The following is a 115,343-nucleotide window of genomic DNA, read 5'->3' as shown; positions in this document are numbered from 1 at the left end:
GGACCCTCACCGCACGGGCGTCCCCCGGCGGATACCCACACTCCGGGCAGGCAGGGTAACGGTATGCGATCGGACCGCTACTCTTTGCCGGATTCGGTGGATGCCGACGCCGAAGAGTTCGTCGCCGCGCCGGGTTCGGGCGCGGTCGGTGTCTTCCAGGCCCCGCAGCCGGTCCGGCCGCGCGGCGCGAGCGTGGACACCACCCTGGACATCGACTCGCCCTTCCTCGACCTCTTCGGCAGCACGCCGGCGCCGGTCTCCGCGGCACCCGTCACCGAGCCGCCCGCGGACCCCGAGGCCGACTTCGACTTCGGGTTCGACTTCGACTCGCCGGCCGCGGCCGTGCCCCCGAAGACGCTGCCACCGCGGACGCCACCGCCGGCGGCGCCGGTCTCGCCACCGCCGGCCAGCGCTCCGCCCGCCGGCGCTCCGCCCGTCTCCGCGGCGCCCGCCGCTACGCCGGCCCCCGCCGCGCCGCCGGGCATCGAGGACGGGCCGTCCGGAGCGTGGGGGGTGCCCGAGCCGGTGTCCCCGTTCAGCCGGGCGCCGGTGGGGCCGCAGGCCGACTTCTACCCGGACACCGGCGGCGCCGACCCGCAGTGGCCCGACTTCGACGACTGGCCGGCGGCGAGCCCATCGGTGGCCGTCGCGCCGCCGCCGACCGCGCCGCACCAGACGGCGCCGCCCCCCACCGCGCCGCACCCGACCGTGCCGCTCCCGGCCACGCCACCGCCGGCCGCCGCCGAGCCCACCGCGCCGCCGCTGTGGCAGACGGTCGGCACGCGACCCGCGCCGGCGTCGGCCGTCCAGCCGTACGCTCCGCCGGCCCAGGCCGAACCCGACCAGGCCCTGCCCGTACCGTCGCCGGCGAAGCCGCCCGCGAAGCGCAAGGAAAAGCCCCCGGCCCGGCGGAAGAAGGCCGAGGTCAGTCCTTCGAAGAAGGACGTGAAAGCGGCGCAGCTGCGGCCGCACAAGCTGAAGTTCAACGACCGTGACCCGGTCATGGAGCTGGCGATCAGCGAAATCGCCGGGCACCTGACCTTCACCCAGAGCACGGTCACCGCCTGGTACTACCTGCCCGAGGTGCGCTGGGCCTTCCGGCCGGACGCCGAGCGCGAGGCGCTGCTGTCGGCCATCTCCGAGCAGTACGCCGGCCTGGCCGGTTTCCGCCTGCACCTGCGGCGCACCAACCGGCCGTTCCCGGCCGACGAGTGGGCCCGCACGGTCGACTCGTTCACGGCAAAACCACTTCCCGACGTACGCGGCGCGACCAGCTGGTCCGACCACCTCGTCGCGGCGCAGCGCCACCTGCTCTCGGTCAACCACGCCGAGGGGCAGACCTACCTCGGCGTGACCTTCGCCCGGCGCTCGCTCGGCGACACCTTCGCCGAGCGGATCCTGCGCGTCTTCGGCAAGGGCACCTCGGACGGCGAGCGGCGCAAGCTGGGCCGCACCGTCGAGCAGTTCGACGAGGTGCTGAACGCGTTCGGCATGCGCGGCCGCCGGGTCGCGCCGAACGAGCTGGAGTGGCTGCTCTACCGCTCGGTGGCGCTGTGCATGGCGCCGCCCGCGCTGCTCTCGCCGATCACCAACGGCCAGTGGGAGACCGGCGACCTGCTCGCGCTCACCGAACAGGTCGAGCGCTACCGGACCCCGTACGGCTCCACGGTCAAGCTGGTCAACCGGATGACCGGCGAGGAACGGCACGTCGCCGTGCTCTCCGTCGGCCGGATGGAACCGCTGGAAATCCCCGAGAAGCACGAGCCCTGGCTGCACTTCCACGAGCGCCTGCCATGGCCGATGGAGCTCTCGTCGCGCCTGGACATCCTCGGCTCGGGCAGCTCCTTCAAGAACCTCGAACACCGGCTCCGCATGATCCGCTCGCAGCAGCTCGACTACGCCGAGCACGGCATCGACGCCCCGCCCGAGCTGGAACGCCTCGCCAAACGCGCGCTGGTGATCGGCGACGAGATGACCACCGGCCTGCCGGTCGAGTCGGCCCGGGCGCACGGCTGGCACCGGATCGCGGTCGGCGGCGCCACCCGCGAGGAGTGCCTCGAACGGGCCCGGCGACTCATCCAGCTCTACTCCCGCGAGCTGCGGATCTCCCTGCAACACCCGAAGAACCAGGACCAGCTGGCCCGCGAGTTCATCCCCGGCGAGCCGATCGCCAACACCGGCTACGTCCGGCGGATGCCGGTCAAGCTGCTGGCCGCGGCGCTGCCCCAGGCGGCCTCGACCGTCGGCGACCGGCGGGGAGACCTGATCGGGCGTACGGCCGGGACGTGCCGGCGGCCGGTCTTCCTCGACCTGCACTTCCCCATGGAGGTCCGGGAGCGCTCCGGACTCGGCGTGTTCGTGGCCGAGCCCGGCGGTGGCAAGTCGACCCTGATGGGCGCCCTCGGGTACCTGAACGCCCGGCGCGGCGTGCAGGTCACCCTGCTCGACCCGTCCGGGCCGCTCGCCCGGCTGTGCCAGATGCCGGAGCTGCGGCCGTACTCCCGGGTCTTGAATTTGACCGGATCCGAGCAGGGCACCTTGGCGCCGTACGCGCTGATCCCGACGCCGGTCCGCTCGGAGTTCCCGACCGGCCCCGGCGGCGACCGGGAGTTCGAGATCTCCGTCTCCAACGCCCGCGCCGAGCGCCGCATGCTGGTCCAGGACATCTGCTCGATGCTGGTGCCGCCGCAGGTCGCCAAGGAGGCGTCCACCGCGACGCTGCTGCGGCACGCGGTGCGGCAGGTGCCCGCCGAGGAGTCGTCCACGCTCGACGACGTGGTCCGCACACTGCAGGGCCTCGACGACGAGGAGGGCAAGGAGCTGGCCAACCTGCTCCTGGACACCGCCGAGATGCCGCTGGCGCTGCTGTTCTTCGGCTCGCCGCCGCAGCACCTGCTGGGCGCCGACGCGGCCCTCACGGTCATCACGATGGCCGGCCTCCGCCTCCCCGACCTGAAAATCGAGCGGGAGTACTGGTCGGCCGAGGAGTCGCTGGCCCTGCCGATGCTGCACACGGCGCACCGGCTCGCGGTCCGGCGCTGCTACGGCGGCTCGATGTCGTCCCGCAAGATGGTCGGCCTCGACGAGGCACACTTCATGGAGGGCTGGCGCTCCGGCCGGTCGTTCCTGGTACGCCTGGCCCGCGACTCCCGAAAATGGAACCTGGCGGCGCTGGTGGCCTCCCAGAACCCGCGCGACATCCTCGGTCTCGACGTGCAAAACTTGGTGTCGACGGTCTTCGTCGGCCGCATCGCCGAAGACCAGGAGATCGCGTCGGAGGCGCTACGCCTGCTGCGGGTCCCGGTCCACGACGGCTACGAGGCGACGCTGGCCTCGCTCTCCCAGATCGACACGTCCTCACACCAGCGACTCGGCTTCCGCGAGTTCGTGATGCGCGACGTCGACGGACGAGTCCAGAAGGTACGCGTAGACGTGTCGTACGTCGAAGGCCTGCTGGACCACCTGGACACCACGCCGGCGGCCCAGACCCCACCGACGGCCATCCCGCTGCCGGCGTCGGACATGGAGGACTGAACGATGCTGCGGCGGGCGCTGGCCCTGACCATGACGATGTTCGTCATGGTGGTGGCATCGATCGTATGGGCGGTAGCATCCCCAGCAAATGCGGCAGTCGGCGGCGGCGTACTGAAGGCTCCGGGTGGAGCATGCAGCACCGAAGAATGGCAGCAAGACTTCAAGTCTTGCGTCAGCCGCCTGGCCACTGTGAGCGCCAACCGAGCACAATGCCTCAATCCACCTACCCCGAGCACGCCGGACAGCGGGCTGGCGGGCTGGTTCGCTGAGCGGCCAGCGTCGTCGACGAGCAACAGCTACCCGGGCATGTACAGCGACTATGGGTACGCGGGATACAGCTACACGACATATGACCTGGATAGTGGGTGTGCATCTTCCCTAATCGACCCCGACTATAAATTCGAAACCACAGTAGCGAACGGCGAGTTCATGGTTGCCACGGCAATCATTGGCGCATCGAACGCATTAAGAGAGCGCGCCTGGGACCCGCAGGCGCTTTGGGGCTGGGCAGACCCACTGGTCGACCAAGCGACGAGGGCGGTTTACGAAAAGGTATTCAGCGTCTTCGGCGTCATCACATTGGCGATTGTCGGTCTCTATCTGCTCTGGCGTTCACGGCAAGCAGACATGGGAGCCGCGACCACCACGGCTGGATGGGCAATCCTGGTCATGGTCGCCGTTACGGCCATAGCGGCCTGGCCGGTAAGATCTGCGAACCTTGCAGACCAAACCTTGGTCACCTCTTTGGGTGTTGTCCATGACGCCGTGGGTCCGCGGCCGGAAAAACCCCTGACCAGTTGCGCGCTCGGGGGTACCGCGTGTGACGACAACCGGCCGCCCGCCGTCCGCGCGAGCGACACCGCGACCGAAACCATGCTTTACCGGAACTGGCTCCGCGGTCTGCTCGGATCTGCCGACAGCGAGACGGCCAAGAAGTACGGCATGGCGCTCTACGACGCTCGTTCCCTTAGCTGGGACGAGGCCGAAAACATACGGACTCATCCCGAGACACGGGACGCCACCCTGAACCTCAAGAAGGACCAGTGGGAAAAGGTCGCGGAGCAGATTAAGCAAGAAGATCCAGAGGCATACCAGTATCTTCAGGGCGTCAACGGCATGGACCGCATCGGCGCTGGCTTTATTGCCATGCTCGCCGCATTCATGTTTGCGATGTTCGACATCACGGCGTCCATTCTCGTGCTCCTGGGATTCTTGATTTTCCGGTGGGCGGTTATTGCAGCACCAATCCTCGGCACTGTTGGTCTTCTCCGGCCGGCGAGTGCAGGGATCCGGCGGCTCGGCAACGCTGTTGTCGCTGCGATCTTTAACATCGCGATCTTCGGGACGGGCGCGGCGATCTATCTGTTTGCCGTTGACTTGATCATGAATACGGCAAGCCTTCCCGGCTGGCTGCAGGTCGTGCTGGTCTGGCTGTGCGGTGTTGTCGGCTGGCTGCTGCTGCGTCCGTACCGGCGAATTACCCAGCTGGGCGGCAAGGACAGCGTGCGAGCGATCGCCTCGGCCGGTTCGTGGCATCGGCGGTTCTTCCAGGACATGCGCGAAGCGGCCAGGCTCGACGTCGCCGACGGTGGCGGCACCCGCGAGCCGACGATGGGCAAGAACGGCCGGCTGGTGTACGTCGACCAGAGCAACCTGCGGCCCGAGGCACGCCTCGAGGATCCGGCGCACTCCGCGAACCGTCCCGAGCTCGAATCCAGCAGAAGCGGCGGTCGCGAGATCGTGCCGGCGCAGACCCGTCCGGATGGCAGCGAGACCCCGCATCGGGACGTTCCGGCACCCGCCGGCGACCAGCCGCGTCGCGAGCCCACCGCGCCTGCCCGGACGCGTCGCTCGCCCGGGTGGACGGAGCCGGATGTGGCCGAGCAGCCGGCGTCCTACGCGATCTATCGACCGGAGACCGGGAACACCACCCGCGAACCGGCCACCCCTCGGATCCGCTCCGAGGCTAAGTGATTCACATGCCCCGATTCCTCGAAGTGAGCCTCAACCGGATCTTCCGCTCGCGCGTCGGCATCGCCGTAGTCATCGTGGCCATCGTTGCGGCGGTGGTCGGGATCGGCCGGATCTTCTCGGACGGCCACAGCTCCACGCCGGCGCTCGGCGCCGTCTCGCCCGCCCCGGTTGTCAGCATCAACCCGAGCGACGACGACAGCGTGATCGACTCGGCGCCACCGCCCGGCCCGTCCACCAGCCCGGGCCGGGCCCAACCGGAGGAGGTCGCTTATGCGTTCGCCTCGGCCTGGTGCAATCACCAGAAGGTGACCCCGAAGACGTGGCGTAGCCGGCTGTTGCCCAACGCCACCAAGAACCTCGCCGACGAACTCGACGGCGTCGACCCGGCCGGTGTACCCGCCGATCACGTGGTCGGCCAGCCGTCGCTCGTGCCGGTCAGCGCGACCGTGGTGACCGCGGTCGTCACGATGGACTCCGGCAAACTCAACCTGCGCCTGGTCGCGCCCGACGGACATTGGCTCGTCGACGGCATCGACTGGGACGGGTCATGAGGGTTCCGCGCCCTCGCAGGATCGTTCTTCTGGTCGCGCTCGTGGCGACCCTCTCGGTACTGTGCTGCGCAGGCAGCGCCACCGCCGTGTTTCTCGGCTTCTACAACGAGAGCAACAACAACTCCAAGGTTGACAGCGCGTTCGGCTGTGGCAAGGGCGGCCCGATCAACCCCGACACCAAGATGCCCTCGATCCGGCAGTACGGTGCCGCGCAGATCCGGAACGCCGCCATCATCATCAACACCGGTTCACAGCTGAAGATGCCGCCGCGGGCCTGGGTCATCGCGGTGGCCACAGCGATGCAGGAGTCCCGTCTCACCAATTTGGGCAACCTCGGCTCGCGCAACGATCACGACTCGCTCGGACTCTTCCAGCAGCGACCCAGTTCCGGCTGGGGAACGCCGACGCAGGTCATGGATCCGGTCTACGCGAGCACCAAGTTCTACGACAAGCTCAAGACCATCGCGGGCTGGGAGAGGATGCCGCTGACCGAGGCGGCCCAGCGAGTGCAGATCAGCGCCTACCCGGACGCGTACGCCAAGCACGAGCCCGTCGCCACCCAGATCGTCAACGAACTCGCCCACGGCGCGGCCGGCGCGCTGGGCAGTTCGGTGACCATGGTCTGCGCTGCTGCCGGGCAGATCGCCGCCTCCGGCTGGACCGTCCCAGTCAAGGGCGCTGTGGTCGGCTCGGGATTCCGCACCGCCGAGCGCCCGACCCACCAGGGCGTCGATCTGATTGTCGCCCGGTACACCCCGATCATGGCGGCGGCCAGCGGGATCGTCTCGAAGGTGAAATGCGATGAGGACCACCAGGGCCGGCATACCTGCGACGTCGACGGCTATCCGGGCAAGGGCGGCTGCGGCTGGATGGTTGAGATCCAGTCTGCCGGCAACATTATGACCAGGTACTGCCATATGGTGCAGCGACCGTTCGTCAGGGAGGGTCAGCAGGTCACGGCAGGCGAGGTCATCGGACGAGTGGGCACGAGCGGCAATTCCTCCGGGCCGCACCTACATTTCGAGGTACACCTGAACGATGATCGGTCGAGTGCCGGCGCGATAAATCCTGTGCCGTTCATGAAGCAGCAGGGTGTCCCGCTGGGAGGTGAGGGATGACCGGAGGAGCCGTGCCAGATCCGTTCGCGGGCCATCCCGACTGGGCATTGGATCCACCCCGTTCGATCGTGCCCACCCCAGCCAACATGAGCGGGAAGCTCCGCGGCCGTCGGGTGCTGATCGGACTGCCGGGCCATGGCTGGCGGGCCGACCTGCGGGCGGACGAGAAAGTGGTGCAGGGCAGTCGCACCTACGTGCCGGTCATGGTCGAGTCGGAGTGGTACCGCGCCGAAGCCGACCAGACCGAAGTCTTCGCGCCGCTGGTTCCGATCGAGCGGGTATGGGTCGAGGAGTTCGGCATTGCTGGCCCTTTGCCGGGCGAACAGGCCTTAGCGTTGCGGCTCGTTTCGCTTGACGAGCCCCCGCGAAGGGAAGCGGTGGCCGCTCTCGACGCTGGCGCAATCAGCGGTCGCCGTGTAATTGAGCTATCGGCCGACGGAGGCGAGCGACGGGACCTTCGGGCCGTGACCGAGCTTCACACCAACGAACTCGGTGATGTTTGTGCTCGTGTTGCCGCCGAACTCGATTGGTATCGCTGGGCGTGGAGCGGGAAAACGCCAAAGACTCTCGAAGTCTCGGCTCACCTACTGTGGGCCGAATGACTATCACGACAATTTTGCGGCCTTGCAGACGCGCCAGCCGTCCTGATCAACAACATCGAACTGCCAGGAACTGCTGTCACGGCCACCTCGGTCGGACTGTGTTCTCGTGAGTACCGCCGTGACGGTGCCACTCTTGCCGTCTTCGTGAACGTCAAGGCTTGACCACGTAACCAAGATACCGACAGAGAACGTCTTCTCGCGCTGCGTAATGTCGTCACGAAATGCCTGGATCTGCGAGAAGTCTCCGCCAGACTTGCATTGGTAAAGCGCGGCTTCTCGGTCGTCCCGGTTGACGAGGTATGCGCCAAGAAAGTCAACGACCACGCCAACTGGGGCAGTGCGCTTGATCTCGGTGGCCTTGGTGTACACCGAGACGAAGACTCCGACGCCGCCTAGGCATAGCAGGGCCATGATGCCGCCGGCGATGGCCAGGATCAGGCGGCCTCGGCGGGCGCGTGGTTTGCGGGCGGGTGGGATTGACGCCGGGGGCATCGCCGGCGGCTGCGGTACTCCTCCGACAACGGGCTCCTGCGGCTGCACACATACGACAGTAATGCCTCCGTCACCCGAACCGTGCCACACCACCCACGGCCGTGAATGCCGCGGCGCGGAACCCGCTGGCCCCCGGGAGCGCGATCCCGGGCCCGGTCTGGGATAGGTTTTATCCGCACAGAGGAGGTGAGGGCGGTGGCGGATTCAGCTTCACGGGTCCACCAGGCTGCTGCCCTGCACCGGCAGGCCGTCGCCGTCGCCGAGGCCGCCTCGGTGGCGTTGGAAGCCGAGACGGTGCCGGTCGCCGATCCGCTCGAGCAGCATTCGCTGGCCGAGCAGTTGCGGGCCGCGGCCGCGGTGCTCGCGCCGGGCTGGCTGGGGTCCCCTCTGGAGGCTCAGTCGGCCAACACCCCGCTCGGCGGCGTCTTTCCGCCGCAGTTCGTCCGGCTGGGTGTGGCTCAGCCGCTCGACGACGCCAGTTTTCCGGCGATCGTGCCGCTGCTCGGCACCGGTCATCTCACGATCGACGCCAGCGCCACCGATTCACGCGTTTTCGGGCTTTTGCGCTGCTTGCTGTTGAGGCTGCTGGCCGCCGCCCCGGCCGGCTCGGTGCTGGTGCGGGGCGTCGACGGGGTGGGTGGCGGCGCCGTCTTCGGGCCCTTCGCCGACCTCTATGACGCCGGCCTGATGTCGCCGCCCGCCACCGATCGGCAGGGTCTGCGTGACGTGCTCGCCGAGGCCGACAAGTGGCTGCGCCCGGGCCGGGGTGGCCCGCCGCGCCGCAGCCGCCGCGACCGGATGATGCTGGTCGTCATCGCGAGTCTGCCCGAGCTGACCGAGGGCGAGGAGCTGCGGCGCATCGCGGCGCTGGCGCAGCAGGGCCCGGATTCCGGCCTGCACCTGATCGTGGCCGGTTGGCCGCCTCCCCCGTTGACCGCGGAGACCACCCAGGCACCGCTGCCGCGCACCACCAGCGTGTCGGTCCGCGACCCGTACGTGGTGATCGGCGACCCGCCCGGAGCGACGTACGGCTCGGCGCCGGAGGCGGTCTGGTTGAACGCCCCGGTCTACCTGGACGACGACCCGCCGCCGCATCTGGTCGACTCGGTCTGCCGCGAGCTTGCCACCCACTCGGCCGCCGCGTCCCAGGTCGGTCTCGCCGATCTGCTGCCCGAGCCGGGCGAGCCGCTGTGGTCCGGCGACGCGGCCGACGGGCTGGGCACGATCGTCGGGCACGACGGCGACACCCCGCTGGTGCTGCGTTTCAACGACCTGACCCCGCACTGGCTGGTCGGTGGCCGGTCGGGCGCCGGCAAGACCGCCTTCCTGATCAATGTGCTGTACGGCCTCGGCGCCCGGTACAGCCCCGCCGAGATGGCCCTCTACCTGCTGGATTTCAAGGAGGGTGTGTCGTTCGCCGAGTTCGTGCCGACCCGGCGCGACCGCACCTGGCTGCCGCATGCCCGGGCCGTGGGCGTCGAGTCCGACCGGGAGTACGGCCTGGCCGTCCTCCGCGAGTTGGACGCCGAGATGACCCGCCGCTCGGTGGCGTACAAGAGGGCGGGTGTGACCCGCTTCGCCGACCTGCGGCAGGTCGCCGCCGAGGAGGGTCAGTCGCGGGCGCTGCCGCGGGTCCTCTGTGTCATCGACGAGTTCCAGGTGCTGCTGGCCGGCAACGACCCGATCGCGACCGAGGCGGTGGGCCTGCTCGAGTCGCTGGCCCGCAAGGGCCGCTCGTACGGCATCCATTTGATCCTGGCGAGCCAGACCGTGCTCGGCGTCGAGGCGCTGTACGCGAAACGTGACTCGATTTTCGGCCAGTTCCCGGTGCGGATCGCGCTGCCCGGCGGCGGCGACGTGCTGGAGCCCACCAACGACTCGGCCGCCGGCCTGCCCCTGGGCACCGCCGTGGTGAACACCGCGGGTGGTCTCGGCGGCCCCCGCGGCGCGACCCGGGGCCACGAACGGGTGGTTCGCTTCCCCGACCCGCACGCCGACCGCGAGGCGCTGAGCGCCCTGCGGCACCGGTTGTGGGCCGCCCGCGACCCGGAGTCGGTCGCGCCGCGCATCTTCGCGGGGTACGCGCATCAGCATCTGGCCGACGACCCGACGTACCGGGCAGCGCTGGCCGGTCGGGCCGCCCGCCCGGCCGCCCTGGTGGGCCGGGCGATCGACGTGAACCTGTCGACGGCCGCGTTCCCGCTCGACTCGTCCCCGGGCCGGCATCTGGCGATCTTCGGCTCGTCGGCGTCCGGCTCGGAGGTGCTCGACGCCGCCGCCCGCAGCGTGGCCGCCTTCCATCAGCCGCGGACGGCCCGCTTCGTGATCTCGTCGCTGGTGGCCGAGGGCGACCGGCTCGCCGAGGCGATGGCCGCCGAGATCGGGCACCGGCAGGAGGTGTCGCTGGTCGACGCGGCGGGCCTGGCGAAGGAGATGGACCTGGAGAACCCGGGCTATCTGGTGGTGTTCGGGATGGACGCGGCCAGCCCGGGCAGCCTGCCGGGCCTGCGGCGGCTGCTGCGCGAGGGCCCGGGCCGCGGCGTGCACCTGCTGTCCTGGTGGCGGGGCATGCGCCGGTTCAGCGAGGAGACCGGCGGCAGCGCGGGCCGGGAGGATGTGGCGGGCCTGCTGTTCCTGAACTGCCCGCAGTCGGATGTGGCGCTGATGCTGGGCCGGCCGGTCGACTGGCACCCGCGGCCCAACCGAGCGCTGCTGCACGACCGCCACGCCGATCGCACCGTCACGGTCGTGCCGTTCCTGGAGCCGGAAAGCGACGAGCTATGACGGAACAGCAGCAGCCGGAAAGCGACGAGCTATGACGGAACAGCAGCAGCCGGAAAGCGACGAGCTATGACGGAACAGCAGGAGCAAGCGATCCCGGCGCAGGCCACGCCCCCGGCTCCCGGGCCGTGGGCCGACTATCTGACCGCGGCCCAGCGCCTCGATGCGGTCCGTCGCGCGGCCAGCACCGCGGCGGGCGAACAGCAGGCGGCCTCGACGGCAGCACGTCAAGAGCTTTCCGCCGTACGGGCACGGCTCGCTCCCCAGCAGGCGCGTTTGGTGCGCGACTTCGGCGTACCGGAAATGGATCTTGCCCCGCGCCTGGCGGAGGTGGAGTCGGCGTCGCTGGCCATGGCCGGCGGCCCGGCCGCCGTGCTCGCGGCGCTGCAGCAGGCGCGGCGGACCGCGGACGCCGCGGACGCCACCATCCTCGGACCGGCCCCCGGCGGCGGCGCACTGCGACCGGTGGCGCGCAACCTGCTGGTCTACGGTCCGTTCGCGGCCGCGGTGCTGATCGTGCAGATCGTGCTCTACCTCGTCGCCCCGCAGGGCTCGGTGCCGACGTATGCGCTGCTCTGCGGCCTGAGCATGCCGGTGCTCGCGTTCGGGCTGGGCTGGGTGACGATCGGCTTCGTCTACGGCGACAAGCAGACAAAGGTGGACCGCACCCCGATCCTGGGCGCGGTCATCTGTCTCACCCCGGTGCTGCTGACCTGCATGGGCGTCGGCCTAGTGGCATTTTTCAGATAAATCCGGTTTGCGAGGGCGGGACATGGCAAGCGTCGAAGAGGTCAAGGCCAACGTCGCCGCGTCGGTCGACGGCGCGGGCCGCGCCGCGAACAGCATCCGCCAGGTCAACGACCAACTCGAGGACGCGCTGGCGCTGCTCCGGATGACCGCGGTGGGCTCGTTCCACCCGTCGGTGGCGTCGGCGATCGCTCATCTTGAGCAGGCCCGCACCCGCCTGGACGAGGCAGCCCAGCTGACCCGCGCGGCGATGGACGCCGCCGACACCTTCCGGACAGTGATCTAGCCAGCCAGCACAGCGGTCAGGTCGACCTCGATCAGCTGACCCCGGTAGCCCAGCGCGGCCACCCCGAGCAGCGTGCTGGCCGTGCTGAAGGCCGGCGCCAGCGGCGAGGCGTTCAGCCGGTCCCAGACCCCGGCGAGGACGGCGCTGTCCGCGCTGACCACGTAGATGATCGACCGGACCACGTCGGCCGGGGTGGCGTCGACGGCCGCCAGCACCGCAAGGCAGTTGGCGACGACCTGGTCGGTCTGCGCGTCGTAGTCGCCGGGCGGGCCGACCACCGTGCCGTCCAGGTCGAGCGGGCATTGCCCGGCGAGATGGGCGAGACGGCCCGCGGGCGAGACGGTCACGTGGCTGTAGCCCGCGGTCTCGTGGACGGTCGGCGGATTCACCTTTTCGAGCACGCGGCCCAGTATCGCGTCGCCGGCGGCCGGCGGACACCGATTATCCGAACCAGCCGGGCACGTCGACCGGGAAGATCCCCGAGGGCACGACCGTACGCAGCGACGACTCGACCAGACGCACCCGGTCGGCACCGAGCTTCGCGACCCAGTCGGCCCGCAACCGGTCGAAGATCTCGGCGGACAACCGCAGGCTTTCCAGCCCGCGCGGGGTGAGCCGGACCAGTTTGCTGCGCGCGTCCCGCGGGTCGTCCACGCGCTCCACGTAGCCGAGCGCCTCGAGCCGGTCGATGGTCTTGCCGGCGGCCTGTTTGGAGACGCCGAGCCGCCGCCCGACCTCGCTGGCGCTGGCGCCGTGCACCCCGATGGCCTGCATGGCGAAGCCGTACACCGGGCGGACGTCGGGATGACCGCGGACGGCGAGCTCGGCGTGCAACTGGTCGATCAGCGAGCGGAAGCCGGCGAACAGCAACAGCGGCAGCTCCCAGCCGGGCGGATCTTGAGCAACAAAAGACATTGGCAAACTCGACAACCTGGTTTACGGTTTAGACAACGTAGTTGTCCATCCTACCGGAGGAAGATCGTGTTCACCCAGCACACCCTGGAGTCCGCCCCGGCCGCGTCCCGGCCCTTCATCGAGGCGACCGTGGAACACCTGGGCCACCTGCCCGACGCGGTGTCCAAGCTCGCCGAGTCCCCCGAGATGCTCGGCGGGTTCCTGCAGGCCAGCGGCCTGTTCGAGGCCAGCACGCTGGACCCGCTCGCCCAGGAGGTCCTGGTCATGACGATCGCGACCCGCAACGGCTGCCGAGTCTGCATCGCCATGCACACCGGCCGCCTGCGGCAGCTCGAGGCCGACCCGGCCCTGATCACCGCGCTACGAGGCCAGACGCCGGTGGACGACCCCCGACTGGAGGCGATGCGGCAGTTCACCCTGCGCGTGCTCGCCACCACCGGCGACGTCCCCGACGATCAGGTCGAGGAGTTCCTGGCCGCCGGCTACACCCGACGCAACGCGCTGGAGGTGGTGCTCGGCATCGGGACGTACACGATGTCGACGCTGGCCAATCGGCTGGTCAAGGCCTAACGGGCGTTGATCAGAGCCATCGCTTCGGCCCGCACCTTGCCATCGGTCTGGAAGGCGCCCCGCACCGCGCTGGTGATCGTGCGGGCGCCGACCTTGCGGATCCCGCGCATCTCCATGCACAGGTGCTCGCATTCGAGTACCACGATCACGCCGCGCGCCTCCAGCCTCGACAGCAGCAGGTCGGCGATCTGCGAGGTGAGCCGCTCCTGCACCTGGGGCCGGCGGGCGTAGACCTCGACCAGGCGGGCCAGCTTGGACAGGCCGGTGATCCGGCCGTGCGTGCCGGGGATGTACCCGAGGTGGGCGACGCCCTTGAACGGGAGCAGGTGATGCTCGCACATGCTCAGCACCTCGATGTCGCGGACCAGCACGAACTCCTCGTGGTCCGCCTCGAACGTGGTGGTGAGCACCTTCGCCGGGTCGACCCGGAGGCCCGCGAACAGCTCGGCGTACGCCCGAGCGACCCGGGCGGGAGTCCGCGCCAGGCCGTCCCGGTCCGGGTCCTCACCGATGGCGATGAGGATCTCCCGGACCGCCTTCTCGATCCGGGCCAGGTCGACGGCAACCTCCACCGGGGTACCGGTGAGCTTGCCGTCGACCAGGCGCGCGGCGAGATAGTCGAGATCGCCGTCGTCGCTGATCAGTTACTGCCTTCCGCGAGGCCGTTGGTGTTAGCGCCGAAGGCGAACTGCCCGTCCACCTCGGCCTGAGCCTTCAACTTCTCCCGCTCGGCGGGGGTGAGCACCGGAGGTGCCTCGGAGGGCAGCCGCTTGCCGAAGCCGTTGAACGGCGACATCGGCGGCCGCTTGACGACCCGGGTGCAGATCCGGTCCATGTCCTCGCGGGTGATGGTCTCCTTCTCCATCAGCTCGAGGACCATGGTGTCGAGCACGTCGCGGTACTCGACCAGGATCTCCCACGCCTCGTCGTGCGCGAGCTCGATCAGCGCCCGGACCTCGGTGTCGATGTCCGCGGCGACCGCGTCCGAGTAGTCCCGCTCGTGGCCCATGTTGCGGCCCAGGAACGGCTCGTCGCCGGCGGTGCCGTACTTGACGGCGCCCAGCTTCGAGCTCATGCCGTACTGGGTGACCATGGCGCGGGCCAGGCCGGAGGCCTTCTCGATGTCGTTACCGGCGCCGGTGGTGGGCTCGTGGAAGACGAGTTCCTCGGCGGCCCGGCCACCCAGCGCGTACGCCAGGGTGTCGATCATCTCGGCCCGGGTCTGGGTGTACTTGTCCTCGGTCGGCAGCACCAGGGTGTGCCCGAGCGAGCGGCCACGCGGCAGGATCGTCACCTTGTGCACCGGGGCGGAGTGCGGCAACGCGTACGCCACCAGCGCGTGCCCGCCCTCGTGGTACGCGGTGATCTTCTTCTCGTTGTCGCTCATCGCCCGGGTACGCCGCTCGGGGCCGGCGATCACCCGGTCGATCGACTCCTCGAGGAACTCGTTGGAGATCGCCCGCTTCTCGTTGCGCGCGGTGAGCAGGGCGGCCTCATTGATCACGTTGGCCAGGTCGGCGCCGGAGAAACCGGGCGTGCGACGGGCCACCGAGTCGAGGTCGACGTCGGGCGTGAACGGCTTGCCCTTGGCGTGCACCCGGAGGATCGCCTTGCGGCCCTCCATGTCCGGGTTGTCCACCGGGATCTGCCGGTCGAAGCGACCCGGGCGCAGCAGCGCCGGGTCGAGGATGTCCGGCCGGTTGGTGGCCGCGATCAGGATGACGCCGCCCTTGGTGTCGAAGCCGTCCATCTCGACGAGCAGCTGGTTGAGCGTCTGCTCGCGCTCGTCGTGACCGCCGCCCATGCCGGCGCCGCGGTGCCGGCCGACGGCGTCGATCTCGTCGACGAACACGATCGCCGGGGCGTTGGACTTGGCCTGCTCGAACAGGTCACGCACCCGGCTCGCGCCGACGCCCACGAACATCTCGACGAAGTCCGAGCCGGAGATCGAGTAGAACGGCACCCCGGCCTCGCCGGCGACCGCACGGGCCAGCAGCGTCTTACCGGTTCCGGGCGGGCCGAACAGCAGCACGCCCTTCGGGATCTTGGCGCCGAGGGCCTGGTACTTCGCGGGGTTCTGGAGGAAGTCCTTGATCTCGTGGAGCTCCTCGACCGCCTCTTCGGCGCCCGCCACGTCGGCGAACGTGGTCTTCGGCGTGTCCTTGGTGATCATCTTGGCCTTGGACTTGCCGAAGTTGAGCACCCGGGAGCCGCCGCCCTGCATCTGCGACATGAACAGCAGCAGCAGGACCACCAGAATGGCGATCGGCAGCAGGTTGATCAGCAGGCTGAACAGGATGTTGTCACCGGAGACCGTGGTGTTGATCGTCCCGGTGATGTATCCGGCCTTCTTGGCGTCCTGGACGTCCGTCCAGACGACCTGGGTCGTGTCGGACGGATACTGAGTTTCGATCTTGTCGGTCGTCTTGCCTTCGATCTTCTCGGACTGCGCGAGGTCGATCTGGAGCGTCTGCTCCTTGTCCTTGATAACGACCTTCTTGATGCCCGGCTGATTCAGGCGCTCCAGCGCGACCGAGGAATCGACACGCTGATAGCTCGGACTATTGGTGAAGAACGAACTCAGCGCGATAACGCCGATGATCACCAGAATGATCCAGACCACCGGGCGGCGGAAGAAACGCGTACGCTCCATGCTGTTGTCGGGCGGCGAGCGCCCGGACCCTCCTGATCGGCGTCCTGGTCACCTCAACGTCGCCGCCCCATCGGCGGCCCCTCCGGCGCTTGTGACACTGCGTCCATCGGTCACTCGACGGTACACCGTACGTGCCGATCGCGAACCCGTGAGCCCGCTGGCCGGACACACCCACGCACGCGACCGTTCAGCCTGCTTTCGTGGCAAATCCACCCATAAAGACGAATTCTGAGAACAGGCTGAGAAACGGTTCAGCTACGGGCGTAGACCTCGGGCTTCAGGACGCCCACGTAGGGCAGCTCACGGTAGCGCTCGGCGAAGTCCAGACCGTAACCGACCACGAACTCGTTCGGGATGTCGAACCCGACGTACTTCACCGGCACCGTCACCTTGACCGCGTCCGGCTTACGGAACAGCGCGACCACCTCGACGCTCGCCGCCGAGCGCGACCGGAGGTACTTCATCAGCCAGGAGAGGGTCAGGCCCGAGTCGACGATGTCCTCCACGACGACCACGTGCCGGCCGGTGATGTCGCGGTCCAGGTCCTTGAGGATGCGCACCACGCCCGACGAGGTGGTGCCCTGCCCGTAGGAGGAGACCGCCATGAACTCCATCTCGGTGGAGGGGCCGTGGTGACCCAGCGCCCGGGCGAAGTCGGCCATGAACATCACGGCGCCCTTGAGCACGCAGACCAGCAGGATCCCGCCCTCGACGTCGGCATGGTCGGCCGAGACCTGCTTCGCCAGCTCGGCGGTCTTTTCCCGGATCTGCTCCTCGGAAATGATCACGTGATCGATGTCGGCGTCGTACCAGGTGCCGTCAGCCATGCCGTAAGACTGCCGTATGAAGGTTGCCGCGCGCCGCACGGGGCGGCCGTCGAGCCCGGGCGAACCGCTGGAAAAGTGCCCGTTCCACCCGGTAAGACCGACGAATCAGGCACGCCGAGTGACAGTTCTCACAGCGGGTCAGGGCACCCGAACGAGTCGCCCGCGCTCCCGGGCCACCCGGATACCGCCGGGCAGGTGCACCGGCCCCTGGCCGTGCCAATCGGTGATCAACGCGTCGAGCGCCTGGACGTGGCGATGGGACAGCGCCGCCCCGGAGGCGCCCAGCTCCTTGGCCCAAGCATGAAGCACCCGGGTTCGGATCGCATCCACCATTTCCGACAAATCTGAAATGCGAAGACCATTGCTTTCGTACGCCGAGAGCAACGCCGAACGAGCCAGCCTGTCCAAGGCCGCACTGTCCGCAGCAATCTGCCCCGCCGAGCGGGCGAGGTTCGCCACCACGGCCGGCCCCAGCGCTTCGACCAGCGCCGGAAGGGCCGCGCCACGCACCCGAGACCGGGCGAAGGCCGGGTCCACGTTGTGCGGGTCGTCCCACGGCACCAGCCCCTGAGCGGCGCAGGCCTTGCGGGTGTCGGCCCGCGACACGTCCAGCAGCGGCCGCAGGAAGATCCCCTTCCGGTACGGCATCCCGGCCAGCCCTCGCGGCCCAGCCCCTCGCGCGAGCGCCAGCAACACCGTCTCCGCCTGGTCGTCCCGGGTGTGCCCGAGCAGCACCGCGGCGGCGCCGCACGTCGCGGCAACCGCGGAAAGCGCCTCGTACCGGGCGGACCGCGCCGCCGCCTCGGGGCCGCCGGGCCGACCGGCAACCGCCACCGTGGCGATCTCAACCGGGTCAAAGCCGACACTCCGCGCCCAGTCAGCGACCCCCGACGCCCGCGCGGCCGACCCGTCCTGCAGCCCGTGATCCACCGTCACGAGCCCCACCGCATGCCCGACAAATCGGGCAGCGGCCGCGAGGGCCAGCGAATCCGCACCCCCCGAGCAGGCCACCAGCACAAGCCCGTCGGCCGGCAGCGACCGGCGCACCGCCAGCCGTACCGCCGCGACCGCCGCCGGGATGCGCGCCACCTACCCGCCGATCGCCGGCTGCGGCCCGTGCACCCGGGTCACCCAGGCATCCGGGTCGCCCAGCTCGTCGAGCCGCGGGAGGGTCAGCGGCGAGTCGAAGACCTTGTTGAAGCCGGCCATCCCGACCCGCTCGACGACGCCGTGCACAAACTTGCGGCCCTCGGCGTACTGCCGCATCTTGACCTCGATGCCGAGCAGCCGGCGCACCGCCTTCTCCAGCGGGTTGCCGCTCTCCCGCCGCCGGTTGAACTTGGCCCGGATCGAGTCGACGCTCGGGATCACCTCGGGGCCGACGCCGTCCATCACGAACTCGGCGTGCCCCTCGAGCAGCGTCATCAGCGCGGTGAGCCGGTCGAGCACCGCCTTCTGGGCGGGGGTCTGCACGATGTCGAGCACCGAGGCGCGGCTCTCCGGGTCGCGCAGGGCGTCGGAAAGGGTGGCCACGCTGCGGCGCAGCCGCTCGACGATGTGCTCGCCGCTCTGCGACGCGTCGGTGAAGGCCTGCACCTCGCCCAGGAAGTACCCGCGCATCCACGGCACGGCGGTGAACTGGGTGCGGTGGGTCACCTCGTGCAGGCAGACCCAGAGCCGGAAGTCGCGCGGGTCGGCGCCGAGCTTGCGCTCCACCTCGACGATGTTCGGCGCGTTCAGCAGCAGCTGGCCGGGATTGCCGGAGAACACTTCGTACTGTCCCAGCACGCGGCCGGAGAGGTAGGCCAGGATGGTGCCGGCCTGCACGCCGGTGACCCGGGAGCCGATCGCGTCGGCGAACCCGCCCGGCGGCCGTTCCCCGGCGAGCCGGGCGACCAGCGGGATGATCACCTGCTTGAGGCCCTGGATGTTGACGGCGGCCCAGTCCTTGCGGTCGACCACGCGCACCGGCGCGACCTCGACCTGCGGATTCAGACCGGTGTACGCGGCGACGTGCCCGGCCGCCTCATCGGTGAGCGCCCGCAGCTCGGACACCACCGCCATCGCATCCTCGTAGGAGACCGCGGGCCCGGATTTGGAGAGGGCCCCGGCGGTCGCCGCGGCCAGATCCCAGTCAACGAACTGCGCCATGACCCCACCGTACCCGCGGATTTCCAGCCCGAACTCCGGTGAAACCCTGACTCAAGAATCACTCAGCAACCGCAGGCGACCAGGCGCGCCGGCACCCGGTCCAGGGCGTCCTTGGCCGCGTAGGCGTTGCTCGACCCGCTCGCCATGATCGCGAAGACCAGCAGTCGCCCGTCCCTGGTGACCAGCTCGCCGGCCATCGTGTTGACCCCGCTTAGCGTGCCCGTCTTGGCCCGCACGACGCCGTACGCGGCCCGGTTCACCGTGGGCGAGTCGAACCGGCCCTGCAGCGTCCCCGACCAGCCCGCCACCGGCAGGCCGCCGAAGATCCCGGTGATCGCCGGCTGCTTCCCGTTCGCCGCGAGCGCCAGCACCTGGGTGAGCAGCAACGGGCTGATCCCGTTGTGCCGGGAGAGCCCGCTGCCGTCGTACAGGTCGGCCTCGTCGCCGGCCAGCCCCAACGCCCGCAGCTTCGCGATCATCGCGTCGGTCTCGCCGTCGAAGGTGGCCGGCCGACCGGCCGCGATCGCCACCTGCCGGGCCAGCACCTCGGCGAGGATGTTGTCGCTCTGCTCGAGCATCCAGTCGGTGATCTGCACCAGCGGCGGCGACTTCACCTCGCCGAGCCGGGCGCCGGGCGCGACACCGGTGGCGGCCAGCGCCGACGGCGCCTTACCCCGCTTGACCGTCGCGGCCGAGACCCCGAGCAGCTTCGCGAACGCCTGACCGGCCGAGATGGCCGGATCGGCGAACCGCGGATCGCCACCGTGCTCGTTGTGGACCGGTTTGACCCGCCCGCCGTTGGTCATCAGCGACTGGACCTTGGCCACCTGCCCGTCCGGGGAGACGTCGCCGGGTGACCAGCCCAGCCCGGTCTGCGGGCCGCCGAACAGCGAGGTGTCCACCAGCACCCGGGTCGGCCTGGTGCCGCCGAGTGCCGTCTTGACCTGCGCCGCGAGCTGGTCGAGCCGGGCCGCACCCGGGTACAGCCCCCGCGCGCCCACCGACAGCGTCGGATCGCCGCCGCCCACCAGCACCACCTCGCCCGGCACGCTGCCGGCCACCGCCGTGGTGCTCAGCCGATAACCCGGCCCGCGGGAAGCGAGCACGGTCGCCGCGGTCAGCAGCTTCGTCGTCGAGGCCGGGGTGGCCGGCACGTCGGCGTTCCGGTCGTACAGCGCCTGCCCGGACGCCACGTCCACCACCGACACGCTCACCGTGCTGCCCAGCGCCTTCGCGCGGACCAGCGGATCGAGCGCCGCTTTCACCTTCGCCGCGTCCGGCGCCCGGCCCCCGCCGACGACGGGCGCCAGCACCGGCGACGGAGCCGGATCCGGCCCGAGCGTCGCCTTCGTCGGCGTGCCGAGCACCTCGCTCCCGAGCCAGCCCTTCACCCGGCCGGGTTGCACCAGCCCGAGCGTCGCAACCCCGACAACCACCACCACGACGACCGCGAGCAAGGCGTAAATCTTGCGCCCTTTTCCGGTACGGGATGAATTGACAGGTCCCGCTTCGACCGGGCGATCGCCGTCGTTGGTCCGGGCCGTTGCGCCCGCTGCGGGCTGACCTGCCGGGTTGCGCTCGCCGCCGCCCCCACTACCGGACCAGTCCCGCGCCACCCACCCCGGCTCGGCCGTCCCGGCCTCGACGCCCGGTCCACCGGCGGCCACCTGTGCAGCCGGTCCACCGGCGGCCACCTGTGCAGCCGGTCCACCGGCGGCCACCTGGGCACTTCCGCGAGGCAGGCGCTCGGTGTGCGACTCCGCCGCGGCCGCGGCCGCGTTCGCCGGCGCCGCCGCGTTCATCGGCGCCGCCGCTCTGCCGTAGGTGCCGGCCGCGGGCGGCGTGGCCCACGCGCCCCGCGCCTGCTCGGCCGACTCGGGCGGCGGCGCGGCGGGCCGCCCGTCGGTCGTGGGCCACGGGTTGCCAGGAGTCCGGGGTTCCATTTGCTGATCTTCCGCCCATTTCGCGCCGCTCGGATGCTGCCCATCCAATTCCACCCGACCAGGTGGCAACGCCGCATCGGCCGCCGGGAAACGCCCCGGCGGCGTGGCCCACGCCGACCCATCCGGCGCCTCGGAAGATCCGGAAGGAAGGCTCGCGCGACTCGCGGGTGCGCTAGCGTTTCCGGGGGGATGATGCGGCTCGGGCGCGCGGTCGTAAACGGGCCCGCTGTGTGAATCTTGCCTCCCCACGCGCCCCTCCTCGTCCGCCGCGCCAGACTTAGGGGAGACTAGCGACATCCGGCACATCGTCGCGCGCGGATCCTGTGGGCCCTGATCTTCAGCCTCGGTTCCCCGCCTGTCGTGACCGGTATTTTCGGTGGGCGAGTCAAGGGAGCAAAACTATGGATTTCGACGTTTTGGTTGAGATCCCCAAGGGCCAGCGCAACAAGTACGAGGTCGACCACAAGACGGGCCGCATCCGTCTCGACCGGACCCTGTTCACCGCGACGCAGTACCCCGCGGACTACGGCTTCATCGAGGGCACCCTCGGCCAGGACGGCGACCCGCTGGACGCCCTGGTGCTGGTGCAGGAGCCCACCTTCCCGGGCTGCCTGATCCGGTCCCGCGCGATCGGCATGTTCCGGATGAGCGACGAGAAGGGCCGCGACGACAAGGTCCTCTGCGTCCCCTACGAGGACCCGCGTCAGGAGCACCTGCGCGACATCCACCACCTGGGCGAGTTCGACCGGATGGAGATCCAGCACTTCTTCACCGTCTACAAGGACCTCGAGCCGGGCAAGTCGGTCGAGGGCGCCACCTGGGTCGGCCGCGTCGAGGCCGAGGAGGAGATCCGGGCGTCGTTCAAGCGCGCCGAGGTTGTCGACGCCGAGGGGCACGAGCAGCACTGATCGGCCGGCTCCGGCCGGCGCCCCGCAAGTCCGTTCGTGGCCAGCCCACCCAGCACGAGCCACCACCCCGGCCTCCGACCGCGGCACGACCCCCGCCGCGGTTGGGGCAGCCGTGCCGCTCAGAGCAGGACAGCCGTGCCGCTCAGAGCAGGACAGCCGTGCCGCTCAGAGCAGGACAGCCGTGCCGCTCAGAGCAGGACAGCCGTGCCGCTCAGAGCGAGATGTTGCCGACGGCGTCGTAGAGGCCGACCACCGCGCAGGCCACCGGGATCACCGAGACGACCACGAGAGTGTCCACGAGGTCCGCGGCCCGGCCCAGGTAGGGCGACGGCGGCCGGGTGGAGTAGGTAGCCCCCGCCACCACGGTGACGATCGCCAGCAGCAGCGCCGCGACGACGAGCACCAGCAGCAGCGTCGCGGTGGCCGAGCGGAGCAGGCCGACCCCGAGCGCGAAGACGCCGACCAGGCCGCCGACCACCAGCGGCACCCGCTGCCGCAGGGTCACGAACAGCCGGGACCGCAACAGCAGCGAGGTGGCCGAGACCACCAGCAGGATGCGCGCGGACAGCGACCCGGACGTCGCCAGCACCGCGAACGCCCCCGCCGCCAGCACCGTGTGCCCGAGCAGCATGCCGGCCAGCAACTCCTCGGTCCGGGTGACCGCCGCGAACACCGCTTCCCGGTCGGGCCGCTCGCGGGCCGAGTCGAGCACCTGGCCGGCGGTGAACCCGGCCGCGCCGTCGGTGCCGGTGGGCAGCGTGACCGGCGGTGTCGGCATCTTGCCGAACCGGATGGCCAGCAGCGGCAGCGCCCCGATCCCGCAGACCAGCACCGAGATCAGCACCGCCGCCGCGCCCGCCGCCGTGGTGAACATGCTCACCACCGCGGACACCGCGCCGAGCAGGCCGACCACCACGCCGGCGGTGAACAGTCGCTGCGAGGCGGCCACGCCGATCCCGCCGAGCACCGCCACGATCAGTAGCGCCGCCGAGCCGGCCAGCAGCTCCGAGTCGCCCAGCCAGGGCAGGGGCGCGAGCACGCCGACCCGGTCGGTCGAGGCGACCAGGAGCGCGCCGCCGGCAAAGGCATAGGGCATCGCGTACGCGCCGAGCGCCGCGCCCGCCCGCCCGTCGTTGTAGGCCCGCGAGGCGGTGACGCCGGCGAACGCGAGCACGACCGCGACGACCAGCGCGACGTAGGCGGCGGCGGTCCAGGCCGGACCGGCCAGCATGACCGCGATCAGGCCGATGCCCAGCAGCACCCCGGCCGCGGCCAGCGTGGCCGTCCGGGTGGAGGAGCCGGTCCACACGCTGCCCCGCCGGCGGGCGCCCTCGGCGATCGCCTCGACCACGTCGTCGTACTCGAGCTCGGGCCAGTCGTTGTGCGCGGGGACGAGGTGCAGCACCTCCCCGTCGCGTACGCCCTGCGGGTATAGACCCTGGGTGGTCGTCAGCGCGACACCGTCGGTGCGCCGGAGCACCCACCCGCCATGCTTCTCGCCGTCGTCGGCGAGGCCCTCGCCGGCGTACCGGAGCACCTCGGGCAGCAACTCGGCGAGCGGCACGTGCTCGGGCAGGGCGACGTCGACGCGGCGGCTCGGCGCGCTGATCGTGATGCGGGCGAGGCCGACGCTCACGAGCCCACCGCCGACGACGAATCGGTACGAAGGGCCATGAGCAGGCCTATTTCACGATATCTACGGCTCATGGCTTTTCGTTTCCCATCGATCGTTGTCAAGCCTTGTGTCGGCTTTATTGTGGCAGGTAGGGCGGTCGGAGGGAGGCTGCGGAACGGTCCGCACTTTACCTACCATGGGCTCGTCGCGATGTCCGGCTTCCGGCACGCGCACGGGGGGTGACCACACACCCTTGTGGATGAAGGGGACAAAACACGCATGAGCACGGTGGTGATCAAGCGATCGGCGCGCCGTGCCGCGCCGGAGATCCCGACGGGCGAGATCGCCGTCGAGCCTCCTCCGGAGATCCCGCAGACGACGGGCGGACGCTGGCAGCAGGCCATGATGGCGCTGCCGATGCTCGGCGGCTCGGTGGCCATGGCGATGATGATGGGCCAGGGCCGGGGCGGCGCGTACGGCTACGTGATCGGCGGCCTGTTCGGCGTCTCCTCGATCGCGATGCTCACCACCAGCTTCGGCGCCAGCGGCTCGCCCAAGAAGGCGGAGATGATGGCCGCCCGCCGGGAGTACCTGCGACACCTGGCCGGCCTGCGCCGCCGGGTGCGCGAGACGGCGACCCGGCAGCGGGTCGGCATGCTCTACCGGCACCCCGACCCCAACCAGCTCTGGTCGACCGCGGGCAGCTACCGGGTGTGGGAGCGCCGCCCAGCCGACCCCGACTTCGGCGTGGTCCGGCTCGCGGTCGGCCCGCAGACCCTCGCAACCCCGCTGATCCCGCCGGAGACCCGGCCGCTGGACGAGCTCGAGCCGATGACCGCGGGCGCGCTGCGGCGCTTCCTGGACGCGTACTCGGTGGTGCCGGACCTGCCGGTGGCGGCCTCGCTGCGCGGCTTCGCCCGGGTCTTCCTGCGCGGCGCCGGGCCCACCGGCGAGCCGGACGCCCGCGCGCTGACCCGGGCGGTGATCTGCCAGCTCGCCACGTTCCACGCCCCGGACGACATGATCGTCGCGATCTGCGCCGGACCGGACCGCCGGGCGTACTGGGAGTGGGTCAAGTGGCTGCCGCACAACCTGCACCCGTCGCGAACCGACGCGCTCGGCCACGTGCGGCTGGTCGCGAGCACCGGCCCCGACCTGGAACGCCTGCTCGAGGACGTGATCGGCAGCCGGCCACGGTTCGGCTCCGGCACCGGCGGCCACTCGCCGCACGTGGTGATCGTGCTGGACGGCATCGACCTCAAGGGCGCCACCCAGCTCGACGACGGCATCGACGGGGTCACCGTGCTCGACCTCGACGAGCAGCCACCGCGCATGCTGGACCGGTCGCTGCTGGTGCTCGAGGTCGCACACGTGGGCGGCCGGCGCGTCCTGAACACGTACTCGATGGACCACGAGGCCGAGGTGGGCACGCCCGACCAGCTGAGCGTCGAGCAGGCCGAGGCGGTGGCGCGCCGGCTGTCCCCGCTGCGGCTGGCCGCGATGTCGAAGTCGTCGGACACCCCGCTGGCCACCGAGATGGGCCTGGCCGAGCTGCTCGGGCTGGGCGATCCGGAGACGTTCAGCGTCACGCAGAGCTGGACCCCCCGCCCCAACCGGGACAAGCTGCGCGTGCCGATCGGCCTGGGCGCCGACGGCAGCGCCGTCGAGCTCGACCTCAAGGAGTCGGCGCAGGACGGCATGGGCCCGCACGGCCTGCTGATCGGCGCCACCGGCTCCGGCAAGTCCGAGCTGCTGCGCACGCTGGTGATGGCGCTCGCCGCGACCCATTCGTCCGAGACGCTCAACTTCGTGCTGATCGACTTCAAGGGCGGCGCCACGTTCTCGTCGCTCGACCGGCTCCCGCACACCGCCGCCGTGATCACCAACCTGGCCGACGAGCTGGTGCTGGTCGACCGCATGGTGGACGCGATCGACGGCGAGATGATCCGCCGCCAGGAGCTGCTGCGGAAGGCGGGCAACTACGCCAGCCTGCGCGACTACGAGAAGGCGCGGTCCGGTGGCGCCGCGCTGCCCCCGCTGCCCTCGCTGCTGGTCATCTGCGACGAGTTCTCCGAGCTGCTCAGCGCAAAGCCCGACTTCATCGACCTGTTCGTCCAGATCGGCCGACTGGGCCGGTCGCTCGGCGTGCACCTGCTGCTGGCCAGCCAGCGGCTCGAGGAGGGCCGGCTCCGCGGCCTGGACACCCACCTGTCGTACCGGATCGGTCTGCGGACCTTCTCGGCGCTGGAGTCCCGGGCCGTGCTCGGCGTGCCCGACGCCTACGAGCTGCCCCGCTCGCCCGGCCACGGCTACCTGAAGTTCGGCACCGAGCCGTTGCTGCGCTTCAAGGCCGCGTACGTGTCCGGCCCGCTGCACAAGACCGGCGCTCGCGCGGCGGCCGGTGGTGCGGCCGCAGTCCCGCAGGTGCTCGAATACTCGACGCGCTACGTCCCCGCGCCCAAGCCGGCGAAGCCGGTCGAACCGAAGCCGGAGGACATCCCCGCCGGCGAGAGCGTGCTCGACGTGATGGTCGACCGGCTCAACGGCCAGGGGCCGCCGGCACACCAGGTGTGGCTGCCGCCGCTCAACCTGTCGCCGGCCCTCGACGAGCTGCTCGGCTCGGTGGTCGCCGACCCGGTGCGCGGCCTCGCGTTCGCCAACCCCGAGCTGCACGGCGCGCTGCAGGTGCCGATCGCGGTCATCGACAAGCCGCGCGAGCAACTGCGTGACGTGATGTGGCTGCAGCTGGCCGGGTCGGCCGGGCACGTCTCGATCGTCGGCTCGACGCTCTCCGGCAAGTCGACCGCGCTGCGCTCGATGATCTGCGGTCTCGCGCTCACCCACACCCCGGCCGAGGTGCAGGTCTACTGCCTCGACTTCGGCGGCGGCTCGCTCACCACGATCCGCGACCTGCCGCACGTCGGCGGCGTCTCCGGCCGGCTCGACGCGGTCGGTGTCCGGCGTACGGTCGGCGAGATCCAGACCCTGCTCACCGAGCGCGAGTCGCGGTTCGCGGCGATGGGCATCGACTCGATGGCGTCCTACCGCCGACGCCGGGCCAACAAGGCCGGCACGGGCGCCGACGCCGACCCGTTCGGCGACGTGTTCCTGGTGGTCGACGGCTGGTCCACGCTCCGCAAGGACTACGAGGAGCTCGAGCCGGTGATCACCGACATCGCCACCCGCGGCCTGTCCTACGGCATCCACGTGGTCGCCTCGAGCTCGCGCTGGATGGACTTCCGGCCGGCGATCCGCGACCTGTTCGGCTCCCGGCTGGAGCTGCGGCTGGGCGACCCGAGCGACTCGGTGATCAACCGGCGCGCCGCGATGAGCGTGCCGGAGAAGCCGGGCCGCGGCATCGTCGAGCACCCGACCGACAAGAGCAAGTTCCTCCACTTCCTGACCGTGCGGTCCGAGCTTGCCTCGATGGCCGACACGAACGCGCTGGTCAAGGCGGTCGCCACCAACTGGCAAGGCCCGCTCGCCCCGCGCGTGCGGATGCTGCCCTCGTCCGTCCCGTACTCCGAAATGGACCTCGAACGCAGCAGCGGCCTGCGCCTGCCGATCGGCATCTCCGAGGCCGACCTCCAGCAGGTCGAGATCGACTTCGCGTCGGACCCGCACTTCCTGCTGTTCGGCGACGCCGAGTGCGGCAAGAGCTCGTTCCTGCGGGCGCTGGCGACCTCGGTGATCCGGCGGTTCTCGCCGGAGGAGGCCCGGATCATCCTGGTCGACTACCGGCGCAGCCTGATGGACCTGCCCGAGTCGGAACACCGCATCGGGTACGGGATCCAGGCGCAGAAGACGCTCGAGCTGATGCAATCGGTGGCGGGCTACATGGAACGCCGCCTGCCCGGCCCGGACGTCACCGCCCAGCAGCTGCGCGACCGGTCCTGGTGGACCGGCCCGGAGCTGTTCGTCCTGGTCGACGACTACGACCTGGTGGTGGCCGGCCCGACCAACCCGCTGACCCCGCTGCTCGAGTACCTCCCGCAGGCCCGCGACGTCGGCCTGCACCTGGTGCTCACCCGGCGGGCCGGCGGCGCGAGCCGGGCGCTGTACGAGCCGGTGATCCAGCGGCTGCGCGAGCTGTCGGCGCCCGGCATGGTGATGTCCGGTCCGTCCGACGAGGGTGCTCTGATCGGCGCGGTCAAGCCCACGCTGCTGCCGCCGGGACGTGGCCGCCTCCTCACCCGTCGTGAGGGCATCCGGCTGGTGCAGCTGGCACATCAGCCGCCGTTTGCCTGAAACCCCCGATTTGACAGACTCCCGGTGCGATATACATCGACCAACCCCAGCAATATCGCGCCGTTTCGGAGTAATCTGCATCGACCGTTCAGGATCGGATGGCGATGCACCCCGCGACTGTTGCGAGCACGACCGCCCTCTCCCGGGTGCGATGCAGCGTGCCCGCCGGTGGTGTGCGTTGCTGAGCGCCTGGCGCCTCGCCTCGGCCGCGCTCGCCGGGGTCGTGGCGCTCGTCGTGCCGGCCGCGCCCGCGATGGCCGACCCCGTCACCGCCGATCCCCTGACCACCGGCCCGCTGACCACCGGCCCGCTGACCGCTGACCCTCTCGCCGCCGGCCCGCTGACCGCTGACCCTCTCGCGACCGGCCCGCTGACCGCCGTGGGCAAGCCACTCGCCGAGCCGGTCAACCCGCTGGTCGGCGACGAGGTCCGCGGCGACGAGTGGTATCTACGCAAGCTGAACATCCAGGGCGCGTGGACGTATTCGACCGGCGCCGGCGTCACGGTCGGCGTGATCGACTCGGGCGTCGACGCCACCCACCCCGACCTGCAGGGTCAGGTGCTGCCCGGCCTGGACCTGGTGGACCCGAAGGGTGACGGCGACACCGACCTGGTCGGCCACGGCACCACCGTCTCGGCGATCATCGCGGGCCGCGGCGACGACTCGTCCGGCATCATCGGCATGGCTCCCAAGGCCAAGATCCTTCCGGTACGCGTACTCGACGAGGAAAACCGCTACAACGACGCGATCATCGTGGCCAAGGGCGTCCGCTGGGCGGTCGACCACGGCGCCCGGGTGATCAACCTGTCGCTCGGCGGCAACGGCTTCAGCGCGACCCTGTCCGCGGCGCTCGACTACGCGTTCGCCAAGGACGTGGTGGTGATCGCCTGCACCGGCAACACGAGCGCCTCATCGGACACCGACGTGTGGTACCCGGCCCGCGAGCCCGGGGTGATCGCGGTGGCCGGCATGGAGAAGGACAGCAACCAGCTCTGGTCCGGCTCGATCACCGGCAAGGAGACCGTGGTGACCGCGCCGGCCACCCAGTTGGTCGGCGCCCAGTCCGGCGGCGGCTACTGGAAGGTGCAGGGCACCAGCTTCGCGGCACCCATGGTGACCGGCACGGCGGCGCTGATCCGCTCCCGCTGGCCGACCATGCCGGCCGGCGAGGTGATCAACCGAATCATCCGCACCGCCACCGACCGCGGCCCGACCGGCCGCGACGCCACCTACGGCTACGGCGAGATCAACCCGACCGGCGCCCTGACCGCCTCGGTCCCGGCCATCTTCGAGAACCCGCTGGACGACTCACCGTCCCCCGGCGTCGCCCGCTTCGGCTCAGCGCCCGCCCCCGGCCAGGCCCTGTCCGCCCCGGACGAAACCTCGCTCCCGGCCCAGCACGCCGCCGCCGGCCAGGCCGCCTCCCCGGCCACGATCGCCCCCAAGCCGACCGGCCACGCCTGGCTGCTGGCCGCGGGCCTGCTGCTCATCTCCGCGACAGCCGCACTGCTGACCGTCCGGCGCTTCACCTACACCACATAGCCGCGCCCGCCCGGCGGCCCGATCCAGCCCCGCCCGGCATGACGCCCGCTCTGCGCACGAAACGCCCCGCTCTGCGCACGAGACGCCCGCTTTGCGCACAAGACACGCCGCGACGCGCCGCTCTGCGCACGAGACCCCCCGCTCTGCGCACAAAACGCCCGCTTTGCGCACCAAGACGCCCCACAATGCACGCAAGACGCCTCGGCGCTGCACAAGGGCACCCGCACGGCGCCAGCCGCACAAGGGCGCCCGCCGATCACTGCCACACGGTGCGCCGCGGCGCCGCGCACCGCCACGCGACAAGCCGCGCACCGCGCGCCATCACACCTCGCTCAGGCAAGTGAGCAAACGCGCCCCGACCGGCGACGCGGCCCCGACCAGCGGCGCACGGCCCGACCAGCGGCGCGCGACCCGACCAGCGGCGCACGGCCCAACCAGCGGCGCACGGCCCGACCAGCGGCGCACGGCCCAACCAGCGGCGCGCGACCCGACCAGCGGCGCACGGCCCAACCAGCGGCACGCGACCCGACCAGCGGCACACGGCCCAACCAGCGGCGCACGGCCCGACCAGCGGCACACGATCCGACCAGCGCCGCGTCGGGTCGACGGTTACTACGCGCAGTCGTTGGTGGAGACGCCGCGGGTGCGGGTCAGGCCCTGCTGCGCGACCGGGGCCGCCTCGGCCGCGGTGAGGGCGAAGCCGGTGTTCTTGTCGTCGGCCGCCGCCGCGAAGATCACGCCGAGCACCTGGCCGCTCGGGGTGATCAGCGGGCCGCCGGAGTTCCCGCTGCGCACCAGCGACCGGATCGTGTAGATTTCGCGGGTCACGTCGCCGGAGTCGTAGATGTCCGGCCCGGTGATCCGGCTGACGTCGCTGACCCGCGCCGACTGGGCGTCGTACGGCCCGTCCTGCGGATAGCCCAGCACGATCGCGCTGGCGCCGGACGCCGCCGGCTTCCCGACGAACGGCATGATCGGGGCGCGCAGGCCGGGCACGTAGACCACGGCGAGGTCGCGCTCCGGGTCGTACACGACGACCTTGCCCTGCAGCCGAGAGCCGTTGACCTCGACCGCCACGTCCCGGGTGCCGGCCACCACGTGCGCGTTGGTCATCACCCGCTCGTCGGCGTACGCGAATCCCGACCCCTCGATCCGGCGCGAGCAACTCGGCGCGGTGCCCAGCACCTTGATCACCGAGCTTCTCGACTTTTGCACGATCTGGGAGCCCTTCAGCGCCGGATCGGGCGCCGCGACCTGCTTGGTCCTGGTCGGCGCGAGGCCGCCGAAGACGTCCGGGAAGCCGTTGGTGTCCAGCGTCTCGCGCAGCGCCGAGGAGAGCGCCTGGGCCTGCTCGGGCATCAGGCTGTCGATGCCGCCCAGGATCGCGCTGCTGCGAACCTCTCGGTTGAGCCCCTCGAACGGGGTCGAACCGAGCGGCACCGCGATCAGCCACGCCACCAGCAGCACCGCGACCAACGAGATCAGCGCGCCGCCGGCGTCGTCGACCCGCTGCAGCGGCCGGCTGGAGATCTGCCGGCGCAGGTGGGTGCCGAGCCACCCGGCCAGCGTCTGGCCGAGGACGGCGAGCGCGAAGATCGAGGCGAGCGAGACGACCAGACGGGCGGTCGGGTCGGTGAACTTGTCGGCGATCAGGGGACCCACCTGCAGGCCGATCAGCACGCCGCTGAAGAACCCGCCGAAGGACAGCGCCCCAATGACGAAGCCCTGGCGGTACCCGCTGATTGCGAAGACCAGCATGAGCAGGATCAGGATGCCATCGACCACGGACACTCACTCAGCGTAGAGGGGGCGGGCCAGGGCACGATCATGGCAGAACCTCGTCCGGCGCGCCGCCGCGTGCCGCCGGAACCGGGGCGGACGCCTCCGGCAACTCCACTATGCGTCCCGGCTGCCACGGCCGCGACCAGCCACCCATGTCGAGCAATACCGAGATCACCCCCGCCGTGAAGCCCCAGACCAGCAATCCCCGGACCTGGAACGCGGGCCCGATCCAACCGCTGGGATGCCGCACCCGGATACGGTTCTCGGGGTCGACAAGTTCACCGATCGGCAGGCGCGCCACGTGCGCCACCTCGGCCGGCTGCCGCGGGCTGACCGAGTGCGGCCGCCTCCACCAGGCCAGCACCGGGGTCACCACGAACGAACTGACCGGGATGTAGAGGTCGGGCAGCAGGGCCAGCACGTCGGTGCTGGCCGGGTCGAGGCCGACCTCCTCCCGCGCCTCGCGCAGCGCGGTGTCGACCGCGTCCGCGTCCTCCGGGTCGGTGCCGCCGCCGGGGAAGGCCGGCTGACCGGCGTGGTTACGCATCGTCGCGGCCCGCTGCAGGATCAGCAGGTCGGGCTCGCCCGGCGTCTGCTCGCCGAGCAGCACCAGCACGGCGCTGGGCCGGCCACCGCCGGCCGGCGGGCGCAGCGGCGTGAAGTCCTCGGTACGGCACGAATCCACCCGGCTCAGCAGCGGATCGAACCAGGACGGGAGACCGTCGGGGCGCGACAGCACCCGCCCCTGGCTCACGGCGTCACCGTCATGCCGGTCCACTGCTTGACCAAGGTGGACAGCTTGGCCGCGTCGAGCGGCAGCCGGTTCACATACGACTTGCCGGACGCGTCGACGAAGATGGTGATCGGCAGGTTCGTCCCGGCGATCGCGTTGGCCAGCTTTTTGTCCGGGTCGAACAGGGTCGGGAGGTGGACGCCCTTGTCGGCCGCGAACGACGCGCCCGCCTCGCGGCTGTCTCCGGTGTCGACACCGACCACGGTGACCCGGCCGGCCGTCTGGGTCGCCACCTTTTGGATCAGCGGCAGCTCGCGGCGGCAGGGATCGCACCAGGACGCCCAGAGGTTGATGATCATCGGGCCGGGCATCGACCGCAGCGCGACCTGCTCCTTGCCGGTGAAGCAGGGCAGTTCCAGGTCGGGCAGGGTGGGCGCGGGCGGCGCGGAAGGGCCGGTCAGCCCCTGGCAGTCGGCGAACGGGGACGGGGTGTCGGTGGACCTGGCCTCGGCGGTGCACCCGGCTGCCGCCGCCGCGACCAGCGCGAGCATGGCGGCGACGAGGGGACGCGACGGCCTCACGGCGCGTCCGGCGCGGTCACCGCGGCGGCCGGCACGAGATCGGGGTCGACGCCGGCCGCGATCGCCAGCTCGCGGGCGCGCGGGCCCTTGAGCAGCTTGGCCGCGGCGGCCGCGTCGGTCGGCCCGGTGCCGTAGGACGGGCACATGGTGGCCAGCGTGCAGGCGCCGCAGGCCGGTTTGCGGGCGTGGCAGACCCGCCGGCCGTGGAAGATCACCCGGTGCGACAGCATGGTCCAGTCGCGTTTCTCGATCAGCTCGGCGACCGCGAACTCGATCTTGACGGGGTCTTCCTCCTGCACCCATCCGAATCGGTTGGTGAGGCGGCGGAAGTGGGTGTCGACGGTGATGCCGGGGACGTCGAACGCGTTGCCGAGAATCACGTTCGCCGTCTTGCGGCCGATGCCGGGCAGCTTGACCAGCTCGTCCAGCTTGCCGGGCAGGACGCCGTCGTACTTCTCCACCAGAACCTGGCCCAGCTTCATCAGCGAGTCGGTCTTGGCCCGGAAGAAGCCGGTCGGGCGCAGCAACTCCTCGAGCTGGGCACGATCGGCCCCGGCGTAGTCGGCGGCGGTCACGTACCTCTTGAAGAGGGTGGGCGTCACCTGGTTGACCCGGACGTCGGTGGTCTGCGCGGAGAGGATGGTGGCGACCGCCAACTCCAGCGGGGTGGTGAAGTCGAGCTCGCAATGCGCATCGGGATGCGTCTCGGCGAGCACCTTGGCCATCTTGCGGGCACGTCGCTTACGCCCGATGGGCGTCTCCCCCGCGAACCGCTTGACCGACCGCACCACCAGAGTCACCGCTAAAGAGTACGTCGCGGGTACGACAGCAACTCCTCACGCCGGTGGCGAGATCGACCCATCAGCCCCGATCGTCGCCGCGGTGTCCCCCAGGTCGGCGGCACTGAGCTGGGCGACGAGCTTGCGGCCCTGTTCGTTCGCGGTGTCCCGGGTCGGCAGGCCGAGGCCGTTCAGGTACGTCGACCGGAACTCCCCGCCCAGATAAGACCCGTCCGCGCCGAGCGTGACCCGCAGGATCCCGCCGTATTTCAGCGGCCCGTCCCGGTTCAGCGTGTGTCCGGCTCCGGCGAAGTTCCCGAGGCTGTACGCGATCAGCTTGCCCCGGTAGAACTCCATCCCGCGCAGTACGTGCGGGCTGTGCCCGACGACCAGGTCGGCGCCCGCGTCGACGGCGGTGTGGCTGAACCTGATCGGGTCGCCGCGGTTCTCCCCGAAGTAGATCTCGTTACCGGGCTTGACGTGCTGCATCTTCGCGCCCTCGGCGCCCATGTGCACCTGCACGACGACCAGGTCCGCCTGCTGCTTCGCCTCCTGGATCACGGTACGGGTGTGGTCGTAGTCGTTCAGGTTGTTGGCCCCGGCGTATCCGGAGAAGCCGACGACCGCGACCTTGATCCCCTTGACCTCCACGACGGTGATCTCGTCCTGGTTGCCGGTGTACTTGATCCCGGCATCGTCGAGCGCGGCCCGGGTGTTCAGCGCGCCCTGCGACCCGAAGTCGCGGGTGTGGTTGTTCGCCAGGTTCATCAACTGGAACCCGCCCTCCTTGAGGTGCGCCGCGTACGACGGCGGCGACCGGAAGGCGTAGCAGTTCGACCTCGGCGGCGTTCCGCATTTCGACGCGCCGGTGTCCGCGGTGATCGGCTGCTCGAGGTTTCCCATCACCAGGTCGGACCGCAGGTCGGCCCGGACCGAGTCGAAGAAGCCGGCGCCGTCGTCGGGCGGCAACCCGCTCGGCGCGTTGGCCATCATGATGTCGCCGGTGGCCGAAACCGTGATCCGCCGCACTCCGGCCTCGCCCTTGGCGGCGGACGCGGCCGGCTTGGCGGGCGCGACGGCGGGCGCGGCAACGGCCTCGGCGGGCTCCAGCCAGAGCGGTCCGGCGCCCGGCTCGCGATGCGTGACGGCGATGCCCGCCCCACCGATCCCGGCCAAAACGGCCAGCACAATTGTCACAGTGAGGACAGGGCGCCCGAAAAGGCCCGGGCTTCGGGATGGGGGGTGGGAATTCATCGACGGCGACGATACCTTCGGGTAGCACCGCGGACGACCCGACGAAAGGCTTGTTGTCGCACCACCGTGAGCGACGGAAAACACTGCCTGTCACGGTCGGAATGGTTACCCTTCAGTATTCGGATCAAGGGGTGCCTGCCCGATTAGCGCCCGCGTGCGCCTAGACTGATCGAGCGCAGGCGTTGCGCGTGTTCGGAGGTGCGGCGATGGATGAGGTACTGGCGCGCAGCGGGATCTTCCAGGGCGTTGACCCGGAGGCCGCCGAGGCGCTCGCCAAGGAGATGGACACGGTCGAAGTCCGTAAGGGTGACGTCCTGTTCAACGAGGGCGAGGCCGGTGACAGCCTGTACATCGTGCTGTCCGGCAAGATCAAGCTGGGTCGCCGGGCCGCGGACGGCCGGCAGAACCTCGTTTCGATCATGGGGCCGTCCGACATGGTCGGCGAGCTCTCCCTGTTCGACCCGGGCCCGCGTACGGCGACCGCGACCGCGGTGACCGATGCCCGGCTCGCCCGGCTCAAGAAGACCTCGCTCCGCCCCTGGTTGAACAACCGGCCCGAGATCGCCGAGCAGCTGCTGCGGGTGCTCGCCCGCCGGCTCCGGCGGACCAACGACGCGCTGGCCGACCTGATCTTCACGGACGTGCCCGGTCGCGTGGCGAAGAACCTGCTGCAGATGGCCGGCCGGTTCGGCACCCGCGACGGCGGTGTGTTGCGCGTCACCCACGACCTCACCCAGGAAGAGCTGGCTCAGCTGGTCGGCGCCTCCCGCGAGACGGTGAACAAGGCGCTGGCCGACTTCGCCTCCCGCGCCTGGCTGCGCCTGGACGGCAAGAGCGTGATCATCCTCGACCCGGAGCGCCTGGCCCGGCGAGCCCGCGTCTAGGCAGGCAGCGGGAACGCCTCGCGTCTGATCTCCCGAAATTGGCGCAGGTCAGACGAATGCCCTAAATTCGTCTAAAAAGGCGACGAAGCCGCCGCATTCAAATCCGTGTCGCATCCGCTTGGCCGCTCGTTACGGAGGTGGTCGAGAGGCACCGGCGAACACGAGAGGGCGCGGCTTTGAACATGGTGGGGGGCGTACACCGCATCGGGGTCCGGACGTGACCGTGCTCGACACGGCGATCGACCCGCGCACCCCCGCCTACCTGGAGAGCCGGGGGATCGCCCTGGAACGGCTCGCCCGGCTCGAGGCGGCGTTGGACCAGGCGCGCGCCGGCGGCGGCGAGAAGGCCGTGACCCGGCATCACGCGCGTGGCAAGCTGCTGCCCCGGGAACGCGTCGAGATGCTCCTCGACCAGGACAGCCCGTTCCTCGAGCTGTCCCCGGCCGTGGGCTGGGGCACCGAGTTCCCGGTCGGCGCGGGGGTGGTCACCGGGCTGGGCGTGGTCGAGGGCGTCGAGTGCGTGATCGTCGCGACCGACCCCACCGTGGACCGCAACGCACACGACCCGCACCCGCTCGAGAAGATCCGCCGGGCCGCGCGGATCGCCTCGGCCAACCGCCTGCCGCTGGTCAACCTGGTCGAGTCGGCCACCGAGAGCACTCCCGCGCCGCACCGGGCCGGCGGCCTGGCCCGTGACCTGAGCCGCCTCGTGGCCGAGCGGGTGCCCACGTTCTGCGTCGTGTTCGGCCCGGTCAGCGGCAACGACGTGTACCTGCCGCAGCTCTCCGACTACACGATCTTGGTGCGCGGGCACGCGAAGATCCACTCGCTGCCGATCAACGGCACGGCCAAGAAGGCGATCCAGGCCGACCGGGCCGACCAGCTGGCCGAGGACGAGCGGGACGGACTGCGGCTGGCCCGGCAGTGCGTCCGGCGGCTGCACTGGCGCAAGCGCGGGCCGCTGCCGCGGACCTTCCCGCCGGCGTCGCCCAAGTACGCGGCCGAGGACCTGCTGTCGATCATCAAGGTCGACGACCCCCGGGAGATCCTCGCCCGGATCCTCGACGGCAGCGACTTCGACGAGTTCAAGCCCGCGTACGGCCCGGCGCTGGTGGCCGGGTGGGGCGAGCTGCACGGCTACCCGGTCGGCGTGCTGGCCGGCACCGGCGCCCCGCACACGGTCGCCGAGGCGCAGAAGGCCGTGCACCTGATTCAGCTCGCCAACGCCACCGACACCGCGCTGCTGCTGCTGGCGGCGCGGTTCGGCCCGGCCGAGATCGAGGCGCTGACCCTGTCCTCCGTGCCGCATCTGGCCCTGGACACCGGCCGCGCCGGCGACCCCCGCTTCGCGTTCAGCTGGCCGGCCGAGGAGCCGGCCGGTGGTGACGACGACGGTGTCATCGACCCCCGCGACACCCGTACCGTCCTCGGCCTCTGCCTCTCCGCCGCGCACAGCGCGGTCGTCGAGGGCGCCGGGCACGTCGGTGTGTTCCGACCCGGAAAGGTAGACCAGTGATCCGACGTCTTCTGGTGGCAGACCGAGGGGAGATCGCCCGCCGGGTGTTCGCCACCTGCCGCCTGGTCGGCATCGAGACGGTCGCCGTCTACTCGGATGCCGATTCCGACGCGCCGCACGTGGCCGAGGCCGACTATGCGGTACGCCTCGACGGCGGCACCCCGTCCACGACGACCGACAGTCCAAGCTTGGGTAAAGGCGCAGCGGCGGCTTACCTGCGTGGCGACTTGATCATCAGGGCCGCCCAGCGGACCGGGGCGAACGCCATCCACCCCGGCAACGGCCTGCTGGCCGAGGACCCGGACTTCGCGGCCGCGGTCACCGACGCCGGCATGATCTGGGTCGGCGCACCCGCGAAGGTCCTCGGCACGCTGCGCAGCAAGCGCGCGACCAAGGCGCTGGCCGCCGAGGCCCGGGTGCCGACGCTGCCGACCTTCACCGAGCCCGCCAAAGTGCCCGGCTACCCGGTGCTGATAAAACCGGACGCCGGTTCGGGCGGGGCCGGCATGCGGGTGGTGCGGGATGCGACCGCGCTCGCCGAGGCGATCGCCTCGACCCGGCGCGAGGTCGGCTGCGACGTCTACTTCGAGCCGTACGTCGAGGGCGTCCGGCACATCGAGATCCCGATCCTGGCCGACGAGCACGGCTCGGTGGTGCCGTTCGGCGAGCGCGAGTGCTCGGTGCAGCGCCGCTACCAGCAGATCATCGAGGAGACCCCGTCCCCGGCGGTCGACGCGGGGCTGCGCGAGGAGCTGTGCCGGGCGGCGATCGTCGCGGTCCGGTCGATCGGCTACGTGGGCGCCGGCGCCGTCGAGTTCCTGCTGGACACCGCCGGGGACTTCTGGTTCCTCGAGCTGACCCCGACGCTGCAGGCCGAGCACGCGGTGACCGAGTGCGTCTCCGGGTACGACCTGGTGCGGCTGCAGCTGCTGGTGGCCGAGGGCGGCATGCTGCCGATGCCGGGGCCGCCGCCGATCCGCGGACACGCCATCGAGGTCCGCATCTGCGCGGAGGATCCGGCGTACGCGTGGCTGCCGGCCTCCGGAACCCTGCACCGGTTCGCCGTGCCCGACGTGGCCGGGGTCTTCCGCCCGCTGGCCCAGCCGGGCCTGCGCCTGGACGCCGGGATGGAGGACGGCTCGATCGTCGGCGTGCACCCGGACCCGACGCTGGCCAAGCTGATCGCCTGGGCGCCGACCCGCCAGGAGGCGGCCCGGATGCTCGCCTCGGCGCTGACCCGCACCCAGCTGCACGGCGTCACCACCAACCGGGACCTGCTGGTCCGGGTGCTGCGGCACCACTCGTTCCGGGCCGGGGACCTGGACACCGGCTTCCTCGATCGCCGGCCCGAGGTGTTCGCCCCGCTGCTGTCGGCGGTCGACGCCGTACGCATCTCGTGTCTTGCCGCCGCCCTGGCCGGCGCGGCCGGACGGCGCGCGACCGCGACGGTGCTCGGCTCCCTGCCCTCCGGCTGGCGCAACGTGCCGTCCGGCTCGCAGACCGCGGTGTACGACGGCCCGGCCGGCCCGGTCGAGGTGGGCTACCGGATGAACCGGCACGGTGAGCTGGCCGGCTGGTGGGTGCGCACGGTCGACCCGGAGGAGCTCGATCTGGCCGGCCTCGGCCAGGCCCCGGTGCTCGACGACCACCCGGCGACCGTGGTGGTGGCGGCCGGTGACGAGCGGGTGGTGCTCGACGTCAACGGCATCCGGCTGACCTTCAACGTGCACCGGGTCGGCGAGGTTTCCTACGTGGACAGCCCGGAGGGCTCGGTGGCGCTGCGCGAGCTGTCCCGCTTCCCGCTGCCCGTCCCGGAGGCGGCCGAGGGCTCGCTGACCGCCCCGCTGCCCGGCGCGGTCCGGCGCGTGCTGGTGGTGCCCGGCCAGCGGGTACGCGCCGGCGAGCTGCTGCTCACCCTGGAGGCGATGAAGCTGGAACACCCGGTGCACGCGCCGAGCGCCGGTGTGGTGGCCTCGCTCCCGGTGCACCCGGGCGCCGAGGTGGACACCGGCGAACTGCTAGCGGTCCTGGATCCCGAGTAGGCAGCATTCGGGGGCCGAGGTGGACACCGGTGAGCTGCTAGCGGGCCTGGATCCCGAGCAGGCCGAACAGCCACTTCTTCTTGGCCGACTTGAACTGGGCGCGCACGGTGGGCGTGTCGTCCCCCGGCGTCCAGCGCGGCGGCGGCACGATCGGGCCGGTCACGTCGAGGTCGATCTTGGTGAGCAGGTCGCGTAGCTGCTCCGCGGTCGGCCGGGAGGCCGGGTCGTTGGCCATGCCGTAGCGCAGCAGCTGGATCAGCTCGCGCGGAACGCCGGGCAGGTCGGGAATCGGCTGGTTGAACAGGTCCATCAGGGTGATCAGGCTGGGGTTGCGGTCGCCGTCCCAGCGGGGCGGGCGGCCACGCATCACCGCGTAGAGGGTGGCGCAGAGCGCGTACACGTCGACGGCGCCGGACGGGTTGTCGTGCCGGAACATCTCCGGCGGAGCGTAGGCCGGGGTGAGCACCTCGAGAGTGACCGAGGAGTCGCGCATCTCGCCGAGCACGGCCAGGCCGAAATCGGCGAGCACGGCCGAGTTGAAGTGCGAGTAGAGGATGTTCGCCGGCTTCACGTCGCGGTGCAGCACTCCGTTCGCGTGCGAGTGCACCAGCGCATCGGCGATCTTGATGCCCATGTCCCGGGCCTCGGCGGCGGTCAGCGGCCTGATCCGCATCCGGTCCAGGTAGGACCCGTCGCACAGCTCCATGATCAGGTACGGGTGCTGGTCGACCGTGACGCCGACGTCGAACAGGTCGACCACGTGCGGGTGCGATGACATGCGCCCGGCCGCCCGCGCCTCGCGGAGGAAGCGGGCCTGGTCGCGGTTGCTGTCCAGGCGCCGATTTTCGACCTTGATGGCGACCTCGCGGCCGACGGAATCCTGCATGGCACGGTAGACGGTCGCGTAACCCCCACGGGCCATGACGGACAAACCGGACATGCCCGGCACGTACGGCACGGGCAGCGGTCCCGGCGGCGTCCCCGTCATGGAAGAGAACTTACGCCAGGACCGGACGAGGTCATCCCGGCACGTCGGACGCGTAAATGACAGTTTCGAGCGGCTCGGCCGTCAGTGTGTCCCGCAGCTCCTCGGCGGCGGCCCGTTCGCTCGCCTGCTCGGTCGCATGGGCGAGGGTGACCGCCTCCTCGGCGGCCCGCCGGGCCTCGTCGCAGCGGCCGGCCGCGGCCAGCACCCGCGCGTAGGCCATCGCCGCCAGCACGCCGCTGCGCACATCCTCGGAGGACGCCTCGCGAGCCCGCTCGATCCAGGTCAGGGCGGCCTCGACCCGGCCGTCGGCCAGCAGCGCCGAGGCGTACGAGGCGAGCGCGTTGCGCCGGGAGAAGAGCAGCGACGGGGCGCCGAGGTCGCTGGCGATCGGCGCGAGCAGCCCGATCGCGGTCGTCGCGTCGCCCGCCCGGACCCGCGCCTCGGCCAGCAGCACCCGCGGGCCGACCTGGGCCGGCGCCAGCGGGTTGTGCGGCTCGACCGCGGCCATCACCCGGCGGGCGTCGGCCTCCGCCAGGGCCAGGTCGCCGCGGTGCAGGCTGACGAAGCCGCGCAGGGTGCCGGCCATGCCGAGCAGCAGCGGGTGGCCGGTGCGGTCGGCGTACCCAAGGGCGTCGGTGAGCAGGTCGAAGGCGTGATCGAACTCACCCAGGCCGCGGGCGATCGCGCCGCGCACGACCATGGCCAGACCCCGGCCCCAGTCGTCGCCGACCGCGTTGAAGTCCCGGTACGCCCGGCGCGCCTCGCCGTCGGCCTCGCCCAGCTCACCCAGCTCGCTCGCGGCGTACGCCTCGACCGCCCGCAGCGTGCCCACCGCCCAGGCCTCGCCGACCCGGTCGCCGAAGGGCAGGAAGATCCGGGCCAGCCGGCGCGACTCCTGCAGGCGGCCGGCCAGCAGCCGGGCGAACGCGGTGGTGCCGCGCAGCCAGGACCGGCCCACCGGGTCGCCCAGCTCGGCGAAGAGCCGGGCGGCCCGGCCGAGCACCGCGTCGGTCCCGGCGAAGTCGCCGCGCGTGGTGGTCACCCAGGCGAGGTTCTGCAGCGCCCAGGCCTGGCCGTGCCGGTCGCCGGCGGCCAGGGTCACCTGGTATGCCGCCGCGAACCGGCTGCTCGCCTGGCTCAGCCGGCCGGCCAGGAAGTCGGCCATGCCCAGCCGTCGCATCGCGTTGGCGCGCTCGGGCAGCAGCTCGGCCTCGGTGGCCACGTCGAGCGCCTCCTGCCAGGCCGCGACGGCCCGGCCGGCGTCGCCCAGCGCCTCGTGCGCCCGGCCCACCACCAGCAGCGCCTCGGCCTTGCACACCGGCTCGTCGGCCGCGTTCTTGGCGATCTTCTCGCCGTACGAGAGCGCCTCCTCGGCCCGGCCCAGGCGCAGTAGCGCGCGGGCGTGCACCAGCTGGTCGGAGAGCGGCAGAGCATCCTTGACCAGCACGGCGGCGCGCTCGGCGTACTCGATGGAGGCGGCCGGCTCGATGTTGGCCAGCGCCCGCCGGGCCATCCGGCCGAGCGCCGCCACGGCGAGCGGGGCGACCTCGCGCACCGCCGCGTCGGGGCGCAACCGCACCTGGTCGGCCAGCTCGACCGCGCACTCGGCGTGGGTGGCCACGAACGCGTCCCGCTCGTTCTCGGTGAGGCTGAGCCGGGAGGCGCCGTCGTAGCCGAGCCGGTCGATCGTCTCGGGGGCGGCCCAATGCGCGAGGTACGCATGCCGGTCGGCCAGGTCGGCCTTGCCGATCCCGGAGTATGCCGCCTCGCGCATCAGCGGTGTGGTGAACGCGTAGCCGCCGCGCACCCGGTGCAGCATGCGGCGCTGCAACAGCTCGTCGATCGAGCGCTCCAGCTCGACCGCGGCCACCGCGCCGGGCCGCGCGTCGCTGGCCGCCCGCCGCTCACGCAACGCGTCGATCACGCCGGTCGGCACGGTGTCGCCGACCACGGCCGCGTCCCGCAGCACCGCGCGCGGCTCGGGCGGCAGCGCGTCGATCCGGGCCGCGAGCACCGCGGCCAGGTCCCGGGAGAGCAGTTGGCTGCCGAGCGAGCTGCTGAGCGAGCCGGTGGCCAGCTGCCACCGGCCGGCCGCGTGCGCGCCGATCGCCGGGGTCAGCGCGCCCCGCTCCATCAGCAGCGTGACCATCTCGGCCAGGTAGAACGGGTTGCCCTGAGCGGTGGCGAGCAGCCGGTCGGTGTCGGCCTGCGGCAGCTTGCCGCCGTTGAGGTAGGAGGTGAGCAGCCGGGACGCGTCCGCGCCGCGCAGCGGGGGCAGGGTGTGCACCTCGGCGTCGGCGAGCCGGGTCAGCGCGCCGGCCGTGCGCACCAGCTCGGGCCGGCCCAGCAGCAGCACCACGACCGGGCCCTCGAGCAGCGAGAGCGTGCGGCCCAGCGCGTCCACCGTCGATGCCGTCGCGTCGTGCAGGTCGTCGACGATGACCACCAGTGGCGCCTCGGCGGCCAGCGCGGAGAGCAGGTCACCCACCGCGGTGGAGACCGCGTCGGCGTCCTGCCGGGTGGTGGCCGGCTGCCAGTCGGCGCCGGTGGCCGGGCCGACCGGGTTGGTCGGCGCCTCGCCGTAGCCGAGCAGGCCGAGCAGCCGATCAATGTCGATCTTGGCAGCCTCGTCGTCGCGGCTCACCCGGTTGGCCAGCTTGCGCAGCCGCTCCTCGACCACCGAGCGGCCGACCGTGGAGACGACGTCCTTGGGGAGGCCGACCGACTTGCGGACCAGGTCGGCCAGCGGCGCGAAGCGGCGGCGCTCGCCGAACGCGCGGCAGCGCACCCGGAGCACCCGGGCGCCGGTGTGCGCCGCGTACCGCCCGCCGCCGCCCACGTCGTAGCCGGCCGCGAGGCGCTTGACCTCGCCGGCGAAGCGGGACTTGCCGATGCCGGCCTCGGCGGTCATCACCATGACCCGCGGCGTGTTCGAGTCGATCGCCTCGGCGAGCCGGCCGGCCACCCGGCCGAGCTCGGTCTCCCGGCCGACGAACGGCGCCTCGTCGCCGAGGCCCGATCTCGTGCCCGGCGCGTCGTGCAGGCCGAGCAGCTCGAACGCGGGCACCGGCTCGCGCTTGCCCTTGAGCCGCAGCGGCCGCAGCTGCCGCCAGGAGGCGACGTGCCGGGTGCCGGCGCTGGTGCGCGAGCCCGCGTAGACCGCGCCCACCGCGGCCGCGTCGGCCAGCCGGGCGGCGGTGTTGACCGTGTCGCCGATGACCGTGTATTCAATGGACGCCTGGATGCCGGCCACCACCTCGCCGGTGTTGAGCCCGACCCGCAGGCCGAGCGGGGCGCCGCCGCCCCGCTCGTCGTCCAGCACCCGGCGGACCGCGCGTTGCATGCTCAACGCGGCTCGGACCGCCCGCTCGGCATCGTCCTCATGGGCCACCGGGGCGCCGAAGACCGCCATGATCCCGTCGCCGGTCAGCTTGTCGACATGCCCGCCGAACGTCTTCACCGCGCCGGCCAGGGCGGCCAGAACCCGGTCGGTCACCGCGCCGACCCGCTCCGGGTCGAGGTCCTCCGACCACGAGGTGAAATCGGACAGGTCACCGAAGAGCACGGTCACGATGCGCCGCTCGGCGGCGGGCAGGGTAGCCGCGGCCGGGAGGGCGGCGCCGCAGTTGTGGCAGAAGCGGGCGCCGGGCACGGCGACGGTTCCACACACCGGACAGGTCACAGCCGATCCAACCCGTCGGCCCTTGTTCCTGATTCCCGATTTTTGTGACTCAGATAATCCAGTTGAGCTTTGGCACTGAAGATCGCCGCAAACCGCACGGCCGGGTCGATGTCTGGATAAACGAGATCCACTACCTTTTCCGGCGTGTCCGCGCCGCTGCGCACCGCCGCCTCCACCTGGGCCAGGCGCTCCCGCCGATGGTCGAGGTAGAACTGCGCCATCGCGGCCACGTCCGGCTGCGCCGGGCCGTGCCCGGGCAGCATCGGAACGTCGCGGTACGCGTTGATCAGCTCCAGGCTTGCCAGGTACGCGCCGAGATCGCCATCGGGCGCGGCGACGACCGTGCTGCCCCGGCCGAGAATCGTGTCGCCGGTGAACATGGCCCGGGCGTTCCCGGATTCGACGAGAAAACACACCGAATCAAGGGTGTGCCCGGGAGTGTCGAGGACCCGGATCCGCAGGCCGTCGCTCTCGATCTGCGGTTCGAGCGGTGCGCCGTGCTCGGCGTCGGCGGCCAGCACCGGGGTGCCGCCCAGCATCGCGGACAGCCGGGACGCGCCCTCGACGTGATCGTGGTGACCATGCGTGATCAGAATGGCACGGAACGGAGCGTGCTCGGCGATCGCCCGCAGGTGGCCCTCGTCGAGCGGGCCCGGGTCGATCATGAAGGCGAACGCCTCGCCCGGCGCGCGGAGCACCCACGAATTCGTGCCGTCCAGCGTCATCGGGCCCGGATTGGGCGCGCGGAGAAGCGTCACCCAGCCCGGCAGGCCGTCGAGCTCAGCTCCCCCCATGCGCGAAATCGTACGTCGCACATGGGGGTTGAGCCGAGGACCGGATGTGCGATCTCAGCAGCCGCTCAGGTCTCCGAGCACGATCCTTTCAGGCGATCGGCCGAGGTCACGCGACCTCGATGATCGCTTCCACCTCGACCGGGGCGTCCAGCGGCAGCTCGGCCACCCCGACCGCGCTGCGGGCGTGCCGGCCCTGCTCGCCGAAGACGTCGCCGAACAGGCCCGAGGCGCCGTTGACCACCGCGGGCTGGCCGGTGAAGCCGGGCGCCGACGCCACGAAGCCGACCACCTTGACGATCTTGACGACCCGGCCGAGGCCGACCAGCGCCTCGACGGCGGCCAGCACGTTCACCGCGCACGTGCGGGCCAGCTCGGCGCCCTGCTCGGCGGTGACCTCGGCGCCGACCTTCCCGGTCTGCGCCAGCTTGCCTCCGACCATCGGGAGCTGGCCGGAGACGTACACGTAGTTGCCGCTCTGCACGGCCGGAAGATAGGCCGCCAGCGGCGGCACCACCGGCGGCAGGCTGATGCCGAGCTCGGCCAGCCGCGCGTACGCGTCGACCCCGCCCTCCCCGGCGATCGGCGTCGTCACGATTTCGGCCGCTTCATGTATGCGACCAGCTGCTCGGGGTTCGGTCCGGGAACGACCTGGACGAGCTCCCAGCCGTCCTCGCCCCAGTTGTCGAGGATCTGCTTGGTCGCGTGGACCAGCAGGGGCACGGTCACGTACTCCCACTTCTGCATCGCCTGATGACTCCCTAATCGTCGGGTACCGGGTCAGCTTAGGACCCATGCCGGGGTCGCCTTGGCTAGGCTGAGAACACCGACGAGATCACGGAGGGCGACATGTTGCACGCACCGGGCGGTCATCCGGAGCCCTCTCCGGTGCCGTCGCCCGATCCGGAGCCGCCGCAGCCCATCCCGCCGGACGATCCGATACCGACTCCGGAGCCGCCGCACGCCTGGGACGACACCGACACGCCCACGGCGGCGATGCCGGTCGTGGGCCCGGAGCGGACCCAGGTGATCGCGCCGGAGCAGGTGCGGCACGAGGCGATCGAGTCGCCGGAAAACCCGCATTGGCAATACTCCGTGCCGCCGCCGGAGGTGCCGGGCGAGCCGATCTGGTCCGGCCCGCCCCAGCCCTCGCCCCCGGCGCCGAAGGGCAAGCGCGGCGCGCTGTGGGTCTCGCTGGCGCTGACCGCGACCCTGATGCTCTGCGCCGGCGGCGCCGTCTCGGCGTATTTTCTGCTTCGCGACGCCGACAACCCCGGCTCGCCCGACCCGGCCACGGCGGTCAACCGGTTCCTGACGGCCGTCTACACCCAGCAGGACGCGACCGCCGCCAACAACCTGGTCTGCCGCGACGCGCGCGACCAGACCAAGCTCACCGAGCGGGTCAACGAGATCAAGAAGTACGCGAACGGATACCAGGACCCGGTCTTCCACTGGGACGAGCCGACGGTGTCCGCCTCGGGCGATGACCGCGCGAAGGTCAAGGCCGAGGTCACGATGTCCACCGGCGACGAGAAGATGGCCCGGCAAGACCTCGAGTTCACCGTGATCCACAAGACCGGGTGGCTGGTCTGCGAGGTGTCCGGCTGACAGCTCGCCGTACCGTGGAGGGCATGGGCGAGCACGTCAACGACAGATGGCCGGCGCGGCTGCACGTCGTGACCGGCAAGGGCGGCACCGGCAAGACCACGGTGGCCGCCGCGCTGGCGCTCGGCCTGGCCGAGGGCGGCCGGCGCACGCTGCTGGTCGAGGTGGAGGGCCGGCAGGGCATCGCCCAGCTCTTCGAGGTGGAGCCGCTGCCCTACAAAGAGCTCCGGATCGCCGAGGTCGCGGGCGGCGGCGAGGTGCGCGCGCTCGCGGTCGACGCCGAGGAGGCGCTCCTGGAGTACCTCGACATGTTCTACCACCTGGGCGCGGCCGGCCGGGCGTTGCGCAAGGTGGGCGCCATCGACTTCGCCACCACGATCGCGCCCGGCCTGCGTGATGTACTTCTCACCGGCAAGGTGAAGGAGGCGACCACCCGCTCGCACGACGGCCACCGGGTTTACGACGCCGTGGTGCTCGACGCGCCGCCGACCGGGCGGATCGGCCGGTTCCTCAACGTCACGGCCGAGACCGCGAAGCTCACCAAGGTCGGCCCGATCAAGACGCAGAGCGAGGGCGTCGCGTCGCTGCTGCGCTCGCCGATCACCTCGGTGCACGTCGTCACCCTCCTCGAGGAGATGCCGGTGCAGGAGACCCTGGACGCGATCGCCGAGCTGAAGGCGCTGAACATCTCGCTGGGCCGGATCATCGTGAACGGCGCCCGCCCGGCGCTGCTCACCGCCGGCAAGGTGACCAAGGCCGAGCTCAAGCGCGGCCTGGCCGAGGCGGGCCTGGCCACCGACGCGGCCACGGTCAACGGCCTGGCCGCCGAGGCGAAGGCCTACCTGACCCGCCGCGATCTGGAGGAGTCCCTGCGCGGCGAGCTGGCCGAGTCGGGACGGCCGACGATCGAGCTCCCGCTGCTGCCCGGTGGCGCCGACCGGGCGGGACTGGACGAGCTCGCGAGCGAGCTCATGCGGGCCTGACCTGATTACCCTGGAGTACGTGGTGGCTGAACCTCTCGACGTCGACCGTCTCCTCGCCGATCCGGCCACCCGCATCATCGTGTGCTGCGGCGCCGGCGGCGTGGGCAAGACGACCACCGCGGCCGCGCTCGGCCTGCGCGCCGCCGAGGTGCACGGCCGGCGCACCGTGGTGCTGACCATCGACCCGGCCCGCCGGCTGGCCCAGTCGATGGGCCTCAGTGAGCTGGACAACACCCCGCGCCAGGTCAAGGGCATCGGCGGCGAGAACGGCGGCGAGCTGCACGCGATGATGCTCGACATGAAGCGGACCTTCGACGAGGTGGTGCAGCAGCACACCACCCCGCAGCGGGCCGCCGAGATCTTCGCGAACCCGTTCTACCAGGCCATGAGCTCGACCTTCGCCGGCACGCAGGAGTACATGGCGATGGAGAAGCTGGGCCAGCTGCGGTCGACCGACGAGTGGGACCTGATCGTGGTGGACACCCCACCGTCCCGCTCGGCACTCGACTTCCTGGACGCGCCGGCCCGGCTGTCCCGCTTCCTGGACGGCCGCATGCTGCGCCTGCTGCTCTCCCCGGCGCGCTCCGGAAAGAGCATGTTCAGCCTGGTCACGGCCTCGTTCGGGCTGTTCTCCCGGACCGTTCAAAAGATCTTGGGTGCCCAGCTGCTGACCGATCTGTCCGGGTTCGTGGCGGCGCTCGACTCGATGTTCGGCGGCTTCCGGCAGCGCGCCGACGAGACGTACCGGATCCTGCAGGACCCACAGACCGCGTTCCTGCTGGTCGCCGCGCCGGAGAAGGACGCCGTCCGGGAGGCCGCGTACTTCGCGGAGCGGCTGGTCGCCGAGCGGATGCCGCTCGCCGGCCTGGTGCTCAACCGGATGCACCGGTCGGACATCTCCGGCCTGAGCGCCGAGCGCAGCGAGGCGGCCGCCGACGGCCTTTCGGCCGAGCAGCGGATGACCGCGGACGCGCTGCGGATCCACGCCGGCCTGATGCGGCAGATCGAGCGAGAGGTACGCGTGGCCGCCACGCTCACCGACGCGTTCCCGAGCGTGCCGGCCACCTCGGTCACGGCGCAGCCCGCCGACGTTCACGACGTCGACGGGCTGCGGACAATCGGCGTTCTGCTCGTCGGCTGAGGCAGCTGGCTCCGCTTCGCTCCGCGGGCTGGTCAGCGGGTCTGGATGAGCACCTTGTCGGAGCTGGACTCGCGCAGCGCGGCCTCGAACATCTTCCGCCAGCTCGCCACGTGCGGGTGACGGCGCAGCAGGGCCCGCCTCTCCCGTTCTGTCATGCCTCCCCAGACACCGAACTCGATCCTGTTGTCCAGGGCGTCGGCGAGGCACTCGTAGCGGACCGGGCAGCTGCGGCAGATCCTCTTCGCCACGTTCTGCTCGGCGCCCTGCACGAACAGTGCGTCAGGGTCGCCACTCTGACACGCCGCCATGCTGGGCCAGTCGCTGATCATCCCCATCTGTACACGTCCCCCCTTGCGTTACCCCCCTTGACGTCTGCACCGCATATGTCCCCCAAGCCGTGCAGACGTCGTGCGACAGCTCGCCGGACCATCATGCTCTGTAGTCGGGCGATTACGCAACGTTGTCCCTCAAAAACCAATAGCCCGGGAGTATCGGGCAAAGGCCACGAAGGCCGTGGTCGTTTGCCGAAGAGGGCTGCGCCGCGCGGTGGAGAAGGCGCAGAATCAATCTGGGCGAAGTAGGGCGTTCACGACAGGCGGCGGCGTGCCCCTTTCGCGTACCCTGCTCGGGTGACCCCCTGGATGCGCAGACGCGATCACACGACCTTCGCCAACGCGACCTCGCTGTTGGTCTGCGGTTTACTCGCCGGCCTCGTGGTCGCGGCCGCGGCCTTCCCCGCGGCGGCCATGTCGGGACTGGCCGCCAAAGCGGGCGGCGAGTCGTTCGCGAAACTGCCCAGTGAGCTCAAAGACTTCAGCTCGCCGCAGATCACCCGGATCTACGCGTCCGACAACAAGACGCAGATCTCGCAGTTCTACGACGAGTTCCGCAGCGACGTGCCGCTCAAGGAGATCTCGCCGTACATGCGGGACGCCATCGTCGCGGCCGAGGACCGGCAGTTCTACCACCACAACGGCGTCGACCTGAAGGGTGTGGCCCGGGCGTTCGTCAACAACAACAGCGGAAAGGCCCAGCAGGGCGCCTCGACGCTGACCATGCAGTGGGTACGGATGGGCCTGGCCTACTCGGCGACCAACCCGCAGGAGGTCGTGGACGCGACCAAGGACACGCCGAAGCGCAAGATCACCGAAATGAAGTACGCGCTGCAGGTGGAGAAGGAGCTCTCCAAGGACCAGATCCTGGAGCGCTACCTGAACATCGCGCCGTTCGGCAACCAGGCGTACGGGGTCTTCGCGGCCAGCCAGGTCTACTTCAACAAGAAGCCGAAGGACCTCACGATCGGCCAGGCCGCCATGCTCGCCGGCATGGTCAAGGCGCCGACCAGCTTCAACCCGATCAATCCCAGCGGGTACAAGCAGATCCTCGAGCGGCGCAACAACTACGTCATCCCCGGCATGGTCCAGCTCGGCATGATCACCCAGGCCGACGCCGACAAGGCGGTCAAAGAAGCGATCCCGAAGCAGGTCAAGCCGGTCGGCAACGGCTGCGTCTCGGTGGCGAAGAACGCCTGGGGCTTCTTCTGCGACTACTTCTACCGCTGGTGGATGGGCCGGGAGGAGTTCGGAGCGACCCCGTACGACCGGGAGCGTCGCCTCAAGAGCGGCGGCTACCGGGTCACCACCACGCTCGACATCAAGGCGCAGACGTCGGCCCGGGCGAACATCACCGAGCGGATCAAGGACGCCAACAAGAACGCCCTGCTGCTCGCCGCGGTCGAGCCCGGCAGCGGCAAGGTCCGCGCGCTGGCCGCCAACCGCAAGTACAAGCTCGACGACCCGGCGCACCCGCAGAACTCGCTCTCCTCGGACCCGAGGAAGGCCGAAAAGGGCATCCGGGGAACCTATCCGAACACCACGAACCCGCTGCTGACCGGCGGCGGCGACATCACCGGCTATCAGGCCGGCTCGGTGTTCAAGATGTTCACCATGGTCGCCGCCCTGGAGAAGGGCTACCCGCTCGGCTACACGATCAACGCGCCGAAGCAGTTCCGGTCGAACTACATCATCGACTCGGGCAGCCCATCGGCGTGCGCGGGCACACAATTCTGGTGCCCCGGGAATGCGGGCGAGGGCGAGGCCGGCGTCTACAACATGTGGACGGGCTTCGGTAACTCGGTCAACACGTACTTCGTGCCGCTCGAACAGACCGTCGGCGCCGAGAACGTGGTGGCCGTGGCGAAGCGGTTCGGTGTCCAGTTCCGCGTGAAGGAGGACGCCGACCTGGCCAGCCCCGGCCGCGCCAACCAGTGGGGCGCGTTCACGCTGGGCGTGTCCGCGTCGACGCCGCTGGACATGGCGAACGCGTACGCGACGCTGGCCGGCGACGGCATGTACTGCGCGCCGACGCCAGTCGAGCAGATCACCACCCAGAACAACGAGAAGCTCGACGTCGGCAAGTCCCACTGCATCCGCGCCACCAGCAAGGACGTGGCCCGCGCCGCCCTGGACGCGGCCCGCTGCCCGGTCGGCGACTCGGCCCAGCTGGGCCAGTGTCACGGGACGACGGCCGGCCAGACCCACGACGCCGTGAATCACCCGGTGTTCGGCAAGACCGGCACCACCGACCACGACAAGACCGCCGCGCTGATCGCCGGCACGACGTCGCTGGTCGTGGCGGGTTATCTGGTCAACCCCGACTATCAGGACCACTCCGACCGGATGTCCCACCAGATCGTGAACCCCGCGGTCTGGAGCACGCTGGCCGACTACATGGACGGCAAACCCAAGGTCCAGTTCAAGACCCCCGACAACGAAAAGATCGCGTACGGGGACCAGCGCTCCATCCCCGACGTGGAGTGCGACTCGATCTCCGAGGCGAAGGACCGCTTGGAAGGCGCCGGCTTCGACGTCTCGGTCGGCCCCACGGTCGACTCCAGCTGCCCGGCCGGCACCGTCGCCGACACCAACCCGAGCGGCCGCACCATCAAGGGCGGCGTCGTGGTGATCGAGGTGAGCAACGGCAAGAACGACCAGCCCGCGCAAACCCCGACGGGCACACCGACGTTGCCCGTCCCCACCGTCGGCCCCACGAGGCCGAGACGCTGACCGGACCAGGACAGCCGCAGGGGCGGGCCCGCGTGGCCCGCCCCTGCGTCGTTCGGCCCGTCATCGCGTACGGGAAAACGGTGGACGGCTAGGCACCCAGCCGGCGCCGGACCTCGGCGGCCACGCGGCCGCCCTCCGCACGCCCCGCGACCGCGGCCTGCGCTGCCTTCATCGCCGCACCCATGTGCGCGCGGCTGGTGAAGCCACCGGCCGCCAGCGCTTCGGCCACCAGCGAGCCGATCTCCTCATCGGTGAGCTGCTTCGGCAGATAGCGGTCGATCACCTCGCCCTCGGAGCGCTCCTTGGCCGCCTGCTCGGGCCGGTTCGCGTCGGCGAACGCGGTGGCCGCCTCGCGACGCTTCTTCGCCTCCTTCGTCAGGACCGCCAGCACCTCGTCGTCACTGAGGTCACGCGCCTCGACGCCGGCCACCTCGGCGGTGCGAACCGCGGCCAGAGCCATCCGCAGCGTCGCGGTGGTCAGCTCGTCCCGGGCCTTCATGGCGGTGTGCAGGTCATCGTTCAGGCGGTCTTTCAGCGCTCCCATGGATGGACAAACTACTCTTGCGGTCATGCGTAAGCGTCCCGTTATTGCTCTGGCCGCCGGTGTGGCGGCGGTCGGAGCGGCCACCTTCGCCTACTCCTCACTGATCGAGCGGAACCTTTTCACGCTTCGCCGCTTCGACGTGCCGGTCCTCGAACCGGACGCCGAACCGCTACGCCTGCTGCACATCTCCGACCTGCACATGATGCCCGACCAGCGGCGCAAGCAGGCCTGGGTGGCCGCGCTGGCCGGCACCGACCCCGACCTGGTCGTGGTCACCGGCGACAACATGGCCGACCCGGAGGCGGTGCCCGGCGTGCTGCGCGCGCTCGACCCGTTCCTGTCGCTGCCCGGCGCGTTCGTCTTCGGCTCGAACGACTACCGCGGCCCGGTCTGGGGCAACCCGCTGCGCTACATCCTGCCCGGCGAGCGCGGCGAATACGTGCAGGGCGTCGACCTGCCCGTCGAGGACCTGCGCGTCGCGTTCACGGACGCGGGCTGGTCCGACCTCAACAACGCCCGCACGATCATCAAGGCCGGCGGCCGCTCGATCGAACTGGTCGGCGTCGACGACCCGCACATCGACCAGGACGACTACCCCTCGGTCGCGGGCACCATCTCGGGCGGCGCCGACCTGCACATCGGGGTCACCCACACGCCGGCCTCCCGGGTGCTCAACGCGATGGCCGCGGACGGCTTCGCCCTGCTGCTGGCCGGCCACACCCACGGCGGCCAGGTCTGCGTGCCCGGTTACGGCGCGCTGACCACCAACTGTGACCTCCCGCACGCGCTGGCCAAGGGCCTGCACCGCTGGCCCGACTCCGAAGCCTGGCTACACGTCTCGGCCGGTTTGGGCACCCACCCCACCGCCCCCATCCGCTTCGCCTGCCGCCCGGAGGCCTCGATCCTCACCCTGATCCCCCGCTGACCTGCGGTTTTACGGTTTGGGGGATACCGATTTCGCGTCCGCGGCGGCGTCGGATAGTATTTCGAGGCAGCTCGGGGTGTGGCGCAGCTTGGTAGCGCGCTTCGTTCGGGACGAAGAGGCCGTCGGTTCAAATCCGGCCACCCCGACCAACGAAACACCAGTTCAGGGCCGGTCTTCCGAGCAGGGAGACCGGCCCTGACTGCTGTCCGCGCTCGTTCTGCAGACGATCTGCGCTTGAGGCTTCCCCGGGGCCGAGTGCGCGGCTGGCGATGCGCCATGGCATGAATCACCTCGCTGAGTGCCCTCTGTGTCGGAGGGAAGGGCACTCCATCGTGGCGGGGCCTGACAGCGGCTCACTATCGGATCTCCTGGCTCAACTCGCGGACCTGCAGCGTGAGGCGGCGGACCTCGGAGCCAGGCTGCAAAGGGCAGAGGAGGCGGCCTCCGACACCTCCGGACGAGACCCCTCCGAACAGGTACGAATCGTCCTGTCCCCCGCCGGCCGGTGACCAGGGAATCGCGTACCGGAGAGGACATGAGCGAGAACCGCGTACGGGTACCCGACCCCGCCCTTATGCGACGTGCGGGTAGACGCATGACGCTGGAGCCGCCAGGCCACGCCGAGCAGGTTCCGGGCTTGCTTGTTGTACGACACACTTCGGGAGAGGAACCCGCCTCAGCAGGCCAATGCGACTGCCTCTGCCACGACCTCGCCAGTGGCCTGCGGTTTCAAGTCGCACCGCAGGATGCCGGAGCGTGATCGTTGCCAGGACCTTACGACGCCGCTCACCACGTTGCCTCCGCACCGCTCGGTGAAGCTTGCTTCCACGATCTGCACGGAGGTGTATGCGACTGCTACGCCGGCCGCGGAGAGTGACCACTGGTCGGCCGTCTCTTCGTGCGGGGAGTTTTCACCCATCCGGGCTACGTCCGGGCCGACCTTCTGCACGAACGCATCGAACACATACCTGGCGTCGATGCCCTCACCTTCCACGGCGACCACCACCGTACGGACCGGTCGTAGCTTGGCGGTGAAAGGCGTGTTGCCGTGAACTCGTGTCGCGTCGGAGATGTCGGTGATCGCGGTTCTCCGGAGGAGCGGCCCGAACGAAACGGTTCTGCTGCCGCACGAGGGCTCCGTCGGGGTTGCCGCAGGCACGGAACCTGCGGGGGTCGACGAGGGAGACTGCGGCGCTTTGCCCGCGCTGTCGGGTGCGGTGCAAGCGGCCAACAGTCCGATACCCATCGCAAGGCAGGCCGAACGGACCGCTCTCCGAGAAGGAAGCATCAGCAGTAATCTCGCTCGGCTACATATCCCAGCGTGTCCTTGGCCACCGTGGTGTTGCGTCGCACGGCGCCCTCGCGCGATTGGCCGAAGCTGCGCACGGTGCCGTCCGAGTCCGCGGATGCCGCGATGGTCACACCGGCGGTTTCCGCCCTGGCGGGCGCTCCGGGGAGGAGCACTACGCCCAGTGCCACCATGGCCACGCCGAAACGGTTGGCGATTCGCACTCTGTTTCCCCGTTATTCTGTTGTGGACGTCAATGGAGAGGTAATCCTCCACGCAACGCCGAGAACCTAGCACGGGCGAACAACTAAGATCGACGGTCACCGTTGTTACCGTCGAAACGCTGCGATGGCCCCGTTCCTGGATTGCCGAGGGAACGGCAGGACCCGGGTGGTGCCGGCTTTCCGCCGTACCCCCGGGTCCTGGTTTTGGGTCGTGGAAGTCAGAGCGCCAATTGTGGACGGACCGGCACCGCGGCCACCGCCGGGCCGACGCTGCGGCCCGGGAGCTGCTGCGGCACCGCGTAGGGGCCGAGCATCGACTCGACCGCGGGCGCGATGGCCGGCCGGGCATCAAGCTGGATGAGGCGGGCCGCGCGGGCCAGGGAGCCGGTCTCGCCGTCGCGGAAGCCCTCCCGGTAGCCCTTCTCGTATCGCTCGCCGCGTCCCAGCGCGCGGCCGAGCGCGAAACAGGAGGAGCTGGCCAGGGCGAGGAGGAAGAACAATGCGAAGGGTGTCACGGAATGTTCCTTCCGAGTAATTAGCTTCAATTAGGCGAAAAGTACCCCAAAAGGATCTCGCATGCGGTAGCGCGGCGATCAAGTACGCGGATGGGTGACTGGCCATCCGGTAGGTTCCTCGACCATCCGTTCGGCCAGCCGAGCCGGCAGGGCGGCGGGGTCGGTCGGGCGGCACAGGTGGTACCCCTGGCCATAGGCGCAGCCCAGTCGGCGCAGGGCGCTGAGCTGCGCGGCGTTCTCGATGCCCTCGGCGACCGTGCGCAGGCCGAGTATCTGGGCCAGCTCGACGATCGTGCGCACCAGCGCGAGATCCTCCCCGGTCAGCTCGGCCCGGGCGATGAACGCGCGGTCGATCTTCAGCTCGTCGACCGGCAGCTCGCGCAGATAGGCCAGCGACGAGTACCCGGTTCCAAAATCGTCGATCGACAGCTGTACGCCGAGGCCGCGCAACACGTGCAGCGCCGCCTTGCCCAGGTCCGGTTCGCTCATCAGCACCGACTCGGTCAGCTCGAGGGTGACCGCGCTGGACGGCAGGCCGGCGATCGCCAGCGCCCGCATCACGTTGTCGGCGAAGCGCGGATGCACCAACTGGTGCCCGGAGACGTTGACGTTGAGCCCGAGGTCGGGGAAGTCGCGCCGCCAGCGGGCCACCTGCGCCGCGCTGGTCTCCAGCACCCACTGCCCGATGTCGACGATCAGCCCGAACTCCTCGGCGATCGGGATGAAGTCGACCGGCGAGACGAAGCCCCGGGTCGGGCTGTGCCAGCGGATCAGCGCCTCCACCCCGGTCGGCGCGCCGTCGGCGAGCCTGATCAGCGGCTGGTACTGCAGGCGGAACTCGCCCTCGCGCAGCGCCCGCTGCAGGTCGCCGCGGAAGTTCAGGTGGTCGAGCGCCTCGGTGTGCATGTACGGCTCGTAGACCAGCACCCGCCCCGGCCCGTCCTTCTTCGCCCGGTACATCGCCACGTCCGCGTTGTCGAGCAGCGTCTCGGAGCGCTCGACCGCCTCTCGGGAGGTGGCGATGCCGACGCTCGCGCCGATGAAGATGTCCCGGCCGGCGATCCGGAACGGCTCCTTGATCGAGGCGACGATCCGGCCGCCGACCACCATGGCGGCCTCGACCGGGGAGTCGTGCAGCAGCGCCGCGAACTCGTCGCCGCCGAGCCGGGCGGTGGTGTCGCTGGCCCGTACGCAACTGCGGACCCGCCGCGCCACCAGGGCGAGCAGCTGGTCACCGGCCTCGTGACCGAGGCTGTCGTTGACCGCCTTGAACCGGTCCAGGTCGATGAACAGCACGCTGGTCGGGTCGGCCTCGGTGCCGCGGGAGGCGAGCACCCGGTTGAGGATCTTCAGGAACAGCGCGCGGTTCGGCAGGCCGGTGACCGGGTCGTGGTGCGCCTCGCGGACCGCCTCGACGGTCCGGGCGTCGGTCAGCGCCAGGCTCACCTGCTGGGCGAACGCGTCCAGCTGGTCGCGCTGCTCGGTGTACTGATCGGGGTCGCCGGGCAGCTGGGCGACCAGGCTGCCGGCCATCTCGCCGGTCACCCGCACCGGCGCGGCGATCACCGTGGCGTGCCCGGCCGGGCGGATCAGGACCCCGCCGCCGGTCATCGCGTCCCGCGCCGCCGCCTCGTGCGTCGGCCCGCCCTCGATCCCACCGCAGGTGGAGGCCACGCTCAGCCGCCGGTCGGTGCCGCCCTCGGCGAGCAGCAGGGTCACCGTGGCGTCGCCGTGCAGCAGCTCGGCCGCGCCGCCGGTGACCGCGTCCAGGATCTCCGGCAGCGGCCGCCGCCCGGAGATCGCCCGCTGGATGGTGAGCAGCGACTCGACCAGCCGCTGCCGCAGCTGCGCGGTGGTGGCCTGCCGTTCCTTCTCGGCGCGCAGGTGCCGCTCGGCGGCCAGCACCCGGATGCTGCGCAGGGCGAGGCCGAGCACCTGGGCCATGCCCTGCAGCATCTGCCGTTCCTCGGTCAGGAACGTCTGGCCGCTCCGGCAGACGATCAGCGCGTCCGCGTTCTCTCCGCCGAGCGGGTTGGCGACCGCGTGCAGCTCGCCCAGGTACGGCACGTCGAGCAGGGACTCGCCCGCGGCCACGGCGAGCAGGCCGGCCTCCGGGAGGGGGCCGCTGAAGCCGTACGCGCCCAGCACGCGGCCCTCGCGTACCACCGCGCCGACCTGGGCCTCGACCATCTCGGTGGCGCGCTCGACCGCGCTGGCGATCGCGGTCTCCTCGTCCTCGGCGGCGTTCACCGCGGTGAAGTACTCGGTGAGCAGGTGCGTCGACCAGGTCCGCATGGGCTCAGGCCAGCGCCAGCGTGACCAGGGTGAGGTGGTGCAGGCCGCCCGCGCCGCGCACCTGGGCGATCTCGCCGGCGGTGTAGAAGCCGCCGAACGGGGCGTCGCTCAACGCCGTACGCATCGCGTCGATCTCCTCCTGCATGCCGCCCTCGATCAGACCGGCCCGCCGGCCGCCGCAGTCGAAGACGAGGGCGCCGAGCGGAGCCTGGCCGCCGAGTTGGGCGACCGCCTCGGCGCAGGATTGGGCGGCACCGTCGAGCAACGCCTGCCGATCGGCCTCCATGAGCCAGACCAGCGCGCCCTGCGGCACGTCGGCGGTTCCCCAGATCGAGCGGTCCTCGTCGTCGCCGGCGTGGATGACCCGGATGTCCTCGCCGTTGCGCCGGGACAGGCCCAGCGGTTGCAGGGCCCGGCCGCTCTCGAAGAACTCCTCGGCCGTCCCGTCGAAGTCGCAGCGGCGCAGCAGCACGTCCAGAGCGGGCTCGTCGTCCAGGCGGTAGATCCGCGCGCCCTGGCTCCTCGTCACGATCATCGGGGGCTCGGTACGCCGCCAGCCGTGCGCCATGCCGATGCCGATCGGACGGTCCGAACCGAGCGCGAGGCCGAGCACCGATCCGGTCAGCACCCGGTCGCCGCAGAGCTGGAAGGCTCGCTCGAACCGGTCGTCGGCGCCGAAGCCGCCGACCATCGGCCAGGCCGCGCCGGTCTTCGAGTACGCGCCGCGGACGATCTCGTTCGGCCGGCCGGCGATCGCGTCGCCGAACAGGATCAGCACCCGGTTCGGGTCGTGCAGTCCGCGCAGCGCCCCGGCCGCCTCCGCCCCGGCCGCGCCCGGGTCGTCCGGGTCGACGGCCGCCGCCCGGGTGCGCACGTTGAAGCCGTCGCCGCCGAGCGCGGCCACCGCCAGCCCGCCCACGGTCATCCCCGCGTTGCCCAGCTCGCCCATCGTCGTGCTGCCCACGATCGCGGCGTCCGGGCCGGCCTCCTCGCGTACGGCGGCCAGCAGTTCCGGCAGGTCGTACCCGACCGAGCAGAAGACGAAGACCGCCTTGGCCGCCCTGCCGCCGATCGCCTCCGCGGCGGCCTCGGCACCGGCCTTCGCCGCGTCGGCGGCGCTGCTCTGCCCGGCGCCGAACCAGCGGTGCGGGTTGGTCTGCATGATCCTCTGATCGGCACGTTTTGTCGGTTGCTGAGTGGTTGCTTCCGGGGTGCCGTCGGGTGCCTTCGGCGGGCCTGAAAAGCTAAGACCTTGTGACTGCCTCTGAAGACCTTGCGCGGCGCGTCCGCGACGTGAGCCGCCTGACCGGCGAGTTCGTTCTGCGATCGGGCCGGATCGCCAACGAGTATTTCGACAAGTACCAGTTCGAGGCCGACCCCGTGCTGCTCGACCAGCTGGCCGAGCGGATGGCCGTGCTGATCCCGGAGGGCACCGAGGTGCTGGCCGGCCTCGAAATGGGCGGGATCGCCGTGGTGACCGCGCTGGCCCGGCACGCCAAGCTGCCCACCGCGTTCGTCCGCAAGCAGGCCAAGCAGTACGGCACGGCCCGGCTCGCCGAGGGTGCCGAGGTGGCCGGCCGGCGGGTGCTGGTGGTCGAGGACGTGGTCACCTCGGGCGGCCAGGTGGTCATCTCGACCGGCGAGCTGCGCAAGCTCGGGGCGCACGTCGACCACGCGCTCTGCGTGATCGACCGGCAGGAGGGCGGAACGGCGGCGCTGGCCGCCGACGGCATCACCCTGCGGGCGCTGTTGACCCGCGAGGATTTGTCCTAGGCCGGGTTGCGGTCGAACCGGTCGGCGAGCGTTCGCCGGCTAGCTCTGATCACCGCCGGCCGGCCAGTTCGGTTCGGCGGCGATCAGCTCGGCGATCTGCACCGTGTTGAGCGCCGCTCCCTTGCGCATGTTGTCACCGGTGATGAAGAGGTCGAGCGCCCGCGGGTCGTCCATCGCCCGGCGGATCCGGCCCACCCAGGACGGGTCGGTGCCGACCGCGTCGATCGGCATCGGGAACTCGCCCGCCTCGGGATCGTCGACCAGGATGACGCCCGGCGCGTTGCGCAGGACCTGCCGGGCGCCCTCGGCGTCGACCTCGGACCCGAAGACGGCGTGCACGGCGATCGAGTGCCCGGTCACCACCGGCACCCGTACGCAGGTGGCGGAGACCTTGAGCGCCGCAATGCCGAGGATCTTGCGCGACTCGTTGCGCAGCTTGAGCTCCTCGGACGACCACCCGAGCGGGCCGATCTCGCCCGACCAGGGCACCACGTTGAGCGCCAGCGGCGCCGTGAACGGGCCGAGGTCGTCGCCGATCGCCTGGCGCACGTTGCCCGGTCGGGAGCCGAGCAGCCGATCGCCGGCCACCTTGCTGAGCTGGTCGTGCAGGGTGTCGACGCCGATCTGACCGGCTCCCGAGGCGGCCTGGTAGGAGGCCACGACCAGCTCGCGCAGGCCGTACTCGCGGTGCAGCGGCGCGACCGCCATGATCATCGCCATGACCGTGCAGTTGGCGTTGGCGACGATGCCGCGCGGACGCTCGCCCAGCACCTCCTGGTTGACCTCGGGGACGACCAGCGGCACGTCCGGGTCCATCCGGAACGCGGCCGAATTGTCCACGACGGTCACGCCCCGGGCGGCGGCCACCGGCGCCCAGTCGCGCGAGACGTCGTCGGGCAGGTCGAACAGCGCCAGGTCGACGCCGTCGAACGCCTCGGGGGTCAACTCGCGCACGGTCAGCTGCTCACCGCGGCAGGAGAGCTGTTTGCCGGCCGAGCGGGCGCTGGCCAGCAGCCTGATCTCCCCCCAGACGTTGCGCCGGGAGGAGAGCAGCTCGAGCATGACGGTCCCGACGGAGCCGGTGGCCCCGACGACGGCGAGCGTGGGCTGCGCCATGGACGGCCTACCGGCCGGTCCCGCCGTACACCACCGCCTGCTCGCCACCACCCAGCTCGAACTGGTCGTGCACGGCACGGACAGCGGTGTCGAGGTCGGTGTCGCGGCAGACCACCGAGACCCGGATCTCCGAGGTGGAGATCATCTCGATGTTCACCCCGGCCTCGCCGATGCAGGCGAAGAAGGAGGCGGCGACGCCCGGGTGCGAGCGCATGCCGGCGCCGATCAGCGAGACCTTGCCGACGTGATCGTCGAAGAGCAGGCTCTTGAACTTGATCTGCTCTTTGATCTTGTCGAGGGCCGTCATCGCGGTCGGGCCGTCGGCCTTGGGCAGGGTGAACGAGATGTCGGTGCGGCCGGTGCCCTCGGTGGAGACGTTCTGCACGATCATGTCGATGTTGATCTCGGCCGAGGCCACGGTCTCGAAGATGCGACCGGCCGCGCCCGGCTCGTCGGGCACCCCGACGATCGTGATCTTGGCCTCGCTGCGCTCGTGCGCGACCCCGGTGATCAGTGCTTGCTCCACGTCAGGGTCCTCCATAGATCCGGTGACGAGCGTGCCTTCTTTGTGCGAGTACGAAGAGCGTACGTGGATCGGCACCTTGAAGCGCCGCGCGTACTCCACGCATCGCAACATCAGCACCTTCGCCCCGCCGGCGGCGAGCTCGAGCATCTCCTCGTACGTGATCTTCTTGATGTGCTTGGCGTCCGGCACGATCCGCGGGTCGGCGGTGAAGACGCCGTCCACGTCGGTGTAGATCTCGCAGACGTCGGCGTGCAGCGCGGCCGCGAGGGCCACCGCCGTGGTGTCCGACCCGCCCCGGCCCAGGGTGGTGATGTCCTTGGTGTCCTGCGAGACGCCCTGGAAGCCGGCCACGATCGCGATCGCGCCCTCGTCCAGCGCCGAGCGCAGGCGGCCGGGCGTGACGTCGATGATCCGGGCCTTGCCGTGCACCGAGGTGGTGAGCACGCCGGCCTGCGAGCCGGTGTACGACCGGGCCTCGTACCCCAGGTTGTGGATCGCCATCGCGAGCAGCGCCATCGAGATGCGCTCGCCGGCGGTGAGCAGCATGTCCAGCTCGCGGCCCGGCGGCAGCGGGCTCACCTGGTTGGCCAGGTCGAGCAGTTCGTCGGTGGTGTCGCCCATCGCGGACACCACGACGACCACGTCGTCGCCGGCCTTACGGGCGGCCACGATGCGCTCCGCCACCCGCTTGATGCGCTCGGCGGTCGCGACGGACGAGCCACCGTATTTCTGCACCACCAGTGCCACGGGCAACCATTCCTTCGGCGATTCAAGATCAAACACAGCACACCGGCGGCGCCGGCACGACAATCGCCACCACCCTAGCCGCGACCTCGCCGGACGCCGAGAGGTGATCCCAGATTCCGGCCGCGCCCGGGTCCGGGAGGCGGCTCCGAGCGCGACACGCCCGTGGCGACGACGACCGGTTCGGCCCGCAGAGGCGAGAATGTCTCGGTGCGCGCACCCCTGCTGACCCGATCCGCCTCGGCCGCCGCCCTGCTGGCGCTGGCCGTCACGGCGGGCTGCGAGGGCGCGCCCGGTCCCCAGCCGACCACCTCGGCGTCGGCGGCCGGGGGCGACAACACCCCCGACTCGCGGGCCGACCTGATCGCCCGGGCCACGCTGGCGCAGGACAGGGCGTTCGCCGCGGTCTACACGCTCACCGAGGACGGCAACGGCCGGCGGCACAACGTGGTCGCCACCGTCGGCGCCGACGGCACCTGGCGGGTCGATGTGAGCCACGCCATGGTCGGCGACACGGCCGACGTCTCGATCGTCTCGACCGCGGCCGGCGTCTTCCAGTGCACCGTCTCCTCGCCGACCAACCCGACAACCCCTTCTTGCGTACGCGTGGCCGACCCCGGCAAACGCGTGGCGAAGGACTACTCGCCGCAGGTCGAACGGCTGTTCCGGCTGTGGCTGCCGGTCTTCACCGATCGCCAGTCGGCGCTCTCGGTGGCCGAGGTGAAGCCGCTCGACGGCGCCCAGAGCACCTGCTTCTCGATCGACTCGATCGCCGCCTCGATCAAGGCGCCGGTCGACATCGGCATCTACTGCTACGCCCAGGACGGCGTGCTGACCGCGGCCCGGGTCGACTTCGGCGAGCTCAAGCTAGTCAGCCAGGTCGCCGGCCCGGCCACCGTGCCACTGCCCGGCCCGATCGGGCCCGGCCCGGCGATGACCACCGACAGCCCGCCGGCCGTGCTGCCGTCGTCGGACGGCTCGACATCCGGTCCTCCGCCCGCCGGGGCGCCGTCACCCGCCTGACTTCGGCATCCCACGATCCGGGCGTAGAGTTAGGTCCGTCCGAGTTGATCACGTAGGGTGATTCCGACATGTGGCACGCACTCCTTCTTCGCTGCCGCGACGAGGCCCCATCCCAGGCCGGCACCTCGTCGCGGAGTTTCTGCGTTCTTTGAGATCGCGGCGCCGCCTCCTCGCCTCGCTTTCGTCTGGAGCAGCCACATGTCCACCGTCAACAACCCCTTCGCCACACAGCGTCCGAGCGCGATGCCCTTCGAGCGATACGCGCCGTACCACAAGCAGTTCGCCGTTGATCTGCCCGACCGTCAGTGGCCCACCCGACATGTCGATGCCGCCCCGCGCTGGTGCGCGGTCGACCTGCGGGACGGCAACCAGGCCCTGATCGACCCGATGTCCCCCGAGCGCAAGCGGCGCATGTTCATGCTGCTGGTCCAGATGGGGTACAAGGAGATCGAGGTCGGCTTCCCGGCCGCCTCGCAGACCGACTTCGACTTCATCCGCCAGCTGATCGAGCAGGAGCTGATCCCGGACGACGTCACCATCCAGGTGCTGACGCAGTGCCGGGAGCACCTGATCGAGCGCACCTTCGAGTCGCTGCGCGGCGCCAAGCGGGCGATCGTGCACTTCTACAACTCGACCTCGGTGCTGCAGCGCCGGGTCGTGTTCGGCCTGGACAAGGACGGCATCACCGACATCGCCACGAGCGGCGCCCGGTTCTGCCAGAAGTACGCGGAGATCTACACCCCGGACACCGAGATCTTCTACGAGTACTCCCCCGAGTCGTACACCGGCACCGAACTGGAGTACGCGCTGGAGGTCTGCTCGGCGGTGATCGACGTGATCGACCCGACCCCGGCCCGGCCGCTGATCATCAACCTGCCCGCCACGGTCGAGATGGCCACCCCCAACGTGTACGCGGACTCCATCGAGTGGATGCACCGCCACCTGCCCCGCCGCGACTCGGTGGTGCTGTCGCTGCACCCGCACAACGACCGCGGCACCGGCGTGGCCGCCGCCGAGCTGGGCCTGCTGGCCGGCGCCGACCGCGTCGAGGGCTGCCTGTTCGGCAACGGCGAGCGGACCGGCAACGTCGACCTGGTCACCCTGGGCCTGAACCTGTTCTCCCAGGGCATCGACCCGATGATCGACTTTGCCCGGATCGACGAGATCAAGCGGACCGTCGAGTACTGCAACCAGCTGCCGGTGCACGAACGGCACCCGTACGTGGGCGACCTGGTCTACACGTCGTTCTCCGGCTCCCACCAGGACGCGATCAACAAGGGCTTCGCCTGGCTGAAGTCCGACGCGGACGAGGCCGGCGTCGAGGTCGACAAGTTCACCTGGGGCGTGCCCTACCTGCCGATCGACCCGAAGGACGTGGGCCGCAGCTACGAGGCGGTCATCCGGGTCAACTCGCAGTCCGGTAAGGGCGGCGTGGCGTACATCATGAAGGAGGAGCACAACCTCGACCTGCCGCGACGGCTGCAGATCGAGTTCTCCGGCGTGGTGCAGCACCACACCGACGAGGAGGGCGGCGAGGTCTCCCCGCAGCAGATGTGGGACATCTTCGCCGGCGAGTACCTGATCGATCACCAGCTCTCCTCGGCCTTCAAGATCGAGGGCTACAGCACGGCCACGGTCGACGGCAAGGTCGAGATCGACGTCGAGGTCTTCCACCGCGGCGTACGGCGTCCGCTGGTCGGCCTGGGCAACGGCCCGATCGACGCGTTCGTGCAGGCCATCGCCCCGCTGGGCATTCAGGCGCGGGTGCTGGACTACAACGAGCACGCGCTGACCGCCGGCGGCGACGCGCAGGCCGCGGCGTACGTCGAGGTCGAGATCGGCGATCGGGTGGTGTGGGGCGTCGGCATCGACGCGAACATCGTGAGCGCCTCGATCAAGGCCGTGACCAGCGCCGTCAACCGCGGCCGCTGAACTGTCCCCGCGCGCCGTCCCCAGCGGGCGGCGCGCGGGATGATCCACTCACGGGGGATCGACCCGGACACAACGGGCGGCCCGCCCGTACGCTTGAGGCGTGCCCCTCCACACCCCCCGATGGACCGTCGTGCTGCTGACCGCCGCGTTGAGCCTGGGCGCCTGCGAGGGCGTCTCGGTCCAGGCCGGCTCCCCCACCTCCACGGACGCGACCGCCGGCCCGACCGCCAAGGGCTCGGCCGGCAGCGCCAAGGCCCAGCTCGACAAGCTGACCGTGGCCAAGTCCGGCTCGATGAAGGGCTACAGCCGGGAGAAGTTTCCGCACTGGCGCAGCGCCGGCAGCAACTGCGACGTGCGCGACTCGGTGCTCAAACGGGACGGCACGAAGGTCAAGCTGTCCGGTTGCAACGTGGTCGCCGGCACCTGGAAGAGCATCTACGACGGCAAGACGCTGACCTCGCCGACCCAGGTGGACATCGACCACCTGGTGCCGCTGGCCAACGCCTGGCGCTCGGGCGCCTCGGCCTGGACCACCGCCCAGCGCGAGGACTTCGCGAACGACCTGGACGACCCGCAGCTGGTCGCGGTGTCCGCGTCGTCGAACCGCTCGAAGGGCGACCAGGACCCGTCCACCTGGAAACCGTCCGACCCCAGCAGTTGGTGCGAATATGCGGAAGACTGGATCGCGGTGAAGACCCACTGGAAGCTGACGGTCACCGCCACCGAGAAGCCCGCACTCGCCGACATGCTGGAGAAGTGCTGATGACCACGGATTTGACCACCGACATCGTCGCCGGTCCCGGCGGCGTGATGACCGACGAGGTCGGTGTCGTCACCGGCGACCTCACGCTGCACACCGAGGTCGCCGACGACTCGGCGACCGTCCACGTGCAATACAAGGAAGCCGACGAGTGGTACACCGTCACCGGCGGCAAGGCGAAGCTGAAGGACCCGGCCGACGCCGCGGCCGTTCATCAGATCGCGGTCGGCATCCTCAACCGCCCGGAGGGCTGAAAAGGGTGCGATCGCCTCGGCGACCGCACCCCTGTGATCAGTCTGGCGCCGATCAGGCCGGCGTCGCCGCCGGCTTGCGGCCCGCCACGACCTCGTCGTCGACCACCGGGAAGTGGCAGGCGGTGAGGTGACTCGCCGGGTCGGTCAGCCGCGTGACCAGCGGCGGCTCCTCCGTCGCGCAGATGTCCTGCGCCTTCCAGCAGCGGGTGCGGAACCGGCAGCCGGACGGCGGGTTGATCGGGCTTGGCACGTCGCCGGTGAGCAGCACGCGATCGCGCTGCGCGCGATCGCGCCGGGCCGGGTCGGGCACCGGCACCGCCGACATCAGCGCGACCGTGTACGGGTGGCGCGGGTTCTTGTAGAGGTCGTCCCGCTCGGCGATCTCCACCACCTTGCCGAGGTACATGACCGCGACCCGGTTCGAGATGTGCCGGACCACCGACAGGTCGTGCGCGATGAAGACGTACGTCAGGTCGAACTCGCTCTGCAGGTCGTCCAGCAGGTTCACGACCTGCGCCTGGATCGACACGTCGAGCGCCGACACCGGCTCGTCCGCAATGATCATCTTAGGCCGCAGGGCGAGCGCGCGGGCGATGCCGATGCGCTGGCGCTGACCGCCGGAGAACTCGTGCGGGTACCGGTTGTAGTGCTCGGGGTTGAGCCCGACCAGCTCCAGCAGTTCCTGCACGGCCTTCTTGAGGCCCTGCGGCGTCGGGATGTTCTGGATCTGCAGGGGCGCCGAGATGATCGAACCGACCGTGTGCCGCGGGTTCAGCGACGAGTACGGGTCCTGGAAGATCATCTGCACGTCGCGACGAAGGGGCCGCAACTTGGCCAGCGACCGGTGCGTGATGTCCTGGCCCTCAAAGACGACCTTGCCGCCGGTCGGCTCGAGGATCCGGCTGAACAGCCGGCCCGTGGTCGACTTGCCGCAACCGGACTCGCCGACCAGGCCCAGCGTCTCGCCGGCGCGCACCTGAAGGTCGATGCCGTCCACCGCGCGGACGGCACCAACCGTACGCTTGAACAGACCCTTTGTGATCGGGAAGTGCTTCTCCAGCCCCGTCACCTCGAGCAGGTTCTCGCTCATCGTTCATCAACTCCGCTCAGAGGTTCGGTAGCACTTCCTGCTGGAAGATCTTGGTGCGATCTTCCGCGGGCAGGTGACAGGCCACCAGGTGGCCTGCTCCGGTACCGGCGCCCGCGTCACGCAGCACTGGCATCTCGGTGAAGGACCGGTTGCCGTTGCGCCCCGCGTACGGGCAGCGCGGGTTGAAGGCGCAGCCGTCGGGCAGGTTGATCAGGCTGGGCGGGGTGCCCTTGACCGGGGTGAGCCGGTCGCGCACGTCGCGGTCGAGGCGCGGCATCGAGCCGAGCAGACCCCACGTGTACGGGTGCTGCGGCGTCCGGAAGACATCCAGCGCCGAGCCCTTCTCGATGACCTTCCCGCCGTACATGACCAGGACGTCGTCGGCGAGCTCGGCCACCACACCCAGGTCATGGGTGATCATGATGACCGCCGAGCCGAACTCCTCCTGCAGGTCGCGGATCAGGTCGAGGATCTGCGCCTGCACGGTGACGTCCAGCGCGGTGGTCGGCTCGTCGGCGATCAGCAGCGCGGGGTCGTTGACCAGCGCCATCGCGATCATCGCGCGCTGCCGCATACCGCCGGAGAACTGGTGCGCGTAGTCGTTGAACCGGCGCTCCGGCTGCGGGATGCCGACCCGGGCGAGCATGTCGATGGCCCGTTCGCGAGCCACCCTCTTGTTCACCCCGGGGTGGTGGACCCGGTAGGCCTCGACGATCTGCGACCCGACCGTGAAGTACGGGTGCATGGCGCTCAGCGGGTCCTGGAAGATCATGGAAATCTTCCCGCCGCGCAGCGTGCGCACCTTCTCGTCGGTGGCGGTGACCAGTTCCTCGTCGTCCAGCCAGATTTCGCCGGTCACCTTGGCGTTGCTGCGGGTGCGGTGCAGGCCGAGCATCGCCAGCGAGGTGACGCTCTTGCCGGAGCCGGACTCGCCGACGATGCCGAGGGTCTTGCCCTTCTGCAGCGAGAAGGTCGAGCCGGTGACCGCCTGGACGATGCCGTCGTCGGTCTCGAACCGGACGGTAAGATCCTTGACTTCGAGGAACGATCGCGGCGTGACTTGGCCGATGGACAACGTAACCCCCTCAGGCCAGCCGCACGCGCGGGTCGATAACGCCGTACAGCAGGTCGACGATCAGGTTCGCGGCGACGATAAAGAACGCGGCGAACAGGGTGACACCGAGAATCACCGGCAGATCGTTGCTGCGGATGCTGCTCAGCGCCAACTTGCCCAGGCCGTTCAGGTTGTAGACGGCCTCGGTGAGGATCGCGCCGCCAAGCAGCGCGCCGAGGTCGAGGCCGAAGACGGTGACCAGCGGCGTGAGGCCGGAGCGGAGGCCGTGCTTGCCGATGACATTGCGCTCACGCAGGCCCTTGGCCCGGGCGGTACGGATGTAGTCCTCGCCCAGGGTCTCGAGCATGTTCGCCCGGGTAAGCCGGGCATAGGTGGCCGCGAACAGGAACGCCAGGGTGACCCAGGGCAGGATCAGGCCGGTGAACCAGTCCAACGGGTTGTCGAAGAACGGCGTGTAGCTGGGGTTGGGCCAGCCCAGCCAGTAGACGAAAATGCTCAGCGACAGTAGCCCGGTGAAGTAGATCGGCAGCGAGACGCCGGCCAGCGCGACCGTCATCACCGATCTGTCCCAGATCGAGCCGCGTCTGAGCGCGGAGATGACACCAAAGCTCACCCCCATCAGCACCCACAGCACGGCCGCACCGATGGCCAGCGACAACGTGACCGGAAGCGCGCTGGTCAGCTTCGGCCACACTTCCTCGCTGGTTTTGAAGGAATAGCCGAAGCACGGCGCAGGGCAATGCGTGACGTCCGGGCCGTTCTCGTAATCGCGGCCGACGACCAGGCCTTTGAGGAACTCGCCGTACTGCACCATGATCGGCTTGTCGAGGCCGAGTTTCTTGCTGATGCCCGCTACGGCGACCGGGTCGGCCTGCTTGCCGATGTAGAGCAGCGCGGGATCGCTTCCGGTGGCCTTGGGGACAAGGAAGAAGACGCCGAAAGTCACGAGCGTGACCACGAGCAGAGTAACGACGGCGTTGATGAGCCGCCGGATGAGGTAAGCCAGCACTACTTTCGGCCGAGCGCTGGGCGGGTACCGGTTCTTGCGAACCCGGCACCCGCCCAGCTCGGGCGGCCTTCACCTGCCCTTCGATCTACCCGTCGGTGCTACAGCGACCGGAATGGTTCACTTGCCGTCGCTGACGCCGAGCGACGCGAAGTCAACCATGGCCAGGCCCTGGTGGAAGTACACGTTCGTCAGCCGCGGGTTGTAGTAGTTCAGCGCCTTGTCGAAGACGAACGGGAGGTAGTAGTAACCCTCCATGACCTTGACGTTCGCCGCCTGATAGTCAGCGGCGGCCGCGGTCGCGTCCTTCTCGGCGAGGCCCTTCTCGAACAGCCCGTTGATCGCCGGGTCGTTGATCTCGGGGAGGTTCGAGTTGCCGTTCTTCTGAATGAACGAGCCCATGGCCAACGGCGCCAGGTATCCGTAACCGGTGGGGAAGTCAGCACCCCAGCCGTAGATCATGATGCCGTAGCCCTTCTTGGCCACGTTGTTGGGCGAACCGACAACGGTGGCGATCTGCGAGCCGTCGTACTGCTCGATCGCCGCGTTGATGCCGACAGCCTTCAGCGAAGCCTGGAGGGCGGTCGCGGTCGCGACCTCGGCCGGCTTGTTGTTACGCACAGCGATCTTGGTGTCGAAGCCGGTCGGCTTGCCACAGGCCTGGAGAGCCGCCTTCGCCTTGTCGACCTGCGGCTTGCCCTGGGCGCGACCGTACGGGTCGTACTTCGCGTCCGTGCCGGCCAGGTTCGGCGGGAGCATGTTGGTGCCGATGTCGCCGCCGGCGATCGGTCCACCGCGAGCGGTCTGCAGCGTCGTCGGGTCGGACGCGTAAATGATCGCCTTACGGCACTCGATGTTGTCCAGCGGAGCGACCTTGGTCGACAGGGCCGCGTACCGGATGAAGCCGTTGTTCGGGTTGTACGCGGTTTCCTTGAGCTTGTCGTTCGTCAGAATCTGCGTACGAGCCTGGGTCGACACACCGCTCTGGCTGGCGTCCAGGTCGGCGGTGCCGGCGATCAGACGGGAGTCCATGTCCTCGGCGTTCGTCGTGATCGTCAGGACGATCTTGTCAGGCAACGCCTTACGAACGGTGTCGGTCGACGCGTCCCAGTTGGTGTTGCGCGACAGGGTCGCGCCCTTGCCCGGCTGGATGCTGTCGAACTTGTACGGGCCCGAGGATGCGGGGGCCAGCGCGTACTTGTCGCCGGTGTCCCGCTTCTGCGGAACCGGGGCACCGCCCGGCAGGGCGAGCTCGTACGGGAAGTTCGCGTTCGCCTTCGCGAGGTGGAAGACGATCGTCGAGTCGTCCGGCGTCTCGACGGTCTTCAGACCCAGCTTGTTCGGGTCCTTGTCCTTGTACGGGCCGGGGTAGTTCTGGCCCTGGTCGAGCTCGTCACGCAGGTACGAGGGACCACCCGGGACGACGTCGGTCGCGAAGATGCGCTCGATGCCGTACTTGATGTCCTTCGAGGTGATCGGCGAGCCGTCGTCGAACTTCAGACCGCTCTTCAGCTTGAAGGTGTAGGTCTTGTTGTCCGAGCTGAGTTCCGGCGCCGCCGTGGCGAGGTCCGGAACGAGGTCGAGACCCTCCTTGCCGGGCTTCGGGTTGTAGGTCATCAGCGTCCGGCTGTAGAGCCGGTTCATGTCGATCGTCCAGGCGTAGTACGAGATCGCCGGGTCGAACGAGTCAGCGTCCTGCGGGCTCCACAGGTTGAGAGTGCCGCCCTTTTTGTCGGAGGCGTTCACCACCTGCGTGGCGGCGGCGTTGAAGGAGGCGCCACCGTTCGAGTTGTTGTCGCTCTTCTTGTCATCGGAGCCGCCACCACATGCGGCGGTCAGCCCCAATGTGAGGGCAGCCGCCGAGGCCACCATCACTTTCGTCTTGCCTGCCACCAAAACTCCTACCTCCTTGAACGGCGACCTGCGAGAGGCCGCCGAGATTTCATGCGATGGAACCGCTTCGATCCCAGAAATTCGTCAGTGAGCCTTCGGGTCCAGCGCGTCGCGAAGACCGTCACCGAATAGGTTGAACGCCAACACGGTAATGAAGATCATCGTGCCGGGAATGATCATGAACATGGGGTCGTAGCGGAACGTCGCCACGGCGTCCGAGAGCATGCCGCCCCAGGAGGGGTACGGCGGGGGGATACCGACACCGAGGAAGCTCAACGCCGCCTCGGTGAGGATGTTGGTCGGGATGATCAGCGTCGTGTAGACGAGGATCGGCGCGGCCAGGTTGGGCAGCACCTCGCGGAACAGGATGCGCGGCGAGCGCGCGCCCAGGCTACGCGAGGCCTCGACGAACTCCCGCTCACGCAGGGAGAGCGTCTGGCCGCGGACGATGCGCCCGATGTACGGCCAGCCGAAGAACCCGATCACCGCGATCAGGACAAGCGATCTCGACCATCGGCCGCTGAAGCCGAACAGCGTCTGCGGCAGCACCGACACCAATGCGATCGAGAAGAGCAGCTGGGGGAACGCGAGCAGGAAATCCATGATCCGGCTGACGATCGAGTCGACCCAGCCGCCCAGGAAGCCGGCGCTCATCCCGAAGACGACCCCGAGGAAGGTCGAGAGGAACGCGGAGAGGAAGGCGACGGTCAGGGTGGTCTGCGCGCCGTACACGATGCGGCTGAAGATGTCCCGCCCGTTGACCGGCTCGACACCGAGGATGAATTCCTTCGAGATGCCGCCCAGATGACCCTTCGGCAAACCGAGAGTGGCATCGATCGTGTCGCCGTGCAGTTCATCGAACGGGTGCCCGAACCACTTGATCAACAGTGGAGCGATGAACGCGATGAAGATCAAAAAGAGGATGACGATGCCGCCGCCGAGCGCAACCCGGTCCTTCTTGAGTCGACGCCAGGCTATCTGCTTCAGGGACCGACCGGCGATAGCGTTCTCGCCGGCATTCCGTTCCACAGCCGCGTCGTCGGTGGGCGTGATCTCGTCGGAGATTGACGCCTCCGGGCCAAGCGACATCTAGCGCCGGTCCTTCCTCGGGTAACCGGCACGAAGCGGGGCGCTCACAGCCAACGGCACACCGCATCGACGGCGAGTCGTAGGCGATGGCTCCCGCAGCGTCCGGCAACCGATCGGTTGTCTCATGCTTCGAGTGCCGACCCTCGTTGCGTCGGTCAGATGAGTCCGAGCCACGAGGGCACTCAACGGCGGGGGTGCCGCCATCGCAAGGAACATTCACCTAATGTGGTGCCGCGGTCAAGTTCACGGTCCGCACTCGGACGGTTCCGTGTCTCCCCCGTTATGTGGCTGTGACCTACGGCACCGACCAAACGGAAACTACCGCGTCAGACGGCCTGGATCTAGCTAATCCGGACTAAATCACTAGCTAGGTGTTACGGCCGAGTTACCTGACGCTTATCTATATAGCTCGGCGTCCTTCGAAGGCTCGACCGAGCGTGATCTCGTCGGCGTACTCGAGGTCGCCGCCGACCGGCAGACCGCTGGCCAACCGGGTGACCTTGATACCCATCGGTTTGACCATCAGGGCCAGATAGGTGGCCGTGGCCTCGCCCTCGGTATTCGGGTCGGTCGCCAGGATCAGCTCCTGAACCTCACCCGTTCCCAGACGTAACAGCAGCTCACGGATGCGGAGCTGGTCCGGGCCGACGCCTTCGAGCGGATTGATCGCGCCGCCGAGAACGTGGTACCGGCCGCGGAACTCGCCGGTCCGCTCGATCGCGACGACGTCCTTCGGCTCCTCCACGACGCAGAGCACCTCGTTGGTGCGCCGCACGTCCCGGCAGATCCGGCACTGCTCGGATTCGGCCACGTTGAAGCAGATCGTGCAGAAGCGAACGAGCTCCTTCACCTTGCGCAGGGCCGTGGCGAGCCGGTTGACGTCCGCCGGGTCGGCGGAGAGAACGTGGAAGGCGATCCGCTGGGCGCTCTTGGGCCCGACGCCCGGGAGCCGCCCCAGCTCGTCGATCAGATCCTGGATGGCGCCCTCGTACACGTGATCAGAACCCGGGGAGGCCGAGGCCGCCGAGACCGCCGGTGGCCGGCCCCATCTTCGCCTCGGTGAGCTCGCGCTGCGCCTCGGCCGCGTTCCGGATCGCGGCGAGCACCAGGTCTTCCAGCGACTCGATGTCGTCGGGGTCGACCGCCTTGGGATCGATCCGCACCGACTTGACCTCGCCGAGCCCGGTCATCAGCACGGACACCAGGCCGCCCCCGGCAGTGCCGGTCACCTCGGCGGCGGCCAGCTCGGCCTGCGCCTGGGCGACCTGCTGCTGCATCTTCTGCGCCTGCTTCATGATCTGCTGCATGTTCGGCTGTCCACCGGGGCGCATGCCACCGCTCCTCAGCTAGAAGGTCACCATGTCCTGAGCGCCGTCGCCACCCGCCCGGCCGGCCACGTCAATCGCCGCCCAGCGTAGTCGGCGCCCGATACATACCCGTCAGAGCCACACCACGGCGTCCGAGCCACACCATCCCGTCAAGCCCGGCACGCCGCTCACGGACCTCCGGCGAGCCCGCCGACAGGCACCTCCGCGGCGGACGGACGGCTTGGCCGCGGCCGGCACGCGCCGGCGCGTCTTGGCCCACGTCCCCTACCGCACCGCTCAGCCGCGCACCGCCGCCCCGCACCGCCGCCGCGCACCGCCGCCGCGCACCGCCGCCGCGCACCGCCGCCGCGCACCGCCGCCGCGCACTGCCTGGCCGCCGGCCGACACGCGCGTCTCAGCCGCGGCCGGCACGCGCCGGCTCGCCTCAGCTCTCGCCGATCTTCTCGGCGCCCAGTACCTCCTGGAGCAGGCGCATGGCCTGCTGCTCGCTGCTCTCCCGCGCCGTCTTCTCGTCGATCACGTCGTCCAGCGGCTCGTCACCCGGGTCGAAGCCCTCATAGGCCGAGCCCCCGCCGCGCGGCGGCCCGTCGAACTCGGGGTCGTAGGGCGCCTCCTCGGTCGGCGACCCGTCAGACCAGCCCGCCGACGGCGACACGGGAGCCGCCGGCGGAACGCCCGGACGAGCCGCCCCCTGCCGCGCCGCCGCCGCGGAGCGCGCACCGGCCACAGCAGCCCGCGCCGCCGCCAGCCCACTGCCGGGACCGGCATTGCGAGCGGCACGCGCAGCGGCGGCCGCGCCGGCACTGCCCGCCGCGGGAGCCGAAGACACGCCTCGCGGGGGCGCGGAAGGCCCACCGCCCACGGGCCCGGAGCGCCCACCACCCGCAGCCGCCGAACCCGCATCACCGCCGGACGCGGAAGACCCACCGCCCCCAAGCGCCGAACCCGCGTCACCCCCGGGCGCAGAACGCCCACCACCCGCCGGCGCGGAACGCGCATCGCCCCCAGGCGCAGAACGCCCACCACCCGCAGCCGCCGAACCCGCATCGCCGCCGGACGCGGAAGACCCACCGCCCCCAAGCGCCGAACCCGCATCGCCGCCGGACGCGGAAGACCCACCGCCCCCAAGCGCCGAGCCTGCATCGCCCGGAGCCGCGGCCGACGGACCGTCAGCCCACTCCTGGCCGTTCTGGCCGGCGTTGCGGTCGGGCGCCGCCTCGACGACCGGCACGCCGCCTGACGACCTCGCAGGGCCGCCTGCGGCACCGCCCGACGGTCGACCTGGTGCATCCTGCGCGACGCGGTCGTCGGCACGACCGGAGCCCGCCGCCGCCCTCGCATCGCTCCGGGGCGGAATGTCGGCCGCGGAGCCGTCACCCGAGGGCGTCGCGCCCACCGAAGTCGCCGAGGGCGTGCCGATCGGGCGCACCTCCGGCCAGTCCTCTTCCTCGTCGTCGACGGGCGGGGGCGTGACCGCGGGTGTCGCCGAGCCGCCGGGCCGGACCGGCTCTGGCCAATCGTCGTCGGACGAACCCGCGGACTCGGTCTCCTGGCGGCGCGCCTGCGGCGGACGGGCCGAAGCGACCTGCGCCTGCTGCGCCCCGGTCGCCGCGCGCGGCGCGGTGGATGTCGTTGCGCGCTGGCCGGGCTCGTGGGCCGAGTCGTTACGGGCCCTCGGCGGTGCCTCCCGGCGGGCGGGGCCGCGCGACGGGTCGCCGCCGTTGCCGCCCTCGACACCGCCGACCTCGCACCGGATCTGCCAGCGGCCGCCGAGCGTCTCGTAGAGCGCATTCGTGACCAGCGCCGACTCCTGGGTGATCCGGGCGGCGGCCCAGTCGTGCTGGTGCACCAGGACGACGGTGTCGCCATCCAGCGACCGGACCACGGCGTCCGCGATCATCGGGCCAATGACCTTGCCGCGCGGCTGCTTGCGCACCTCGGCGACGACCTCCGGCCACACCTCACGCACGCCCGACACGGTCAGCCGGCCGGGCGTGTCGGCCACGGCCGCGGCCGCCGGCTCCTCGGGCGCATCCGGAAGCAGCCCGGCCGGCTCGGGCCGCCGCCCCGCCGCCGACGAGACAGCCTGGGCCGGAGCCGAGGGGGTCGAGCCCGAGGCCGCGCCAGAGGCCGAAGCCGCGCCGGAGACCGTAGAGATCGAGGAAGCCGACGCAGAAGCGGGCGCGGCAGGAGCGGGCGCGGCGGGAGCGGGCGCGGCGGGAGCGGGCGCAGCCGACGCGGAGGCAGGCGCGGCCGACGCGCTCTCGGCCGAGCGAGACGCCGGAACCGCCCGGCTCAGCTGAGCGGCAGCAGGCTCGTCATCGGGCGCCTCATCCCAGGGCGGGGGCTCGTCGTCGTAGCTGTCCGGTTCGTCGACGGCCGAGGCCGCAGGCGCGGGCTCCGGCGCGGCGGGCCGAGCCGCCCCCGCCTCGGCAGGCGCCGCCGCCTCGGCAGGCGCCGCCGGCCGCCGACCCGTGGTCGGGGTCGTGGCAGCGGACCGCCGACCGGCCGCCGCCGCTGCCGCCCGAGCCGCCGACAGACCGCCGCCGCCACCCGCGGGCGCGCCACCGTCAACCACCACGGGGGCAACCGGTGCCGCGTCGCCGCTCTCCTCGCGTACGGCGGGAACGTCACCGCTCAGAGTGAGCCGCCGCTCCATGCGCTCCAACCGCTGCAGCAGCGCACCGGTCGAATCCTCGGCGCCCGGCAGCAGCATGCGCGCCGTGATCAGCTCGAGCAGCAGCCGGGGCGCGGTCGTGCCGCGCATCTCGACCAGGCCGTTGTGCACGATGTCGGCGCAGCGCGACAGCGTCGCCGGGCCCAGCCGGCCGGCCTGCGCGTTCATCGCCTCCAGCTGGTCGGCCGGGCCGTCGATCAGGCCCTTGGCCACCGCGTCGGGCACCTGCTGCAGCACGATCAGGTCGCGGAAGCGCTCGAGCAGGTCGGAGGCGAACCGGCGCGGATCGTGCCCGGCCTCGGCGACCCGGTCGATCGTCGCGTAGGCCGCGGCGCCGTCGCCGGCGGCGATCGCGTCGCACATCTCGTCGATCAGCGTGACGTCGGTGACGCCGAGCAGGGCGATCGCCCGCGCGTACGACACACCGTCCGGGCCGGCGCCGGCGATCAGCTGGTCGAGCACCGACAGGGTGTCTCGCGCGCTGCCGCCGCCGGCCCGCACCACCAGCGGGAAGACGGCCGGCTCGACGTGGATGCCCTCGGCGTCGGTGAGCTGCTGCAGGTACGGCCGGAGCACCGCCGGCGGGATCAGCCGGAACGGGTAGTGGTGGGTGCGGGAGCGGATCGTGCCGAGCACCTTTTCCGGCTCGGTGGTCGCGAAGATGAACTTCACGTACTCCGGCGGCTCCTCGACGAGCTTGAGCAGCGCGTTGAAGCCGGCCGACGAGACCATGTGTGCCTCGTCGATCACGTAGATCTTGTAGCGGCTGCTGGCGGGGGCGAAGAACGCCTTCTCCCGCAGGTCGCGCGCGTCGTCGACGCCGCCGTGGCTGGCCGCGTCGATCTCGATGACGTCGATCGACCCGGCGCCGTCGTTGGCCAGCGAGCGGCAGGACGCGCACACCCCGCACGGCTCGGGCGTGGGGCCCTGCTCGCAGTTGAGCGAGCGGGCCAGGATGCGGGCGCTGGACGTCTTGCCACAGCCGCGCGGGCCGGAGAAGAGATATGCGTGGTGCAGCCGCCCGCTGCGGAGCGCTTGCGACAGCGGCTCGGTGACGTGTTCCTGCCCGATGACCTCGGCGAACGTCCGTGGACGGTACTTGCGGTACAGAGCGAGTGCCACTACCCCTCCTCAACGACCGCGCCATTGTCCGTCGGGGGTACGACAAGAACCAAAACAAGGACCCCCCGTGCACCCGTCAGAGCCCGCTTATCCTTGCTGCCTTCCGGCCCTGGGGAGGTTCACGAGATACACGCCGCACGAGGGGCTGCCCCAGAGCCTACCCGCCCCCGAGATCCAGCAAGCGCCGACCCACACGTACGTCGCGGCACAGATGTCTGTATCCTGACCGACGGAGGATTCGCCTAGAGGCCTAGGGCGCACGCTTGGAAAGCGTGTTGGGTTAACACCCTCACGAGTTCGAATCTCGTATCCTCCGCCAGTCGAATGAACAGGGCCGGACCCCGCGTGGGTTCCGGCCCTGTTCATTTCCGCATCAGAGCTGCCCGGCGGCGATCGCGTCGTCCACGTCCGGGAAGATCGCGAAATACTTGCTCAGCCCCACCGTCTCGAGCAGCCGCACCAGGAACCGGTTCGCGCCGGCGAAGCTCAGCCACCCGCCCCGCGCCGTGATCACCTGCTTGCTCGTGATGAAGGCGCTCAGCCCGACCGAGTCGCAGAACTTGAGGTCGGTGAGGTCGACGACGATCCGGGGAACCGGGCGTTCCAGCAGATCGGCCAGAGTCGCTCGCAGGGCGCCGGCGGTGTCGGCGTCGAGCTCGCCCCTGAGATGCAGCACCGCGATGTCGCAGCGGTGGTCGGTGACAATGACCTGCATGGGATGAAACGTTAAATCCGGACAAGTGCTCCCTGCCGGACAAGCGGTCCGATTCACCGGCCCACCGCGTACGCGCCGGACCCGATGCGTGCGGGCCGGACCTCGAAAGCGCCGAACGCGTACGGGCCGGACCCCCGAAAGGGTCCGGCCCGTAGGAAAATCTCGGCTGGCCGATGAGGTCAAGCAGGCGGCGCAGCCGGCCCAAGGCGCTTTAGATCTCGCGCCACTGCCAGCGTGGCCCGCGCCACGCGTCCGCCAGGATCATCGCAGATGCACGTCCTGGACAACTCTGCACCTTCGACTTGCCGTCTGGCCCGCCCATCTGAGCTTCGACTTCCCAGACGCTGCCGTCGGTGCGCACGAAGACGTCACGGCGTGCGATCCGGACGTCACCATTCCACCAGTGATGCTCAACTCTCACATGTCAAATCTAGGACAGTTATCGGACATCGGCCTAGGGGCAACCTTGCGAAAAGTTCTCACCAGCCGGTTGCACCACATTGTCTGATCCGGTGGTTTTTGCCTACGTGACTTGCGCAACAGCGCCGGTATTAGGGCCGTCGCCCGTCCGTGACCGTTAGTAATCGACCCAGCTAGCCAGTTGGCCCATCGAAGGGCGAAACGGCGGCGTTACGTACACGACATCTGATCATGGAGAACACCCGAACGGCGGAGGCCCGACAGACGTACGGACGACGGCTCTTTCCGCACGGAGCGTAACTCTTTCCGGTAACTGAAAGCACGGACAAAGCGGCCGCCGGGGCCATAGCAAGCCCAACTCCATCGGAGCCGCCGGACTTGATGGGGTGTGAAGGGATTTTGAATACCCGGGCGGCGTTGCCGTCCACCGTTGGTCACCACGATGCGTGACGGTTTCGCACCGCCCATGACCTGCGGCGCCTCCCGTCCGCGAGGGGTCAAGCCGGAGGCCGCTCAGCGGTTCAGGCGACGGCGTCGAGGTGCCTGTCGTCGAACCTGAATGTGCCGTACCTCGGCGGAAAGGCCCGGTCGCAGTTCGCGTAGCTGCTCAGTGCCTGGTCGATCATTCGCGGTCGCGGCGCCGGATCGAGATTCGGCAGCTGCGCTTCGGTGAACGCGGCGAGCGCCTCGATCACCGCCGGCTCGTGCGTGCCACGCTCGGCGAGGGTGGCCAGGGCCTGGTCGGCCGGGATGCCTCGGTGGGTGAGCGCGTCATATTCGCGGACCGCCTGCAACACCCTCGCCCCGGGCGGCGCGTGCACCGCCAGCGGCCGTGCCGGCTGCCGGTCGGTGGGTCGTTGGTGCTGGATGATGGTCCGCACCGGGGCCAGATCCGGTATGTGCGCGAGCACCGCGGCGGCCTGCTGGAACATGGAGTCGAGGACCTGCTGGTCGCGGTCGCTGCGAGGAATGCCTTCGATCACCGCGGCGGCGGCGGTCTGCGGCACCGTGCTCACTCCCGCGATGGTCAGCTGGGCGGCGGCCTCCACCTGCCACGCATCCGGCAGGGCAAGGATTGCGCACACCCGCGCGGCGATGCGACGCATCCGATGCGCCCGGGCGACCAACTCGGGCTGGGTCTGGGCGAGGACGGCCAGCAGCGTGGCAATGCTGCCGTCGAGGGTGCGCCCGGCACGTTGCTGCTCGGCATGGGTGAGCCGGTGCTGTTCGGCGGCCGCCGCGACGGCGGCCCGCAGGTTCTCCGGCGGGCAGGGCCACAGCAGGAACTCGAAGACGTGCGCCTGGTTGATCGCGCCGACCGCGCCGACGCCGTCGGCGTAGCCGGCCGTGATGATCCGCGTGGTGGCCGGTGCCAGGGCGTACGCCTTGGCCAGCATCGCGACGCCGGTCATCGCGCTCATCCGCATCCCCGCGATGACCACCGAGATGGGGTCGTCGGCGCCGGCCTCGGCCAACAACGTCAACGCAGCTTCCGGATCGGTCGTGCACACCACCCGGTAGTCGGTGCGCAGGACGCGTTCCAGCTCGGTCAGAACATCGTGTTCGTCGTCGACGCAGAGGACACGAGGCCGATCAGTCATCACATACTCCATCGGTCACTTCATTTGTGGCGGGCAGTACGACCCGGACTGCACTCCCACAGTCGGCTTAGTTCGGATTTGCAATATCGCCCGAGGGTTGACACCTGACGTACTCCTGCGGGAGTACTCACGCGCCGGGGTGCACCAGGCCCGACTCGTAGGCGAGCATCACGAGCTGCGCCCGGTCATGGGCGCCGAGCTTGGTGCGGATGTGGCTCACGTGCGTCTTCGCCGTCAGCGGGCTGATCACCAGCTCGGCCGCCAACTCCTCGTTGCTACGCCCCCGGGCGACCAGCGTCAGCACCTCGCGCTCCCGGTCGGTGAGCTGGGCCACGGTTCCCACCGCCGGCCCGCGTGGCTCCCGCTCGGCCAGGAACCGCTCGATGAGCACGCTCGTCACCCGCGGCGACAGCAGGCTCTCGCCCGCCGCGACGGTACGCACGGCGGCCAGCAGGTCAGCCGGGCGCGCGTCCTTGAGCAGGAAGCCGCTCGCTCCGGCTCGCAGCGCGGCGAACACGTTCTCGTCGTCGCCGAACGTGGTCAGGACGAGCACCCGCACCCCGGCCAGCTCCGGCTCGGCGCAGATCCGCCGGGTGGCCTCGATGCCGTCCATGACCGGCATCCGGATGTCCATGAGCACCACGTCCGGCCGCAGCCGCATGGCCTCCGCGATGGCAACCACCCCGTCCGCCGCCTCGCCCACCGTCGACATGTCCGCCGCGCTGTCGATCAGCACCCGGAATCCGACCCGGATCAGCTCCTGGTCGTCGACGATCAGTACACGCAGCGTCATCTCGGCACCTCCGTCGGCATCGTTGCGGTCACCCGGAAGCCGCCCTCATGCACCGGCGCGGCGGTCAGCGACCCGCCCAGCGCGAACAGTCGTTCACGCATCCCGGCAATGCCGTTCCCGGCGGCCGTGCCCGCCTGCACGACGGCCGGATCGATCGGATCGCCATCGTTGACGACCTCCAACCCGACCTGCCCCGGCTCGAACGTGAGATCGACGGTGGCCCGGGTCACGTGCCGGGCGTGGCGGGCCACGTTCGTCAGGCACTCCTGAGTCAGCCGATAGAGCGCCACGCCGACGACGACCGGCAGCTCGCGCCGGTCGCCGGTGACCTCCAGCTCGACCGGCAGCCCGCCCGATCGCGCACTCTCAACGAGCAGGCGCAGGTCCTGCTCATCCGATCTCATCGCCGGGCCGACCTCTTCATCGCCACGCAGCAGCCCCAACGTCGTACGGATCTCGTTGAGCGCGGCCGAGCTGGACTCGCGGATGCGCTCCAAGGCGAAGCGGACCGCGGCGGGATCGCTGTCCAGAACGTGGGCGGCCACTCCGGACTGCACACTGATCATGGTGAGGCTGTGGCCCACGGTGTCATGCAGCTCCCGGGCGATGCGCAGCCGCTCCTCCGTGAGCATCTGACGGCCGGCTCGGCGCTGCTCGGCGAGCTCCGCATCCTTCTCGGCCGCCGAGCTCACCAGGAACAGGTGATAGTTCTGAGCGGCCGACCCGCAGGCGGCGGCGGCCAGGCACCAACTCGTCCACGTCAAGGCCGGCGCCAGCGGGTGGGGGAACCACGTGAAGCGCAGCGACAGCAGCACCGCGACCACGATGGTGCCCAGCGTGATCCAGAATGCTTCCCGGGTAGGGCGGCGCCGGCCCACGTAGAACAGCGCCACCAGCACCACGAGGCCCTGCGGCCAGCTCGGGTGCCCGGCAAACATGGCGACGCCGCAGCCGGCGAGCGCCACGCACAGCGCCGCCCGTGGCCAGCGGTACGCGACACCGCCGGTCACGGCCAGGACGACCGCGAGCACCGTATCCGCCCAGCCCGGAAACCCGCGGACCGCCAGCCACCAGTCGATCATCAGGGCGGAGAAGAGGGCGCAGGCCATCGCCAGATCCACCACCGGCCAGAACCATTTGGGCAGCGTCCGCGGGCACGACGCCAGCTCAAACATGTGCCTAAGGTACGGCCGACCGGCTGCGCATTAGGCCAAATCGCGCTGAATGCCCGATCCGCCCTGGGCCAATGGGACCGAGCGAGAGACCCAGCAACGCAAAAAGGCCCGGAGTCCCGGGCCCTCTTGCTGCTTGGAGCGGTGGTGAAGGGATTTGAACCCTTGGAGGGCTTGCACCCTCACACGCTTTCGAGGCGTGCTCCTTAGGCCGCTCGGACACACCACCGCGAAGTAGGTTACCGGACGCTCGACCGGCTCTGCCGCCGGGCTACCCATTGCCCATTCGAACGGCCCTGACCTGGCAGGATCGACGGCATGACCAAGCGAGCAGAGGAGCACGAAGCATGAGCGTGCACATCGGCGGGCAGCCGGGCGACATCGCCGAGCGGGTGCTGCTCCCCGGCGACCCGATGCGGGCGAAATGGATCGCCGAGACCTTTCTGCAGGACGCGAAGTGCTACACGCAGGTCCGCGGCATGCTCGGCTTCACCGGCACGTACCAGGGCGTCCGGGTGTCGGTGCAGGGCTCGGGCATGGGCATGCCGTCGGCGTCGATCTACACCCACGAGCTGATCAACGAGTACGGCGTGCAGTCGGTGATCCGGATCGGCTCGTGCGGCGCGCTGGCGATGGACCTGAAGCTCGGCGACGTGATCGCGGCGATCGGCTCGGCGACCGACTCCAACATGAACCGCGCCCGCTTCGACGGCCTGATCGACTACGCCCCGGTCGCCGACTTCGGCCTGCTGCGCACCGCGGTGGAGGTGGCCGAGCGGCGCGGCACGACGATGCGGGTCGGCCCGATCCTGGCCGCCGACGCGTTCTACACCGACCGTCCCGATCTCTACGACTCGCTCGCCGACTACGGCGTCCTCGCGGTCGAGATGGAGTCCGCGGCGATCTACACGATTGCGGCGCGTTACGGCGCCAAGGCGCTGACCATCCTCACTGTGAGCGATCACATCAAGACCGGCGACAAGATGGACTCGGCCCAGCGGGAGCAGGGCTTCGGCGACATGGTGCGGATCGGACTCGAGACCGCGATCTCCGGCGCGTCCTGAGCGCACTGCCGCGGCGTCACCCTGAGTGACGCCGCGGTCCCTTTGCCCGTACGGGTGAAAGCTCCGCCAACCGCAGCGGCGGCACCACCGCGCCGTCCCGCTAGCGGAAGAAGTTCCGCACGAGCGCCGCGCACTCCGCCTCGAGCACACCGGAGTAGACCGCCGGCCGGTGATTGAGCCGACGGTCGCGCACCACGTCCCAGAGCGACCCGACCGCGCCCGTCTTCGGCTCCCACGCCCCGAAGACGAGCGTCGACACCCGGGCCAGCACCAGCGCGCCCGCACACATCGTGCACGGCTCCAGGGTGACCACCAGGGTGCAGCCCTCGAGTCGCCAGCTCCCGGTGAGGACCGCGGCCCGCCGCAGCGCCAGGATCTCGGCGTGCCCGGTCGGATCGCCGGTCGCCTCCCGCTCGTTGCCGGCGGCGGCCAGCTCGGCCCCGTCCGGGCCGTAGACGACCGCCCCGACCGGCACGTCGTCCGGATACGCCGAAGCGACCTCGATCGCCCGCCGCATCCAGCCTTCACGCTGCGGCGAGGGCCCGACGCTCATGCCGAGCCCGCCCGCCGTGGACTCGTGGCCCTCGCGGCGGCGTCCCGCCGGGCGTCCCACTCGCGGCCGGTGCGCTCGCTCACGCCTCGCGCAGCTCTTCCACCTCGTCGCCGCAGCCGATCCGCTGGCAGATCTCGGCGGTCACGTCGGAGGGCAGCATGCCCTCCTGACCGCAGAGGCCCAGCAGCCGGTGCGAGCCGATCCCGAGGTCGCCCAGCAGATCCGCGTCGCCGACCGGGTCGGCGTCCGGATCGGTCGACGGCCGGTCGCCGTCCTCCTCGGCCGAGCCCGCGGTCAGCTCGTCGATCTCGAGCGCCGGCGCCTCGATCTCGCCGAGCAGCACCGCCCCGATCCGCGACTCCTCGACGAACGCCGAGTCCGAACCGAACACCCGAAGGTCCTCGCCCTCGTCCAGGCGCAGGACCGCAAGGTACTGGTCGTCGCTCTCGACGAAGAGCAGCGCCACGTCGGCGTCCGGCTCGACGTCGCGGAGCGCGTCCACCACCTCGTCGATGTCGGCGAGGCCGGCCAGGTCCAGCTCGGACGCCGTCCACCCGTTCTTGCCCCGTGCGACGGCGGCAGCGAAAGTCGACAAGATCTCCCCCAACGCGACTTTTGTCTTCAGCGAGTGACGGTATCCGGAAGAACGGCGGGCGCGGCGCGCCACGCCCCCAAATGGGTTGGAAGTCAGTTCGCCAGGCGACGCCGAACGGCGATGAGCTCCCGCAGACGCGCCCCGCGCAGCCGCTGCGGCTGGGTGGATTCGCGGGCTTTCGCATCGGCGAGGGCCGCTAGCAGTTCCAAACGGCGACGGCGACGATCGGGGTCGAGCCGTGGCGTTGAGGAGGCCATGATGCCGAGATTGCCCACCGCCACGTCACACGTCAAGCCCTAGTGCGGACCGCGACGAGGACGGCACATCCGGTGGCCGGACAAGCCGAGTGATTCACCACAAAGGCCAGTCGTACGTGGTGATCCACCGCGCGCCGACGAAGGCCACCGCGATCGACAGCCCGAGGCCACTGGCCAGGGCGATCCCGACCGCGACACCCCGGTCGCCGAGCACCGTCAGCACGAGCGCCATCGCCCACGCCGTGACCGACGCCACGATCGTCCACCACGCGTACGACGCGAGGTCGTGCGCGAGCCCGCCGAAGAGCGCGAGCCAGAGCAGCGTCGCGCCGAACCCGGACATCACCGCGGCGGCGGTGATCGGGTGCGGTTCGCGGTAGATCGGGTGGGAGTGCCCGGGGAAGAGCCCCGACGGGGGCCGCCCATGACCACCGATCCCGTACGGAGGGGAACCGGGCGGCGGTGTCACCGGCCAGGACGGCTGCCTCTCGGTCACTGCCCCACCTCCGCGTGCCACGACTGGTCCCGCCAGCGTAGCGAGCCCCGGACGAAACAACCGGCGGAGCGTACGGATAGCGGCACGCGGTGTGGGAGAGTTCCGGGGTGGACGTGGCGGTGATCGGTCTCGGGCTCATCGGCGGGTCGCTGCTGCAGGCGCTCGCCTCGGCCGGGCACGGGGTGACCGGCTACGACGCCGATCCGGCGACCCGCGAGCTGGCCCGCGACCGGGGCTGGGCGGTGGCCGGGTCGGTCGCCGAGGCGGTCGTCGGCGCCGAGCTCGTGGCCCTCGCCGTACCGCTGCCGGTCCTGCCCGATGTCCTCGCCGAGCTGGCGGCGTACGACGGCCTGATCACCGACGTCACCTCGGTGAAGGGGCCGGTGCGCGAGCTGGCCGCGAAGCACGGCCTGCGGCGGTTCGTCGGCGGGCACCCGATGGCCGGCAAGGAGACGTCCGGCTTCGCGGCGGCCGAGCCGGGCCTGTTCGACGGCTGCGCCTGGGTGCTCTGCCTGGAGCCCGGCGAGACCGATCTCGCCGACTGGCTGACCCTGGCCGCGCTGGTCACCGCGATGGGCGCCCGGGTCGTCCCGGTCACCGCGGCCGAGCACGACCGGGCCGTCGCCCAGATCAGCCACGTGCCGCACCTGTTCGCCAGCGCGCTCGCCCGCCAGCTCGAGGGCAACCCGCTGGCCGGCACCCTGGCGGCCGGCTCGTTCCGGGACGGCACCCGGGTCGCCGCCACCCGCGCCGAGCTGATCGTGGCGATGTGCGGCGGCAACGCGACCGCCGTCCGGGAGGTGCTGCGCGGCCTGCTCGACGGCCTCGAGCGGATGGACGCGGCGCTCGCCACCGACCCGGTCCGCTTTCTCACCCCGCTGGTCGCGGCCGGCTCCGAGCTGCGCCGCCACTGGCCGGCCCGCGGCGGCGCACCGGCCGAGCTGCCGGCCGAGGCCGACGGGCTGCTCGATCTGGGCCGCGGCGGCGGCTGGGTCACCGCGGTCGCCGAAAATCGTGTCAGCGTCACGACAATCCGGCCGGAAACTGACCGCATTGCTTCCTAGGGTCATCGGTGACGGAGAAATCACCCGGACTTAGGAGAGACACATGCCCGGTCAGGTCGGCCCGGTGAACAACGAGCAGGAGGGCCTGCTCGCCTATCTCGCCCAGATGCGGTACGTGGTCCGGTTGACCGCCTACGGCCTCACCGACGAGCAGCTGCGCGCCACGCCCTCGGCCAGCGAGCTCAGTGTCGGCGGCATCATCAAGCACTGCGCCTCGACCGAGGAGAACTGGCTGGCCACCATCCGGCGCGAGCCGCAGTCGGTGGACTTCCAGCAGTACGTGGCGAACTTCAAGCTGGCCGACGACGAGACGATCGAGGACGTGTTCGCCCGCTACGACCGGGCAGCCGAGCAGACCGAGAAGACGATCACCGAGCTGGGCGACCTGGATTTCCGGATCGAGATCGACCACTCGGTGCCGTGGAACCGCAAGGACCTGACCCACTGGAACGTGCGCTGGATCCTGCTGCACCTGATCCAGGAGACGGCCCGGCACGCCGGCCACGCCGACATCATCCGCGAGTCGGTGGACGGCGCGACGGCGTACCCGCTGATGGCCGCGGCCGAGGGCTGGCCGGCGACGCCCTGGCTGAAGCCCTGGACGAAGGAGAGCTAGCGCTAGATCCGCTCGCCGCGGTCCAGGCGGATCACCCGCCGGTCGGTGACGATCGCGGTGACCAGGTCGCGGGGGGTCACGTCGAAGGCCGGGTTCACCGCGTCCGACCAGGGGGTCACCTCGGCGGCGCCGCGGTCCTCGATCGGGACGGCGTCGCCGCTCGGGGTGCCAACGTCCACCGTCGACTCCGGGGCGACCACCACGAACGGCAGGCCGGCCCGGCGGGCGCCCAGCGCGTGCGCGTACGTGCCGATCTTGTTGATCACATCGCCGTTCGCGCAGATCCGGTCGGCGCCGAGGATCACGCCGTTCACCTCGCCCCGGGCCATCAGGAACGCCCCGGCCGAGTCGACCGCCACCCGGTGCGGCACTCCCCACTGGGACAGCTCCCAGGCGGTCAACCGGGCGCCCTGCAGCAGCGGCCGGGTCTCGCTGGCGATCACCCCGGCCAGCGCGCCCCGGCGGTGCAGTTCGTAGACCACGCCCAGCGCGGTGCCGAGGGTGACCGCGGCGAGCCCGCCGGTGTTGCAGTGGGTCAACAGTCGCAGCCGCGGGCCGCACAGGTCGATCATCAGGTCGGCGCCGCGGGCCGCCATCGCCTGCGACGCCGCGGCCTCCTCGTCCCGGATCGCGCAGGCCTCGGCGAGCACCGCCTCCGGCCCGCGGGACAGCAGCCCGGCGGCCCGATGGACGCCGCGGGCGAGGTTGACCGCGGTCGGCCGGGCGTTCTCCAGCCGGTGCACCGCGGCGGCCAGCGCGCGCGGGTCGTCGGCGTGCACCCGCGCGGCCAGCGCCACGCCGAACGCGCCCGCCACGCCGAGCGCCGGAGCGCCGCGCACGGCCAGTGACTGGATCGCGGCGACCAGCTCGGGCACGGTGTGCAGGCGCAGGACACGTACTTCCTTGGGGAGCACCGTCTGATCGATGATCTCGACGGCCCCGTCCACCCAGTCGATGGTCCGCACGGGCCGAGCGTAGTCGCCTTAGTCTCTACCAATGGCTACTCGTGATCCGGTCGACGATCTGCGCCGCATCGCCTTCTATTTGGAGCGGGCGAACGAGGCGACCTACCGGGTACGCGCGTTCCGCTCGGCCGCCGCCGCGATCGCCAAGCTGCCGGCCGAGGAGCTGTCCGAGCGCGCCGCCGCCGGCACGCTGGCCAAGCTCCCCGGCGTGGGCGACGTGACCGCCCGCTGCGTCGCCGAGTCGCTGGCCGGCGAGGAACCGGTCTATCTGCGCCGGGTGCGCTCGACCGAGGGCACCGACCTGCCGGCCGCCGCGGCGGCGCTGCGGGACGCGCTGCGCGGCGACTGCCACTCCCATTCGGACTGGTCGGACGGCGGCTCGCCGATCGAGGAGATGGCGCTGGCCGCGGTCGAGCTCGGCCACGAGTACCTGGTGCTCACCGATCACTCGCCCCGGCTCACCGTGGCCAACGGGCTGTCACCGGCCCGACTGCGCAGGCAGCTCGACCGGGTCGCCGAGCTCAACGACGCGCTGCCGGAGGGCTTCCGGGTGCTCACCGGGATCGAGGTGGACATCCTCGAGGACGGCGCGCTCGACCAGGAGGACGAGCTGCTGGCCCGGCTCGACGTGGTGGTCGGGTCCGTGCACAGCAAGCTGCGCGACGAGTCGCCGCGGATGACCCGGCGGATGCTGGCCGCGATCGCCAATCCGCACCTGGACATCCTCGGCCACATGACCGGCCGCAAGGTCGCCGCGGCCGGCGAGGGCGACCGGGGGCACCGGGCCGGCCGGACCCGCCCGCCGAGCACGTTCGACCTGGAGAAGGTGATCGAGGCGTGCCTCGAGCACGGCAAGGCCATCGAGATCAACTCGCGGCCGGACCGGCTCGACCCGCCGAAGCGGATGCTGACCGTGGCGGTCGAGGCCGGGTGCCTGTTCAGCATCGACACCGACGCGCACGCCCCCGGCCAGCTGGACTGGCTGCGCAACGGCTGCGAGCGGGCCGCGCTCTGCGGGGTGCCGGCCGAGCGGGTGGTCAACACCTGGCCGATGGAGCGGCTGCTGGAGTGGACCGCGGGACACAAGTAAACGGGGCGGCGTGCCGCGCGGGTCGTCCCGTAGGGTCGCCACGTGGGACGAATTGACGACCTCGCCGACCGTTACGTCGAGGAGTGGGCCGAGCTGAGCCCGCTCGGCGCCACCCATGTCGGCATCGCCGGCCACGACGACAAAATTGACGACCTGTCCCCGGCCGGCTACGACGCCCAGGCCGAGCTGGTCCGCCGCACGCTCAACGAGCTGGACGTCACCGAGCCCGAGCACGAGACCGAGCAGGTGGCCAAGGACGCCATGATCGAGCGGCTCGGGCTGGAGCTGGCGACCTACGACGCCGGCTACACCAAGAGCGCGGTCAGCGTGATCTCCAGTGCCCTGCACAGCATGCGCGGGGTCTTCGACATCATGCCCACCGAGGGCGAGCAGGCGGTCGCCAACATTGCCGCCCGGCTCAACGGCTTCGCCCCCGCGATGGAGCAGTACAAGGCGACCCTCCGGGAGGAGGCCGCGGCCGGCCGGGTCAGCGCCCGAGCCCAGCTGCTGGCCGTCGCCGAGCAGTGCGACGCCTGGACCGACCCCGGCCGCGACGACTTCTTCCACGGCCTGACCCGCCGGCTCTCGGCGAGCGGTGCGCTCGCCGGCGAGCTCGAGCGTGGCGCCACCGCGGCCACCGCGGCCACCGCCGACTTCGCCGCGTTCCTGCGCGACGAGCTGGCCCCGGTCGGCCGGGAGAAGGAGGCGGCCGGCGAGGAGCGCTACGCGCTGGCGTCGCAGTACTTCCTCGGCGCCAAGGTCGACCTGCACGAGACGTACCTCTGGGGGTTCGCCGAGCTGCACCGCCTCGAGCGGGAGATGGCCGGGGTGTCGGCGGTGATCGCCGGCTCGGGCGCGACGGTCGACGAGGCGGTGGCCGCTCTCGACGCCGACCCGGCCAAGCGCATTCCGGGCAAGGAGGCGTTCCGGGACTGGATGCAGCAGCTGGCCGACAAGGCGATCAGCGAGCTCAACGGGACGCACTTCGACATCGCGCCGCCAGCCCGCAAGATCGAATGCTGCCTCACCCCGACCAGCGACGGCGGCATCTACTACACCGGCCCGAGCGAGGACTTCTCCCGCCCCGGCCGGATGTGGTGGGCCGTGCCCGAGGGGATCACCGAGTTCTCCACCTGGCGCGAGGTCACCACGGTCTACCACGAGGGCGCGCCCGGCCATCACCTCCAGGTCAGCCAGACCATGCTGCGCTCCGATCTGCTCAACCGCTGGCGCCGGCTGCTCTGCTGGTGCTCCGGGCACGGCGAGGGCTGGGCGCTGTACGCCGAGCGCCTGATGGACGAGCTGGGCTACCTCGAGGACCCGGGCGACCGGCTAGGCATGCTGGACGGCCAGGCCCTGCGTGCGGCCCGGGTGATCGTCGACATCGGTATGCACCTGGAGTACGAGATCCCCCGGGACAACCCGTTCGGCTTCCACCCGGGCGAGCGCTGGACCCCGCAGCTGGGGTGGGAGTTCCTCCGGGCGCACACCCGGATGGCCGACGAGGTACTGCGCTTCGAGTGGCGGCGGTACCTCGGCTGGCCCGGGCAGGCCCCGTCGTACAAGGTGGGCGAGCGAATCTGGATGCAGGCCCGAGAAGAGACGAAACAGCGCAAGGGCGCCGATTTCAACCTGAAGGCGTTCCATCAGGACGCGCTCAATCTGGGCTCACTCGGTCTCGACCCGCTGCGCAAGGCGCTCGCCCGACTGTGACCTTTTTCGGGCTTTTCCCCGGCCGGTTACGGGGAAAAGCCCGATTTGCGCTTCAATCGTCATTACAGAGCGCTATTGCCATTCCTCTGCGCAATCGAATCACTACGTTGCGTCAACCGGGTCGAGTCATAATCGTTATCGATTGCGAATCTTGTAGCTTTTCGTAGGCCCGTCGTCCCGTTAACATCCTCGCCGTAGCCAACCGACTCCGGACCGGCCTGCGCTGCGGCTAGAGCCCGACATAGCGGGATCGAAACGCACCCGACAAGGGCCGGCGGCCGGGCTTCGCATCCCCCGATCAGCCGAGAGAATTCTGGCCCTTGGAAAGGGGCTTCCTGAGGATTTCTCGGATACATTGGCCGGATCCGTGCGCCCATCCGGCTACGGACAGTAGCCGCCACCAGCGGCTCATCGCGTGTTGCATGGCGGAGGACGAAACCAATGAACAGCCGGCGAACCCGTTTAGGCTCCGCTGTCGCGGTGATTTTGACGGTTTTGGTGCTGGTCCCTAGCGCGGTCCTGTTCGGCCGGGTCTGGCAGGAGACCTCACGCCAGACCGCGCAGACCGACCTGGAGAAGAAGGGCGTCGAGTACCTCACCGCCCTCACCCCGCTGATCAGCGCCTTGGCCGAGGCACAGTCCTCGGCGGTCCAGGGCGTGACCGCGCCGCCTGACTCCCTGACCGCGGCGGTCGCCAAGGCCGCGGCGGCCGACGCCAAGCTCGGCGACGACCTGAAGACCAGGGAGCGCTGGACCGATCTGAACTCCAAGATCGCCAAGCTCGCCAAGGCGACCGGCGGGCCGCTCGCCGTCCTCCAGTCGCACATCGAGGTGTCCGACCTCGCTCTCGAGCTGTACGGCGCCATCCGCCGCAACTCGCAGCTGAACCGCGACCCGGCCAGTGACATGAACAACCTGCAGCAGGCGGTGGCGATCGACATGCCGACCACCGTCGTGCGGGTGAGCCGCATGGGCGACTGGGCGAACATCGCGCAGACCGCGACCGGCAACACCCGCGCCACGATCACCGTGCAGTTCGGCGAGGAGGCGCTCGCCGTGCAGGACTCGGTGACCGCCCTCACCGAAGACCTGCAGGCCGCCGTCGACGACACCACCAGCCCGACGCTGAGCGGCGCGCTGGTCACCACGCTCGACTCGTTCCGCCGCGGCGTCGAGTCGATGACCCGCGGCGCCAACCAGGGCGGCACCCCGAACGTGGCCACCATGTCCACCGCGCAGACTGCCCTGCAGACGGCGCTGAACGCACTGGCGAACGTCACGCTCAAGGAGATGGCGAAGCTCCTCGAGGACCGGTCCGACTCGCTGGCCTACCGGCGTACCGAGGCCGTGGTCATGGGTCTGCTCGCGATCGCGCTCGTGCTCGCCGCGCTGATCTGGCCGGTGCTCGGCCGTCGCCGCGGGTCGCAGCCGACCGGCCGGCCGATCGGCGAGGGCACCCGGGACATCCCGGCCGCCACCATCCCGGCGCCCGGCGGCTACGGCGGCCAGTACGAGGTGGCCCCGGCGTACGGCGACATCGACCCGACACGGCGGGAGCGGTCCGGTGCTCTTCGGTAAGTTCCGCATCCTGGGCAAACTCGCCCTGCTCGTGCTCGTTCCGCTGCTCGGCGTCGTGGCGCTGAGCATCCCGATCATCGTCACGCGTATCAACGACGCCCGGGACGCGCAGAAGACCTCCGACAGCGTCGAGCTGGCCACCAGGGTCAGCACGGCGGTGCAGGAGCTCCAGGAGGAGCGCCTGCTCTCGATCGGCTTCCTGTTCCGTCAGGTCCAGGAGCCCGAGCTGGTCGTGCAGAGCGCCAAGGCCACCGACGCCGTCGCTCGGATCGACGACGGCGGCCAGGCGCTCAACAAGGATCTGCGCCGCGCGATCCGCAACGTGGGCCGGTTGGACAACACCCGGCAGAATGTGCTCAACCGCGCCATCCGCCCGGACACTCTGATCACGGAGTTCACGCAGGCGATCACCCCGTTGATCAACGGCCTGCAGCTCTCCTCGACCGCCGACCTGAAGACCGGCGTCGGCCGGCAGCTGTTCGCGCTCGACCAGGCGCTGCGTACCGACGACATGATCAGCCAGGCGTCCGGTTATCTGGTCGTCGCGACGCTCAGCAAGGAAGGACGCGCCGGCTTCGTCAGCCTCTTCTACTCGACGCTGGTGCAGCTGCAGCAGGTGATCGCGAACGCGCAGACGTTCTTCACCGACTCGCAGTACAAGCTGTACCTGGGCGCCCAGGACGCGTTCTCGTCCCGGGTCGGCTCCGACTTCCTCACCGAGGCCGCGATCGACCCGAACGTCGCGGTCAGCCAGCTGAACATCAAGACGCTGTTCCCGTCGCTGCGCTCGGTGCTCGTTCTCGGTGGCTTCGTGGAGAAGCGGGTCGCCGCGGACGTGGACACGATCGTGACCAACAACCGGGACACGGCGCTCCGGGACGCCTTCCTGATCGGTGGCGGCTCGCTGCTCCTGCTGCTCCTGGTGATCTCGCTGAGCATCTTCATGGCCCGCGCGGTCGCCCGGCCGCTGCGCCGTCTGACCGTCTCGGCCGACCGGATCGCCCGAGCCGCCGAGACCGAGCTCGAACGGGTCGCCGACGACGAGGAGGAGGCGGTCCACCCGATCCGCCTCGACCTGGTCGACGTCGAGGCCCAGGACGAGATCGGCGACCTGGCCCGAGCGTTCGACCGGGTGCAGACCACTGCGGCCCGGCTGGTGGAGCGCCAGGTGATGGGCCGGCGCAACGTCGCCCAGATGTTCGGGCACGTCGGACGGCGTACCCAGAACCTGGTCGGCCGCCAGCTGGCCCTGATCGACAACCTGGAGCGAAAGGAGACCGACAGCGATCGGCTCCGCGAGCTCTACCGGCTCGACCACATGTCGTCCCGTCTGCGCCGGAACGCGTCCTCGCTGGTCGTGCTCTCCGGTGGGGCCGGCGCGAACGAGCACATGGCGCCGCTGTCGCTGTCCGACGTGGTCCGCCTGGCCCTCGGTGAGATCGAGGACTACACCCGCGTCGACGTCGAGGTCCCCGAGGACATCATGGTCGTGCCGGCCATCCTCGCCGACCTGACCCTGATGCTCGCCGAGCTGATGGAGAACGCGACCGCGTTCTCCCCGCCGCACACCCGGGTGCTGATCTCGGCGACCGAGCTGCGCGGCGGCTGCCGCCTGGCGATCGTCGACAACGGCCTGGGCATGTCGCCCGAGCGGCTGGCCGAGGAGAACGCCCGACTCACCCACCGCGAGCGCCTCGACCTGGTGCCCAGTGAGGTGCTCGGGCTCTTCGTGGTCGGCCGGCTCGCCCGCCGGCACGACATCGAGGTCACGCTGACCGACACCCCCGGCGGCGGCATCTCGGTCTGGATCGACCTGAACCCGACGCACCTGATCTCCCGGGTGCCCAGCACCACGTCGATGGGCGCGCCGCCGTTCGTGGGCGCGCCGGCCACCGTGCCGACGTACCACACGGCCGAGTTCGCCCAGGTGATCGCCGGTTCCGCGGCTCGCGCCTCGGTGCCGGGCAGCCAGCTGCCGTTCGACCCCAACGTGTTCGAGCGGGCCACCCGCACGCTCGAGTCCGCGCACTCGTGGAACGCGTTCACGGCGCCGGGCCGGGCCGATGCGGCGCCGGCCATCGAGGCGCCTTACGTCGAGGCCGGGCCGGTCTACGACGCCGAGCCGGTCTACTCGCCCGCGCAGATCTACCAGCAGCCGGTCGGGACCGCTCAGGTCTACCAGCCGCCGGCCGGGCGTGACCTGGGCGCGCCGGTGGCCGGCCGGGTGCCGGCGTCGCTGCCGGAGCTGCCCGCGGCCGGTCCCTCGGCGTGGAACCAGCGCTCGATCGACGGGCCGCGGAAGGCCCAGGCTCCGCGGCCGTCCGAGACCGCCTGGAACGTCCCGGAATCGGCCGAGGCCGCCTGGAACGCTCCGCAGCCGGTCGAGGCCGCCTGGAACGCTCCGCAGCCGGTCGAGGCCGCCTGGAACGCTCCGCAGCCGGAAACGCCGCAGCCGATGTGGAACACCCCCGAGCCGGAGCCGACCTGGAACGCCTCGGCGCCGGCCATCCCGCACCAGCGGACCAACGAGGACCACCACTACGGCGCGCCGGAATCGCAGGAGCCGGAGCGCGGCGCCGGCACACCGCTGCGCCGCCGGGTACCCGGCAGCCAGATGCCGGTGGAGACCCCCCGCCCGATGCCCACCGCTCCGCCCTCCCAGGACGACGCGGTCGCGGCGCGCGCGGCGTTCGACGCCTTCGAGGCCGGCGTGAGCCGTGCCCAGTGGGACGCCGCCGAGACCGAGATGACGGCGCCGCCGTCGGCCGGTCACTCGCCCCTCGCCCGCCGGGTACCGGGCGCCACACTTCCGCGGGACGCGCAGAACAGCCCGCCCCCGCCCGCTCCGGCACCTCCGCTCGATCCGGATGCCGCACGAGCACTGATGGAACAGTTCGAGTACGGCGTCGCACTCGCACTGAACGAAACTCAACCCGAGGGACAACCGCGATGACTAGCCCCTACACGGAAACCGGCAACGGCCAGTACGGCCAGGCCCAGCTGAGCGCCGAAGCGAAGACCTTCAACTGGCTTCTCGACTCGTTCACCTCCGGCACCGCTGGTGTGATCGAGGCCATCGCCGTCTCCTCAGACGGCCTGCTCATGGCAATGTCCGCGATCAAGGACCGGCCGAACGCCGAGCGGCTCGCCGCGGTGGTCTCCGGCCTGACCAGCCTCGCCGGCGGCGCCGCGAGCTGGTACCGGCTGGGCGCGCTCAACCGGGTCATCATCGACATGGCCGACGGCTACCTGCTGGTCACGGCGATCAGCGCGGGATCGGTGCTCGGGGTCATCGCGGACCGCTCGGCGAACCTGGGCACCCTCGCGTACGAGATGACGCTCTTCGCCACCCGAGCCGGCGGCGCCCTCAGCCCGCGTCTGATCGCGGAATTGAAGAACGCCGTCCAGCAATGACATATCCGGACCCCGACGACCCGGCGCGCCCGGCTCGGCCGAGCGTCCGACCCTTCCTGCAGTCTGGCCCGATGTCGGCCGGCGGTTACCTCCCCACGCCCAGCGGCGAACCGCCGGCCGATGACCAGGCCACGACACTGCGCCCGTTCGTCATCACGTCCGGGCGCACCGACGGCGCCGATCCCGACATCGGGATGGAGACCCAGGTGTCCGTCAACCACGCCGCTACGCCCATGCGGCTTTCGCCGGAGATGCGCGCCATCGTTGCGCTCTGCGGCGAACCACTGTCCGTGGCGGAGATCTCCGCCCGGCTGCGCCTGCACCTCGGCGTCACCAGGATCCTCGTCGGCGACCTGCGCGCCGCGGGCCAGCTGGACGTCCAGGTGCTGGACAACGAAACCCCCGACCCCGAGACCATCATGCGAGTGATCCGTGGACTTCGAGCAATCACCTGACCATTTCGTCGGCACCGCCCGCGTCGGCGGCGCGCCGAAGAAGGCGCCGGTCCCGGTGAAGATCATCGTGGCGGGTGGCTTCGGTGTCGGAAAGACGACAACCGTGGGTGCCATCTCCGAGATCTCTCCGCTCACCACCGAGGCGGAGATGACCTCGGAGTCGGTCGGCATCGACAATCCCGGCCAAGCGACCATGAAGACCACCACCACCATCGCGATGGACTTCGGCGTCCTGACCATCGACCAGACGCTGAAGCTCTACATCTTCGGCACGCCCGGACAGTCCCGCTTCGCGTTCATGTGGGACGACCTGATCAAGGGCGCCCTCGGCGCATTAGTAGTGGTGGATACGGCTCGGATCGACGACTGCTACCCCGCCATCGACTACTTCGAGCGGGCCGGGCTGCCGTTCGTGATCGGCGTGAACACGTTCAACGGGCAGATGAACTACAACCTCGAGGAGGTCCGCTGGGCGCTTGCCGTGCGTGACGATGTGCCGGTTCTCTCCTACGACGCGCGCTTCCGCGCCTCGGTCCGCGACGCCCTCCTGGTGGTCCTCGACCAGGCTCTCGACAAGGCGATCCGAGCCAGATCCACGTAGGGTATGCGCTGGGTTGCACAGATCGAGGTTTTCAAATCGGCCTTCCAGCGGGCAGAGTGGATGGGAACCACCCGCACTAGGAAGGACGGTGACGTGCGAGGCGGACTGGACGACGCGCTGGACAAGCTCGCGCGCCGTGATGAGCTGCGCAGGCGCGCCGCCGGGGAGGCCACTGGCACCTCACCGGCTGTGACCGAGCTGGTCGAGGCGATCGCTGGAGTCGTGGCACGCCATCCGGAACTCGGCGTGACCGTCGGTGCGGAGGGCTCGGGCGAGCCCGTACTGCTGCATTTCTTCTTCGCCGAGGGCCAGGTGCAGGTCACCGCGGACAACCCGGTGCAGGCCGAGGCGCCGGTCGCCCGGCACGCCGACGTCGTCGACGTCGAGCTGGTCGAGCCGGAGCCGTACTCCGCGCCGCCGGCCTCGCCGGCCGCCGATCCGCGCCGGTTCAGTCACGACGATCAGGACCGCTACGGACCACCCGCCTACGGGTACGCGGAGAGGCCGTACTACGCCGACTCGGACACCGCCGAGCGCCGGTACGGATCGTTCGACAACGCGCCCGCCGACTCGCAGTACGCACCGGGCCCCGGCGAGACCTCCCGCGACCTCGGCGCCCGCATGCGTGACCAGGGCGTGGCCTCGCAGGGCCCGGCTCAGGACTACCCGCCGCATCCGTTCGCCGCCACTCCGCCGCCCCCGGTGCCGCACCAGGCCCCGAGGTCCCCGATACCGCCCGACGCGCAGGCCACCCACCGGATCCAGGCCGAGCACTACCGCGTGCCGGCCGAGGCGGCGCCCACCGAGCGGCTCACGCCGCAGCGTGGCGACTCCATGCCGAGCCCGCTGCCCAAGCCGATCCCGCTGAAGGTCGAGCGTCCGGAGGACACCGAGATGGCGGCCCGGCGGCTGGCCGCGTTGCTGCGCGACGACCCCTCGCTGCTCAACAACGGCCAGCAAGGCTAATCACCCTGCGTGCCCGCGGGCTCGCCGCCCGATATTGCGCTAAGTAATCGATGGCGCGGAAAATTACGCCGGTTTCGCCGGTTCTGGGTGCTCTGGGTTCGGCCGTTCGGCCACATTGAGTTGCGACGGCTTGTCTCACGCTCCGTGACTGCATAGCGTCCTCATCGCCGCTGACCCCCGCAGTCCCCGGAGAAGAACATGTCGCTGCCCGAAGTCCACCTCGCCGGTGGCACGTGCGCCGAGGCACTTCGGCTCGCACCGGTCGCGCTGGCCATGCGCGAGCAGGGCCTGGTCGCCCCGGTTCTGCTCGCCGGCGGCCCGGAGCCCACCAACGTGGCCCGCACCTACATCTCCTGCGGACTCGCCGCCGACATCACCCTGCCGGCCACGGCCGACCTCACGGCCTCGATCCGGCGGTACGACCGGCTGTGGGCAGAACGCACCCCGGCCGCCGTCGTCGTGCGGGGCGACAACCTCGGCGCGGCGCTGGCCGCACACTGGCGCCGGATACCGATCATGCACATGGACGCCGGACGGCGCTCCGGTTCTCTGGTCGCCGACGACGCGGACGCCAACCGCCGGCTGCTCGCCCAGGTCGCGACCGTGCACCTGGCCGCGGCGCCGCTCGCCGCGATGAACCTGCTGGACGAGCGGGTGATCGCCGGCGACGTGCTGCTCACCGGCGGCACCTCGGTCGAGGCGGCCCAGCTGCTCGCCGGGCACACCCGGCAGCCGAAACGGCCGCGGGCCAACCGGGTGGTGGTGACCGGGGTCAGCGCCGGGTTCGAGGAAGCGGTCCGGGAGGCCATGCTCGTGATCACCGCGAACCAGCCCGACCTGGACGTGTTCGGCGGGTTGCCGATGCCCTACCCGGAGCGGTCCCGGCTGGTCGCGGCCGCCGACGTGGTGCTCACCGACGACGTGGACCTGGCCGAGGAGGCGCTCGCGGCCGGCCGTGCGGTGCTGGTGCCGGGCGACGGCGGCGCACTGACCGAAGCCATCCACGCCGGCGGCGCCCGGCTGGTCGACGCGGAGGCCGGCGAGATCGTGGCGGCGATGGTCGAGCTGCTGGGTAGCCGGGTTCGCCGGGACTCGATGGGCACGGCCGGCACCCCGTACGGCGATGGCCACGCCGCCGCCCGGATCGCGCAGGCCACCGCCGCGCTGCTGGGCAAGGGCCAGTTCCCCGACCCGATGCCCGCCCGGCCGCAGGCCGGCGTGCACCACTGACCCCCGAGCAGGAGACGACCATGGATGTCATCGGGTTCTGGACCCGGTCGTGGACCAGCGACGACCGCACCGCCGTACGCAAGCTGCTCGCCCCGGACGTCGAGGTCGAGTGGAACCTGGACGCGCCGGTCGACGACGAAGAACTGCTCCAGGTGCAGCACCGGATCGCGGCGTTCGCCGACCGCGTCACGGTGGCCGGCGAGACGCTCGCCGACGACGGTGCGACGCTCGTCTACGACCTGGTGGCGCCGTTCGGCACCGCCCGGATGGTGGAATTCCTCGAGATCGAGGCCGGCCGGATCACCGAGGTACGCCAGGTCTACGACGTGACGCTGATCGACCGCTACTTCCCCGGCCTCTACGCCAACTGACCGAGGTTGTCGTACCCGAGGGTTACCGTCCGGGCATGCCTTACGACTTCCAGGTAGTTGTCGACAGCGCCGACCCGCACACGCTCGCCGATTGGTGGGCCGAGACGCTCGACTGGCCGGTCGAGGAGCAGGACGAGTCCTTCATCAAGGACATGGTCGCCCGCGGCTTCGCGACCGAGGAGGAGACCACGACGCACCGGGGCCGGCTGGTCTGGCGGACCGGGGCGGCGATCCGCCACCCCGAGGCGTTCCCGGGCGGACGGCCCCGGCGGGTGCTGTTCCAGCGCGTGCCGGAGGCAAAGACGGTGAAAAACCGCCTGCACCTCGACGTGTGGGTCGGTGCCGAGCAGAAGGACGCCGCGCGCGACGCGTTGGTCGCCCGCGGCGCCACCTATCTCTATTCGCAGTCGCAGGGCCCGCACTCGTGGCACACCATGGCCGACATCGAGGGCAACGAGTTCTGCGTCAGCTGACCGGCAGCGCGCGGTCGAGCAGGGCGAACAGATTGGTCCAGTGCCGCTGCTCGGCGGCGGCGTCGTACACCGCGGTGTCGCTCATGGTGAAGCCGTGCGCCGCGCCCTCGTACACCTCGCAGGTGTAGGTGACGCCGGCATCGTCCAGCGCCGCCTCGAGGGTCTTGATCTGCTCGGCGGTCATCGACCGGTCGTGGTCGGCGAAACCGAAGTAGACCTCGCCGGTGATGCTGCCGACGGAGAGATGCACGCTCTCGGGGTCGTCGGTGACGATCCCGCCGGCGTGGAAGGCGGCCAGCGCCTTGATCCGGGCGGGACGCCCGGCCATCGCGCGCAGCCCGGCGCGCCCGCCCATGCAGTAGCCCACGGCCAGCACCGGCCCGGCCGCGACGCCCGGCTGGGCGGCGAGGAAGTCGAGGTAGGAGTCGGTGTCCGCGACGATCCGGGCGGGCGTGAGCTGCTGGATCATCGGCATGAGCCGGCCGAACGCCGCGCCGCGCTTCTCGTCGTTGGTCAGCTCCTCGGCGCTGACCAGCGGCGGCCGGGCGCTGCGGTAGAAGAGGTTGGGCACCAGCACGGCGTAGCCGCGCTCGGCGATCCGCTCGGCCATCTCGGCCAGCCGTGGCCGCAGGCCGAAGGCGTCCATGAACATCAGCACGCCGGGAAAGGGACCATCGCCGTCCGGCTTGACCAGGTACGCGTCCGCCGCGCCGTCCGCGGTCGGAACCTGCACGGATGTCGTCTGCATCTGTCGAGTCTCCTTTGATCAGAGGCAACGTAACACCAACCGGGGAGGCGTCCCCGGTCTCATCGGTACCCTGTCCCCCATGGCCACTCGACTCCGCGCCGACGCCGAGCGCAACCGCGCCGCGCTGCTGGCCGCGGCCCGGGAGATCTTCGGCGAGCACGGGCTGGATGCCTCCCTCGACGAGATAGCCCGGCGGGCCGGCGTCGGCAATGCGACCCTCTACCGGCGCTTTCCCACCCGCCGCGACCTGATCGCCGAGGTCTTCGCCGGGCAGATGACCGAGTACGTGGAGCTGGCCGAGCAGGCCCTGCGCGAGCCTGACCCGTGGGCCGCGTTCGTCGGCTACCTCACCCGGCTCTTCGAGTTGCAGGCCACCGACCGCGGGCTGTCCGAGCTCCTGGTCTCGACCGGCTTCGACGACGACGAGCGACTGTCCGTGCTGCGCGTGGCCGCCCAGCGCGGGGCGAGCGAGGTGATCGTCCGGGCACAGCGGGCGGGCGCCCTGCGCGCCGATTTCACCCGGCGCGACATCAGTCTGCTGATGCGCGCCAACGCCGGCGTGGTGCGCGCGTCGCCCGAGTCGGACGCCTGGAAACGCCAGCTCACGCTCCTGCTGGACGGCGTCGCGCGGCGGTGACCTCCCCGCTACCAGCGGTCATTTAAGGATGTTTAAGGTCCGTACAAGGTCATTTAAACGGCCGCGGCCCAAGAATCGACTCCCATCGTCACCCCCTGCGATCGGAGTCATCCCATGCAACGCAGCCGTCTGCGTCTCGCCATCTACGCTTCGGCGGCCCTCGTCGCCGTCGGCGGTGGCGTCGGCGCGGCCGTCGCGGCCACCAACCCGACCTCCAATGCCGCGGGCGTGCTCACCGCCACCTTCAGCAAGGACAGCGACTGGGGTACGGGCTACCAAGCGAAGTACACGATCACCAACGGCACCGGGTCGGCCGTGAACGGCTGGCAGCTGGTCTTCGGGCTGCCGTCGTCCGCGAAGCTGGGCAGCTTCTGGGACGCCACGATCACCACCTCGGGCGGCGTCTCGACCGCCAAGAACCCGAGCTGGGAGACCTCGATCCCGGCCGGCGGCACCGCCTCGTTCGGCTTCGTCGTCGCCGGCAGCGGGGCGCCGACCAGCTGCACGATCAACGGCGCGTCCTGCTCGGGCGGCGCCACGCCGACCACCGCGCCGACGACCACCAAGCCCACGACGGCGCCGACCACCGCGCCCACCACGAAGCCGACGACGGCACCCACCACCACGAAGCCGACCGCGGCGCCCACCACCACAGCGCCGGCCACCTCGGCGCCCGGTGGCGGGAACGTGCGGGTCGCCCCGTACGTGGACATGGGTCTGCTCTCGAACGGCACGACCACCCTCGCCCAGCTGGGCAGCAGCGGGAACCTCAAGTCCTTCAGCCTGGCCTTCGTCACCAGCACCGGCTGCAAGGCGAGCTGGTTCAACGCCTTCGACCCGCGGCAGAAGCAGTTCGCCGACCAGATCGCCGCGGTGCGTGCGGGCGGCGGCGACGTGAAGGTCTCCTTCGGCGGCGCGACCGGCATCGAGCTCGCCCAGGCCTGCACCAGCAGTTCCGCGCTGCAGGCCGAGTACCAGGCGGTCGTCTCGGCGTACGGCCTCAAGTACATCGACCTGGACATCGAGGGCGCGGCGGTGGCCGACCCGACCACGATCGCCCGTCGATCCGGCGCGCTGGCCGCCCTGCAGAAGGCGAACCCGGGCCTGAAGATCTCGCTGACCCTGCCGGTGCTGCCCGAGGGCCTCACCGCGGACGGCCTCAACGTGGTCAAGTCGGCCAAGGACGCCGGCGTCGACCTGGACCTGGTCAACATCATGGCGATGGACTACGGCCGCTCCGGCCAGGACTACGGCGACCTCGCCATCCAGGCCGTGAAGTCGACCAAGGACCAGATCAAGTCGATCTACGGCAACAGCGACGCGGCCGCCTTCAAGATGGTCGGTGTCACGCCGATGCTCGGCCAGAACGACGACGGCGGGAAATTCACCCAGAGCGACGCCAAGGACCTGGTCGCCTTTGCCAACGCCAACCACCTCGGGTTCGTCTCGTTCTGGGAGCTGAACCGGGACAAGAACGCCTGCTCGGGCGCGCTCTTCCAGTGCACCAACGTGGCGCAGGCCCCGTTCGAGTTCAGCAAGATCTTCGCCGGCTTCACCGGTTAGGAATCGTTCCTCTCATCCCCAAAGGTAGGAGGAGCGCGACTCCGGGCCCCCACCCGGAGTCGCGCTTTTTCTTTCGCCAGGCCCTCTAGGCGAAGCCGCGGCCGGCGTTGGCCAGCGCCTCGTCGGTGATGTCCGACAGGCCGGTGCCGAGCGGCGCGTCCAGCCACATGTTCAACGAGACGCGCAGCACCACCAGGAAGGTCGCCGCGGTCATCCGGGCGCGCACCCCGCGCGGGTCGGGCTCGTCGAGCCGGGTGGCGATCTCCGCGGCCAGCTCGCGCTCCGCCGCGGCGAACGTCTGCACCTGGGCGGCGATCAGGGTCGGATGGGTACGCAGCAGCCGGCCCTGCGCCACCAGCTGCGGGTCGAGCTCGCCCAGCTCGATGATGAACCGCGCGGCGGCCGCGGTGAGGGCCGCCCAGGGCCTCTCGCCGGCCGGCCGGGCCCGCACCGCCTCGATCAGGCCGTGCACGCGACGGAAGTCGCCGTACATCAGCGCTTCCTCTTTGCTCCCGAAGTAGTTCGAGAACGTGCGCCGGGAGACGCCGGCCTCGTCCGCGATCGCCTCCACGGTGATCCGGTCCAGGCCGTGCTCGGTCGCCAGGCGGACCGCCGCATCGTGCAGGGACTGCCGGGTCGCGGCCTTCTTGCGTTCGCGCAGACCCGGCTCCGCCGTCGTGCTCATGGATGCAGCGTACCGGCGTGTGACTTGCTTCTCAATGCGCAAGATTGCGCAATGCGCAAGATTAGCCGGTGGTTGTACGAGACAACTACTCGGCGACGACGACGGAGGCCCGCTCGATGAGCGCGAAACCGATGACCCACCGCCAGATCATGGAGGCGCTCTCCGGCCTCCTGCTGGTGCTCTTCGTGGCGATGGCCAGCTCGACCATCGTCTCCACCGCGCTTCCGAAGATCATCGGTGCGCTCGACGGCTCGCAGAGCCAGTACACCTGGGTGGTCACCGCCAGCCTGCTGACCGCCACCGCCTCCACCCCGATCTGGGGCAAGCTCGCCGACCTGTACAGCAAGAAGCTGCTGGTGCAGATCTCGATCGTGGTGTTCGTGCTCGGCTCGATCGTGGCCGGCATGAGCCAGACCGCCGGCCAGCTGATCGCCGCCCGCGCCTTCCAGGGCCTGGGCATGGGCGGCGTGCAGGCGCTCGTCCAGGTCACCATCGCCGCGATGATCCCGCCCCGGGAGCGCGGCCGGTACAACGGCTACCTCGGCGGCGTGATGGCGCTGGCGACCGTGGGCGGCCCGCTGCTGGGCGGCCTGATCGTCGACACCTCGTGGCTCGGCTGGCGGTGGTGCTTCTACATCGGCGTACCGATCGCCGTCATCGCGCTGGTCGTGCTGCAGAAGACGCTGAACCTCGCGGTCATCCGGCGGGAGAACGTCAAGGTCGACTACGTCGGCGCCGCGCTGATCGCCCTCGGCGTCAGCACGCTGCTCATCTGGGTCTCGTTCGTGGACAGCTCGTTCGCCTGGCTCTCCTGGCAGACGTACGCGATGGTCGGCGCCGGCCTGGGAATCCTCGCCCTCGCGGTCTGGGTCGAGACCCGGGTCGCCGAGCCGGTGGTCCCGATCCAGATCGTCAAGCAGCGCACCACCGCCCTGTCGATCATCGCGAGCCTCGCGGTCGGCATGGCGATGTTCGGCGGCTCGGTCTTCCTCGGCCAGTACTTCCAGATCGGCCGCGGCTACAGCCCGACCGAGGCCGGCCTGCTGACCATCCCGATGATGGCCGGCGTGCTGCTCTCCTCGACCGTCGCCGGGCGGCTGATCAGCATCAGCGGACGGATCAAGCCGTACATCGTCGCCGGGACGTTGATTCTGGTCGGCGGTTTTGCCGGGCTCTCCTTCCTCGACCACGACACCAGCCTTTGGTACGTCGGCGGGGCCATGGCGCTGGTCGGCATCGGCGTCGGCATGACGATGCAGAACCTGGTCCTCGCGGTGCAGAACACGGTCGCCTTGAAGGACATCGGCGCGGCCAGCGCGACGGTGGCGTTCTTCCGCTCGCTCGGCGGCACGATCGGCGTCTCGGTGCTCGGCGCGGTGCTGGCCCACCGGGTCACCGACAACCTGACCCACGAGCTCGCGGCGGCCGGCGTCCAGTCGGGCGGCTCGGCGGCCAGCTCGCTTAACCTCTCCGCGCTGCCGGCGGCGATCCAGCACCTGGTCCGGGTCGCGTACGGCGACGCCACCGGACACATCTTCCTGATCTCCGCGGTCATCGCGGTGGTCGGCGTGATCGCGGCCCTGCTGATGAAGCCGGCCGCGCTGCGCTCGACGGTCGACCTCACCACGGCCGATGTCACCACGGCCAATGTCGCCACGGCCGACCTCGCCACGACCGACCTCGCCACGGCGCCCCAGCAGGCCTCGGCGGACGAGGACGAGGATGCGATCCCGGCCGAGGCTCTCGCTCGCTGATTCGGCCTTCACCAAAGCGGCGCTCCCGTTCCCCGGGGCGCCGCTTCTTTCGTTCACCCGGCCTTTTCGGACACCTAGCTTTTCGTTCACCCAGGGTGGCGCGAGATGGATCACGTCGGCGCGCCGAGGATCTTGCGCTTACCGAGAGCTAGCCTGTGAAAGCGGAGCGCTGTTGGGAGGAGTGGAGACCGGGTGGACGAGGAGCGTTTATCCGCTGCTCTCCTGGAGCTCGAGGATGAGATCAACTGGGACCCCGCCGCGATGCTCGAACGGGCCGTCGGCCTCGAGCGGGAGGCGCGGGCGCTCGGCAATGACCTGCTGGTCGCGCGGGCCAGACTCGCCCAGGCCAACCTGCACATGCGGGCCGGGGACGTGAGCGGGGCGGCGCAGCGCATCTGGAAGGTGCACCAGTGGGCCGTCGAGCACGACGCCCACCGGCTGACCGCGCGTACCCACCTGGTCTGGGCCAACATCCATCGCCACCTGGGCGACGCCGCGCAGTGCCTCGAGCATTCGGTGCTCAGCGTCGAGCTGCTCGACGAGACCGCGACCGACCACATGCGGATCTGGCATCGGGTCAAGCTCGGCGACGCGCTCAGCCTCAGTGGGTCGATGGATGCCGCCCGGCTGCGCTACCGGCAGGCGGCCGACCTGGCGATCCGCCTCGGCCGGCCCGAGCTGCTGCTCGCCGCGCTCAACAACCACGCGTACGCCGAGTTCGCGGCCGGCCAGCACGAGGCCGCCCAGGAGATCGCCGCCCGGTTGTCGGAGGTCGCCGAGCGCTACGGCTACGAGCTGGACGCCTCGCTGCTGGACACGATCGGCGCCATCCAGATCGAGAACGGGCAGCACGCCGACGCCGAGCAGACCCTGCTGGCGTGCATCGACCTGTACAACGACGGCAACCACGACGATGCCGACGCGCTGCCGGAATACCTGCTGACCCTGGCCCGGGCGCAGCGCGGCCTGGGCGCGTACGGGCGGGCCCAGTACAGCCTGGACGCGTCCCGCCGGCTCTGCGCGGAGCGGGAGCTCGGGCATGTGCTGGTCCGGCTGCACCAGGAGCAGGCCGAGCTGCACGCCGCCCGGGGCGAGTTCGCTCAGGCGTACGCGACGCACAAGCTCTTCTTCGAGGCCCACCAGCGGCAGTACTCCCTGCAGCGGGAGGCGCAGGCCCGTACCCGTCAGGCGATGTTCGAGACCGCCGAGGCCCGGCGGGAGGCCGAGTGGTTTCGCGAGCAGGCCCGCCGTGATCCGCTGACCGGCCTGCACAACCGGCGCTACCTCAACGAGCAGTTGCCCGCCCTGATCGCGACCGACCCCGACCTGAGCGTGGCGATCGTCGACATTGATCACTTCAAGCGGATCAACGACGAGCTCTCCCACGACGTCGGCGATCAGGTGCTGGTGCAGACGGCGAAGCTGCTCGAGACCGAGCTGGCCGCGGTCGCGCCGGACGGGTTCGTGGTGCGCCTGGGCGGGGAGGAGTTCGTGCTGGTGCTGCCCGGCACGCCGGTCGCCCGGGCGGTCGATCAGCTGGACGGCATGCGGCGTACCGTCCGGGGTTTCGCCTGGGAAACGCTCACCGCGGGCGTCTCGGTCACGGTGAGCATCGGCGTGGCCGGCCTCCCGGACGCCGCAAAACCCACGCAACCTGCGCTTTTGTCGATTGCCGACCAGCATCTGTACGCCGCCAAACACGGCGGACGTGACCGCGTGGTGTGGTCCGGCGCTCGGCGGGACCGGGCCTCCGCGGCGTGACGGTCCGTAGTCAGCCGGGCGGGCACGGAAAGGAACGTCGACGTCCCCGCCCGCTACTCTTGCTCCACTGACGAACATCGACCCGTCGCGGTCGGGGCGAGGAGGTCGGGTCGTGGGGCGAGGCAACGAGGCGGCACCCCCGGGCGTCAACATAAACGTGCCCCACTCGGCCCGCATCTACGACTACTGGCTGGGCGGCAAGGACAACTTCGCGGTCGACCGGGCGGTCGGCGAGGCGATGATCCAGGCGATCCCCGGCATGCGGTACATGGCCGGCGAGAACCGCAAGTTCGTCCACCGGGTGGCCCGTGACCTGGTCGGGCTGGGCATCCGGCAGTTCCTCGACGTCGGCACCGGCATCCCCACCTCGCCTAACCTGCACGAGGTCGCCCAACGGCTCGCCCCCGAGAGCCGAGTGGTGTACGTCGACAACGACCCGATCGTGCTGGTGCACGCCCGCGCCCTGATGATCAGCAGCGAGCAGGGCCGCAGCGAGTACATCTCGGCCGACCTCCGCGACACCGAATCCATCCTGGACGACAAGGACCTGCGCGACACGTTCGACTTCGACGAGCCGATCGGCCTGACGCTGATCGCGATTCTGATGCTGCTCGCCGACGCGGACGACCCGTGGGCGCGGGTCGCCGAGTTGCGCGACGCGATGCCGTCCGGCAGTTACCTGGCGATCACCCACCCGACCGCCGATTTCGCGCCCGACGAGGTCGACCAGGCCGTCTCGGCGGCCACCGACGCCAGCATGACGCTGGTGGCCCGGGATCGCGCGGCGGTGCAGCGCTTCTTCGGCGATTGGCAGATGCTCGAGCCCGGCCTCGTGCCGGTGTCGACGTGGCGGCCGGCGGGGCCGGTCGAGAAGCCCGAGGCTGCCTATTACTGGGCCGGGGTCGCCCGCAAGCCCTGACTCTTTACGAGCCGGGGTCACCCGACCGTCCCTCGGCGGCGGTCGCCCCGCACGCCCGATGCGTGGGCGGGCGGTCGCCACCGGCACGCCGCGAGGCTTGGGGGCCGCGGTCGTCCCGAGCGCCGCGAGGCTTGGGGGCCGCGGTCGTCCCGAGCGCCGCGAGGCTTGGGGGCCGCGGTCGTCCCGAGCGCCGCGAGGCTTGGGGGTCGCGGTCGTCCCGAGCGCCGTGATGCTTGCCGGGTCGGTGCTATCCGAGCTCGCCGCCGACCCCAACCTCACCCAGTACGTCAGCGCCCGACGCTTGAGGCCGCAGTCGCCCCCGCAGTCCTGATGCGCGGACGCTCTCGGATTGCGAGCCCGCACGCGCGCCCTGGCCCACCGGGCCGCCAGGGGAGACCGGGAACCGCCCTTGGGTAGCGGTCCCCGGCCAGTACCCCCTGTCCACCGAGCAGGCGTGAAATGCTCGGTAGCCGGGTGGACCGGTCGGGCGGCCAGGCACGGGGGAACCAGACCGCCCGACCGGCGTCGGGCGCGCCCAGAAGGGCGTCTGCGGGGGTTACGGCGTTACACCCGCAACCGCGGCCTCTTCCGCGCCAGCGGAGCCGGAAGGCACTCCGCTCGGATCAAGATTTTGCGGCGACCGGCCCACAGACCGGCCGCGTCGAATTCGACGGCCTCCGCGTGGAGCCAGGTGGCGCCGTCGCGAATGACCGTGCGCTCCCAGGCGATGTGCACGATGCGTAACCGGAGCGTTCCGCTGCCATGACGGTAGTCGGACTCCGCAAACTCGTGCGCGGGCCAGCGCGGCACGCTCGGCGCGAGGCGGCCGCCGCGGAAGATGAGCGCCGTCGGGACGGGCACCGGAGGGCCGGGAAGCTGCCCGGCATGTCGGCCCCGCGCGCAGCGGAGCAGGTCACTCGCGCGCGTCGGAATCACCCTCCTCGGCCGGCGGCCGGCACCCGGCCATCGGAGCATTGGGGCGGCTCAGGGCGTACCTGATGCCGCCGAATCGGTGGGTCACCACGCTGGCTCGAGCCGTCGCGGCGACCACGTCGTCGGTCGGTGGCTCGTCACGGTAGACGAGCGGCGGGTTTCCCCGACGGGGTGTTGCCAGCCCGCCGGGGTCGCCCGAGTCCACATGCTCGGGACCGATGTTGGGTATGGACATCTCGTCACCTCTCGCTCGGACGCCCCCGCCAGGGAGCCCATCGCCGAGGCCGCAGACGCCGTTTCCGCGACCGAGTCGTCACTTAAAGATGTCACCCTTAGTGACACCCCTAGAGCTGCGTACGTGCGTTATCATGCTCACAATCCCGTGAGTACGCAAGGCCAAATGCACGTGCATTTGCACCACGTGTAACCCGCCGGTTGCCACGAGAGACCACCTCCGGACGATCCCCGCCCGGAGCAGACCTAGGGAGCTTCGAATGACGCACGCGGTTAACGGCATCTCCGCCGCCCAGTTGGACGGTGTCACCTGGCAGAAGAGCCGGCGCAGCAACCCGAGCGGCAACTGCGTCGAGTGCGCCCTGCTGCCCACCGGCGAGGTCGCCGTGCGCAACTCTCGGGACCCCGAGGGGCCGGCCCTGATCTACACGCCGGCCGAGATCGAGGCCTTCATCCTGGGCGTTCGTGACGGCGACTTCGACAACCTGCTCTGATCCAGCCCGGTGAGCAGCTGACCGAAGGACGCCGGGCGTGACGTGCCCATGTCCGCGTCACGCCCGCGCCTGATCAGACAACACATCACCTGCGCGTCCAAGGCCCCCTGCACAGCCTGGCCCGCGCGGACGGCGGAGGGCCGCGTCACCCCATGACGACCGCGGCCCTCTTTTGGCGTCTTGCTGGTTTTCTTCCGCTTTTTCCGCACGCGGTCACGCCCGCGCCGGGCGGCAATTCCGGGCTTCGTTACGCCGGGCGGCCGACCTCGTGCAGCAGCTTGCCGAGGATCTCGGGCGTGTGGTTCGGCGGCTCGGCGTCGATGCAGACCCGCTCCATCGCCATCGCGTACTGGTCGACGTCCTCGCGCTTGTCCAAATAGATCGCGCTGGTCAGCTGCTCGACGTAGACCACGTCGGGAAGCTCCGGCTCGGGGAAGCGCAGGATCGCGAACGGCCCGCCCGCGGCGGCATGGCCGCCCGCGTTGAACGGAATGATCTGCAGCCGTACGTTCGGCTTCTTGGCCGCCTCGATCAACGCCTCGATCTGCGCCCGCATGACCTCGACGCCGCCGATCGGGCGGCGCAGCACGGCCTCGTCGATGACCGCCCACAGCTGCGGCGCGTCCGGCCGGTCCAGCACCTGCTGGCGCTGGCGGCGCAGCTCGACGCGGCGATCCATCTCGTCCGGAGTCACGCCGGCGTGGCCGAGCATGATGACGGCCCGCGAGTATTCCGGAATCTGCAGCAGACCGGGGACGAACTGGATCTCATAGGTGCGGATCAGCGTCGCGGCCGCCTCGAGGCCCAGATAGGACTGGAACCAGCCGGGCATGATGTCGCTGTACTGCTGCCACCACCCGGGGTTGTTCGCCTGGCGGGCGAGGGCCAGGAGCGCCTCGCGCTCGTCCGGGTCGATCACGCCGTAGAGCGTCAGCAGGTCGGCGACGTCGCGCTCCTTGAAGCTGACCCGGCCGAGTTCCATCCGGCTGATCTTCGAGCCCGAGGCGCGGATCTCCCACCCGGCATCCTCACGGGTGATCGCCTTGGTTTCGCGCAGACGACGGAGCTGGGCGCCAAGCAGGATGCGCAGCACTGTTGGGCCGCTGCCCGGTGCCTCCTCCTGCGTACCCGCGCTCACCTGACTCCTCGTCATCGCTGTTTGGGCTGCAGGCCGCAGTCCCTACGCATCCTAAAGGGGAGATCGTCCACAACGAAACAGCACCAGCTTATCTCCGGAGCGTGACGCTCGGGCGTCGGCCGGTGCGGATGCACGTGCAGACGGCCTTGCGAACGCACCAGATGGCGAGGATGATAGCTGACAGAAACGCTCCGCACGCTGACACACCGTGCCGGTTAGCGGGGCGTGCCACAGAGTTCGGCTTCTCGGCCGACGCGTACCGGATGGATGGCCGCCAACGCCGCCCTGACGACCGAGTCCCCGAGATTTGGAGGGTCATCTCGATGTCCACGGCACCGTCCCTGCCTCCGCCTGGCCTGCCGACTTCCCCAGCCACGCCGACAATCACCCCGCCTCAGCGCGACCCGGCCGACGTAGCGCCGGCCGACAGCTACCACCCCGCCGATCCTGTCTGGGTCTATCGCGACGGCTGGCGCGCCGGGGTGATCGAGGCGGCTTCCCCCCGCGCCGTGACCGTGACATATCGCCCCGGCGCCCACTGCGGCACCGGCGTCGACACCTTCACCGCCCCCTACGTGACGGCACGCTCCTCCGAGGACCCCGCACTCGACCGGCGCGATCGTGGCCGCCGGATCACCCCGGCCGGCCTCCCGCTGCGAGGCTCGGCGGCATGACCGGAGCGGTGGCGGTCGCGGCCCTCGTCGGTCTGCTCTGCCTCCTGGGCGGCGTGGCGTTGGGGTGGTATTTGCGACGGTCCAACGACTGGTGCCCGGCCTGCGGCGACCAGCTGGCCTGTGAAGGTTGCGGAACGGGGGCGGCGTGGCCCAAACGTCCGCTCGCATCGACCCAGCAACAATGACCAGGCACCGATAGAGGATCAGAGAAGGTAGAGCCGGCGCGGGTGCGCCGGCTCTTTGCGTGGTCCCGAACGGGTGAATTGCGGCCACCCAGCAACTACCGTGGGTGAGCAAGTGGTCGATGCACGAAGGGCGCTAATCGCCCATTGGGTCGATATTGAAGTTGTCACGGAAGACGTTGGCGGGGTCGTACCGCTCCTTCAGGGCCCGCAGCCGAGCCAAAGTGGCAGGTGGCCAGGCCTCTTCGAGTCGCTTCGGGTGCTGGTCCGTTTCGAACGAGAGGTACAAACCCCGGAAATGGGTGGCTAACACCCCCCACGCAGCGTCCAATCTCGACCGCGATGCGCCGAATGCCACCACCGAGAAGTTTGCCGAGCGGTGCGAATACGCCGTGGCATCCTCGGCCACCTCGGCCACCGCTCCCCCGACCGAACGCACCTGGAAGAAGTAGACGGTGCCGGAGGCGATCAGGTGGGCGGCCGCCGCGGCGAACTCCGGGGTCAGATGGTCGATCAGGCCGGAGCGGGCGACCGGATCGCCCTGCCCGTCGTGCGGGGCGTCCGGCACGTTCATCACGCCGGCGTACGGGACGACCTGGACCTGCTGGTCGAGCAGCGGCGCGATCCGGGCGATCGGGGTCAGCCGGTCGATGATCGTGTCCGGCGTGGACGAGTCGACCACCCCGTAGACCTGTGCGAGCGCCTGCCCGCGGCGCGGCGGCCCCATGATCAGATTGGTGGTCAGGTCGCGCGGGGCCGCCTCCATCGCCGCGCCCCACCGCTCCAGCAGGCCGGCCGCATCCGACGCGTCGTAGACGAACTGGCCGAAGCCCACCTCGCCGACCTCGTCGACCTGGAACTCGAAGGCGGTGACGATCCCGAAGTTCGCGCCGGCGCCACGCACCGCCCAGAACAGGTCGCGATGTTCGGCCGCGCTGACGTGCACCTTAGAGCCGTCGGCCAGCACCAGATCGGCGGCGCGAAGACGGTCGATGGTGAGGCCGTGCTCGCGGGCCAGCCAGCCGATGCCGCCGGCCGTGGCCAGGCCGCCGACCCCGACACCGCCGTAGTCGCCGCTCGACAGCGCCCAGCCGTGCGGTGCAAGCGCGGCGGCGACCTCCTTCCAGCGGGCGCCGGCCTCGATCCGGACCAGGCGGTCGGCCTCGGAGAGCACGGTGATCTTCCGCATCCGGGACAGGTCGATCACCAGCCCGCCGTCGTTCGTGGACCGCCCGCTGATGCCGTGGCCGCCGCTGCGCACGGCGAGTGGCACCTTCTGGTCCCGGGCGAAGGCCAGCGCCGTCGCCACCTCGTCGGCGTCGCGCGGCTGGATCACCAGGCCGGGTGCGCCGCCCCGCATGTAGGTGGACCGGACCTTCGCGTACGCGAAATCGCCGGGCTCGATGGCCTCGAGCGACGCCGGAAGCGCGTCGTAGTCGATGCCCTCCCGTCTTTTGGCCAGCTTGGCGGCGCTGCGCATCGGCCCGGTGGCGGTGCCGGCGGCCGAGCGCGCCGCCGCAACCTGCTCGCGGACCGCCGGGATGACCTCCTCGGCGAAGCGCTGCAGCTCGAGCGGGTCGTCGCTGCCGAGGATCACGGTGCCCACCCCGTCCTCGACCACCAGCGGGACGATCTCGTCGACCCAGCGCCCCACCGGTTTCGACGGGTCGCCGGAGACGTTGAGCAGTCGGCGGATCTCCCGCGGATCGCGGCCCGCCGCGGTGGCCGCCTCGTCGATGATCGCGTTACCCGTACGCAGGTCACCGGGCTTGAGATAGCTCAGCGAGGGCAGCCAGCCGTCCGCCTTGGCGCCGACCAGGCGCAGCATGCGGGGCTTGTAGGCGCCCAGCCAGATCGGCACCTCGTGGGCCGGGGCCGGCCCTCGCTTGGCGCCCCTGAGCCGGTAGTAGTCGCCGGAGTAGCGCAGCTGGGCGCGGTCGTCGGCCCGCCAGATCTCCCGGATCACGTCGATCGCCTCGCTCAGCTGGTCGACGGACTCGGCCGGGGTACGGCGCGGGAAGCCCATCGCGACCATCGCGTCCCAGAAGGCGCCGGCGCCGAGCCCGAGCGCCAGCCGCCCCTCGGCGAGCAGGTCGAGGCTGGCGGCGGCGCGGGCGAGGACGGGCGCGGGCCGGAGCGGCACATTGAGTACGTTTCCGGCGAGGTGGATGCTGCTGGTCTGGGCGGCCACCCAACTCAGCAGGGTCCAGGTGTCCAGGAAGGCCGGCTGATAGGGGTGGTCCTGGAAGGTGACCAGGTCGAAGCCGAGTTGCTCGCTGAGCTGCGCCCGGGCCACCGCGGCCTGCGGCGGGTCGGCGGCGGGCGTGATGAAGGTCCCGAACTGAAGCGGATGGCCGTAGTCCACGATCCGAGCCTAGGGCGTCCCCTGCCTGTTTCCCGGGACCACGTGACCACGCTCAACCGTGCGGATCGGGATCCTTGGCCACGGTGCGGGACTTCAGGTCGGCGACCTCGGCCTGGAGCTTGCGGACCTCGCGCAGCAGGATCGCGATGTCGGCCCGGGTCGCCGCGCGGGCCAGCCGCTCGGTGTCGGAGACCCGCTCGACGATCCAGCTGGCCAGCGAACCGGTGATGAAACCGATCAGGCCCAGGCCGCCGATCATGAGCGCCACCGCGACCAGGCGGCCCTCCAGGGTTTCCGGGTAGAGATCGCCGTAGCCGACCGTGGTCATCGTGCAGACGGCCCACCAGAGCGCGGCCGGGTAGCTCTGGATGTTGCTGGCCGGATGACCACGCTCGGCCTCCAGCACCGCCAGGCCGGCCACCAGCACGATCAGCGTGGTGGCGGCGATGACGTAGACCGCCAGGCGCCCCCGGGTCCACTCGACGGCGTGCTGGTTGATCACGCGGAGAGCGTTGAGCAGGCGCAGGGCGCGCAGCGGACGAAGCACCGGCAGGATCAGGACGGCCAGGTCGAACCAGTGCGAACGAACAAACCACGTTTTCCGTACGGCCAGCCGCAGCCGGATCAGGTACTCGACGAAGAAGACCGCCCAGATCGCGACGTCGGCGATCTCGCAGGCGTGGCGCCAGGCCGGATGCATCGCCGGGTTCAGGATCGGCCAGGCATACACGCCCATGAACAGCACGGACAGCGCAGTGAGGGGATAGGCGGTCGCGTTCTCCCACCGACGGAGACGGCGCTCGGAGCCGTTGGAGCCCATGACCGCAGCCTGCCCGACCTATGTTGCGGTTCGTCGGACTTCTTGCCCCCGGCGTGGTTTGCCTCTTGATCTGTCTGGGCAGATGGCGAAACCCGGAGTTTCGTGCGCGGGGCGACGGGTAGCCGGTGGGTCGGAGGTGGTCCCCGTGCTCGAGCCCAACGAGAAGACTGTCTTTGATGCCATGGTCAGCCAGCTGCGCGCGGATGATCCCAGGTTTTCGCACAAGGTCGACCGGATGTGCCGGCCCAGGCGGATGCTCTACCTGACGATGGCGATTCTACTGTGGATTATGGCGCCGCTCTGCATCGTGTTCGGCGGCTGGACCGGCGTGATCATGGCCGTCGTGGGCGCCGCCTATGGCTGGCGGCTCTGGCTCAAGCGGGGCGGCGGCGCGAGCCCAACCCTGTGGTCGTCGTCGCGCCGCCCCCGGACTAGCTCCAGCTAGACGCCGCCGGACTAGCTCCAGCTAGACCCGGTCAGCCGCTCATAGACCTCGATGTACCGGTTGCGCGTAGCCTCGACCACCTCGTCGGGAACCGCCGGACCGGGATCGGTGCGGTCCCAGTCGAGGCCGCTCGACCAGTCGCGAAGGAACTGCTTGTCGAGGTAGCGCTGGCTGCCACCCGGCTTCCACTCGTCCGCCGCCCAGAACCGCGACGAGTCGGGCGTCAGCAGCTCGTCCGCCAGCTTCAGCGTCCCGTCCGCGGTCAGACCCAGCTCGATCTTCGTATCGGCGATGATGATGCCGCTCTTACGGGCCACCTCCTGCCCGCGCCGATAGACCTCGAGCGTGACGTTCTTGAGCTCGGCCGCCCGCTCCGCGCCCACCTTGGCCTCGACGTCCGCGTACGTCATGAACTCGTCATGGCCTTCGCCCACGGGAGCCTTGGTCGTCGGGGTGTAGATCGGCTCGGGCAGCTCGGAGGCCTCGATCAGGCCGGGCGGAAGCTGGACACCGGAGATCGCGCCGTCGCGCTCGTACTCCTTGAGGCCGGAGCCGGCCAGGTAGCCCCGAGCAATGCACTCGACCATGACCATCTCGAGGCGCTCGCAGCGAATGGCCCGCCCGGCCCACTCCTCGGGCACGTCGGTGGCGGAGATGACATGGTTGGGGATGACGTCGCTCAGCTGGTCGAACCACCAGAGGGAAAGCTGGGTGAGAATCTTGCCCTTGTCCGGGATCGGCGTAGGCAGGATGACGTCATAGATCGAGATCCGGTCAGACGCCACCAGAAGCAGATCACCGCCGTCGGCGTAGATGTCCCGGACCTTTCCCGAGTGCAACAGCTCCACGTGCTCCCCTTACCAGCGTCGGCCTCTGCGGCATCACGCTATCCGACCTGGCCGAGGCTCCACGAGGGCACCTGTGAAGAGCGATCGAAATAACGGCTGCGCCACAACAGGGCGACACGGCGACAACCTACTGGGAACTAGCCGAGCGGCCGGCTACTGTGGCAGCATGCTGCACACCTATCGGGTTGTTGACCTCTTTGCGGGGTGCGGCGGGATCACAACGGGATTCCACTCGACGAACCGGTACCAAACCGTCGGCGCGGTTGAAATCGATGTCGCCGCGGCCACGACGTATACCGAAAACTTCGGCAAGGGCATCGTTCATCACGGAAGCATCACCGACTGGGAGTTGGACGAGCAGGCGAAGCAGGCGGACGTGGTCGTCGGCGGTCCGCCTTGTCAGGGCTTCTCCAACCTCGGCCTCAAGCGGTCCGACGATCCCCGTAATCAGCTCTGGG

General features: G+C 70.5%; 98 protein-coding genes, 3 tRNA genes, 1 other RNA gene and 4 pseudogenes (1 of these 106 cut by a window edge). 50 read left to right on the top strand and 56 right to left on the bottom strand.

All coding sequences use genetic code 11. The features are described 5' to 3' along the window. The first annotated feature begins 63 nt into the window (after positions 1-63). Genes ODJ79_RS01535 through ODJ79_RS01515 form a run of 5 tightly spaced genes read left to right on the top strand, consistent with a single transcriptional unit; the run spans position 64 to position 7,779 of the window. Positions 64-3,534, top strand: a complete 3,471-nt coding sequence (locus ODJ79_RS01535; RefSeq protein WP_263021432.1) for an ATP-binding protein — start codon at positions 64-66, stop codon at positions 3,532-3,534. A 3-nt stretch (positions 3,535-3,537) separates the two neighbouring features. Beyond that, a complete protein-coding gene (locus ODJ79_RS01530) occupies positions 3,538-5,508 on the top strand; it encodes an MFS transporter (RefSeq protein ID WP_263021431.1) in 1,971 nt (656 codons plus the stop codon). A 5-nt stretch (positions 5,509-5,513) separates the two neighbouring features. Beyond that, positions 5,514-6,059 carry a hypothetical protein gene (locus ODJ79_RS01525; RefSeq protein WP_263021430.1) on the top strand — a complete coding sequence of 182 codons (546 nt, stop codon included), beginning with the start codon at positions 5,514-5,516 and terminating at the stop codon, positions 6,057-6,059. Then, on the top strand, positions 6,056-7,177 hold the full coding sequence (locus tag ODJ79_RS01520) for a M23 family metallopeptidase (protein WP_263021429.1): 1,122 nt from the start codon (positions 6,056-6,058) through the stop codon (positions 7,175-7,177). Before ODJ79_RS01525 ends, ODJ79_RS01520 begins: the two co-directional genes overlap by 4 nt. Beyond that, on the top strand, positions 7,174-7,779 hold the full coding sequence (locus ODJ79_RS01515) for a hypothetical protein (protein WP_263021428.1): 606 nt from the start codon (positions 7,174-7,176) through the stop codon (positions 7,777-7,779). The genes ODJ79_RS01520 and ODJ79_RS01515 overlap by 4 nt, the downstream gene beginning before the upstream one ends. Positions 7,780-7,782: 3 nt before the next feature. Here ODJ79_RS01515 and ODJ79_RS01510 read toward each other — a convergent pair whose 3' ends face one another. Beyond that, complete coding sequence (locus ODJ79_RS01510) at positions 7,783-8,319, bottom strand: hypothetical protein (RefSeq protein ID WP_263021427.1); 537 nt, start codon at positions 8,317-8,319, stop codon at positions 7,783-7,785. Between the two features lie 147 nt (positions 8,320-8,466). Here ODJ79_RS01510 and ODJ79_RS01505 point away from each other — a divergent pair, with 147 nt between their 5' ends. From ODJ79_RS01505 to ODJ79_RS01495, 3 genes are all read left to right on the top strand, one after another. Further along, a complete protein-coding gene (locus ODJ79_RS01505) occupies positions 8,467-11,055 on the top strand; it encodes an FtsK/SpoIIIE domain-containing protein (RefSeq protein WP_411267244.1) in 2,589 nt (862 codons plus the stop codon). Positions 11,056-11,121: 66 nt separating this feature from the next. Continuing rightward, positions 11,122-11,802, top strand: coding sequence for a hypothetical protein (locus ODJ79_RS01500; protein WP_263021425.1), 681 nt, complete (start codon positions 11,122-11,124; stop codon positions 11,800-11,802). A gap of 22 nt (positions 11,803-11,824) precedes the next feature. Continuing rightward, entirely contained in the window at positions 11,825-12,085 is a 261-nt protein-coding gene (locus ODJ79_RS01495) for a hypothetical protein (RefSeq protein ID WP_263021424.1), read from the top strand. Here the strand turns inward: ODJ79_RS01495 and ODJ79_RS01490 are convergent. Then, positions 12,082-12,486, bottom strand: coding sequence for a RidA family protein (locus ODJ79_RS01490; RefSeq protein WP_263021423.1), 405 nt, complete (start codon positions 12,484-12,486; stop codon positions 12,082-12,084). The genes ODJ79_RS01495 and ODJ79_RS01490 overlap by 4 nt on opposite strands. A gap of 40 nt (positions 12,487-12,526) precedes the next feature. Then, positions 12,527-13,000 carry a MarR family winged helix-turn-helix transcriptional regulator gene (locus ODJ79_RS01485; protein ID WP_263021422.1) on the bottom strand — a complete coding sequence of 158 codons (474 nt, stop codon included), beginning with the start codon at positions 12,998-13,000 and terminating at the stop codon, positions 12,527-12,529. Between the two features lie 66 nt (positions 13,001-13,066). On the opposite strand from ODJ79_RS01485, the gene ODJ79_RS01480 reads away from it, so the two are divergent. Then, positions 13,067-13,570, top strand: coding sequence for a carboxymuconolactone decarboxylase family protein (locus ODJ79_RS01480; RefSeq protein WP_263021421.1), 504 nt, complete (start codon positions 13,067-13,069; stop codon positions 13,568-13,570). Here ODJ79_RS01480 and folE read toward each other — a convergent pair. The 6 genes from folE to dacB form a co-directional block, all read right to left on the bottom strand. Then, a complete protein-coding gene (gene folE, locus ODJ79_RS01475) occupies positions 13,567-14,214 on the bottom strand; it encodes a GTP cyclohydrolase I FolE (RefSeq protein WP_263021472.1) in 648 nt (215 codons plus the stop codon). The two genes, ODJ79_RS01480 and folE, sit on opposite strands and share 4 nt — an antisense overlap. Continuing rightward, positions 14,211-16,223, bottom strand: coding sequence for an ATP-dependent zinc metalloprotease FtsH (ftsH, locus tag ODJ79_RS01470; protein ID WP_263021420.1), 2,013 nt, complete (start codon positions 16,221-16,223; stop codon positions 14,211-14,213). The genes folE and ftsH overlap by 4 nt, the downstream gene beginning before the upstream one ends. Positions 16,224-16,474: 251 nt before the next feature. Then, positions 16,475-17,050, bottom strand: coding sequence for a hypoxanthine phosphoribosyltransferase (hpt, locus tag ODJ79_RS01465; protein WP_263021419.1), 576 nt, complete (start codon positions 17,048-17,050; stop codon positions 16,475-16,477). A 138-nt stretch (positions 17,051-17,188) separates the two neighbouring features. Then, entirely contained in the window at positions 17,189-18,139 is a 951-nt protein-coding gene (gene tilS, locus ODJ79_RS01460; protein ID WP_263021418.1) for a tRNA lysidine(34) synthetase TilS, read from the bottom strand. After that, the gene (locus tag ODJ79_RS01455) at positions 18,140-19,201 is read right to left on the bottom strand and encodes a zinc-dependent metalloprotease (RefSeq protein WP_263021417.1); all 1,062 of its coding nucleotides are present in this window, start codon (positions 19,199-19,201) and stop codon (positions 18,140-18,142) included. 62 nt (positions 19,202-19,263) lie between these two features. After that, positions 19,264-21,144 carry a D-alanyl-D-alanine carboxypeptidase/D-alanyl-D-alanine-endopeptidase gene (gene dacB, locus ODJ79_RS01450; RefSeq protein WP_263021416.1) on the bottom strand — a complete coding sequence of 627 codons (1,881 nt, stop codon included), beginning with the start codon at positions 21,142-21,144 and terminating at the stop codon, positions 19,264-19,266. 401 nt (positions 21,145-21,545) lie between these two features. Between dacB and ODJ79_RS01445 the strand changes: the two genes are divergently transcribed. After that, complete coding sequence (locus tag ODJ79_RS01445; protein ID WP_263021415.1) at positions 21,546-22,052, top strand: inorganic diphosphatase; 507 nt, start codon at positions 21,546-21,548, stop codon at positions 22,050-22,052. 211 nt (positions 22,053-22,263) lie between these two features. Here the strand turns inward: ODJ79_RS01445 and eccD are convergent, their stop codons facing one another. Then, positions 22,264-23,688, bottom strand: a complete 1,425-nt coding sequence (gene eccD, locus ODJ79_RS01440; protein WP_263021414.1) for a type VII secretion integral membrane protein EccD — start codon at positions 23,686-23,688, stop codon at positions 22,264-22,266. Between the two features lie 258 nt (positions 23,689-23,946). Here eccD and eccCa point away from each other — a divergent pair, with 258 nt between their 5' ends. Both eccCa and mycP read left to right on the top strand, forming a co-directional pair. Continuing rightward, positions 23,947-27,915 (top strand): type VII secretion protein EccCa, encoded by a 3,969-nt coding sequence (eccCa, locus tag ODJ79_RS01435; RefSeq protein ID WP_263021413.1) that lies wholly within the window; start codon positions 23,947-23,949, stop codon positions 27,913-27,915. A gap of 151 nt (positions 27,916-28,066) precedes the next feature. Continuing rightward, positions 28,067-29,458, top strand: a complete 1,392-nt coding sequence (mycP, locus tag ODJ79_RS01430) for a type VII secretion-associated serine protease mycosin (protein ID WP_263021412.1) — start codon at positions 28,067-28,069, stop codon at positions 29,456-29,458. Positions 29,459-30,070: 612 nt separating this feature from the next. On the opposite strand, the gene ODJ79_RS01425 is transcribed toward mycP, so the two are convergent. Genes ODJ79_RS01425 through ODJ79_RS01405 form a run of 5 tightly spaced genes read right to left on the bottom strand, consistent with a single transcriptional unit; the run spans position 30,071 to position 34,587 of the window. Next, on the bottom strand, positions 30,071-31,249 hold the full coding sequence (locus ODJ79_RS01425) for a MarP family serine protease (RefSeq protein WP_263021411.1): 1,179 nt from the start codon (positions 31,247-31,249) through the stop codon (positions 30,071-30,073). A gap of 34 nt (positions 31,250-31,283) precedes the next feature. Continuing rightward, positions 31,284-31,994 (bottom strand): NUDIX hydrolase, encoded by a 711-nt coding sequence (locus tag ODJ79_RS01420; RefSeq protein WP_263021410.1) that lies wholly within the window; start codon positions 31,992-31,994, stop codon positions 31,284-31,286. Continuing rightward, the gene (locus ODJ79_RS01415) at positions 31,991-32,554 is read right to left on the bottom strand and encodes a TlpA family protein disulfide reductase (protein ID WP_263021409.1); all 564 of its coding nucleotides are present in this window, start codon (positions 32,552-32,554) and stop codon (positions 31,991-31,993) included. Before ODJ79_RS01415 ends, ODJ79_RS01420 begins: the two co-directional genes overlap by 4 nt. After that, the gene (gene nth / locus ODJ79_RS01410; protein ID WP_263021471.1) at positions 32,551-33,348 is read right to left on the bottom strand and encodes an endonuclease III; all 798 of its coding nucleotides are present in this window, start codon (positions 33,346-33,348) and stop codon (positions 32,551-32,553) included. Before nth ends, ODJ79_RS01415 begins: the two co-directional genes overlap by 4 nt. Before the next feature lie 42 nt (positions 33,349-33,390). Further along, a complete protein-coding gene (locus ODJ79_RS01405; protein ID WP_263021408.1) occupies positions 33,391-34,587 on the bottom strand; it encodes a CapA family protein in 1,197 nt (398 codons plus the stop codon). A gap of 206 nt (positions 34,588-34,793) precedes the next feature. Here ODJ79_RS01405 and ODJ79_RS01400 point away from each other — a divergent pair, with 206 nt between their 5' ends. The 3 genes from ODJ79_RS01400 (at position 34,794) to ODJ79_RS01390 (ending at position 39,029) form a co-directional block, all read left to right on the top strand. Beyond that, a complete protein-coding gene (locus ODJ79_RS01400; RefSeq protein ID WP_020515203.1) occupies positions 34,794-35,471 on the top strand; it encodes a Crp/Fnr family transcriptional regulator in 678 nt (225 codons plus the stop codon). A gap of 217 nt (positions 35,472-35,688) precedes the next feature. Beyond that, a complete protein-coding gene (locus tag ODJ79_RS01395; protein ID WP_263021407.1) occupies positions 35,689-36,987 on the top strand; it encodes a carboxyl transferase domain-containing protein in 1,299 nt (432 codons plus the stop codon). Further along, positions 36,984-39,029 (top strand): acetyl/propionyl/methylcrotonyl-CoA carboxylase subunit alpha, encoded by a 2,046-nt coding sequence (locus ODJ79_RS01390; RefSeq protein ID WP_263021406.1) that lies wholly within the window; start codon positions 36,984-36,986, stop codon positions 39,027-39,029. Before ODJ79_RS01395 ends, ODJ79_RS01390 begins: the two co-directional genes overlap by 4 nt. A gap of 181 nt (positions 39,030-39,210) precedes the next feature. Here ODJ79_RS01390 and ODJ79_RS01385 read toward each other — a convergent pair. The 5 genes and pseudogenes from ODJ79_RS01385 to ODJ79_RS01365 all read right to left on the bottom strand — a co-directional run. After that, a pseudogene (locus ODJ79_RS01385) lies at positions 39,211-40,017 on the bottom strand (serine/threonine-protein kinase); the annotation flags it as partial. Positions 40,018-40,048: 31 nt separating this feature from the next. Next, complete coding sequence (locus tag ODJ79_RS01380) at positions 40,049-43,699, bottom strand: adenylate/guanylate cyclase domain-containing protein (protein WP_263021405.1); 3,651 nt, start codon at positions 43,697-43,699, stop codon at positions 40,049-40,051. Next, entirely contained in the window at positions 43,696-44,493 is a 798-nt protein-coding gene (locus tag ODJ79_RS01375) for an MBL fold metallo-hydrolase (protein ID WP_263021404.1), read from the bottom strand. Before ODJ79_RS01375 ends, ODJ79_RS01380 begins: the two co-directional genes overlap by 4 nt. Positions 44,494-44,599: 106 nt before the next feature. Continuing rightward, a complete protein-coding gene (locus tag ODJ79_RS01370) occupies positions 44,600-45,085 on the bottom strand; it encodes a RidA family protein (protein ID WP_263021403.1) in 486 nt (161 codons plus the stop codon). Further along, positions 45,082-45,237, bottom strand: a complete 156-nt coding sequence (locus ODJ79_RS01365) for a DUF4177 domain-containing protein (RefSeq protein ID WP_185038204.1) — start codon at positions 45,235-45,237, stop codon at positions 45,082-45,084. The genes ODJ79_RS01370 and ODJ79_RS01365 overlap by 4 nt, the downstream gene beginning before the upstream one ends. A gap of 102 nt (positions 45,238-45,339) precedes the next feature. On the opposite strand from ODJ79_RS01365, the gene ODJ79_RS01360 reads away from it, so the two are divergent. From ODJ79_RS01360 to ODJ79_RS01350, 3 genes are read left to right on the top strand one after another with little or no spacing between them, the layout of a single operon-like run. Continuing rightward, positions 45,340-46,098 carry a hypothetical protein gene (locus tag ODJ79_RS01360; RefSeq protein ID WP_263021402.1) on the top strand — a complete coding sequence of 253 codons (759 nt, stop codon included), beginning with the start codon at positions 45,340-45,342 and terminating at the stop codon, positions 46,096-46,098. 23 nt (positions 46,099-46,121) lie between these two features. Further along, positions 46,122-47,078: an ArsA-related P-loop ATPase gene (locus ODJ79_RS01355; protein ID WP_263021401.1), complete on the top strand. Its 957-nt coding sequence runs from the start codon at positions 46,122-46,124 to the stop codon at positions 47,076-47,078. 19 nt (positions 47,079-47,097) lie between these two features. Beyond that, complete coding sequence (locus tag ODJ79_RS01350; RefSeq protein WP_263021400.1) at positions 47,098-48,219, top strand: ArsA family ATPase; 1,122 nt, start codon at positions 47,098-47,100, stop codon at positions 48,217-48,219. Positions 48,220-48,251: 32 nt separating this feature from the next. On the opposite strand, the gene ODJ79_RS01345 is transcribed toward ODJ79_RS01350, so the two are convergent. Then, complete coding sequence (locus ODJ79_RS01345) at positions 48,252-48,554, bottom strand: WhiB family transcriptional regulator (RefSeq protein WP_263021399.1); 303 nt, start codon at positions 48,552-48,554, stop codon at positions 48,252-48,254. A 306-nt stretch (positions 48,555-48,860) separates the two neighbouring features. Here ODJ79_RS01345 and ODJ79_RS01340 point away from each other — a divergent pair, with 306 nt between their 5' ends. Beyond that, positions 48,861-51,284 (top strand): transglycosylase domain-containing protein, encoded by a 2,424-nt coding sequence (locus tag ODJ79_RS01340; protein WP_263021470.1) that lies wholly within the window; start codon positions 48,861-48,863, stop codon positions 51,282-51,284. A gap of 88 nt (positions 51,285-51,372) precedes the next feature. Here ODJ79_RS01340 and ODJ79_RS01335 read toward each other — a convergent pair whose 3' ends face one another. Continuing rightward, positions 51,373-51,828 carry a GatB/YqeY domain-containing protein gene (locus ODJ79_RS01335; protein WP_263021398.1) on the bottom strand — a complete coding sequence of 152 codons (456 nt, stop codon included), beginning with the start codon at positions 51,826-51,828 and terminating at the stop codon, positions 51,373-51,375. 25 nt (positions 51,829-51,853) lie between these two features. Here ODJ79_RS01335 and ODJ79_RS01330 point away from each other — a divergent pair, with 25 nt between their 5' ends. Further along, a complete protein-coding gene (locus tag ODJ79_RS01330; RefSeq protein WP_263021397.1) occupies positions 51,854-52,753 on the top strand; it encodes a metallophosphoesterase in 900 nt (299 codons plus the stop codon). A 72-nt stretch (positions 52,754-52,825) separates the two neighbouring features. Next, positions 52,826-52,902, top strand: a tRNA-Pro gene (locus ODJ79_RS01325). A 527-nt stretch (positions 52,903-53,429) separates the two neighbouring features. Here the strand turns inward: ODJ79_RS01325 and ODJ79_RS01320 are convergent. The 5 genes from ODJ79_RS01320 to ODJ79_RS01300 form a co-directional block, all read right to left on the bottom strand. Continuing rightward, positions 53,430-53,747: a hypothetical protein gene (locus ODJ79_RS01320; protein WP_263021396.1), complete on the bottom strand. Its 318-nt coding sequence runs from the start codon at positions 53,745-53,747 to the stop codon at positions 53,430-53,432. A gap of 293 nt (positions 53,748-54,040) precedes the next feature. Then, positions 54,041-54,265, bottom strand: a complete 225-nt coding sequence (locus ODJ79_RS01315; protein WP_263021395.1) for a hypothetical protein — start codon at positions 54,263-54,265, stop codon at positions 54,041-54,043. Positions 54,266-54,483: 218 nt separating this feature from the next. Further along, the gene (locus ODJ79_RS01310) at positions 54,484-54,780 is read right to left on the bottom strand and encodes a hypothetical protein (protein ID WP_263021394.1); all 297 of its coding nucleotides are present in this window, start codon (positions 54,778-54,780) and stop codon (positions 54,484-54,486) included. Between the two features lie 78 nt (positions 54,781-54,858). Next, positions 54,859-57,075: a putative bifunctional diguanylate cyclase/phosphodiesterase gene (locus ODJ79_RS01305; protein ID WP_263021393.1), complete on the bottom strand. Its 2,217-nt coding sequence runs from the start codon at positions 57,073-57,075 to the stop codon at positions 54,859-54,861. Positions 57,076-57,079: 4 nt separating this feature from the next. Next, positions 57,080-58,237, bottom strand: coding sequence for an FIST signal transduction protein (locus ODJ79_RS01300; protein ID WP_263021392.1), 1,158 nt, complete (start codon positions 58,235-58,237; stop codon positions 57,080-57,082). 131 nt (positions 58,238-58,368) lie between these two features. Between ODJ79_RS01300 and ODJ79_RS01295 the strand changes: the two genes are divergently transcribed. Continuing rightward, positions 58,369-58,848: an orotate phosphoribosyltransferase gene (locus ODJ79_RS01295; RefSeq protein WP_263021391.1), complete on the top strand. Its 480-nt coding sequence runs from the start codon at positions 58,369-58,371 to the stop codon at positions 58,846-58,848. Positions 58,849-58,887: 39 nt separating this feature from the next. On the opposite strand, the gene ODJ79_RS01290 is transcribed toward ODJ79_RS01295, so the two are convergent. Continuing rightward, entirely contained in the window at positions 58,888-59,964 is a 1,077-nt protein-coding gene (locus ODJ79_RS01290; RefSeq protein ID WP_263021390.1) for an aspartate-semialdehyde dehydrogenase, read from the bottom strand. A 7-nt stretch (positions 59,965-59,971) separates the two neighbouring features. Next, positions 59,972-61,237, bottom strand: a complete 1,266-nt coding sequence (locus tag ODJ79_RS01285; protein ID WP_263021389.1) for an aspartate kinase — start codon at positions 61,235-61,237, stop codon at positions 59,972-59,974. 207 nt (positions 61,238-61,444) lie between these two features. Here ODJ79_RS01285 and ODJ79_RS01280 point away from each other — a divergent pair, with 207 nt between their 5' ends. The 4 genes and pseudogenes from ODJ79_RS01280 to ODJ79_RS01265 all read left to right on the top strand — a co-directional run. Continuing rightward, the gene (locus ODJ79_RS01280) at positions 61,445-62,257 is read left to right on the top strand and encodes a hypothetical protein (protein WP_263021388.1); all 813 of its coding nucleotides are present in this window, start codon (positions 61,445-61,447) and stop codon (positions 62,255-62,257) included. A 198-nt stretch (positions 62,258-62,455) separates the two neighbouring features. Further along, a complete protein-coding gene (leuA, locus tag ODJ79_RS01275) occupies positions 62,456-64,189 on the top strand; it encodes a 2-isopropylmalate synthase (protein WP_263021387.1) in 1,734 nt (577 codons plus the stop codon). 100 nt (positions 64,190-64,289) lie between these two features. Then, the gene (locus tag ODJ79_RS01270) at positions 64,290-64,952 is read left to right on the top strand and encodes an HNH endonuclease family protein (protein ID WP_263021386.1); all 663 of its coding nucleotides are present in this window, start codon (positions 64,290-64,292) and stop codon (positions 64,950-64,952) included. A 14-nt stretch (positions 64,953-64,966) separates the two neighbouring features. Further along, a pseudogene (locus ODJ79_RS01265) lies at positions 64,967-65,203 on the top strand (hypothetical protein); the annotation flags it as partial. Between the two features lie 52 nt (positions 65,204-65,255). Here the strand turns inward: ODJ79_RS01265 and ODJ79_RS01260 are convergent. From ODJ79_RS01260 to ffs, 10 genes and pseudogenes are all read right to left on the bottom strand, one after another. Continuing rightward, positions 65,256-66,293 carry an ABC transporter ATP-binding protein gene (locus tag ODJ79_RS01260; protein ID WP_263021384.1) on the bottom strand — a complete coding sequence of 346 codons (1,038 nt, stop codon included), beginning with the start codon at positions 66,291-66,293 and terminating at the stop codon, positions 65,256-65,258. A 16-nt stretch (positions 66,294-66,309) separates the two neighbouring features. Continuing rightward, on the bottom strand, positions 66,310-67,368 hold the full coding sequence (locus tag ODJ79_RS01255) for an ABC transporter ATP-binding protein (RefSeq protein ID WP_263021383.1): 1,059 nt from the start codon (positions 67,366-67,368) through the stop codon (positions 66,310-66,312). A gap of 10 nt (positions 67,369-67,378) precedes the next feature. After that, on the bottom strand, positions 67,379-68,377 hold the full coding sequence (locus tag ODJ79_RS01250; RefSeq protein ID WP_263021382.1) for an ABC transporter permease: 999 nt from the start codon (positions 68,375-68,377) through the stop codon (positions 67,379-67,381). Positions 68,378-68,494: 117 nt separating this feature from the next. Next, complete coding sequence (locus ODJ79_RS01245) at positions 68,495-70,267, bottom strand: ABC transporter substrate-binding protein (protein ID WP_263021381.1); 1,773 nt, start codon at positions 70,265-70,267, stop codon at positions 68,495-68,497. An 84-nt stretch (positions 70,268-70,351) separates the two neighbouring features. After that, the gene (locus ODJ79_RS01240) at positions 70,352-71,086 is read right to left on the bottom strand and encodes an ABC transporter permease (protein WP_263021469.1); all 735 of its coding nucleotides are present in this window, start codon (positions 71,084-71,086) and stop codon (positions 70,352-70,354) included. A gap of 111 nt (positions 71,087-71,197) precedes the next feature. Continuing rightward, a pseudogene (locus tag ODJ79_RS01235) lies at positions 71,198-71,356 on the bottom strand (ABC transporter permease); the annotation flags it as partial. Between the two features lie 400 nt (positions 71,357-71,756). Beyond that, positions 71,757-72,350, bottom strand: a complete 594-nt coding sequence (gene recR / locus ODJ79_RS01230) for a recombination mediator RecR (RefSeq protein ID WP_263021380.1) — start codon at positions 72,348-72,350, stop codon at positions 71,757-71,759. Between the two features lie 4 nt (positions 72,351-72,354). Then, positions 72,355-72,663: a YbaB/EbfC family nucleoid-associated protein gene (locus tag ODJ79_RS01225; RefSeq protein ID WP_263021468.1), complete on the bottom strand. Its 309-nt coding sequence runs from the start codon at positions 72,661-72,663 to the stop codon at positions 72,355-72,357. A gap of 445 nt (positions 72,664-73,108) precedes the next feature. After that, positions 73,109-76,483, bottom strand: coding sequence for a DNA polymerase III subunit gamma and tau (locus tag ODJ79_RS01220; protein WP_263021379.1), 3,375 nt, complete (start codon positions 76,481-76,483; stop codon positions 73,109-73,111). A gap of 53 nt (positions 76,484-76,536) precedes the next feature. Further along, an RNA gene (gene ffs / locus ODJ79_RS01215) (signal recognition particle sRNA small type) lies at positions 76,537-76,633 on the bottom strand. An 81-nt stretch (positions 76,634-76,714) separates the two neighbouring features. On the opposite strand from ffs, the gene ODJ79_RS01210 reads away from it, so the two are divergent. After that, positions 76,715-76,802, top strand: a tRNA-Ser gene (locus tag ODJ79_RS01210). 54 nt (positions 76,803-76,856) lie between these two features. Here ODJ79_RS01210 and ODJ79_RS01205 read toward each other — a convergent pair. The 5 genes from ODJ79_RS01205 to ODJ79_RS01185 form a co-directional block, all read right to left on the bottom strand. Further along, a complete protein-coding gene (locus ODJ79_RS01205) occupies positions 76,857-77,198 on the bottom strand; it encodes an STAS domain-containing protein (RefSeq protein WP_263021378.1) in 342 nt (113 codons plus the stop codon). A 941-nt stretch (positions 77,199-78,139) separates the two neighbouring features. After that, a complete protein-coding gene (locus ODJ79_RS01200; RefSeq protein WP_263021377.1) occupies positions 78,140-79,219 on the bottom strand; it encodes an HD domain-containing phosphohydrolase in 1,080 nt (359 codons plus the stop codon). Positions 79,220-79,346: 127 nt separating this feature from the next. Next, positions 79,347-80,012, bottom strand: coding sequence for a response regulator (locus ODJ79_RS01195; protein ID WP_263021376.1), 666 nt, complete (start codon positions 80,010-80,012; stop codon positions 79,347-79,349). Further along, complete coding sequence (locus tag ODJ79_RS01190) at positions 80,009-81,187, bottom strand: sensor histidine kinase (protein WP_263021375.1); 1,179 nt, start codon at positions 81,185-81,187, stop codon at positions 80,009-80,011. The genes ODJ79_RS01195 and ODJ79_RS01190 overlap by 4 nt, the downstream gene beginning before the upstream one ends. A gap of 139 nt (positions 81,188-81,326) precedes the next feature. Beyond that, positions 81,327-81,413: transfer RNA gene (locus ODJ79_RS01185), tRNA-Ser, on the bottom strand. 118 nt (positions 81,414-81,531) lie between these two features. Between ODJ79_RS01185 and deoD the strand changes: the two genes are divergently transcribed. Further along, entirely contained in the window at positions 81,532-82,248 is a 717-nt protein-coding gene (gene deoD, locus ODJ79_RS01180; RefSeq protein ID WP_263021374.1) for a purine-nucleoside phosphorylase, read from the top strand. A gap of 100 nt (positions 82,249-82,348) precedes the next feature. Here deoD and ODJ79_RS01175 read toward each other — a convergent pair whose 3' ends face one another. The 3 genes from ODJ79_RS01175 to ODJ79_RS01165 form a co-directional block, all read right to left on the bottom strand. Next, positions 82,349-82,801 (bottom strand): nucleoside deaminase, encoded by a 453-nt coding sequence (locus ODJ79_RS01175; protein WP_317620622.1) that lies wholly within the window; start codon positions 82,799-82,801, stop codon positions 82,349-82,351. Between the two features lie 79 nt (positions 82,802-82,880). Continuing rightward, entirely contained in the window at positions 82,881-83,396 is a 516-nt protein-coding gene (locus ODJ79_RS01170) for a tRNA adenosine deaminase-associated protein (RefSeq protein ID WP_263021373.1), read from the bottom strand. A 351-nt stretch (positions 83,397-83,747) separates the two neighbouring features. After that, positions 83,748-84,149 carry a hypothetical protein gene (locus tag ODJ79_RS01165; protein WP_263021372.1) on the bottom strand — a complete coding sequence of 134 codons (402 nt, stop codon included), beginning with the start codon at positions 84,147-84,149 and terminating at the stop codon, positions 83,748-83,750. Between the two features lie 89 nt (positions 84,150-84,238). Between ODJ79_RS01165 and ODJ79_RS01160 the strand changes: the two genes are divergently transcribed. Then, complete coding sequence (locus ODJ79_RS01160; RefSeq protein ID WP_263021371.1) at positions 84,239-85,213, top strand: prephenate dehydrogenase; 975 nt, start codon at positions 84,239-84,241, stop codon at positions 85,211-85,213. Positions 85,214-85,256: 43 nt separating this feature from the next. Then, a complete protein-coding gene (locus ODJ79_RS01155) occupies positions 85,257-85,829 on the top strand; it encodes a DinB family protein (RefSeq protein ID WP_263021370.1) in 573 nt (190 codons plus the stop codon). A gap of 2 nt (positions 85,830-85,831) precedes the next feature. Here ODJ79_RS01155 and mtnA read toward each other — a convergent pair whose 3' ends face one another. Beyond that, the gene (mtnA, locus tag ODJ79_RS01150) at positions 85,832-86,794 is read right to left on the bottom strand and encodes an S-methyl-5-thioribose-1-phosphate isomerase (protein ID WP_263021369.1); all 963 of its coding nucleotides are present in this window, start codon (positions 86,792-86,794) and stop codon (positions 85,832-85,834) included. Positions 86,795-86,825: 31 nt separating this feature from the next. On the opposite strand from mtnA, the gene ODJ79_RS01145 reads away from it, so the two are divergent. The 11 genes from ODJ79_RS01145 (at position 86,826) to ODJ79_RS01095 (ending at position 98,685) form a co-directional block, all read left to right on the top strand. Beyond that, positions 86,826-87,884 (top strand): PHP domain-containing protein, encoded by a 1,059-nt coding sequence (locus tag ODJ79_RS01145; RefSeq protein ID WP_263021368.1) that lies wholly within the window; start codon positions 86,826-86,828, stop codon positions 87,882-87,884. A gap of 42 nt (positions 87,885-87,926) precedes the next feature. Next, the gene (locus ODJ79_RS01140; protein ID WP_263021367.1) at positions 87,927-89,597 is read left to right on the top strand and encodes a DUF885 domain-containing protein; all 1,671 of its coding nucleotides are present in this window, start codon (positions 87,927-87,929) and stop codon (positions 89,595-89,597) included. A gap of 480 nt (positions 89,598-90,077) precedes the next feature. Further along, complete coding sequence (locus ODJ79_RS01135) at positions 90,078-91,175, top strand: hypothetical protein (RefSeq protein WP_263021366.1); 1,098 nt, start codon at positions 90,078-90,080, stop codon at positions 91,173-91,175. Then, a complete protein-coding gene (locus ODJ79_RS01130; RefSeq protein WP_263021365.1) occupies positions 91,162-94,128 on the top strand; it encodes a nitrate- and nitrite sensing domain-containing protein in 2,967 nt (988 codons plus the stop codon). Before ODJ79_RS01135 ends, ODJ79_RS01130 begins: the two co-directional genes overlap by 14 nt. Beyond that, the gene (locus ODJ79_RS01125; protein ID WP_263021364.1) at positions 94,125-94,589 is read left to right on the top strand and encodes a roadblock/LC7 domain-containing protein; all 465 of its coding nucleotides are present in this window, start codon (positions 94,125-94,127) and stop codon (positions 94,587-94,589) included. The genes ODJ79_RS01130 and ODJ79_RS01125 overlap by 4 nt, the downstream gene beginning before the upstream one ends. Further along, complete coding sequence (locus ODJ79_RS01120; protein ID WP_263021363.1) at positions 94,586-95,044, top strand: DUF742 domain-containing protein; 459 nt, start codon at positions 94,586-94,588, stop codon at positions 95,042-95,044. Before ODJ79_RS01125 ends, ODJ79_RS01120 begins: the two co-directional genes overlap by 4 nt. Beyond that, positions 95,022-95,645: a GTP-binding protein gene (locus ODJ79_RS01115; protein WP_263021362.1), complete on the top strand. Its 624-nt coding sequence runs from the start codon at positions 95,022-95,024 to the stop codon at positions 95,643-95,645. The genes ODJ79_RS01120 and ODJ79_RS01115 overlap by 23 nt, the downstream gene beginning before the upstream one ends. Before the next feature lie 93 nt (positions 95,646-95,738). Continuing rightward, positions 95,739-96,611 carry a hypothetical protein gene (locus tag ODJ79_RS01110; protein ID WP_263021361.1) on the top strand — a complete coding sequence of 291 codons (873 nt, stop codon included), beginning with the start codon at positions 95,739-95,741 and terminating at the stop codon, positions 96,609-96,611. Positions 96,612-96,809: 198 nt separating this feature from the next. Continuing rightward, the gene (locus ODJ79_RS01105; protein WP_263021360.1) at positions 96,810-97,841 is read left to right on the top strand and encodes a UDP-N-acetylglucosamine 2-epimerase; all 1,032 of its coding nucleotides are present in this window, start codon (positions 96,810-96,812) and stop codon (positions 97,839-97,841) included. Positions 97,842-97,861: 20 nt separating this feature from the next. Further along, positions 97,862-98,212 carry a hypothetical protein gene (locus ODJ79_RS01100; RefSeq protein ID WP_263021359.1) on the top strand — a complete coding sequence of 117 codons (351 nt, stop codon included), beginning with the start codon at positions 97,862-97,864 and terminating at the stop codon, positions 98,210-98,212. Between the two features lie 35 nt (positions 98,213-98,247). Then, positions 98,248-98,685, top strand: coding sequence for a VOC family protein (locus ODJ79_RS01095; RefSeq protein WP_263021358.1), 438 nt, complete (start codon positions 98,248-98,250; stop codon positions 98,683-98,685). On the opposite strand, the gene ODJ79_RS01090 is transcribed toward ODJ79_RS01095, so the two are convergent. Further along, complete coding sequence (locus ODJ79_RS01090; RefSeq protein WP_263021357.1) at positions 98,678-99,433, bottom strand: dienelactone hydrolase family protein; 756 nt, start codon at positions 99,431-99,433, stop codon at positions 98,678-98,680. The two genes, ODJ79_RS01095 and ODJ79_RS01090, sit on opposite strands and share 8 nt — an antisense overlap. Positions 99,434-99,512: 79 nt before the next feature. On the opposite strand from ODJ79_RS01090, the gene ODJ79_RS01085 reads away from it, so the two are divergent. Then, positions 99,513-100,070 carry a TetR/AcrR family transcriptional regulator gene (locus tag ODJ79_RS01085; RefSeq protein WP_263021356.1) on the top strand — a complete coding sequence of 186 codons (558 nt, stop codon included), beginning with the start codon at positions 99,513-99,515 and terminating at the stop codon, positions 100,068-100,070. A 114-nt stretch (positions 100,071-100,184) separates the two neighbouring features. Continuing rightward, entirely contained in the window at positions 100,185-101,633 is a 1,449-nt protein-coding gene (locus ODJ79_RS01080) for a cellulose binding domain-containing protein (RefSeq protein ID WP_263021355.1), read from the top strand. A gap of 85 nt (positions 101,634-101,718) precedes the next feature. On the opposite strand, the gene ODJ79_RS01075 is transcribed toward ODJ79_RS01080, so the two are convergent. Continuing rightward, entirely contained in the window at positions 101,719-102,318 is a 600-nt protein-coding gene (locus tag ODJ79_RS01075; RefSeq protein WP_263021354.1) for a TetR/AcrR family transcriptional regulator, read from the bottom strand. Positions 102,319-102,449: 131 nt separating this feature from the next. Between ODJ79_RS01075 and ODJ79_RS01070 the strand changes: the two genes are divergently transcribed. From ODJ79_RS01070 to ODJ79_RS01060, 3 genes are all read left to right on the top strand, one after another. Further along, a complete protein-coding gene (locus ODJ79_RS01070) occupies positions 102,450-104,072 on the top strand; it encodes an MDR family MFS transporter (protein ID WP_263021466.1) in 1,623 nt (540 codons plus the stop codon). 192 nt (positions 104,073-104,264) lie between these two features. After that, positions 104,265-105,833 (top strand): sensor domain-containing diguanylate cyclase, encoded by a 1,569-nt coding sequence (locus ODJ79_RS01065; RefSeq protein WP_263021353.1) that lies wholly within the window; start codon positions 104,265-104,267, stop codon positions 105,831-105,833. Positions 105,834-105,945: 112 nt separating this feature from the next. Then, positions 105,946-106,752, top strand: a complete 807-nt coding sequence (locus tag ODJ79_RS01060; RefSeq protein WP_263021352.1) for an SAM-dependent methyltransferase — start codon at positions 105,946-105,948, stop codon at positions 106,750-106,752. Positions 106,753-107,665: 913 nt separating this feature from the next. Here the strand turns inward: ODJ79_RS01060 and ODJ79_RS01055 are convergent. Beyond that, positions 107,666-107,920, bottom strand: coding sequence for a hypothetical protein (locus ODJ79_RS01055; RefSeq protein WP_263021351.1), 255 nt, complete (start codon positions 107,918-107,920; stop codon positions 107,666-107,668). A gap of 259 nt (positions 107,921-108,179) precedes the next feature. Between ODJ79_RS01055 and ODJ79_RS01050 the strand changes: the two genes are divergently transcribed. Continuing rightward, positions 108,180-108,413 (top strand): DUF397 domain-containing protein, encoded by a 234-nt coding sequence (locus ODJ79_RS01050; protein ID WP_263021350.1) that lies wholly within the window; start codon positions 108,180-108,182, stop codon positions 108,411-108,413. A gap of 247 nt (positions 108,414-108,660) precedes the next feature. Here ODJ79_RS01050 and ODJ79_RS01045 read toward each other — a convergent pair whose 3' ends face one another. After that, positions 108,661-109,566 (bottom strand): helix-turn-helix domain-containing protein, encoded by a 906-nt coding sequence (locus tag ODJ79_RS01045; RefSeq protein WP_263021349.1) that lies wholly within the window; start codon positions 109,564-109,566, stop codon positions 108,661-108,663. A gap of 308 nt (positions 109,567-109,874) precedes the next feature. On the opposite strand from ODJ79_RS01045, the gene ODJ79_RS01040 reads away from it, so the two are divergent. Beyond that, positions 109,875-110,225 carry a hypothetical protein gene (locus ODJ79_RS01040; protein ID WP_263021348.1) on the top strand — a complete coding sequence of 117 codons (351 nt, stop codon included), beginning with the start codon at positions 109,875-109,877 and terminating at the stop codon, positions 110,223-110,225. A 318-nt stretch (positions 110,226-110,543) separates the two neighbouring features. Here the strand turns inward: ODJ79_RS01040 and ODJ79_RS47080 are convergent, their stop codons facing one another. The 3 genes and pseudogenes from ODJ79_RS47080 to ODJ79_RS01030 all read right to left on the bottom strand — a co-directional run bounded on the left by ODJ79_RS47080 (position 110,544) and on the right by ODJ79_RS01030 (position 113,592). Then, positions 110,544-111,767 carry an FAD-binding oxidoreductase gene (locus ODJ79_RS47080; RefSeq protein ID WP_411267245.1) on the bottom strand — a complete coding sequence of 408 codons (1,224 nt, stop codon included), beginning with the start codon at positions 111,765-111,767 and terminating at the stop codon, positions 110,544-110,546. A 330-nt stretch (positions 111,768-112,097) separates the two neighbouring features. Then, a pseudogene (locus ODJ79_RS47075) lies at positions 112,098-112,772 on the bottom strand (LLM class flavin-dependent oxidoreductase); the annotation flags it as partial. 52 nt (positions 112,773-112,824) lie between these two features. Continuing rightward, the gene (locus ODJ79_RS01030) at positions 112,825-113,592 is read right to left on the bottom strand and encodes a potassium channel family protein (protein ID WP_263021346.1); all 768 of its coding nucleotides are present in this window, start codon (positions 113,590-113,592) and stop codon (positions 112,825-112,827) included. A 145-nt stretch (positions 113,593-113,737) separates the two neighbouring features. Between ODJ79_RS01030 and ODJ79_RS01025 the strand changes: the two genes are divergently transcribed. Further along, on the top strand, positions 113,738-114,037 hold the full coding sequence (locus ODJ79_RS01025; protein ID WP_263021345.1) for a DUF3040 domain-containing protein: 300 nt from the start codon (positions 113,738-113,740) through the stop codon (positions 114,035-114,037). An 11-nt stretch (positions 114,038-114,048) separates the two neighbouring features. Here the strand turns inward: ODJ79_RS01025 and ODJ79_RS01020 are convergent, their stop codons facing one another. Then, positions 114,049-114,885, bottom strand: coding sequence for a phosphoribosylaminoimidazolesuccinocarboxamide synthase (locus ODJ79_RS01020; protein WP_263021344.1), 837 nt, complete (start codon positions 114,883-114,885; stop codon positions 114,049-114,051). A gap of 166 nt (positions 114,886-115,051) precedes the next feature. On the opposite strand from ODJ79_RS01020, the gene ODJ79_RS01015 reads away from it, so the two are divergent. Continuing rightward, on the top strand, positions 115,052-115,343 hold the beginning of the coding sequence (locus ODJ79_RS01015; protein WP_263021343.1) for a DNA cytosine methyltransferase. 815 nt of this gene lie beyond the right edge of the window; 292 of the gene's 1,107 nt are visible here — the first part of the coding sequence; the start codon lies at positions 115,052-115,054; its stop codon lies off the right edge, out of view.

The organism is Actinoplanes sp. KI2 (assembly GCF_025630775.1).
Classification (GTDB): domain Bacteria; phylum Actinomycetota; class Actinomycetes; order Mycobacteriales; family Micromonosporaceae; genus Actinoplanes.
The sequence above is the reverse complement of the archived record's forward strand: the minus strand, read 5'-3'. Positions and strand labels throughout refer to the sequence as shown.

Coding starts and splice junctions, on each gene's coding strand:
- ODJ79_RS01405 (WP_263021408.1), bottom strand. CDS start 34,587: ATGAATTCCCACCCCCCATCCCGAAGCCCGGGCCTTTTCGGGCGCCCT.
- ODJ79_RS01495 (WP_263021424.1), top strand. CDS start 11,825: ATGGCAAGCGTCGAAGAGGTCAAGGCCAACGTCGCCGCGTCGGTCGAC.
- ODJ79_RS01345 (WP_263021399.1), bottom strand. CDS start 48,554: ATGGGGATGATCAGCGACTGGCCCAGCATGGCGGCGTGTCAGAGTGGC.
- ODJ79_RS01485 (WP_263021422.1), bottom strand. CDS start 13,000: ATGTCTTTTGTTGCTCAAGATCCGCCCGGCTGGGAGCTGCCGCTGTTG.
- ODJ79_RS01225 (WP_263021468.1), bottom strand. CDS start 72,663: ATGCAGCAGATCATGAAGCAGGCGCAGAAGATGCAGCAGCAGGTCGCC.
- ODJ79_RS01525 (WP_263021430.1), top strand. CDS start 5,514: ATGCCCCGATTCCTCGAAGTGAGCCTCAACCGGATCTTCCGCTCGCGC.
- ODJ79_RS47080 (WP_411267245.1), bottom strand. CDS start 111,767: ATGCGGGGCGGCGCACCCGGCCTGGTGATCCAGCCGCGCGACGCCGAC.
- ODJ79_RS01400 (WP_020515203.1), top strand. CDS start 34,794: ATGGATGAGGTACTGGCGCGCAGCGGGATCTTCCAGGGCGTTGACCCG.
- ODJ79_RS01360 (WP_263021402.1), top strand. CDS start 45,340: ATGTTGCACGCACCGGGCGGTCATCCGGAGCCCTCTCCGGTGCCGTCG.
- ODJ79_RS01125 (WP_263021364.1), top strand. CDS start 94,125: ATGACTAGCCCCTACACGGAAACCGGCAACGGCCAGTACGGCCAGGCC.
- ODJ79_RS01190 (WP_263021375.1), bottom strand. CDS start 81,187: ATGTTTGAGCTGGCGTCGTGCCCGCGGACGCTGCCCAAATGGTTCTGG.
- ODJ79_RS01500 (WP_263021425.1), top strand. CDS start 11,122: ATGACGGAACAGCAGGAGCAAGCGATCCCGGCGCAGGCCACGCCCCCG.
- ODJ79_RS01305 (WP_263021393.1), bottom strand. CDS start 57,075: ATGCGGACCTGGTCGACGCACCTGCTCACCGAGTACTTCACCGCGGTG.
- ODJ79_RS01145 (WP_263021368.1), top strand. CDS start 86,826: ATGGCTACTCGTGATCCGGTCGACGATCTGCGCCGCATCGCCTTCTAT.
- ODJ79_RS01530 (WP_263021431.1), top strand. CDS start 3,538: ATGCTGCGGCGGGCGCTGGCCCTGACCATGACGATGTTCGTCATGGTG.
- mycP (WP_263021412.1), top strand. CDS start 28,067: ATGCAGCGTGCCCGCCGGTGGTGTGCGTTGCTGAGCGCCTGGCGCCTC.
- ODJ79_RS01155 (WP_263021370.1), top strand. CDS start 85,257: ATGCCCGGTCAGGTCGGCCCGGTGAACAACGAGCAGGAGGGCCTGCTC.
- ODJ79_RS01375 (WP_263021404.1), bottom strand. CDS start 44,493: ATGGGGGGAGCTGAGCTCGACGGCCTGCCGGGCTGGGTGACGCTTCTC.
- ODJ79_RS01175 (WP_317620622.1), bottom strand. CDS start 82,801: ATGAGCGTCGGGCCCTCGCCGCAGCGTGAAGGCTGGATGCGGCGGGCG.
- ODJ79_RS01090 (WP_263021357.1), bottom strand. CDS start 99,433: ATGCAGACGACATCCGTGCAGGTTCCGACCGCGGACGGCGCGGCGGAC.
- ODJ79_RS01045 (WP_263021349.1), bottom strand. CDS start 109,566: ATGACGAGGAGTCAGGTGAGCGCGGGTACGCAGGAGGAGGCACCGGGC.
- ftsH (WP_263021420.1), bottom strand. CDS start 16,223: ATGGAGCGTACGCGTTTCTTCCGCCGCCCGGTGGTCTGGATCATTCTG.
- ODJ79_RS01515 (WP_263021428.1), top strand. CDS start 7,174: ATGACCGGAGGAGCCGTGCCAGATCCGTTCGCGGGCCATCCCGACTGG.
- ODJ79_RS01205 (WP_263021378.1), bottom strand. CDS start 77,198: ATGCAGGTCATTGTCACCGACCACCGCTGCGACATCGCGGTGCTGCAT.
- ODJ79_RS01120 (WP_263021363.1), top strand. CDS start 94,586: ATGACATATCCGGACCCCGACGACCCGGCGCGCCCGGCTCGGCCGAGC.
- ODJ79_RS01105 (WP_263021360.1), top strand. CDS start 96,810: ATGTCGCTGCCCGAAGTCCACCTCGCCGGTGGCACGTGCGCCGAGGCA.
- ODJ79_RS01095 (WP_263021358.1), top strand. CDS start 98,248: ATGCCTTACGACTTCCAGGTAGTTGTCGACAGCGCCGACCCGCACACG.
- ODJ79_RS01195 (WP_263021376.1), bottom strand. CDS start 80,012: ATGACGCTGCGTGTACTGATCGTCGACGACCAGGAGCTGATCCGGGTC.
- ODJ79_RS01355 (WP_263021401.1), top strand. CDS start 46,122: ATGGGCGAGCACGTCAACGACAGATGGCCGGCGCGGCTGCACGTCGTG.
- ODJ79_RS01335 (WP_263021398.1), bottom strand. CDS start 51,828: ATGGGAGCGCTGAAAGACCGCCTGAACGATGACCTGCACACCGCCATG.
- ODJ79_RS01330 (WP_263021397.1), top strand. CDS start 51,854: ATGCGTAAGCGTCCCGTTATTGCTCTGGCCGCCGGTGTGGCGGCGGTC.
- ODJ79_RS01200 (WP_263021377.1), bottom strand. CDS start 79,219: ATGACTGATCGGCCTCGTGTCCTCTGCGTCGACGACGAACACGATGTT.
- leuA (WP_263021387.1), top strand. CDS start 62,456: ATGTCCACCGTCAACAACCCCTTCGCCACACAGCGTCCGAGCGCGATG.
- ODJ79_RS01290 (WP_263021390.1), bottom strand. CDS start 59,964: ATGGCGCAGCCCACGCTCGCCGTCGTCGGGGCCACCGGCTCCGTCGGG.
- deoD (WP_263021374.1), top strand. CDS start 81,532: ATGAGCGTGCACATCGGCGGGCAGCCGGGCGACATCGCCGAGCGGGTG.
- ODJ79_RS01075 (WP_263021354.1), bottom strand. CDS start 102,318: ATGAGCACGACGGCGGAGCCGGGTCTGCGCGAACGCAAGAAGGCCGCG.
- ODJ79_RS01365 (WP_185038204.1), bottom strand. CDS start 45,237: ATGCAGAAGTGGGAGTACGTGACCGTGCCCCTGCTGGTCCACGCGACC.
- ODJ79_RS01535 (WP_263021432.1), top strand. CDS start 64: ATGCGATCGGACCGCTACTCTTTGCCGGATTCGGTGGATGCCGACGCC.
- ODJ79_RS01085 (WP_263021356.1), top strand. CDS start 99,513: ATGGCCACTCGACTCCGCGCCGACGCCGAGCGCAACCGCGCCGCGCTG.
- ODJ79_RS01455 (WP_263021417.1), bottom strand. CDS start 19,201: ATGGCGCAGTTCGTTGACTGGGATCTGGCCGCGGCGACCGCCGGGGCC.
- ODJ79_RS01030 (WP_263021346.1), bottom strand. CDS start 113,592: ATGGGCTCCAACGGCTCCGAGCGCCGTCTCCGTCGGTGGGAGAACGCG.
- ODJ79_RS01520 (WP_263021429.1), top strand. CDS start 6,056: ATGAGGGTTCCGCGCCCTCGCAGGATCGTTCTTCTGGTCGCGCTCGTG.
- ODJ79_RS01445 (WP_263021415.1), top strand. CDS start 21,546: ATGGATTTCGACGTTTTGGTTGAGATCCCCAAGGGCCAGCGCAACAAG.
- hpt (WP_263021419.1), bottom strand. CDS start 17,050: ATGGCTGACGGCACCTGGTACGACGCCGACATCGATCACGTGATCATT.
- ODJ79_RS01300 (WP_263021392.1), bottom strand. CDS start 58,237: ATGCAGACCAACCCGCACCGCTGGTTCGGCGCCGGGCAGAGCAGCGCC.
- ODJ79_RS01340 (WP_263021470.1), top strand. CDS start 48,861: ATGCGCAGACGCGATCACACGACCTTCGCCAACGCGACCTCGCTGTTG.
- ODJ79_RS01040 (WP_263021348.1), top strand. CDS start 109,875: ATGTCCACGGCACCGTCCCTGCCTCCGCCTGGCCTGCCGACTTCCCCA.
- ODJ79_RS01260 (WP_263021384.1), bottom strand. CDS start 66,293: ATGAGCGAGAACCTGCTCGAGGTGACGGGGCTGGAGAAGCACTTCCCG.
- eccCa (WP_263021413.1), top strand. CDS start 23,947: ATGAGCACGGTGGTGATCAAGCGATCGGCGCGCCGTGCCGCGCCGGAG.
- ODJ79_RS01100 (WP_263021359.1), top strand. CDS start 97,862: ATGGATGTCATCGGGTTCTGGACCCGGTCGTGGACCAGCGACGACCGC.
- ODJ79_RS01050 (WP_263021350.1), top strand. CDS start 108,180: ATGACGCACGCGGTTAACGGCATCTCCGCCGCCCAGTTGGACGGTGTC.
- ODJ79_RS01055 (WP_263021351.1), bottom strand. CDS start 107,920: ATGTCCATACCCAACATCGGTCCCGAGCATGTGGACTCGGGCGACCCC.
- dacB (WP_263021416.1), bottom strand. CDS start 21,144: ATGGAACCCCGGACTCCTGGCAACCCGTGGCCCACGACCGACGGGCGG.
- ODJ79_RS01070 (WP_263021466.1), top strand. CDS start 102,450: ATGACCCACCGCCAGATCATGGAGGCGCTCTCCGGCCTCCTGCTGGTG.
- ODJ79_RS01080 (WP_263021355.1), top strand. CDS start 100,185: ATGCAACGCAGCCGTCTGCGTCTCGCCATCTACGCTTCGGCGGCCCTC.